The organism is Cyclobacterium plantarum, assembly GCF_011290685.1.
Classification (GTDB): Bacteria; Bacteroidota; Bacteroidia; order Cytophagales; family Cyclobacteriaceae; genus Cyclobacterium; species Cyclobacterium plantarum.
Genome location: NZ_JAANYN010000002.1, coordinates 675,347 through 790,689, shown reverse-complemented (window position 1 = coordinate 790,689; position 115,343 = coordinate 675,347). Strand labels below are relative to the sequence as shown.

76 protein-coding genes and 1 riboswitch (1 of these 77 cut by a window edge) are annotated in these 115,343 nt (G+C 44.3%); of the genes, 45 read left to right on the top strand and 31 right to left on the bottom strand.

What is annotated here, in order from left to right; genetic code table 11:
* The 6 genes from G9Q97_RS07295 to G9Q97_RS07270 form a co-directional block, all read right to left on the bottom strand.
* Nucleotides 1-510 carry the 5' portion of a hypothetical protein gene (locus G9Q97_RS07295; RefSeq protein WP_166144731.1) on the bottom strand. 114 nt of this gene lie to the left of the window's left edge, so the window shows 510 of its 624 coding nt (coding positions 1-510); its start codon is at nucleotides 508-510; its stop codon lies off the left edge, out of view.
* Nucleotides 511-549: 39 nt separating this feature from the next.
* The gene (locus G9Q97_RS07290; RefSeq protein ID WP_166144728.1) at nucleotides 550-1,263 is read right to left on the bottom strand and encodes an SIR2 family NAD-dependent protein deacylase; all 714 of its coding nucleotides are present in this window, start codon (nucleotides 1,261-1,263) and stop codon (nucleotides 550-552) included.
* 27 nt (nucleotides 1,264-1,290) lie between these two features.
* A complete protein-coding gene (locus tag G9Q97_RS07285) occupies nucleotides 1,291-3,081 on the bottom strand; it encodes an OmpA family protein (protein ID WP_166144725.1) in 1,791 nt (596 codons plus the stop codon).
* A 7-nt stretch (nucleotides 3,082-3,088) separates the two neighbouring features.
* Nucleotides 3,089-4,240 (bottom strand): hypothetical protein, encoded by a 1,152-nt coding sequence (locus G9Q97_RS07280; protein ID WP_166144722.1) that lies wholly within the window; start codon nucleotides 4,238-4,240, stop codon nucleotides 3,089-3,091.
* 333 nt (nucleotides 4,241-4,573) lie between these two features.
* Nucleotides 4,574-7,981: a family 16 glycoside hydrolase gene (locus G9Q97_RS07275; RefSeq protein WP_166144719.1), complete on the bottom strand. Its 3,408-nt coding sequence runs from the start codon at nucleotides 7,979-7,981 to the stop codon at nucleotides 4,574-4,576.
* A 33-nt stretch (nucleotides 7,982-8,014) separates the two neighbouring features.
* Nucleotides 8,015-9,280 carry a Gfo/Idh/MocA family oxidoreductase gene (locus G9Q97_RS07270; RefSeq protein WP_166144716.1) on the bottom strand — a complete coding sequence of 422 codons (1,266 nt, stop codon included), beginning with the start codon at nucleotides 9,278-9,280 and terminating at the stop codon, nucleotides 8,015-8,017.
* A 166-nt stretch (nucleotides 9,281-9,446) separates the two neighbouring features.
* Here G9Q97_RS07270 and G9Q97_RS07265 point away from each other — a divergent pair, with 166 nt between their 5' ends.
* Nucleotides 9,447-9,668 carry a hypothetical protein gene (locus G9Q97_RS07265; protein WP_166144713.1) on the top strand — a complete coding sequence of 74 codons (222 nt, stop codon included), beginning with the start codon at nucleotides 9,447-9,449 and terminating at the stop codon, nucleotides 9,666-9,668.
* A gap of 18 nt (nucleotides 9,669-9,686) precedes the next feature.
* Entirely contained in the window at nucleotides 9,687-9,941 is a 255-nt protein-coding gene (locus G9Q97_RS07260; protein WP_166144711.1) for a DUF7218 family protein, read from the top strand.
* 6 nt (nucleotides 9,942-9,947) lie between these two features.
* Here the strand turns inward: G9Q97_RS07260 and G9Q97_RS07255 are convergent, their stop codons facing one another.
* The 5 genes from G9Q97_RS07255 to G9Q97_RS07235 form a co-directional block, all read right to left on the bottom strand.
* Nucleotides 9,948-10,169: a hypothetical protein gene (locus G9Q97_RS07255; RefSeq protein ID WP_222851935.1), complete on the bottom strand. Its 222-nt coding sequence runs from the start codon at nucleotides 10,167-10,169 to the stop codon at nucleotides 9,948-9,950.
* 212 nt (nucleotides 10,170-10,381) lie between these two features.
* Nucleotides 10,382-10,885, bottom strand: coding sequence for a VOC family protein (locus G9Q97_RS07250; protein ID WP_166144708.1), 504 nt, complete (start codon nucleotides 10,883-10,885; stop codon nucleotides 10,382-10,384).
* A 134-nt stretch (nucleotides 10,886-11,019) separates the two neighbouring features.
* Nucleotides 11,020-12,396: a glycoside hydrolase family 140 protein gene (locus tag G9Q97_RS07245; RefSeq protein ID WP_166144705.1), complete on the bottom strand. Its 1,377-nt coding sequence runs from the start codon at nucleotides 12,394-12,396 to the stop codon at nucleotides 11,020-11,022.
* Between the two features lie 381 nt (nucleotides 12,397-12,777).
* Nucleotides 12,778-14,397, bottom strand: a complete 1,620-nt coding sequence (locus tag G9Q97_RS07240; RefSeq protein ID WP_166144702.1) for an FAD-dependent oxidoreductase — start codon at nucleotides 14,395-14,397, stop codon at nucleotides 12,778-12,780.
* Between the two features lie 285 nt (nucleotides 14,398-14,682).
* The gene (locus G9Q97_RS07235; protein WP_166144699.1) at nucleotides 14,683-15,363 is read right to left on the bottom strand and encodes a hypothetical protein; all 681 of its coding nucleotides are present in this window, start codon (nucleotides 15,361-15,363) and stop codon (nucleotides 14,683-14,685) included.
* A 632-nt stretch (nucleotides 15,364-15,995) separates the two neighbouring features.
* Here G9Q97_RS07235 and G9Q97_RS07230 point away from each other — a divergent pair.
* Nucleotides 15,996-16,916, top strand: a complete 921-nt coding sequence (locus tag G9Q97_RS07230) for a ThuA domain-containing protein (RefSeq protein WP_166144696.1) — start codon at nucleotides 15,996-15,998, stop codon at nucleotides 16,914-16,916.
* A 297-nt stretch (nucleotides 16,917-17,213) separates the two neighbouring features.
* Here G9Q97_RS07230 and G9Q97_RS07225 read toward each other — a convergent pair whose 3' ends face one another.
* From G9Q97_RS07225 to topA, 9 genes are all read right to left on the bottom strand, one after another.
* A complete protein-coding gene (locus G9Q97_RS07225) occupies nucleotides 17,214-17,486 on the bottom strand; it encodes a toxin-antitoxin system YwqK family antitoxin (RefSeq protein ID WP_166144693.1) in 273 nt (90 codons plus the stop codon).
* A 115-nt stretch (nucleotides 17,487-17,601) separates the two neighbouring features.
* Nucleotides 17,602-17,997, bottom strand: a complete 396-nt coding sequence (locus tag G9Q97_RS07220; RefSeq protein WP_166144690.1) for a VOC family protein — start codon at nucleotides 17,995-17,997, stop codon at nucleotides 17,602-17,604.
* Between the two features lie 40 nt (nucleotides 17,998-18,037).
* Complete coding sequence (locus G9Q97_RS25375) at nucleotides 18,038-18,436, bottom strand: helix-turn-helix domain-containing protein (RefSeq protein ID WP_222851934.1); 399 nt, start codon at nucleotides 18,434-18,436, stop codon at nucleotides 18,038-18,040.
* Between the two features lie 103 nt (nucleotides 18,437-18,539).
* The gene (locus G9Q97_RS07210; protein WP_166144684.1) at nucleotides 18,540-19,001 is read right to left on the bottom strand and encodes an SRPBCC domain-containing protein; all 462 of its coding nucleotides are present in this window, start codon (nucleotides 18,999-19,001) and stop codon (nucleotides 18,540-18,542) included.
* 6 nt (nucleotides 19,002-19,007) lie between these two features.
* On the bottom strand, nucleotides 19,008-19,448 hold the full coding sequence (locus tag G9Q97_RS07205) for an SRPBCC family protein (protein WP_166144681.1): 441 nt from the start codon (nucleotides 19,446-19,448) through the stop codon (nucleotides 19,008-19,010).
* Nucleotides 19,449-19,685: 237 nt separating this feature from the next.
* The gene (locus G9Q97_RS07200) at nucleotides 19,686-19,892 is read right to left on the bottom strand and encodes a hypothetical protein (RefSeq protein WP_166144678.1); all 207 of its coding nucleotides are present in this window, start codon (nucleotides 19,890-19,892) and stop codon (nucleotides 19,686-19,688) included.
* Nucleotides 19,893-19,925: 33 nt separating this feature from the next.
* Nucleotides 19,926-20,831: an NmrA/HSCARG family protein gene (locus tag G9Q97_RS07195; protein ID WP_166144675.1), complete on the bottom strand. Its 906-nt coding sequence runs from the start codon at nucleotides 20,829-20,831 to the stop codon at nucleotides 19,926-19,928.
* Nucleotides 20,832-20,912: 81 nt separating this feature from the next.
* Complete coding sequence (locus tag G9Q97_RS07190) at nucleotides 20,913-21,722, bottom strand: AraC family transcriptional regulator (RefSeq protein WP_317168732.1); 810 nt, start codon at nucleotides 21,720-21,722, stop codon at nucleotides 20,913-20,915.
* A 441-nt stretch (nucleotides 21,723-22,163) separates the two neighbouring features.
* Nucleotides 22,164-24,509, bottom strand: coding sequence for a type I DNA topoisomerase (gene topA / locus G9Q97_RS07185; protein WP_166144669.1), 2,346 nt, complete (start codon nucleotides 24,507-24,509; stop codon nucleotides 22,164-22,166).
* Nucleotides 24,510-24,677: 168 nt separating this feature from the next.
* On the opposite strand from topA, the gene G9Q97_RS07180 reads away from it, so the two are divergent.
* From G9Q97_RS07180 to G9Q97_RS07170, 3 genes are all read left to right on the top strand, one after another.
* Nucleotides 24,678-25,154, top strand: a complete 477-nt coding sequence (locus G9Q97_RS07180; RefSeq protein WP_166144666.1) for a SixA phosphatase family protein — start codon at nucleotides 24,678-24,680, stop codon at nucleotides 25,152-25,154.
* 50 nt (nucleotides 25,155-25,204) lie between these two features.
* Nucleotides 25,205-26,278, top strand: a complete 1,074-nt coding sequence (locus G9Q97_RS07175) for an agmatinase family protein (RefSeq protein WP_166144662.1) — start codon at nucleotides 25,205-25,207, stop codon at nucleotides 26,276-26,278.
* A 216-nt stretch (nucleotides 26,279-26,494) separates the two neighbouring features.
* On the top strand, nucleotides 26,495-27,889 hold the full coding sequence (locus G9Q97_RS07170) for an MATE family efflux transporter (RefSeq protein WP_166144659.1): 1,395 nt from the start codon (nucleotides 26,495-26,497) through the stop codon (nucleotides 27,887-27,889).
* Nucleotides 27,890-28,292: 403 nt separating this feature from the next.
* On the opposite strand, the gene G9Q97_RS07165 is transcribed toward G9Q97_RS07170, so the two are convergent.
* From G9Q97_RS07165 to G9Q97_RS07145, 5 genes are all read right to left on the bottom strand, one after another.
* Nucleotides 28,293-30,254, bottom strand: a complete 1,962-nt coding sequence (locus G9Q97_RS07165; protein ID WP_166144656.1) for a CASTOR/POLLUX-related putative ion channel — start codon at nucleotides 30,252-30,254, stop codon at nucleotides 28,293-28,295.
* A 456-nt stretch (nucleotides 30,255-30,710) separates the two neighbouring features.
* Complete coding sequence (locus G9Q97_RS07160) at nucleotides 30,711-30,977, bottom strand: Trm112 family protein (RefSeq protein WP_166144653.1); 267 nt, start codon at nucleotides 30,975-30,977, stop codon at nucleotides 30,711-30,713.
* A gap of 4 nt (nucleotides 30,978-30,981) precedes the next feature.
* A complete protein-coding gene (locus G9Q97_RS07155) occupies nucleotides 30,982-31,623 on the bottom strand; it encodes a thiamine phosphate synthase (protein ID WP_166144650.1) in 642 nt (213 codons plus the stop codon).
* Entirely contained in the window at nucleotides 31,620-32,690 is a 1,071-nt protein-coding gene (locus G9Q97_RS07150; protein ID WP_246255475.1) for an AIR synthase family protein, read from the bottom strand. Before G9Q97_RS07150 ends, G9Q97_RS07155 begins: the two co-directional genes overlap by 4 nt.
* Nucleotides 32,677-33,399, bottom strand: coding sequence for a class I SAM-dependent methyltransferase (locus G9Q97_RS07145; protein ID WP_166144647.1), 723 nt, complete (start codon nucleotides 33,397-33,399; stop codon nucleotides 32,677-32,679). The genes G9Q97_RS07150 and G9Q97_RS07145 overlap by 14 nt, the downstream gene beginning before the upstream one ends.
* A 70-nt stretch (nucleotides 33,400-33,469) precedes the next feature.
* Nucleotides 33,470-33,565: riboswitch (TPP riboswitch) on the bottom strand.
* 160 nt (nucleotides 33,566-33,725) lie between these two features.
* Between G9Q97_RS07145 and G9Q97_RS07140 the strand changes: the two genes are divergently transcribed.
* Nucleotides 33,726-35,645, top strand: coding sequence for an FAD-binding protein (locus G9Q97_RS07140; protein WP_166144644.1), 1,920 nt, complete (start codon nucleotides 33,726-33,728; stop codon nucleotides 35,643-35,645).
* On the opposite strand, the gene G9Q97_RS07135 is transcribed toward G9Q97_RS07140, so the two are convergent.
* The 3 genes from G9Q97_RS07135 to G9Q97_RS07125 are packed head-to-tail and all read right to left on the bottom strand — an operon-like array spanning nucleotide 35,640 to nucleotide 39,347.
* Nucleotides 35,640-36,596 (bottom strand): catalase family protein, encoded by a 957-nt coding sequence (locus G9Q97_RS07135; RefSeq protein WP_166144641.1) that lies wholly within the window; start codon nucleotides 36,594-36,596, stop codon nucleotides 35,640-35,642. The genes G9Q97_RS07140 and G9Q97_RS07135 overlap by 6 nt on opposite strands.
* Entirely contained in the window at nucleotides 36,589-38,001 is a 1,413-nt protein-coding gene (locus G9Q97_RS07130; RefSeq protein ID WP_166144638.1) for a Dyp-type peroxidase, read from the bottom strand. The genes G9Q97_RS07135 and G9Q97_RS07130 overlap by 8 nt, the downstream gene beginning before the upstream one ends.
* Before the next feature lie 2 nt (nucleotides 38,002-38,003).
* Nucleotides 38,004-39,347 (bottom strand): peroxidase, encoded by a 1,344-nt coding sequence (locus tag G9Q97_RS07125; protein WP_246255474.1) that lies wholly within the window; start codon nucleotides 39,345-39,347, stop codon nucleotides 38,004-38,006.
* A gap of 163 nt (nucleotides 39,348-39,510) precedes the next feature.
* Between G9Q97_RS07125 and G9Q97_RS07120 the strand changes: the two genes are divergently transcribed.
* From G9Q97_RS07120 to G9Q97_RS06955, 34 genes are all read left to right on the top strand, one after another.
* Nucleotides 39,511-40,461: a FecR family protein gene (locus G9Q97_RS07120; protein ID WP_166144635.1), complete on the top strand. Its 951-nt coding sequence runs from the start codon at nucleotides 39,511-39,513 to the stop codon at nucleotides 40,459-40,461.
* Between the two features lie 154 nt (nucleotides 40,462-40,615).
* Nucleotides 40,616-44,104: a SusC/RagA family TonB-linked outer membrane protein gene (locus G9Q97_RS07115; protein WP_166144632.1), complete on the top strand. Its 3,489-nt coding sequence runs from the start codon at nucleotides 40,616-40,618 to the stop codon at nucleotides 44,102-44,104.
* A 17-nt stretch (nucleotides 44,105-44,121) separates the two neighbouring features.
* Nucleotides 44,122-45,654: a RagB/SusD family nutrient uptake outer membrane protein gene (locus G9Q97_RS07110; protein WP_166144629.1), complete on the top strand. Its 1,533-nt coding sequence runs from the start codon at nucleotides 44,122-44,124 to the stop codon at nucleotides 45,652-45,654.
* A 385-nt stretch (nucleotides 45,655-46,039) separates the two neighbouring features.
* Nucleotides 46,040-47,629, top strand: coding sequence for a sulfatase (locus tag G9Q97_RS07105; protein ID WP_166144626.1), 1,590 nt, complete (start codon nucleotides 46,040-46,042; stop codon nucleotides 47,627-47,629).
* Between the two features lie 149 nt (nucleotides 47,630-47,778).
* Nucleotides 47,779-49,653 (top strand): sulfatase-like hydrolase/transferase, encoded by a 1,875-nt coding sequence (locus G9Q97_RS07100; protein WP_166144623.1) that lies wholly within the window; start codon nucleotides 47,779-47,781, stop codon nucleotides 49,651-49,653.
* 4 nt (nucleotides 49,654-49,657) lie between these two features.
* Nucleotides 49,658-51,871, top strand: coding sequence for a metallophosphoesterase family protein (locus G9Q97_RS07095; protein ID WP_166144620.1), 2,214 nt, complete (start codon nucleotides 49,658-49,660; stop codon nucleotides 51,869-51,871).
* The gene (locus tag G9Q97_RS07090; RefSeq protein ID WP_166144617.1) at nucleotides 51,868-54,579 is read left to right on the top strand and encodes a family 78 glycoside hydrolase catalytic domain; all 2,712 of its coding nucleotides are present in this window, start codon (nucleotides 51,868-51,870) and stop codon (nucleotides 54,577-54,579) included. Before G9Q97_RS07095 ends, G9Q97_RS07090 begins: the two co-directional genes overlap by 4 nt.
* A 395-nt stretch (nucleotides 54,580-54,974) precedes the next feature.
* Nucleotides 54,975-55,583 carry an RNA polymerase sigma factor gene (locus G9Q97_RS07085; RefSeq protein WP_166144614.1) on the top strand — a complete coding sequence of 203 codons (609 nt, stop codon included), beginning with the start codon at nucleotides 54,975-54,977 and terminating at the stop codon, nucleotides 55,581-55,583.
* 508 nt (nucleotides 55,584-56,091) lie between these two features.
* Nucleotides 56,092-57,126 (top strand): FecR family protein, encoded by a 1,035-nt coding sequence (locus tag G9Q97_RS07080; RefSeq protein ID WP_166144611.1) that lies wholly within the window; start codon nucleotides 56,092-56,094, stop codon nucleotides 57,124-57,126.
* A gap of 148 nt (nucleotides 57,127-57,274) precedes the next feature.
* Entirely contained in the window at nucleotides 57,275-60,607 is a 3,333-nt protein-coding gene (locus G9Q97_RS07075; protein WP_166144608.1) for a SusC/RagA family TonB-linked outer membrane protein, read from the top strand.
* Nucleotides 60,608-60,618: 11 nt separating this feature from the next.
* Nucleotides 60,619-62,274, top strand: a complete 1,656-nt coding sequence (locus G9Q97_RS07070) for a RagB/SusD family nutrient uptake outer membrane protein (protein ID WP_166144605.1) — start codon at nucleotides 60,619-60,621, stop codon at nucleotides 62,272-62,274.
* Nucleotides 62,275-62,398: 124 nt separating this feature from the next.
* Nucleotides 62,399-65,023, top strand: coding sequence for a glycoside hydrolase family 95 protein (locus tag G9Q97_RS07065; protein WP_246255473.1), 2,625 nt, complete (start codon nucleotides 62,399-62,401; stop codon nucleotides 65,021-65,023).
* Nucleotides 65,024-65,067: 44 nt separating this feature from the next.
* Complete coding sequence (locus tag G9Q97_RS07060) at nucleotides 65,068-67,563, top strand: DUF5703 domain-containing protein (protein ID WP_166144602.1); 2,496 nt, start codon at nucleotides 65,068-65,070, stop codon at nucleotides 67,561-67,563.
* Nucleotides 67,560-69,185: a sulfatase family protein gene (locus tag G9Q97_RS07055; RefSeq protein WP_166144599.1), complete on the top strand. Its 1,626-nt coding sequence runs from the start codon at nucleotides 67,560-67,562 to the stop codon at nucleotides 69,183-69,185. The genes G9Q97_RS07060 and G9Q97_RS07055 overlap by 4 nt, the downstream gene beginning before the upstream one ends.
* Nucleotides 69,186-69,613: 428 nt before the next feature.
* On the top strand, nucleotides 69,614-70,219 hold the full coding sequence (locus G9Q97_RS07050) for an RNA polymerase sigma factor (RefSeq protein WP_166144596.1): 606 nt from the start codon (nucleotides 69,614-69,616) through the stop codon (nucleotides 70,217-70,219).
* A 1,176-nt stretch (nucleotides 70,220-71,395) separates the two neighbouring features.
* Nucleotides 71,396-72,484 carry a FecR family protein gene (locus tag G9Q97_RS07045; RefSeq protein ID WP_166144593.1) on the top strand — a complete coding sequence of 363 codons (1,089 nt, stop codon included), beginning with the start codon at nucleotides 71,396-71,398 and terminating at the stop codon, nucleotides 72,482-72,484.
* Nucleotides 72,485-72,658: 174 nt separating this feature from the next.
* Nucleotides 72,659-75,988, top strand: coding sequence for a SusC/RagA family TonB-linked outer membrane protein (locus tag G9Q97_RS07040; RefSeq protein ID WP_166144590.1), 3,330 nt, complete (start codon nucleotides 72,659-72,661; stop codon nucleotides 75,986-75,988).
* Between the two features lie 25 nt (nucleotides 75,989-76,013).
* Entirely contained in the window at nucleotides 76,014-77,480 is a 1,467-nt protein-coding gene (locus G9Q97_RS07035) for a RagB/SusD family nutrient uptake outer membrane protein (RefSeq protein ID WP_166144587.1), read from the top strand.
* 407 nt (nucleotides 77,481-77,887) lie between these two features.
* Nucleotides 77,888-78,106 (top strand): hypothetical protein, encoded by a 219-nt coding sequence (locus G9Q97_RS07030; protein ID WP_166144584.1) that lies wholly within the window; start codon nucleotides 77,888-77,890, stop codon nucleotides 78,104-78,106.
* 74 nt (nucleotides 78,107-78,180) lie between these two features.
* Nucleotides 78,181-78,489 carry a hypothetical protein gene (locus G9Q97_RS07025; RefSeq protein WP_166144581.1) on the top strand — a complete coding sequence of 103 codons (309 nt, stop codon included), beginning with the start codon at nucleotides 78,181-78,183 and terminating at the stop codon, nucleotides 78,487-78,489.
* A gap of 142 nt (nucleotides 78,490-78,631) precedes the next feature.
* Nucleotides 78,632-80,761 (top strand): right-handed parallel beta-helix repeat-containing protein, encoded by a 2,130-nt coding sequence (locus G9Q97_RS07020; protein WP_166144578.1) that lies wholly within the window; start codon nucleotides 78,632-78,634, stop codon nucleotides 80,759-80,761.
* Between the two features lie 154 nt (nucleotides 80,762-80,915).
* Nucleotides 80,916-82,331: a sulfatase family protein gene (locus tag G9Q97_RS07015; RefSeq protein WP_246255472.1), complete on the top strand. Its 1,416-nt coding sequence runs from the start codon at nucleotides 80,916-80,918 to the stop codon at nucleotides 82,329-82,331.
* A gap of 20 nt (nucleotides 82,332-82,351) precedes the next feature.
* Entirely contained in the window at nucleotides 82,352-83,773 is a 1,422-nt protein-coding gene (locus G9Q97_RS07010) for a sulfatase-like hydrolase/transferase (RefSeq protein ID WP_166144575.1), read from the top strand.
* A 103-nt stretch (nucleotides 83,774-83,876) separates the two neighbouring features.
* The gene (locus tag G9Q97_RS07005) at nucleotides 83,877-86,702 is read left to right on the top strand and encodes a hypothetical protein (RefSeq protein WP_166144572.1); all 2,826 of its coding nucleotides are present in this window, start codon (nucleotides 83,877-83,879) and stop codon (nucleotides 86,700-86,702) included.
* A 35-nt stretch (nucleotides 86,703-86,737) separates the two neighbouring features.
* Nucleotides 86,738-87,421, top strand: a complete 684-nt coding sequence (locus G9Q97_RS25200; protein WP_222851933.1) for a sulfatase-like hydrolase/transferase — start codon at nucleotides 86,738-86,740, stop codon at nucleotides 87,419-87,421.
* Nucleotides 87,418-88,317: a sulfatase-like hydrolase/transferase gene (locus tag G9Q97_RS25195; protein ID WP_166144566.1), complete on the top strand. Its 900-nt coding sequence runs from the start codon at nucleotides 87,418-87,420 to the stop codon at nucleotides 88,315-88,317. The genes G9Q97_RS25200 and G9Q97_RS25195 overlap by 4 nt, the downstream gene beginning before the upstream one ends.
* Before the next feature lie 260 nt (nucleotides 88,318-88,577).
* Nucleotides 88,578-89,168, top strand: a complete 591-nt coding sequence (locus tag G9Q97_RS06990; protein WP_246255470.1) for an RNA polymerase sigma factor — start codon at nucleotides 88,578-88,580, stop codon at nucleotides 89,166-89,168.
* A gap of 115 nt (nucleotides 89,169-89,283) precedes the next feature.
* Nucleotides 89,284-90,648 (top strand): sulfatase-like hydrolase/transferase, encoded by a 1,365-nt coding sequence (locus G9Q97_RS06985; RefSeq protein WP_166144563.1) that lies wholly within the window; start codon nucleotides 89,284-89,286, stop codon nucleotides 90,646-90,648.
* Between the two features lie 291 nt (nucleotides 90,649-90,939).
* On the top strand, nucleotides 90,940-91,920 hold the full coding sequence (locus tag G9Q97_RS06980) for a FecR family protein (RefSeq protein ID WP_166144560.1): 981 nt from the start codon (nucleotides 90,940-90,942) through the stop codon (nucleotides 91,918-91,920).
* A 106-nt stretch (nucleotides 91,921-92,026) separates the two neighbouring features.
* Nucleotides 92,027-95,407: a TonB-dependent receptor gene (locus G9Q97_RS06975; protein WP_246255468.1), complete on the top strand. Its 3,381-nt coding sequence runs from the start codon at nucleotides 92,027-92,029 to the stop codon at nucleotides 95,405-95,407.
* Between the two features lie 36 nt (nucleotides 95,408-95,443).
* Nucleotides 95,444-97,078 (top strand): RagB/SusD family nutrient uptake outer membrane protein, encoded by a 1,635-nt coding sequence (locus tag G9Q97_RS06970; RefSeq protein WP_166144557.1) that lies wholly within the window; start codon nucleotides 95,444-95,446, stop codon nucleotides 97,076-97,078.
* A 5-nt stretch (nucleotides 97,079-97,083) separates the two neighbouring features.
* A complete protein-coding gene (locus G9Q97_RS06965; protein WP_166144554.1) occupies nucleotides 97,084-99,690 on the top strand; it encodes an alkaline phosphatase D family protein in 2,607 nt (868 codons plus the stop codon).
* 23 nt (nucleotides 99,691-99,713) lie between these two features.
* Nucleotides 99,714-101,252: an arylsulfatase gene (locus G9Q97_RS06960; RefSeq protein ID WP_166144551.1), complete on the top strand. Its 1,539-nt coding sequence runs from the start codon at nucleotides 99,714-99,716 to the stop codon at nucleotides 101,250-101,252.
* A 143-nt stretch (nucleotides 101,253-101,395) separates the two neighbouring features.
* Entirely contained in the window at nucleotides 101,396-103,723 is a 2,328-nt protein-coding gene (locus tag G9Q97_RS06955) for a PSD1 and planctomycete cytochrome C domain-containing protein (protein ID WP_166144548.1), read from the top strand.
* A gap of 129 nt (nucleotides 103,724-103,852) precedes the next feature.
* Here the strand turns inward: G9Q97_RS06955 and G9Q97_RS06950 are convergent, their stop codons facing one another.
* Nucleotides 103,853-104,095 (bottom strand): hypothetical protein, encoded by a 243-nt coding sequence (locus G9Q97_RS06950; RefSeq protein ID WP_166144545.1) that lies wholly within the window; start codon nucleotides 104,093-104,095, stop codon nucleotides 103,853-103,855.
* A gap of 584 nt (nucleotides 104,096-104,679) precedes the next feature.
* On the opposite strand from G9Q97_RS06950, the gene G9Q97_RS06945 reads away from it, so the two are divergent.
* From G9Q97_RS06945 to G9Q97_RS06930, 4 genes are all read left to right on the top strand, one after another.
* On the top strand, nucleotides 104,680-107,889 hold the full coding sequence (locus tag G9Q97_RS06945; protein WP_166144542.1) for a SusC/RagA family TonB-linked outer membrane protein: 3,210 nt from the start codon (nucleotides 104,680-104,682) through the stop codon (nucleotides 107,887-107,889).
* An 85-nt stretch (nucleotides 107,890-107,974) separates the two neighbouring features.
* Nucleotides 107,975-109,480, top strand: coding sequence for a RagB/SusD family nutrient uptake outer membrane protein (locus tag G9Q97_RS06940; RefSeq protein ID WP_394352977.1), 1,506 nt, complete (start codon nucleotides 107,975-107,977; stop codon nucleotides 109,478-109,480).
* Between the two features lie 102 nt (nucleotides 109,481-109,582).
* Complete coding sequence (locus G9Q97_RS06935) at nucleotides 109,583-110,947, top strand: Gfo/Idh/MocA family protein (protein WP_166144536.1); 1,365 nt, start codon at nucleotides 109,583-109,585, stop codon at nucleotides 110,945-110,947.
* An 86-nt stretch (nucleotides 110,948-111,033) separates the two neighbouring features.
* A complete protein-coding gene (locus G9Q97_RS06930) occupies nucleotides 111,034-112,440 on the top strand; it encodes a sulfatase (protein WP_166144533.1) in 1,407 nt (468 codons plus the stop codon).
* 37 nt (nucleotides 112,441-112,477) lie between these two features.
* On the opposite strand, the gene G9Q97_RS06925 is transcribed toward G9Q97_RS06930, so the two are convergent.
* Entirely contained in the window at nucleotides 112,478-113,317 is an 840-nt protein-coding gene (locus G9Q97_RS06925) for a CPBP family intramembrane glutamic endopeptidase (RefSeq protein WP_166144530.1), read from the bottom strand.
* A gap of 43 nt (nucleotides 113,318-113,360) precedes the next feature.
* Nucleotides 113,361-114,737, bottom strand: a complete 1,377-nt coding sequence (locus G9Q97_RS06920) for an arylsulfatase B (protein ID WP_166144527.1) — start codon at nucleotides 114,735-114,737, stop codon at nucleotides 113,361-113,363.
* Nucleotides 114,738-115,343 lie beyond the last annotated feature (606 nt).

Sequence of the window (115,343 nt, the reverse complement as noted above, 5' to 3'; positions counted from 1 at the left end):
AAATACCTGATAGGGCCAGGTATAAGTCCAGACTCCCATATTAATGGTTATGATTTCTCCATAGGTAGGAAATATCATGGCTACCAGCAGGGTGATGATGATTTTGCCGGATACCTGTTTGACTCCTGTAAGTAAAAACAATTCTTTTTCAAGTTGATAGATAAAGGTAAAGGCCAAAGCCCAGGCAAAAGGGAGCCAGTAGGGAAAAGCCCTTCCGGAACCTAAATCATGGTATTCCCAATAGCCAAAATAAATCCCCCATAGCTCGCAACAAACACCTAAAAGGCCACTGAGGATCGTTCCAATCAGGTAAATGTACCTGTCCTCAGCAGTTGTTTTCCATTTTTTGACCAGGGAATAGACCATGTAAGCTGCCAAAAAAAGAGCCACCAAGCCATCTTGCGGATAAAGGAAGCCAATAAATAATCCTGCCAGGGTTAATTTTAGTATACTTTTACCGAGGATTATTCCTAAACTCGTCTGACTGTTCGTTTTTATTGCTGTTTTCAAGGTGTTGTGTTTAAGCTCAAAAGTAAAAAAAATATGGGATTAGTTTTTGAAGTCCCATGATTTCAAAAGATTTTCCATTTTCATCACTCCTGTACCGGCTTTTTCTTCTATGGGAAACAGGTTCTCCATGGGGTAAAGTGAGGGTATTTTGGGGTCAATGATGAATTTAGGGATGTTTGCTGCCACATAATCTATCAATCCGGCAGCAGGATAAACAAGCAATGAGGTTCCGATTACAGCCAGGGCATCCGCCTGTTGGACTGCAGCAATGGCTGCTGTCATTTTGGGGACGGGTTCGCCAAACCAAACCACAAAAGGCCTCAATTGAGATCCTTTTTCACATTTATCGCCGAGTTTTAATTCCCAGCCCTCTATGGGATAGGTGATTTCCGGGTCTATGCTGCTTTGGGATTTGCACAATTCCCCATGAAGATGAATGATCTGAGAAGAGCCCGCTTTTTCATGCAGATCATCCACGTTTTGGGTGATGATGGTCACCTCATAGCTGCTTTCAAGTGCCGCCAGCTTCAAGTGGGCCTGGTTGGGCTTGGCTTTCAGACAGGCTTTTCTTCTTTGGTTGTAAAAATCCAGTACCAACTCCCTGTTTCTCTGCCAGCCTTCCGGTGTGGCTACATCCATTACATCATGACCCTCCCAAAGGCCATTGTCATCCCTAAAAGTCTTAATGCCGCTTTCTGCAGAGATACCAGCCCCGGTCAGCACCACTAACTTCTGTTTTTCTTGTTCACCCATGAATCTTATTTATTTCTTTTTTCAAAGTTAAAATAAGATTTGTATTTCTACCATACGATCTTCTTTTCTTGGGCTTTTGTAGCTGCCCCTAACCAGCAGGGCTCCGGGTTGGATCTGAATTTTTTCTGGCGCAATGCCCATTTTTTCTTTTAAAGCATCCGCTACAGCCTCGGAACGTCTTTCGATCAATGCCATATTATAGGAGATACTTCCGGTATGATCCGCAAATCCTTTTATCGAAACGACGGCTTGTGGATATTCCTGTAGGCTGGCAGCAATAGATGCCAGTTTTTCCAGGGCCAATTCCGAAAGTTCACTTTGCTCCTTCGCAAAATAAATCACTGCATAGCTGACAGGTAATTCATAGGAAAGCGTTTTTTCCGCTCCATTTTCTTGTACTCTGGTAACAGGTAAACCAGGGACGGCTAAATCCCAAGAGGGGCTGTTTGGGTGAAAATTCCAGGTTACTCGCTGAGGATCCAGTCTGAGCCCCGAGGATGAATTTCTTTCTTGTACTTTGGGAAAGGTATAGGCCATCCGGTTATTTATCCCGGAGCTATCCGCAGGTAGGGGTAGGGCAGCGGGTCTGCCCAGAAAAGGAACTGCCAGGATGGGCAAATACCTCCTTTTATTATTAATTGGCGGGGATGATTTTTGTGTAGACCTATAAGTCGGACGGATCTGGTCCGGATGGTAGCCCAGATAATCTCTTTCGGTATAGCTGTCGTAGGTTGTTGGCGGGGGATTACTGTAGATCACCCTGTACTGATAGTCAGGAGGCGGAGCAGACGACATCGATAGGCCTGGTTCTGAACTCTCCCAACCAGGGTAATTATACCCCGATACTGTCTGTTCTTCCCGATCCGATTCGGTTGCATCTCCTTCTCTGCTCCCTTTGGGAAAGGAGGTAGGGGGAGTATTCTGGCTGAGCTCCAAGGTATCCCGTTTAATGATTTCTGTGGATTTATCAGTTTTCGGGTCCGGATTTGGCTTCCTTTTTTCTTCCCTGCTTTGAGGAGGAGTAGAGGAGGGGCTGATCACATTGGCCCGGTAGGCTGATTTTGCCGGAATGAAGCTAAATTTCAATCCCATACGGTGATTGAAGACCCAATCAAGAGGAGGGACATCAGGGTTTTCCTGATAGCCATTGCGTTTTAAAATGTCCGATCCTGGATCTGCATCTTCAAATAAATGAAGGTTTCCCTGCATGTCTGATTGGATGAATAATTCCAGTTGGTTGGTGGCCTTTACTCTGATCCCTATTCCGCCGGTCCAATACAGTTGGTTGGTTGAAAAATTGACCGTTTCATTAGGATTGATTTCTAGTAGGGAAGAGAAGGTGTTTGGTTCAGGGCTTTTCCCCTTCCTGTAAAGCCATCCTGCGCCCAGACTCAGGTATGGAGCCAGTTTCGCATTTTCCCTTATTATTTTTCCATTGTCGGCTCTAAATACCAGGGATGAACCCAGGTTTACTACCGATGCCTGATAATCCCGGCCTTGTCCGTTACCAAAATGTCCGGTGCTGCTAAAGCTGCTGGTGCCTTCGAAGGTTGATTCTCCGCCCAGGAATGCCAGACCCAGTCCGGGGCTCAATCGCTTTTCCAGGCTTAGGGTCCAGTTTCTCTCTGGATGAAAGGGAAGGGGTAAGGCATAAATTTGTGGTATATCGGAAATTTTTTTTATTTGGTTCGGCATGAGGTAATGGCTATAACCGATGCCCAATCCCAGTCTCCAGTGATAAGGCGAAAGCTGTGCATGACTTTCTACACCCATTAGAAGAAAGGTTAGAACCAGGATTACTGTGCAGCTGTTTTTCATGCGATGTCTATTTATTCAGTCCCAACCAAAGATTAAACTCTACACTGAAACCTATAAATGGGTAAAGGGTAATGTTTTCTATATTGGCGTCTACATCAGAGGAGGTCAGTACAGTACCTGCATTGAATCTCAGGATCCTGAATATCCGGTAACCCAAGCCCACATAAACCGGTCGGCCTACAAGTGGCCCGCTGATTTCAGTTTGGTTGCTATCTTCCATATTGGAGAAAAACACTCCGGTAGAAACGGAAGCATTTCCTAAAAATCGCGTAAAACTCTTGTTTCCAAGTGGTACAGAAATACCGGCAAAGGCAGAAGTACCATAATCCAGGTTATTAAACCCTCCACTAAAGTAGGTTCCGGCATACCCCAGATTGAGGGGAAGGTAGAATGGCTTTTTCTCCGTAGGATAATTTTCCAGTTCCCGGATATCCACCAACATCAGCAGATTTGCCCGGAGATACTGGTCCACCTCTGCATGAAGCAGGTCTATCAGCTCCTTTTTCAATTGGGCAGTGTATTGGGCCTGCCCTTCGTTGTCCGGGTCCGGATTTTTAGACAAAAGATTAAACCTTGCCCCTTTCAATTTCACTTCCTGAAACTGTTCAATTTTGATTTTGACCATATCGCTGAAGCCCTGGAATTCCTGTTCCAGCGGGTGGGTATAGTTTTGCATGCCCTGTAGGACCACCTGGTCCAGATGGATTAACATGGCCTTGGGGTTAGTAAGGGCACTGATGCCCCGTTTATTGGCGATAAAATTGGCATTGACATAGCCTTCAAGATTGGTATGTAGGGCATCTTGCAAGGCAAGCATTTCATTAGAATCAGCCTGGCTATAATAGTAAAATCTCAAGGTGTAATTCTCGCTGCTTCGAAGGGGGTAGGCGACAAACACTTCATAATTTTGAGGATCATCACCGTACGCAGCCTTCCAGGAATAGGAATCCGCCAGATTTTCATTTTTTTTGCTTTTAAAAATTTTAAGTTCCACCCGTTTGATCCCAACAGGAACGTTACCTTGTATGTAAAAAGGCGCTTCAGAAGGAAGGGGGCGTCCGCCGTTGATTTGGTTATTTTCGGGAGAAAAGCTAATGGATTGATCTTGCGCCAGGGCAGGCAAAGAAAGCAATGAAAGAACGAATAAAATTTGTTTCATTAGAATAAAATTTTGTTGATTAAATCAGGAGTCGGTACCTGCAAGGCTGCAATTCGCTAACAAAAGTAACCAGACACAAAAATTGATCCCTTTTTAAATTCAGATCTTCCTTTGGTCCTTACCATTAACGCCCTGAACATGCGCTATAAAACAGTAAAACCAGTAGGATGCCCTTTTGTTAGATCAGGGAAGATGGTTTTTTGATTTCATTGACTGGCCAGGATTAAATGAAGTGCTGAGAAATCTGGAAATCAAATCATTAAATATGTAAAAAATAAAAAAAGGTTGCCTCAGATAGTGGGGCAACCTTTTGTACGTAAAATATTTAGGCTATTACAATTCTTTTACCCGGATATCCTTAAAATAAACGATATCTCCATGGCCTAAAAATCCAATATGGCCTTTTTCACGGAATAGACCCGGATGTTCTCTGCCATCCAGGGTACCATTTTCTTTGGCTTCTGCAATGTTCACATCCAGTGTTTTGGTCCCGTTAAGGATGACCTGAATCCGATCACCTTTCACAATTACCCGCTGGTAATTCCATTCTCCCACTGGATTTTGATGTCCCTTTTCAGCGGCCGCGACCCCATAAAGAGATCCATGGTATTGATAAGGCTTAAGCTCACTGTAAATTTCAGCCGTATCATCCAGAATTTGTAGTTCCATCCCTGCATAAGCTGCATCTCCTTCCAAAGGGGCTCTGATCCCCAGTCCATTATTGGCTCCGGGGGTAAGTTTGAAAGCAAAACGGAATTCAAAATCCCCGTATTCTTTTTCGGTGAGGAGATTTCCTTGTCCGCCTCTGCCCGGATAAATGGCCAAAACACCATTTTCAGCCACATAGTCGGTTTTGTTTCCGGTCCATTTGTCCAGGTTAGTACCGTCAAATAAGACCTCAAAACCTTCAGCTTTTTCTTCCTCACTCAATTCAAACCTCGGAGCACCAACCAATTCCCTGATGTAAATATCCCGGTAGGCCACGTAGGTGCCGTGAGCCTGCAGCTCAATCTGCCCTTCCGGAAAGATGGTCTGGTCCCTATCCCAGTAATTTTCCAGGGGCACTTCATCTACCACCAGTTCCCCATTCAAATAAACGGTTACATTTTCTCCCTGCATTTTGATGTGGAAAGTATTCCATTCGCCTACTGGATTATCTGCAACTTTAAGTGGTTTGCTTGGGTGTTCTTGGTTGTTATACAGCCCGCCTGATCCCACTTCGGCTCCTACGTCCGTTCTGGCGGGATCCCAGATTTGTACCTGTGGGGTGCCTCTCAGGTAGATGCCTGCATCACCTTCTTCGGTGATTTTCCAGTCTACAAACATTTCAAAATCCCCATAGTCCTTGGTAGCTGCAATATTCTGACCTTCTCCAAGGAACACCAGTAGGCCTTCTTCTGCTTTCCAGCCTTTCTCCATCATCTCGTTGGCTTTTTCCTGTTCCCGCTTGTATTCCCTTTCACTCATGGCCGCCCTTTTTATCGGGTTACTGAATACACCTTTCCATCCATCCAGGTTTTCTCCGTTGAACAGGGAATAAAAGCCCTTACCTTCAGGCATTTCATCCAGGTATTTCTGTAGGGACGTCTTGTAATATTGACTGTCCTGTCCACTGATGACAGCTTTTGTTTTCTCTACAATCTCCCTTACCTGATCTCCAAAGATATTTTCGTTGTTCAAAACAATTTTCATAACCGCTCTGGCGGCACTTTGCTGAAAAGCTGCCTTTTCCTGGTAATCAGCAGCTACAAGCAAGGCCTGGAAGGTTGGGTAATTGCCGATTTGGTCAATTGCTGCCAAAATGGTTTCATTATCCTCAGCCAGCTCCAATGCGTTTCTTAGCATCAAAACTTTTTGCGCACCGGGGCTGTCTACAACCGGAATCAATCGGATATATCCCATCAGGGCACCTTCTTTCAGGCTGCTGTTCCGTGCATTTCTGGCGATATGCAACAGGGCTTCGGTGGCATTGGCATCATCTGCCTGGTTCAAAGCCGCAACGATAGCCTGTTTTTGCTGATTGTTTCCATTTTCATAAATGTCCTGTAATTTTTCCAGGGCCATTTCCCCTCCGGTTTTTGCCAATACCTTGTACAGGTACAATTGCTTGTCAGGAGCAAGACCTGGAAGTAAATCCATTGCCCAGCTGGTTTGTGAAACCAGATCCTCTTTTTGTGCATTTGCCACAATGATGGCTTCCTGAATTCTTTCAAGGTTTGTGGTATTTGATTCTGCCTTCAACAAAGATACCAATTGATCCAGGTCTTGGGGTCTGGCCATAGCCGATAAGGCAGTCATTGCGGCTTCTTTCACAGCAGGGTCACTGTTTTTTGCAGCATTCAATACTACATCAATCTGTTCCTCTGCGGCTCTTGAGGCCAATAAATCCAAAAGTAAAATCTTGTTATTAGTACTTGCCTCCGGAATTCTTGAGGCAAATGCTGCCGTAACATTATCACCGTTCATACTTTTGAGTGCTGATACCAGTGCTTCAGTTTCTGCTTCTCCTGCCGGCTCCAGCCTGTCAAGCAAGTCTTCCAGTGCCAGGTTTTCACCAGCGGCTACTACCGCGGCAATCGCCTCTATTCGGATCATTTCATCCTCACTTTTCAGATAAGGAACGATGGTCCGGGCAATTTTTTCATTTTTTACCTCGCCCATTCTACGAATGATCGCGGCTTTTGCCTCTGGGGATCCCTTTTCCAAAGTTTTCTCCCAGACTTCCAGATTAGTGACAAGCCTTTCATCAGATAGGAGCTTCAGGGCTGTTCCCCTGTATCGGAATTGCTCGTTCAGAGCTGCTGAAGTAAGCCATTTTCCGGCCTTTTCCGGGTTAAATTTAACCATTAAACCCAAAGCACCTGCCTTGGTATGGAAATGGTCCTGTGTATTGGTTTTTTTGTTTAACTTTTTAGCTAGCTTAAAGGCGGTTTTGCCTTGTCCCTTTTCGCCCAAATTGTCGATATACCTCAGGTAAAGAGCAGCCGCAGTGCTTGGGTCATAGGTGAAACCCGAACTTTCAGCTGCGGCATAAAATTGTTTGGCACTGCCTGGGTCAGCAATATTGGCCAGGGCATATAGGGCAACTTTCTTAACCGATGGGTTGGGGGAATCTGCAAAAGAGGAAATTTCTTGCACAGCTTCCTTACTCCCGAAATCTCCCAGAGCCTCAATATAATTGAGTTGTTGCGCCACATTTTCAGAAGCTCCCAAAGCCAGGATTAGCGCCCTTTCCGCAGAACTGGAGCCAATGTTGGCCATGACACGGGAAGCAATGCCTGATAAGCGCTCATCCTGAAGGTAAGGCTCCACATAGGGTACGGCATCCTCTTTTGCTATCCACTTGAACTGCGTCAGCAGGAAGTGTTTGGATTCAGGATCCGCTACTTTATCGAGTGCCTTCCCATATGCCTGAACGGCCATTCTGGCCAGGTTTTCCTTTTCGGGATTGCTGGCGTAAAAAGCGAATCCTGCCAGGGCATATTCCAATTTCTCGTTATTTGTTCCTGGTTTCAGCATGGAAGCCATCTGGCTGATCCCCTCTTGTCCCAATTCTTCCATCTGCTGCATGGCAATTTCCAGGCCTTGTGCGTTTGAGGCAGGAAAGCGGTTGAGTAAATCTGCTATTTTGGTAGCGGTGGTCCTGCCATCGTCCAATTGATTTTGCGCCCTTAAGAAAAATACCTGCCCAAGCAGCAAAGCAAATATCAGGGTGGTTTTATATATAGATTGTTTTTGCATGTTACTGGATTGATTCTTTTAATGTTGATTGGATCAAATGGTATAAGGTGCCCGCATGGGTTGGTCTATAAGTCTGTTGGCTCCCTCATCATTAATAAAGCGTTGATTTTCAGGATCAAAATCAAGGGATCTACCCAGTCTCAAGGCAACCAATCCCATATTTACAAGGGTACAGGAGCGGTGGCCATTTTGCTCATTCAAAGCGAATTTTTTTCTATTTTTAACTGCATCCACAAAGTCTGTCACCTGTGGGTCGGGATCCGGAAATTGTGCCAGTTTTCTTTCCATGTTGGGAATATCTGATTTAAAGCCCCTGTAAAGCTTACCATTTGGTCCTTCAATGTAAGGGGCCTCAGTGGTACCCTCTCCATCCAGGATAATCTGGCATCCATCGGCATAGGTGTAGGTGATCTTTCTCCAGGTACCTACTGCATCCGGATGCTGCTGAGGTGCATCGATCTCCACCTTTACGGGATTGGTCTGATCCTTTCCAAGGAAATACTGAATGGGGTCCATATAATGTTGGCCCATATCCCCCAATCCGCCACCATCATAATCCCAGTATCCCCTAAAGGTGCCATGGGTTCTGTGTTCATGATAGGGTTTAAAGGGAGCGGGTCCCAACCAGCGGTCATAGTCCAGTTCTTTGGGTACCGGCATGGTATCCAGACCGGTTCTTCCCACCCAATAAAATTTCCAATCAAATCCGGTCAGCTTTCCAACGGTAACTTTCAGAGGCCAGCCCAGCATGCCGGAGTCTACCAGTTTTTTGATGTTTTTGACTTCCGTATTCATGCCATAAAAATTGGAATCGAAGCGGAACCAGGTATTCAGCCGAAAAATATTGCCATGTTGCTTGATGGCTTCTACTACTTTTTTTCCTTCACCTATGGTTCTGGTCATGGGTTTTTCACACCAGATGTCTTTCCCTTCCCTGGCAGCATCTACGGCCATGATGCCATGCCAGTGAGGTGGGGTGGCGATATGGACAATGTCTACTTCAGGCAATTGGATCAGCTCCCGGTAATCTGAAAAGGTCTTGACTCCTTTTCCCAGCGTTTCCTGGGCTATACCTATATGCCGGGTATCTACGTCGCAAATGGCCACAGTTTTCGTGCCGGCATAATTGAAGTGGCCTCTTCCCATTCCTCCTACGCCAATAATACCTTTGGTAAGTTGGTCACTGGGGGCCAGATGACCCTTCCCCAGCACATGTCTTGGCACTATGCTGATGCCTCCCAGGGCCAGAAGGCTTCCCTTGAGGAATGACCTTCTGGAATTTTTTGTTTTATGATTCATAATTACTTAATTTTTTTTTATATCAACACGTGAATATATTTCCTTGAAAAAGGATTAACAAATAAAATGGGACATAGGGTAATATATTGCTTTAAAAAAAGTCAGAAAATCCAGATTGGAATGGTTTTGGTACCATTATTTGGAAGAAAAATTTAAAATTGACGAAATGATGACCCAAAACAAGAAAAACAAGAAACCCGAAGATTTCGAAGACAACAGTTTCGACCAGGCGCAAAAGGAAGCACAGGATGGAAGTGGACCAAAGACTACCAAAAAACTTTCTAAAAAGGAGCCGGATGAAAAATCCAAAGATGAATTGATGCGCGCAAAGGAAGCGGATAAGGAGTGGAGCAGTGAAAGTGATCGGTTCAGAAGGGACAATGCCTAAACCCAAAACAAAATTGTCATGAGTAAAAATGAAAGACCCCAAATTAAAAACGAGGATCAGTATGAAGCCCTCAGGGATCAGGGCTATAGCAAGGAAAAAGCTGCCCGGATTGCGAATACACCGGATAATGTAGCCGGAAAAAAAGGGGGTAAGGCACCGGCCTATGAAGAATGGATCAGAGACGAACTGTATCAAAAGGCCCGGGAGATAGGTCTTTCAGGAATTAGCAAACTCCGCAAAAGTGAACTTATTGAAAAGCTGCGCTCGCACTGAATCCTTCTATTGGCGGCGCTTTTTTTCATTTTCTTCCTCTTCGGCGTCAGCTTTTCTTTTTTTCATGGCCTTTCTCCAGAAGAAAAAGAAGATGATCACCAAAATTGGAAGTATTATAAAAATCACCAGGTTTGAGGTATCACTAAGATCTACAGGCCCTCTGGGTTGTGGGATACCTGGTTGTTTCTGAGCTATTGCCGGCAGGACGAAGATGATCGAAATTATCATTGTCCAAAGACCGTTTTTTATTGAATGTGGAATATGTATCATGGGCTTAATGGCACAAATAGCAGGCCAAAGACTGGTTTGAAATGATGGTTTTTGATTTTGACTTGAATAGGGAAGTGCTATCAGGTGAAACCATAAACCGGGCAAATCATCGGAATCAGGTATTGATGAATGTCAGGAAAGGTATCTGGGAAAGAGGTATAATAAAAGATTTATCTCAACGCTTTGAGTAATCCTTCCAAATCAAGTCTTTTGGTATACATTTCCAGGCTACCGTCCGGTTTAAGGGGCCACTCTTCCCTGGGCCGGTCGCAGTATAACTCCACCCCATTACTATCAGGGTCGTCCAGGTAGAGGGCCTCGGATACACCATGGTCTGCTGCTCCGGTTAAAGGGTAATCGGCTTCCCTGAGGCGAAGAAAAATGGCAGCAAGGTCTTTTCTTTCCGGATAAAGGATGGCCGTATGGAAAAGCCCTGCATTATTTTTAGGTGGGGGACCTCCATTTTTGCTGAACCAGGTATTTAATCCGATATGGTGGTGGTATCCGCCAGCTGAGATAAAGGCGGCATCTTCTCCATAGGTGCTGGTCAATTCAAATCCCAGCAGACCGCAATAGAAGTCCAGTGAGCGCTGTAAATCTGCAACTTTTAGATGTATGTGACCTATCCTGGTCTGGGAAGGGATTTTGTATGAAGGTTCGGTGAGTGAGGTCAATTTCTTTGTTGTTTTGATGAAGTAAAATTCTCCTTAGCTAAAAGGTTGGGTATTTACGATTGCAAAGCTATTTTTATTAACATTCATGTTCTCCTTTCAAAAAGGAAGAAGAGCTGTGCCTATCAGGATTGAATTTATTCTTTAAAACCTGAAAAATCAAATGCTTTATTCTTGTCCACAAGCAGCAATAGATAATCACTTCCCCAACCTCGGGACCAGGGGGTGAATTTTTGGGAGTTGCCTGTGTCAAAATCGCCGATAAATACCATTTTTCCATTTCGGGGATTAAACCACCAGGCAGAAATGGTACCCGAGCTCATTTTTGTCAAATCAATGGTTAATGGAGCGCCTGTTGGCGTGTAAGCAAGGATCAGATCAGCTTTTTCTGTTTTTGAGGCAAGCATGTAGGATTCGTTCTCCGGGTTTTCATCCAGAATAAGGTTTTGATCCAACTGAAGTTGCTGCCAGGGCAGGGCTTCAAAAATACATTTCATGTATCCCATTTGGGAGGCACCCGGAAGACTGAGGGCTACTTGCCAACCTGTCCGGGCATTGATATTGGGGGCTCGGTTGCTGTCATACATTTGCCAGACATCGTTGCACCCATAGGTATATCCTGCGGCTCCTGACAACATGCTCCAATAGCCGGCGATCCTTACATCAGCGTCGTCCAGCCATCCATAGTGCTTTTCTTCCCAAAACCGATCAGGAATATTCTCATAGCGCGCTTCGCCATTGATCACAGGCCTTGTCCGGCCGGATTCCCTGGCCTCCAACACATATTGATAGTCTTGTGCCTTTCTGCTATGGCCGCTCTGAAACATGTCCATATCCAGCCAATCATCCTCACTAAAAAAGTCAGTAGCTTTTTTTCCGCCTACCGGATGAAAGCTCATTAAGTGTTGTTTGTCAAAGGAGCGTATGCCTTTTGCCATGGAGCGAATGATTTGGTAATGCGTATCATTTTCCATGGCCCGGTCACCTCCCAGGATCCATACCAGGTTGCTGTGGTCCTTGTACCTTTTTGCAAGCAATTCTCCGTATTTCTCCGCGTTTCCCGGTGTAAATATTTCCGGACCGGTCCCCCATTTTTTATTGATTTTATCCCCCCAGGTAGGCAATAGACCTACATACAATCCCATTTGGCCCGCTTTTTCTACCAGATAATCTACCAATTCAAAATAGGCTTCATTCAGCTTTTCAGGGTTATTATCAATCAAGGGCTTTTCTCCGTATGCATTGGGGGTATTAAGGCCGTCCAGTTCTGCCAGTATAACGGTTTGAATTAGGTTAAAGCCCTTATCGGCCCTATCCTGTAAGTACCGGTCAATTTCTACTTTATCCAGTCGGTGGATCAATTCCCAGGCAGTATCCCCCAGCCAGAAAAAAGGCTGGTTGTCTTCTGTTACCAGGTAACGATGGTTTTCAGAAAGTTTCAGGTAGGGGAGAGCCTGCCCATTGGCAAAGATGGCCAGCAATAGTGCCGTTAGCAGCAATGAAATGCGTTTCATTTGGTTTCCTTTTAGGTTTGATAAGGGCATTGAAAACGGGTTATTGAAAAAGCAGACCTGCTTCCAGCCCGGCAGCAATAAAGTAAATATCGTTTAAAAGGAAAATAATTGCAAACCGTAGGAAAAGCTTCCGGTTTGATGGTAGTTTCTCAGGAGGGAAAAAGGGGAGAAGATACTCTCCAAAATTCGGGCTTCCTGTCCTGAAAGGGAGTGGATGGCTGGGATAAGCATGGGTACCTGACCAGTACTGAACTTTCAGTGGTGCATTTGTTTGGATACCAGTTTTATGTTTAATTTCTGCTATTGGGTTTTATTTTAAAATAATTACGATAGCCACTTAATAATCTGGTAAAAGTAGTAATCTATTAAAACCGGATACCCTCAGTACTGGTTTGGTTGCATCTCAATGATTTGCCGGTTTTCCTCCAATTTTATTTTTAAGTCAGCATAGGGCAGATCCTGGACGGCTATATTCTTTTCCAAACACAAATCCGCTGCCATTCCCACGGCTTCTCCGAGTAGCATAAAAGTCCATTCTAACCGGATGGCCCCATAGGCGATATGGCTGGAGGAAAGGCAGGTGGGGGTCAGGAGATTGGTGCATTCGGACTTCCTGGGGACCAGGCTCTGGTAAGAAATGGGAAATGGTTTCCAGTTTTCTCCGCCAAAAACGAACCCTTCATTATAGGCCTGTCCATTTTTTACGATGCGCCGCACATGATGCACATCCGGGGGCCAGAAGGCGATGGCTACCGGATCCTCAATGAGAATAGTACTGTCTTTTCGGGTATGGTGCTCTGTAATCACATAATCCGACTGCATCCTTCTGCCGTCCCGTATGTACAGCATACGGGGCCATCCTTCATTATCGGTGAATTCATCTTTCGTGGTGCCCCACTGCCTCCATTCCTGCCGGACTTCTGCCGGCACCTCCGGATCATTGGCCAGAAACCAGAAAAGCCCCCGCGTAAAGTCCAGGTGGTATTGGTAAATCTCCTGTCTTTTTTTGTAATCCCCTTCAGGGTATTCGTGGTTCATGCCGTAAAGGTTATGCGACAGGTCATGCCAGGCACCTAAATCCGTTTTGTTGTTGGGAATGGAATAGGATGGTTGATATAGCGTACCTCCTGCGTCCAGGTAGCGCAGGTAAATCTCGTACCAGTCCCGGTTGTAGTTTTCCGGCCTGATAAAGGGTACCCTGTTGGCGGCTTCTTTGGTCAGGCAGGCCCGAAAACAATAGGCCTGAATGCGCCGATCGCCTGTACCGGCTTCTCCCAGGGCTTCGTCCTGAATGGTATGGATCAGCCCGCTTTCCGGATTACCAGGCTCGATGTATGGATCAACTTTTACCTCAAAATTCCGGTAGGTATTGTTTTCACGAATCCCGTTTTTTGTTTCCCCATACAGGCTGTTAGGTTCCCGGCCTACAATAGTTGATACGCCCGCATAATGCAACAGGTCGCCTTCATAGGAAGCATCGATAAATAGGGCGGCCCGGACGGTTTTCCCCTTGAGGGTTTCAAAGGATACGATTTTACCATTTTCCTTTTTTACGGCATCCGGTGAAAGGCGCAGCCTGGTTTCGGTGTAGACAGGGATTTCCAGTTCAGCCAGCCAACGATCAAAGATACCCTTGGCCACATGGGGTTCAAAACGCCAGGTTCCAGTCCGGGCTCGGGCCGAGTCAAAGTTGGTAATCCCATAATGCCGGGCCACTTCCTTGTAAAATGCCAGGGTTAGTCCGCCAATCACAGCATCGTTTTTGAAGCCTGCGTGATTGTTTATGTCCGACCCGCCAAGTCCTTCAATTGTCATGCCGCCCATATATTTATCTGGGCTGACGATGACTACTTCTCTACCACGTTTTTTTAACTGTATGGCGGCGAGAATGGAGGCGCTGGAATTGCCATAAATGCAAACTTCCGATTCGATGATTTGATCCGATTTTTGGCAGGAAGACAAAAGGATATAAATTAGAATCAGGTACAATTTAAGTCCCATAGCATTTTGCAGTAAATGCTATTAACAAATAGCATCATAGTTTTGTGTTTGTTGGGCCAAAATACTTGATCTTAAAATCAATTTATCAATTTTTTTTTATTTCATTTATTTGAGTGCTTTTTTTTTAACCTGAAAAAAGTTGATTGAAGGGGTCTGTTTTACAAAATCCATATTTTTATATAGCTACTTTTCACCATATAAAAAACATCAGGTACGGTACAGGTAAAGGTCGTCCATCCTTATTTGGGTAGTGTTGACTGCATAAAGGAAAAATAGAACAATTGGTTAATTGCCTTCATTCTCATCCTCTTCCGGCAATAAGCAAAGTCCTTCAAATTCTGGCGCTACGAAGTCTTCTTTACTTAACCAGTATTCCGAAGTGATCAAGGTAAAATGATTTGGGTCTTTTTCATCTAATTTCCACAAAACAGCTTCTGCTTCCGCAAATTCCTTTTCTGTACTCAATTGTTGGGTAAACAGTCTTTTGATAAGATTTCGGTCTGAAATCCCATTATTGAAAGATTTTAAGACCATCTCCTTGGTTACCTCTTTGTCCTTATCTTCGTCTGGAACCATTGAAAATCCGACAATCGTTGCTTTTGCATTGGGAAATTTGCCATTGAACGCCTTGTAAAGCAACTGATTGATATTAAATAGGTCATAGTGTAGATCGATCTCCGGGTATTCTTCACTCACCTTGTCTTGCAACATGTCATTTGAAATTTGAGCAATCTGCCCTTCATTTAATCTGTCGGACAATTTATAAGTCAATACTATTGCTGCGGCTTCATTTGGTTCAAAATCTGTGATTGCCATGTGTAACATTTCCAGTAAATTTTCAGGCTTAATGGTCTTGGCATCCGGAAAATCAAATTGTTCCAATAAATAGATGTAGTCTTGGTTGTTCCAATAGTTGGGCAATTCTTCCACGGTTTTTAACTCGTTGATGGTGATTTTGAATTTCATTTTTGATTTTTTTCACATTTTCACCTACTCTCAAAGCTTTTCGGTTGATGCTCCTTTGGTATGTCAGGTCATTTTTAAGGCCATGGTCTCTTTTTAGCCAGGCCAGATTCCTTTCGCAGCTTATCAGTATCGGTTGTTACAATTATCCAACGCTTTTCCATTTACTGCACAATACTACAATAGCTTCCAACCTCAATAAGTTCGTTATTTCGGCTTGCAGGCCCGATAACTCGCTCTTAGAAATAACGAAAGGAGCTCAAAACAGAATGTTCCGTATCGATCGTAATTGGAGTGGAGGGCCAAAAAAGGGAGGGATATATCCAGGCACTTTTTGTGCTATTTTTTCAGCAAAAATCGTGCTGTCATGTACTCCGGCCTATCCCGGTTAAATGCCCTGCTATGGTCAAAGGTATTAAACCGGCAAAAAAGAATAATGGCAGAACAGGCATTCAACCGTTGGTACGATCAATTTTTTGGCCTATCTTCACTTCCAAATGCATTCTAATAACGAAATAAAGCTTGCAACTGGCCTTTACGTTTAATGAAAGAGTTAGTTCGAAAAAAATCAAAATCAGTCGCGCCATTTAACAGATTTACAAACAAAATAACCAATGAATTATCAGGTATTTACAATGAAAAAGACAATCTACACCTTACTTTTCTTCCTTTTTACAGGCAGTATTTTCGCACAGAGCATGAAAGATTTCCCGGTAAGCGAGGAATGGCTGGATAAAATAGAGTCCCTGGCCCCATCCGACACCCGGGTGGAGGCATCGGTAAAAAAAATCATGGTTTTTTCCCAACATACCGGGTTTTACCATTGGATCATTCCCCACAACAACGAAATGCTGAAAATCCTGGCCAGGAAAACAGGTGCTTTCGAGATTACCATAGCCAGGGATATCGATAGCTTTGATGCGAAAAATTTAAAGCAGTACGACGCTGTCATCCTGAACAACTCCAATCCTTCGGGACCAGATAGGGATCTTTTTGCTGACCTTCTGAAACAGAACAGCAGCCTGAATGAAAATAAAATTGCGGAATTGTCTGCCAAATACGAAAATAATTTAATGGACTATGTGGCCAAAGGTGGTGGTTTGATGATCATGCACGGTGCCATCACTGTTCAAAACAATTCCGAAAAATTCAGTGCTATGGTAGGTGGTAGCTTTGACTACCACCCCAAGCAACAGGAAATGCACCTGAAGGAAGTTGATCCAGATCATGCCATGGTACAGGCTTTCAGTGGCAATGGTTTTACCCACGTGGACGAGCCTTATTTTTTTAAGAATGCTTATTTTGATTACAACTTCCGACCGCTCTTATATATTGAAGCAGACAAATTGGAAGGCAAGAGGGCGGAAGTCAGCAACAACACCATCTACGTAGCCTGGATCAAAAAGCATGGTAAAGGCCGGGTATTCTACAGCTCTCCCTCCCACAATGCCCAGAGCATGGACAATCCTGAATTGCTTCAGTTTTTTCTGGATGGCATGCAATATGTGGTGGGTGACTTGTCAGCAGATGACAGTCCGATGGAAAAACCTGAATAGGCTTTACCTATGATTATGGCAAGCTGAACTGCGGACAAAATCAATCCCCGCAGTCCAGCTTTGTCATATTTTCCAGGTGGTCAGGTTTTCTTGGTATTGGCGTTTTTCCGGTTTCTGGGAAGATTACTTTCGAAACTAACTAACCTGCGTTTTAGATCCCTGTTTAATCGAGCCCAAACTTAATCCAACACCAATTATTAATCAAAATTATCAGGCTTTACCGACCTGCCCTCTGGGCGTAGGTGTATTGAAATATACCTGGTCTTTCCCTGTCGACAGGTTTGGACATGGTGCCAATCATTTCTTGATTTTGCCGTTGATGAAAGTCTTATCGTATTCCAAATTGCCAAGCTTGTCATAGCGAATCCAATTACCGTGTTTTTCATTGTCTCTGAAGTTGCCAATCTGCCACAGTTGTCCTGATTCTCTATAAAATTTCCACTCACCTTGCATAAGGCCATTTATGGAAGCACCTTCGGCTTTTACTTTGCCATCTTTATAAAAGTAGGTGAGCCTTTCGCCTGATTGCTCAAACGTTTTTTGACCATTTACATATTCCTTATTTTTCATATGTGATTATAAATTGTTTTTTTAAAGGCCATATGGAATCTCGCATATCGAATAATCATCCCTCCCTGTGTCACTTGCGACATGCCTGCCTGTCCGGTAGGCAGGCTCGATTTCATCATAGCATTTGCACGATTTGGATATTGTTTCCACAGGTGTCGTTAAATACGGCAATCTTTACAGTACCCATTTCTGTTGGCTTCATGCTAAATTCCACTCCGAGGTTGGATAATCTGTCATATTCTTGCTGAACATCCTCGGAATTGAACTGTGTGTAGGGTATTCCTGCATCAAATAGGGCCTTTTGATAGACTTTGGCTGGTTCAAAATGGTTGGGAGAAGGTTCTAACAAGATTTCTGCCCCATCTTGTTCATCTTTGCTCACGACAGTCAACCATCGGTTTCCTTCACTTAGTGGAATATCAATTTTCTTTAAGAAGCCCAATTTTTCTGTGTAGAACTTCAGTGCTTTTTCCTGGTCATGTACCGGAATTCCGATAACTTTAACTTTCATTTTTGTATATTTTTTTTGTTTGAGAGGCCAAAATCTCAAATTATGAGTGATTTGACTTTGTGAAAGTTGCTTTCTTTTGATATTCCTTTGGCGAAAGTCCAAATCGGGCTTTGAATAAGGTACTAAATGAACTGGGGCTTTCAAAACCAATCTCATAGCAAGTATCAGTGATGCTGAGGCCCTTGCCTAGTGACTGCTTGGCTGCTTCAAGCCTTTTCTCAATAAGATATTGTTTTGGTGTTTGTCCATAATACAATTTATAAAGGCGAAGCAAATGGAATTTTGAGGTACACCGTACCCGGGATAGCAAACTCAAGTTTAATTCCTTTTCAAAATTGTGAATAATAAAGTGGCGGGTCCCAACTACCCTGTCAATTTGGCTTTTATTGGAATAGCAGATATTTTTAATCCGGCTAATTTCTTTTTGATAAAAAGTCATACCTATTTATTTTTCAGCGATACATTAATTATCTTTCAGTTATATCCTTGCCTGAAAACCACAAGTCATTGGATTCGTAATCCTCAGGTTTATGAATTAAAATTTATGTATTTTCGCAATATTTTTTAAAGTTTTCAAGTATAAGATCCCAACCATATCTCGAATCCATAATTTTTTTGTAATCAGCTGAACCTTCTCCATGATTTTCAAAATTGAGGTGCTCGAACTTTAATACGGTTACATTTCCTTCCTGTACAAAATTCACATACAAATCACTTGCGTTCTCAGGATTCGGGATGGGTTCACGATCAGGACTTATTTGCCATTTTAGCTTTATCAATTTGTTTTCGGTAATTTCCGTTACCCGACCCCAATCACACCGAAATCCGAATGGCCCGATTTCGGTACAAAGTCCATCTTTTTTTCCATCGATTTTAATATCTCTTAATTTTTCCTGTGACCATGTATAGGCCTTCGGCCACCATTTATTCAACTCATGGACAAACTTTCGAAAAGCTGTTTCGGAGGGGACCTCTATTTTAAGGGACCTGGTTATATTATTCATTTGAATTCATTTATTTTCAAGTATTTTTTTGATGTTTATCAAGTCTTTTGTATTGGCTTTCTTCATCTTTGTTGCGATAAGTGGAGCAAAAATTTTTGAAAAACCCGTTGGATTACCCTGGTTGCGCAGGGTCATTTTTGTTGTCTTATCGTCGATCGCGGTCCAGGTGTAAGTTGTCTGCATTGGAAAGGGTCCCTCTGTTGTCCGCATGACCAATTTTTGTGGGGGATTTATCTCAATAAATTCATACGTGTATGCAAGTTTTCTTCCTAAAAAGTGGGCCACAAAGGCAACCTGAGTACCTATTGCCAGGGGTTTAGAGGTTTTCCAGACAGCTGATTTGATATTTATGTACCATTCAGGTGCATTGTCTGGATTTGAGGTATAGTCTGAAACCAGGTCAATTGGCTTGTTGATGATAATTTCTGTGGACACATCTACCCTCATATTTTGGTCATTTTATGCTGTGAAATGCCTGAAATAGTGAATATAGGTCAAAAAATTGGCGGTTCCAACGGGGGGAATACAAATGGCGCATTAATTCGGTAGCCTGCTTCACAGCCGGTCGATTCCAAATATCTGGAAATTTTCAACCGCTTTCCAGGTTTCTCCTTTTTGATTAAAGGCTTGTAAAAATGGAAATATCGCAATCAATGCAGCTGAATTCACTTTTGAAAATGCACCTCAAGGCATAGGACTTGTTTCTTGAATTCTCCCTGATTTGTAACGGTTAAGAATAAATTCTTCCGGCCAGAATGATATTATCCCCATTTTCTTATAAGGTGTAAAATTTGGAGAGACAAATCCGTAACCTTCCATAAGTTTTTCGGGTTCAAAATAAAAACTACCTGTAAAACCGGGAGCAATTGAACCAAATATTAATAATGACAATGTCCGTTTTGAGAACTTTTTTAGGTTTCGGTTTTAGAGTCTCTTGTCCCAACCTTTCCATTTGAGGTATTGCGCAAAGGTCAGTGTTTCAGGCCTTAATTCTTTTGTTTGTTTTATTGCGCTAAGCATTTCATCAGGGTAAGGTGCTTGTCCCCATCGTTCAAAATGCCTTCTCAATGAAATGAATGTTCTCGCAAACAACCACATTAACACAATGGATACAGGTTTGTGCTTGTAAGTTGTCTTTCCATTTGATAATTTGCTAGCCAGGGCAGCCAGTTCATTTCCCGACATAAAATCGCCAATCAGGTTCAGCTTCTGCCCCACAAACTTTCCAGGTTCTTCGAAAGCCATTGCGGCAAACTTTCCAATGTCGCGACAAGCTATATGCGGTATTTTGGTATCATTGGAAGCCATTCCCCTGATGATATTTTTTTTGACTGGCAAATATTCTCCTCCAAAGTCATCCATAAATGAGCCAGGGCATAGAAAAGTAAAAGGTATGTTTTTCTCTTTAACCAGGTTTTCAATGGCTACTTTCTTTTTAATATAAGTCAAATTATTTTCCTGATCTTCTTCAATATATAGCACAGTGCTTAAAACGAGGTGCTGTATGTTATTGGCAACACAGGCATCAACCATGTTTTGTCCTTGTTTCCATTCATATTCAGTGTCCAATTTTCCTCTGGGGTTCACGGGCATGGTAACTCCATATACCGCATAAGCACCTTTGAAGGCTTTTACCAATGAAGGTTTATCTGCAAGGTCAGCAAATAACAAGGGCACACCTTTGCCTTTAATTTCGGTTGCTTTTTGACTCCTGATATCCCTTGTAATGGCCACCGGGTTCCATTTTCCACTTTCCAGCAGGGCGTCTAGCACCGCCCCGCCTTGCTTGCCCGTAGCGCCGCACACCACTATCGTATTAAGTTTGCTCATAAGAATTGACCTTTTATGGCAAAATTAAATAAACGTAATGTTAAAAAATTGTATGAATGTAACAGGTAACTAAAGCTTTTCTCAGTAGGGAAGTTGGGCTACTGCTTCGGTTTTGCGTTTGAGGTATTGTTTCGGGGGCATTTCGGCAAATTTCCTAAAAATGCGAATAAAATGACTTTGGTCATAAAAACCACAGTCCAGGCCAATTTGCGTAAGACTATCGGTAGTCTTGTGAATAAGATTTATTGCCTTTTCAAAACGTCTGAATGCAAGGGCTTCACTTGGAGGAATGCCAAACCATTTCTGAAAGATCCGCAAAGTGTGCATTCTCGAATAACCGGTATAATCTTCTATGCGGAAAGAGATGCCACTTGACTTTTTATTGCAAAGTCCATCAAGCAAAGCGGAGATTTTCATTGCGGTATTCAGGTCTGAATGTTGCCTTAGGAGTGAAAAAATAAATTCTTCCAGCCATTTAGCCCTGTTGTAAAAGTCTGGCAGGCTATATACCTTATCTTGAATATAATTGAGCCTGCCTGCAAAGACATAATCCCCATCTATAGACCAATTTTTCAATTCGCTGCAGTCAACACCAAAGAGCAGGCTTGCCGCTGTGGTATTCAGCCGGATTCCAAACATGTGACAATTTTGAAATTCTACATAAAGCGGCTTTGTATGAAGTCCTGAGAGAAAGCAAAATTTTTCGGTTGGATTGTAAGACTTACCCTTGTAGTATTCGCTATGGATTGTCCAGGGTTTTTCAAGGTTAAAGATCAGGTCAATATTAAATTCGGGAAGCATTAACCATTGCTTTGGGCAGCCTGTTTTTTGTTCCCAAATCAAAGTGGATATTCCTTCAAGTTTCTTGGGTATGTAATATTGATATTCCATCTTCTATGGTACCTCATTCGTTGTTGCTTTGCCCATTGTTTTCCAGCCCCAATATTGTGTTTTTGTTTTTCCGTTTTCACACAAGAGGATGCATATAGTTCGCAGATTCAATCAGACCAATTTTTCTGGATCTATCCAATATTTTAAATGCATCCGGGAGGGGGCTTCTATCGAAACTCCTTCTAGAGGGTGATTAGTGAATATAATTCAAATAGCTGATTGATACAAGGAATGTACGCAGGTTGCAAAGCATTCCAATAGCCTTTGCTGGTTTTTTTTCAGTGCTGGTTTGTATTGAGAGTAGAGGAGCAACCCACAATTTTGCGAAAGTGGTGGATCGTTAAAAAATGAATCCTTTGCATCATTTTGGTGATAAAGTGGAAGAAGGGAGGCTATAGCCAGCTCCACTTCTTCCACAATATTTACCTGTAGCTCCCTACATCACTTTTTCGTCTTCTTTTTCCCTGCAGCAGCTTTCTTCGGCTTGGCTTTGCCTTTTTTGGCATCGCCCTGGCTTTCTATGATCTCGGTGATCTCGGCAAAGGTGAGTTCTTCTGCCTCCTTGTCTTTGGGGATTTTATAGTTGTTGCGGCCTTTTTTGATGTAGGGACCCCAGCGGCCCAGCAGTACCTGTACCTCCGGATCCTCATCAAAGGATTTGATGTGCTTTTTGGCATCGGCTTCCCTTTTGGCCTTGATCAATTCTATGGCCTCTTCCTCGTTTACGGAATGCGGATCATATTCCTTCCCCAGGGATACAAATTTGCCGTCATGGCGGATATAGGGGCCAAACCTTCCTATGGCAGCCACGATTTTCTTGTCTTCAAACTGCCCCACATCACGGGGCAGTTTGAAGAGTTCCAGGGCATCCTCCAGGGTGATGCTTTCAATAAACTGCCCTTTTCGCAGGCTGGCAAATTGCTTCTCCTCATCCTCCTGTTCTCCGATTTGAACCAGGGGTCCGAATTTGCCCAGCCGGGCAATGACCTTTTTGCCGGTTTTGGGGTCTACTCCCAGCTCTTTGGAGCTGTTGACATCCGTGCGTTTGATGTTTTCTGTCTCCTCAACTTTGGTATGGAAGGCACCATAAAAATTCTGGATCATTTCCTCCCAGGCCTGTCCCCCATGTGCGATATGGTCAAACTCTTTCTCCACTTTGGCGGTAAAGGAGAAATCGATCACGTTGGGGAAGTGCTCCACCAGAAAATCATTGACCACCATGGCAATATTGGTAGGGAAGAGTTTGTTTTTCTCCGTGCCCGTGGTTTCTGTTTTTTCTGCTTCTTCAAAGTTGCCCTCATGAATCAGCATTTCGGTGTATTTTCTGGGTGTTCCTTCTCTGGATTCCTTCAGTACATAGTTTCGTTTCTGAATGGTGGAGATGGTCGGGGCATAAGTGGATGGGCGTCCGATGCCCATTTCTTCCAGTTTTTTTACCAGGGAGGCTTCCGTATACCGGGCCGGTGGGCGGGTGAAGGACTGCCTGCCTTTCATTTCTATCAAATCCAGTTCCTGACCCACCGTCAGGGGAGGGAGCAGACCTTTGGCAGTGGATTCTTCTTCCTCTTCCTCATCCGTGCTCTCCAGGTATACTTTCAGGAATCCCTGAAATTTGATCACCTCACCACTGGCACTCAGGGTTTGGTCGGCATTGGAAATGGCAATAGAAACATTCGTTTTCTCCAGTTGGGCATCGGCCATCTGAGATGCAATTGCCCGCTTCCATATCAGTTCATACAGCCGTTGCTCATTCCGGTCCTTGCCGGCTTCGGTCACCGAAAAGTCCGTGGGCCGGATGGCTTCGTGTGCTTCCTGTGCGCCTTCAGATTTGGAAGTGAATTTTCTCTTGTGGTGGTATTCATTGCCATAAGCGCCCTTGATCTCATTTTCTGCACTTTTCAGCGCATCTTCGGACAGGTTGACACTGTCGGTCCGCATATAGGTGATCTTCCCGGACTCATAGAGTTTCTGGGCAATGTTCATGGTTTGGGCCACTGAAAAATAAAGCTTTCTACTGGCCTCCTGCTGCAGGGTGGAGGTGGTGAAAGGAGCTGCCGGTGTTTTTTTCGCCGGTTTGGTTTCCAGTGATTTGATGGAAAAATCGGCTTCCAGGCAATTTTTCAGAAAAGCTTCCGCTTCTTCCTTGGTATCGAATTTCTTTGGCAATTCGGCCTGCAGTTGTTTGCCTTCCACATCAAAAAGGGCGGTGATTTTAAAAGAAGATGTAGGTTTGAATTTTTCGATTTCCCTTTCCCGATCCACGATAAAGCGCACTGCCACGGATTGTACCCTTCCTGCAGAAAGGCCTGCTTTGATCTTTTTCCACAAAACAGGCGACAGCTCAAAGCCCACCAGCCGGTCCAAAATACGGCGGGCTTGCTGGGCATTGACCAGGTCCAGGTCTATCTGCCTGGGAGATTCCAGGGCTTTAATTATGGCAGATTTGGTGATTTCCCGGAATACGATTCTTTTGGTATTTTCATCTTTTAAACCAAGCACTTCCTTCAGGTGCCAGGATATGGCCTCTCCCTCGCGGTCATCGTCACTGGCCAGGAAGATGGTCTCTGCCTCTTTCACCAATTTTTTCAATTCCCGGATAACTTCCTTTTTGTCCGGGCTGACTTCATAGGTAGGTTTGAATTTATTTTTGATGTCGATGGCATTTTCCCCTTTGGGCAGGTCCCGCACATGCCCGTAGCTGGAGGTGACCTTAAAGTCCTTTCCCAGATAACCTTCTATGGTCTTGGCTTTTGCTGGAGACTCGACAATGACTAAATTCTTTGGCATGGTTTGCTTGTTTAAATATAAAAATACCAGGGACCAGGAATTATCCCCTTATTTTGGCCTAAAAATAGATGTCATATAATTCTCTTCCAAATATTCATCCAAAGCAATTTTTATTGCCGGCATAATTTCAACATATTTAATTTTCATTTCAGACAACAATTTTGGTTTATGGTAAAGGAACTTTTACTCGCCCGTCATGGAGAAGCAGTTTCACCAAATATTGCCGCTGTGGATGCAGACCGCGACCTGACAGCTGCAGGCAGACAACAAGTAGATAGGCTGGGCAATTTGCTGGCCATTAATGGGCAGAAATGCCAGTTGATGGTATATAGTCCCGCCCTGCGTTGCCAACTGACAGCAGAAATTTTAGGCAAACACCTGGAGCCGGTAAGCAGGCTTGCCGTTCCCTTTATTTACCGTGCCGACCGGGATGAGTTGCTTTTCGTTATCAATGGATTTCCTGCCGAAGTCCATCAGGTATTGCTGGTGGGACACAATCCGGCCATCAGCATGATAGCCGCTTACCTCACAGGAGAGGATCACCTGATGTTTTCTCCCGGCATGATGGCCAGGCTGAATTTCAGGGATTTGGGCTGGGACATGCTATCAAAAAACACCGGAACTTTGGAAGAAATCCTTCAGTAAAGCTTTATTCACAACAATATAAATTTTAGTTTAACATTTTGATTTCAAACATGGCCAACAATAATAAAATTACCCTTGTGCAAAATTTTGATCCCAACGGTATGGGAATAGCCGGAAATTTATTCGGTCTTCCCTTTACACCAGAGACCAGTGAACTGATCATCCTTCCCGTTCCCTGGGAGGTTACGGTCTCGTATCAGGCGGGCACGGCCAGGGGGCCGCAAGCCATTCTGGATGCTTCTGTGCAGGTTGATCTTTTTCAGGAAGACATCTTAGATGCCTGGAAAATGGGAATTGCCCTTTTACCCATTAATGAAAATCTGGAAGCAGACAACAACAAATTCCGGTTGCTTGCCGACAATTACATCCAATGGCTGGAGAAGGGGGCAGGAGAAATACAGGGAGAAAGGTTTGCCGCAGTTCCCGGGATTATCAACAAGGCTTGTGAAGAAATGAACGAATGGGTTTATCAACAGGCTAAGACCTACCTGGATAAGGGGAAAATTTTTGGCCTTCTCGGAGGGGACCACAGTACCCCGTTGGGAGCTATCCGGGCTCTGGCTGCAAAGCATCCTTCATTTGGGATATTGCAAATAGATGCTCATGCGGATTTGCGTGTTTCCTATGAAGGTTTTGACTATTCTCATGCCTCCATCGCCCATAATGTCCTTAAAATCCCAGAAGTCAAGCAACTGGTACAGGTAGGGGTCAGGGATTTGTGTGAAGAAGAATGGACCTACATCCATTCGGATGAAAGGATCCGGCTGTTTTCCGATAGCCAGCTAAAAGCGGATTTGTATGAAGGCAAATCTTGGGCATCCATATGCCAGGATATCGTCGCAAATCTACCCGAAAAGGTTTACCTGAGCATAGATATTGATGGCCTGAATCCGGCCCTTTGCCCCCATACAGGCACTCCCGTGCCGGGGGGACTGGACTATCAGCAACTGATATTCCTGGTAAAAAACCTGGTAAAAACCGGAAGGCAATTGATAGGATTTGACCTGGTGGAAGTGGCTCCTGGTACCGAAAAGGATGAATGGGACGCCAATGTCGGGGCGCGATTGCTTTACCGGATGGCCAATCTGGCGGCTGTTTCTCAAGGAAAGTTGCACTGGTCCTGAAACATATTTGCTGCTGAAAAACTGCATTCATTCATCCAACTTTCCCAATTCAACTTTCCCAAAGTTTGAAACTTTGGAAAAGTTATACCCTATTGGACCTTTTCCAAAGGTCTGAATTTTGGAAAAGGTATACCTAACCAATTACTGAAATTTCCTGTCCTGGGACAAGCCGATAATCCCTGTAATTTTCCGATATTTAGGCTTTGATTTTTCCTGATGAAGAAGCGTACTCCTTTTTGGCAATTGTTATCGGAATCTATCCGGGGGAATGAGCAGGATTATACCCGGATTCCCATCAAATCGGGGATCATCCTGCTGGCGGTGCCCATGATCCTGGAAATGATCATGGAGTCCCTGTTTGCCGTTGTCGATATATTTTTTGTCGGCCGGCTGGGTGAACATGCCGTTGCCACCGTAGGCCTGACAGAAGCGGTATTGACCATCATTTATTCCCTGGGAGTGGGCATCAGCATGGCAGGTACGGCCATGGTGGCCAGAAGATTCGGGGAGAAAAAATTCCAGCGGGCAGGAACGGTTGCCTTTCAATTGCTCCTGGTCGGGGTCTTGGCTTCCCTGCTTTTGGGGGCAGGTGGTTATTTCTACGCTGGGGAAATCCTCTCCCTGATGGGCGCAGAGGAGCAGGTTCTGGAGACGGGGAAGGCCTATACGGAAATCATTTTCCTGGGCAATACGGCCATTATGCTGCTTTTTCTGATCAACGGGATTTTTCGGGGTGCCGGAGCACCCCACCTGGCCATGCGTGCACTTTGGATTTCCAATGGTTTGAATATTATTCTGGACCCTCTATTGATTTTTGGTTTAGGCTCTTTTGAAGGCTTTGGCCTGGTAGGCGCAGCCTGGGCCACCACCCTGGGGCGGAGTCTGGGCGTGGTGTACCAAGTGTACCATTTGCTTAATGGCAAACACCGTCTGGTCATTAACCGTACCAACCTGAAAGTCCGCTGGGAAACCCTGAAGAAAATCATTCATATATCCGCTGGAGGAATGGGGCAGTTTTTGGTGGATTCTGCCGCCTGGATTGTGCTTACCAGAATAGCTTCGGAATTTGGGAGTGCTGCAGTGGCCGGCTATACCATTGCTTTCCGCATACTTTTGTTCAGCCTGATGCCGGCCTGGGGACTTTCGGCTGCTGCCGCTACACTCGTAGGTCAAAATCTGGGAGCCGGTAAAGCCTTTAGGGCGGAAATTTCAACCTTTCTGACCGCCAGGTATAATTTCATTTTTCTGGCAGCCGTCACCTTGATCTATCTTTTGTTTGCAGATACCCTTGCCGGTGTATTTGCGCTGCAGGAGGATGTAAGGGCCATTGCTTCCTCAGGATTAAAAATCACGGTTTTGGGTTATATATTTTATGCAGTGGGCATGGTGATGGTGCAGGCTTTCAATGGTGCGGGGGATACCAGAACGCCCGCATATATCAATATCGGTGTGTTTTGGTTGCTGGAAATCCCACTCGCCTACCTTTTGGCCATCACTTATGGCCTGGAAACCAAGGGTATCTTTATCACTATTGCCTTTTGCCATTCCCTCCATGCTCTGATTGCTCTTTGGTTTTTTCGAAAAGGAAATTGGAAATTTGCCAAGGCATGATTGGCTAAATTAACTCTGCCGGCCCCGCTTACCTTTAAAATGGTAAGAACCCTGTGTTCCTCAAAGCGAAAACCATGGACCAATCCATTTGGTACATGTTGTGCAGTACACTTTATTCCGGCTCTATTTTTTATGCAGGCAAAAGCTAATAAGAGTATTTTCCAGGATGAAAATAAAAAAACTACCGGTATATGAGAGGACCGGTAGTTGAATTAGGTTTAACAGGCAAGATAAATAGATGTCCTGACTTTGTTAATTCAAAGGTATGCCTTTCCTTTTAGTAAGAAGGTATGCATTTGTAACCAATGGGGGTATGAAATGTTAATGGATGTAGTATTTTATTGTTTTGAAGCCATTTAACTTCTCATTAGGATAGATACAACAGCGCGTACCTGCCCTGCATTTAATAAAAAGTGGTGAGGACCACAAGCCTGTCTTTATCGGAAAGGTCTATTTTCTTACCTTTTGAAGGGTTGAGTAAAAGATGGTTTCCTGCTTCATCTGCCCGATTTAAATAAATTCCCAGCACGGTTTCTCCATGAGCAGTGGCCAGTGACTCAAGCTCATGGAACTGTAATTTCCCAAAAGAAACCCCGTATTCGTTAAGGTCCCTGAATATTATTTCTGCACCTCCAACGGTAAAAAGTTCATTATAAATACTGTTGAGTTCCCTTTGCAGGGCAATCCCTGCCAGAAGGTGACTTAATACCATGGGGCTGATGATGACTTCACTTTGAAAGCTTTTGACAAGGGATTCGTTGCTGGGGTCCGACAATTCGAGTAAAACCGAAGGTCTTTTGGGTGCTTTCTCCAAAACCTCCTCAAGTAAAACATAACCTACCATGGTCCTTGCGTCTGCTTCTTCTTCCTCTTCCATCCGGTCGCTGCTGACCAGGAGAATGTGGTCAAAAGTTTCTGCTTCAGTTTTTTTGATCTCGGATTCCCGGATAAAGTCGGCAACAAAATGCTCAACCGAAACCCTGAGGTTTTCTTCTTCCAAAAATGCCAGGTCCTTTTCCCTTTCGGTAACAGGTCGCAAAGCCACCAGACGGATAAAATATTTTTCTTCCTCATAGGTACACAATTCCCTGATAAGCGAAGGAACATGTTCATTCCATCCCAAAATCAATATGCGTATGGTATTTTCCAGTTCGTCCACCGGCAGCTGGCCGAGAAATGGGACAGTTTCAGTTTCAATCGAAAGTCTGTCCTTTCTCCAAATCAGATCCGAAGAACTTCTGGCAAGTAAAACCAATAGGTCTCCTTCTTCCAAGACCTTTTCATCAGGCAAATTTAATTGAGGGGTAAAATGCTCACCCTCCTTTTTTACTATTCCCAGGACTACGGCTTTGGTAAAAACCTTCTTCAATTTTCCTATCGGTTGGCCCACCAATTCAGGAAAGGCCTGCGAAAACAGGTTGTTATCGTCCACCTGCGAGAGAATTTCATTGTATACTTCCGAAAGCCCCGGATGTCGGATATTCTGAGCCATTAGCCGGCTGATAATGGTATTGCTGCCGACTACTTCCAATGGCCCCGAATAAGACCGATAGGCAGCATTAACCTTATTTGCATCTTGAATTTCCGCCACCACATACGGCAGCTTCTTGATGTTTTGGGAGTTGGCTTCTGCATTCAATGATAGCAGGCATTTGATGGTTTCTATATCCGGATTGATGAGTTCTTTTCTTCCATAGGCCAAACTTGGTATAATGATGCATGATGCATTTAAGCTATCCACTCTTCGGAGGTGTTCCCGGTCAATGGCCAGACCGGTACGCAAAACAATATCATGAGCCCGCCTTCCGATCATTGGATGGTCTTTGAGTTCCTGCATTTGAAAAGGGCTGACTTCTTCTGAAAGAATAATCAACTGTAACTTTTTAGCATCGTATCTTTCCAAAAACCGTTTGATCCTACCCACAGATTGAAAAATTTCAGCGGCTATGTGTATGGTTCGATTTGACCAGCCTAAAATGAGGATGTGGTCATTGGCTGTCACAGGTGTAAGTCCTTGTTCTAAATGCCTGATTTTTCGGTTCATCCAGGTGGTAATGACGGCCACCAAAGATCCAAGAAATATTACATACCCTGCCACGGTTATCAGGGTTGAGATAAACCTTCTCCAGTTGCCCACGTCTTCACCCAGGTATCCCGGATCTGTAAGCCTCAGAAAAGCCCACCAGACAGACTCCCCGAAAGTAGCTGTTGGGGATCCCGATGGCATCACCAGAATGCCCCCGATAATGGAGATCAAACCAATCAGTGCAGCTACCAGCAACAACTGAAAATGGGCCCCTTTTACCAGTTGCCTTTCCAGGGTAAAAATTATTTTCCGGCGAATCCTGGGTCTTTTTATGCGCATGGTGATTTTTTAAAAAGCAAAATTTTTCCAATTTAGCCATTTCAATAGAATTAGCTAAAGGATTTTTACATAAAGGTGTAAAATCAAAGCTGATTAAGGATATAAAAAATCACAGCAATTTAACCTGATTTCAATTAATTTAAATAGCTGTAGCCCATGGTAGAAAATTTCTACTTTGAAAATATAATTTCAGGCTGGACGGACATCATTCCATCGTTCAAACCTGGGGTAATACCAGTTATGAAACTGCCAATTCTGTGAAATTCCAATTTCCCATGAATATAGGGAATTTGCTGCAGCTGAAATTTTTGACCTGATGGTATAAATAAGACCAGAACAAAGCATGTTATTAAAGTCAGGATTGTGACTGTAATTTCCACTTTGCAGTTAAAAATGAGTAACTTTTGAAAAGGGAAATCAGTTAGATTTTGACTTTCTAAACGATCGGTCCAGGTGTTATTCCACCAACCTGAAATTTTTCACCTCTTTTTCCCCGAGTTGTTTTTGCCATTTTTCAAACAGCGGCTTTTCCATTTCAAACTCCCTGTAAGCATCCGGGTTCATGATGGGAATACCCTTTACGATAGGATAGATCCGCTTGCACTGAGCACAATGTAACCAGCCTTCCATGATTCTTTCTTCAGTATCTTCTGAAATTCTGGTCAAGGTCAAATCGGATTTGTCAAAGGGGCAACACAATTTTTTTATGGTATTTATCTTCATGGGATCAGTTGGTTTGTAATTGATTTAAATATTCTTCCATGGCCTTGCAGGGATCTGCTGCCTGCATGATGCCTGAGATTACTGCCACACCGGAATAGGAAAGCTCATTTAGTCTGGACAAGTTATGCAGGTCAATGCCTCCGGCCAGAAAGAGAGGTAGCCTGCTTTTTTTTTCCGTTTCCCGTATGGTTTCAAAGGAAACAAGATCACAGCTATTTGCGGTTGGGGAAGGAAACAGGGAACAAAAGGAAAGATAGTCAAAACCTTTTTCTTCAGCTTTGTCGATGAGTTCTTGATCATTATTGCAGGTGATACCGAAAATGGATTTGTCAGGCAGTGCCTCTTTGATTCCATCCAGGTTTTCTGGTAGGGTGTCAAAATGCACTCCATCCGCACCTGTTTCTTTTATCAATTCCCAACGGTTATTGATCAATACAGGAAAAGGGCAGGGCTGGGCCAACTGGCATACCCTGTGGATAAACTTCAGCCTACCCTGGGATTCCCTGAAATGGTCCCAGATCTGAAGGGCAATGATTGGATAGCGACATAGCTTTTCCAGTATGCTAAAGCATTCGCTTTCCGGTCTGTCTGCGGGATCGATGATCAGGTAAATTCCCCTTTGGGGTTGAAGGTTGAGCTTTTTCATTTCCAGCCCTGTTTGAATGCATTCGAAAAAGCTGCCCAGTAGGGGTCTGTTTTTTGGTAGGTAAGCTTTTTGGCTGTTCCATTTTCCTGCCGCAAAACCATTCCTTGCACTTTCTCCGTCAATTCCCCTACCTGAGCACAGGCAATTCCCTTGTCCAATATCCTTTCCTGAATGCGTCTGGCATTTGACTTATCGCAGGAAATGATCATTGAGCCAGCCCCGATGCATTTTAATGGATCCAGGTCAAAAATGTTGCATATGGCTTGCTGGACCCGGCCTACAGGAAGCTGATTTTTCTCCAGGGATACCCCACATCCGGATGCAGCAGCCAGCTCATAGATGGCACCTAAAATACCTCCTTCAGTTACATCATGCATGGCAGTAACCGCTTTTTCCCCAGGGTTGCCAACGGCTGTTAAAGCTTCCTCCAGAGAAGAAGTCTGGTAAAATGATTCACAGGCTTCAAGGTAGACCTCCTTTCCCAACTTCTCCCTGACGGTTTTGGGGAAGCTCATGGCAAGAATGGCCGTTGAGGACAGGGCGGCAGTTTTGGTTACCAGGATCACATCCCCGCAACGGGCCATATTGGATGTGAGTGCCTGATCTTTGGGAAGGATGCTAACAAAGGTACCCCCTCCAGCAATGGTAGAATGCTGGCCTTCCACAAATCCGGTATGACCGCCGGTAATGGCCATGCCTATTTTCTCACAATAATCGTGAATATGCGTCCAATAAATTTTAAAATCCTCTTTGGAAAAATTTGCTGGTAAATTCAATACAAATTGGCCGTATTGAGGGGAAAAACCCGTGGTGGCCATGTCATTGGCCATCAATTGAACGGACAGCCAGGCTGATTCCTGCAAGCCAAGGGTGGGAACCAGGGACAAGGGATCGCTGGTTAATGCCATGACCTGCTTTCCTGCCAATTCCACCAGGGATACGTCGATGCCAAAGCCCGGTTTTACGAGGACCTCTTTCCTGCTTGCACCGCAATGAGAGGTGATAAATTCTTCCAGCAAAGTTTCATCTATTTTACCCAGTTGATCAGACATTTTATTCCACATCATGAAGTTGAACATATAAACCAAAAAAGTCCCCATATGGGAGGCTCCACTGTTGCACAGGAAACCATTTGGGCAATCCGGTACAGGACCATTCAATGGAATAGGATCTTCCGTTCAAAGCTTCCTGTATGAGCTGAATCAGTTTTTCAGGTGTGTAAAAAGTAGCTGTCACATAGAAGGGATTTTTCCCAAAGAGCTGCTGTACCCTTCTTCGCAATACCTTGGGAGAGTTCCGGTTCATCATGCCCATGGCAATGCCATATTTCCCCACCCTGGCTGCCTCCCGGATGACCTTCACCGGGTCTTTGTAATATTCAAAGGTGGTGATAAAAGCCAAAGCATCGAAAGAATGGTCCTTGAAGGGCATGTGATGCGAATCTGCCATCACCAGGTCTCCCTCAAAAAGATGGATGGCCTGGGAAAGCATCAAAGGTGAGATATCTCCACCGGAGGCCTCAATGCCAATTTCTTTCCACCAGCGGGTAAAACGGGTGGTCCCACAGCCGAACTCCAGCAGTGTTTTGATCCGGCTGTCTTTGGATACCAGTTGCTCCATGACTTTTTTCTGCCAGATTTCTGCCCTTTTGTACCGGCCTTCATACCACAGCTCGTAAGTATCAGTATGCTTGCGGTTAAAAAACCATTCCGGCCTGTTTTGCCAGTTTTGCTTGGTTTGGGGAATCAGTCCGCCTGCAGTTTTTTCAATTTCCATATTGTCGTTGTCTTTAAACAAAAATTCCATTCACCTGAATGGGCCAGGGAATGGAGCGACAAAATACAAATGGAATTCTGGCTGGCATCCCTACGTTGGCATTATCCAAATCAGGTATCGGGTTTGATCTCAGCCGGATTGAATTCCAGCACCCCGTGCATTCATTTCTTCGTTCAAAGGTATTCAATTCCTTTATCAAAACAAAAGCAAGTTCCTTTTAGGAATTTTTCAATGGTTTGCCTGAAAAAAGATCACCAAACAATTATTTCTCTTTTCAAATTTTTACCATATATTCATAACTTATTGAAATTAAAAAGATTAACTTCATGACTGCCCTATCAAAATTTATATCCTGGAAAAAGGGGAATACCATTGTTTCCTGGGTCCTTGCAAGATTGGTGTTTCAAGTAATTTTTAACCGGGAAAATGTACCCAAACACATTGAAATACTGGATGATACCCTCACGGATCACTGTTCAAGGATCAAAAGAAACCGATGGGTGACTGTGATTAATTTCATGATAAGGCCCAGATTTGTGCGCAGGTTGATAGAAAACCGACTTAACAGGACTATGGACAGCCATGAGAAGGTAGTTTTATCCCTGGATAAAGAGTTGACCAGGGAAGATTTTTACCCAAAGGAAAAGAATAAAAGACAGAAATGGGCCAACTGGTTCGGCAATCATTTTTCGGAACCCCTGCAATTCTTTGTTCCCGGCAATGGAGCCTATAAAAATTTCTCACCACAGGATCCTAAATGTGAGTTATACGATTACGCAGGCCTGGAAGAAGTTTGTTCACTGGTCAGGCTGGCCGAGAAAAATGGCCGTAAGATTCGGGCTGTAGGTTCGGGGCATGCCCTGACCGCTGTGGCCCAATGCGAAGATTATATGGTTTGTACCCAGGACATGAACATGACCCAAAGGCCGGCCAAAGAATGGATCAGGGAAAAATTCCGCGATGGGTTTGAGGTAGAAGTTAACTTTGGTAATAAAAAAAGTACGGAAACCCATTATTTGTTTGAAACAGGAGGAGGTACAAAAATCAGGCATTTGATTCAGGCATTGACCCATCACAAACTTGCCCTGATCAACCAGGGAGGATCCAGCATTCAGTCCATTTCAGGGGCTATCGCCACTTCCACACATGGGTCTGGAATAGGAATAGGTCCGGTTTCCGCTTTTGCAAAGTCGATGACCATAGTGGGCAAAGGAGCCAGGGTTTTCCGGGTAGAACCAAGTGATGGTATCACCGACAGGGAAGCGTTTGAAAAGGACGCGATGGTTAAAAAGCATGACATCAAATTGATTCAGGATGATGAAAAATTCAATGCCGTTATGGTGGGTATAGGGTCTGTTGGCATTGTTTTTTCCATGATACTGGAAGCCCAGCCGGACTACAGGCTTTTCGAAGAAAGGATCATGCGTAATTGGGATGATGTCAGGGAAGAGATGATGCAGGAGGGGATGTACAAATATATCAATAGCCACCGGCATTTTGAAGTGTTGATTAATCCTTACTGCGATAAGGAAGCGCCAGGGGAGGAAGGTAAAAAAAGAAAATGCCTGGTAACTACCCGGAATTACAGTGAAGAAGTGCCAGGGAAACACCATGCGGGCATAGAGAGAAATTATATTTCCACCTTTATCTCCGGTATTGCCATTTCGGGCAGGCTTTCTCCCTGGGTGTTTAATAAAAACCATCTCTCTATTCCCAGAATGACTAATAATTCCCTGAAAAGACTCGTTGACCACAAAGATGATGCTGGAGGTGGGTTTGAAGACCTGGCCAGGAATGTACTGGATCAGGGCTTGGGCGAGTTGAAATTTTATGGCTATGCCATAGAATTTGGTTTTCCCTTGGAAAAAGTTTTTGAAGCGGTGGATTTGATCATAAAAAATTGTGAAGAATCTCAGGGGTATGATCAGCTTTTAGCTGCACCATTTGCTTTGCGGTTTGTCAAAAAATGCCCCGCTCATTTATCCATGATGAACCAATCAGACATGTGCATGATCGAGTTGGTCAGTGTCAAAGGTGTTACCGGAAGTTATCCTTTGTTTATGCGTTTGGAACGGGAGTTATTGGCTCTGGGAGCTGTTCCCCATTGGGGACTTTCCGTGGAGCCCTGGCACCGCCCAATGGTGGAAAAAGCCTTTCCCAGGTTCAAAGATTGGGAAAAAGAGCAGGAGTTTTTCGGTGGCAGCACCTTCCGCAATGCCTTTCTTGAGCGGATACAAACTTCATAAGGATTTCCGAAAGGCTGCCAATTCTTTGTAAACCCTTCTTCTAGCCCGGTTGATGCCTCCTACGGGTGTGTGGTCTTCTAGTCCAATCCAGGGTGAAAATTCCATTTTTTCACCCATGGCTCTTCTTTCTTCGGTATCAAAATCCTGTTTGGGAATGTTCAGACTGGCAAGCGGCACCAAACCGGCTTTCCAAACTTTAGAAGTGTTTTCCAGGGGTTGTTCTTTTTCGTCCTTGTGAATCTGTACATTTAGTGTAAATGCATGTTCCCTTTCCTGGCAATCTTCCTTAAGTTGCTCTTTGAGAAAATTTTCCGACCGGGGTTCGGCCAGGGTGTAGCCCAATGCCGGATTGTTGGGTGTTAAAACAAATTTCACGAAGTGGTCTGGCCCATGTCTGAATGCACCACCAGAGAAATAGGTCTGGGAGAGCAGGTTATCGTGTTTGGCGGAATATTTAAGCGTAAGGTAAATACTACGCCAATGGGAGGGGTTAATGGCAAATCGCAACTGCTCCCAAAGGCCAAAAAGTACTGCTTTAATGGCTTTTTTGTACAAGCGAATGGTCCAGGTAGAAAGGATGGGGCTTGTGGTCATCAAAAAATTTTGGGTAGAGCATCCTATAGGATCTTCCTCAATCATTTCCCCTTTCACTTGCAATACCTTTATGGCCAATCCCCTTCCGGATGCCGGCTTGTCAGACCTTACTTTTGGAGGGGCATTCGAAAGTCGTATCCAGACATCATATTGCCTGGCTTCTTTGAAGAGCCCGACTTGTAAGGCTTCCGGAATATCTTGACGAATGGTAAGGGTCCCTTTCAGCAGTCCATGCATTTTAGGATGAAAATTTCTGAGTATTTTCCCTTCAGGGTACTCTTGCTTCAGGTAATCCTTCATTACCCGGATCAATTCCTGTATGTCTTTTTCTTCGCCTGGTGTATAGGTATTAATCATAATTAGCCATGTATTGTAAGGCCCTGATGCCGGGAAAAAAGAAATAGGCACCACCCTTGATGATCGTGAAATTTGGCAAATTGTTCAGTTTTCTTCTTACCGGGTATTTCGGTATACTGAATTCATTGGTTTTTCTGGACTCATCCTGGTAATGGTTGCCGATAATGGGGTCTGCGTCATTTTCCAGGCCTCCGAATTTGTGAAAATTCACCCAATTGTTTTGGACAAATTCAAATTGCCTGCGAATATCGGTTACCATGCAGATAAAATGAAGCCCCCTTTCCCGGTCATCCTCCATACTATCCAGCATTTCCTCAGGTTTCAATTCGGGAGTTACCGGCGGTCCATAGGGCCGGCCTTTTCTGATCATGCGGTGTTTGGCGGCCATTTCTGTAGAATCCTTCTGGGTGTTTTCCGTTACCAGGTGGTCTCTGGGATTGGTGCGCCGGATATGGGATCCGATGGGACATTTCAATCCGGCCTTATCTTCATTCCAAAATCCAAAATCATTGGCTTCGGAAAGGTTGGGATCCGGCTGATTTGGGCATAGGGTCAAAGGAGAACCGTCAGGCCACCTACCCACCATTTTACTGGCCAGGGCAATGGCTGAAGCTTTATCACTACTTTGCGCCCGCATGTACTGCCAAAAAGCATGTACTTTTTGCTCCATTTGCCTGAACACAAGGTAAGTGCCGTTTTTTCCCAGGTCTTTAAGGGTGGCATCATCAGGATGGTATGGCAATTTGCCCTCTTTATCCAAAACGTCTGGTACAGTCGGGCTGGGTGCATATTCATCATAGAGGTTTTTATATCCCATGATAAATTCCCCTGCGGGAAAAGTGCCTGCGGTATCACCCGGTACTTCTTTCAATAACTCTCTGATTATCGGTCTGGATATGTCATCGCGGAATCCAAAATGTTCTTTCTGGGCATGCAGCATTCCGGTAGGCAGGGTATGCAACAGCTCTACCTGGAAAGATGCAGTCAAAATCTTGATTTGGGATAATGTGCTTTCCAGTTTTTCCAGGTCTTTTCCGAAGACCATCAACATAAGGTGTATGTTTTTCTCTCCCCAGGTCCAGTTTTGGGGCGCATTTTCTCCGGTGTCGCCCAGGATAAATTGCCGCTGTATTTCTGACATTCCCTCTTTGAATTCCCTGCAGAAACTGCTCAGAAGGGGAGGGGGAAGTTTCAAAAAAGCCAAACCCTCGTAGGTAAGGGCAATTTGCAGGGCCTGCTCTTCTGGTTTTTCGGATGCCGTGGTGACTTTTGGGATAATCTCTTGTAAAAAAAATTTTGCTTTGGCTGGATCAGTAAAGGTATACAATAAGTAGCTGGCACTACTGAGATTGCCATGGCCCCTGATCAATAATCCCTGAATGTCGTCTTTTTCCAGTATAGTCATTTTTATAAGGTTAACAGCCAGTCTTTGATCTCCGGATCATCCATCTCCTTATACAGTCCCGCTCTGAATGCCCGGTTTCTTTTTAAATTTTCTACACTCAGATCCTGCTGGCAGGTATACCAGAATTGGGTGACTTTCTGATGGGCCCTTACACCTTTCATATAGTTGCTCCGGTGGTTGTATTGCTTGTGTACCAGCCAACGGGTGGCTGGGAAACCAAAGGCATGACTGAAAATCACGGCCATGTTCATGGATCTCCTTTCACTGTCCACAAAATCGTGGGCATATGCTTCTGAAAGATTATCAAAGTTGGCGATGAATACCAATCTTTTTCCTTTGTCCATTTGCAGCCACCTTGCAGTGTGTACGGTAGGGATATAAGCAAAATAGGACACCAATCCGACTAGCTTTAAAGTAAGTGCCAGAAATACCCGGCGTATCCACCCTCGTTTCAATGGAGCGATCACTGTCATTTCATTGATTACCGGATTGGTTTCCTGTGCAACTATTTCCCTTACTTTCTCATCAGAAAGTTCCGGACTGGGTTCATGGGGTATGTTTTCGTTGAGGCGCAAAAGCAAAAACAGGAAAACGACTACCAGGATAAATAAGGGAAGGATACAGGCCAGAATTTTGAGTACCAGCGCATCAATAAAAAAACAAAGGACGATGGAAACCAAAGAGGTCAACATCAGCAACCCGAACAGGGACAATGGCCATAACATTTGAACCCTATTGCTAAGGGCATAGGGGATTTTTTTGCTTGCCCAGACCAGTTGGGGATGGTTTTTAACAAACGTTTCGATATTTTCTTTTACTTCTTTCGGAGAGGAAGGATCTCCCTGATCTGCCAATCCCTGTGCGTATTTCCATACTTCTGCCTTGAGTTTTTTCTCCTTGTCGACTTCTGTGGTGCTGATAAATTTGAAACCTGAATAGAAGGTGTTTGGAATGCTTTTTCGTTTCAAAAAGTAAACCAAACCAGGTTTATCCAGGTCATTTTTGGGATATTCCGGACTTTGACTGAATACCTGTTTGATCTGTGGACCAAGAAAGGTAGCCAATTCCTGTAAATGCCTGGATTTGCTTCCCACGTAACTGCTCATCAGGATGATCCGGGCTGGAAGTTTTTCTTTGCCGGCATAAGTTTGAGCAGGCAATGTCAGCCAACTGATAAAAAAAGTGCTGGGCAGGGATTTATGGTATTTCTCCTGGTATATACTCAGATCTTTGCGATACTCAAAAAGCAGGCCATTGACATAAGGTATTTTTTCCTCATCCAGGGTAACGGTTATGGTAAGGCCTTTATGGACAGTGGACATGGGCTGGTAAAAATTTTTACTCAATATAAAAAATTTTGTCTGCCAATTGCAATCCATTGGCTTAAATTTCTTTGTTAATTTCCATCGATATGCTCTGATAATTTCAAAAAAAATGATTTTTTTTTTAATCCAGATAGCTGATCCACCCCACTTGGGGTACTTAGATAGTAAAAGGGATAAAGCTGAAATGAATTCGAAGAGAATTAAAAGATATTTTGGAGCCTGGTTAAAAGCAAAAACTGGCAAAAAGAGTCAGATTGCCCTGCGGCAGCTGTTCGATAATCTGGCCAGATTGGGGAGGTATCCTGATGAAGGCACCATCAGGCAGTCAAAATTGACTGTTTGGAAGCATTTGGAGGAAAGAAGGATCAGACGACTGAGAAAAACGGCATGGATCCAAGGTATCAGCAAGTATGCCGCCGTATTTATTTTGTTGGGATTTACGGCATGGATTTATTGGGAAATGGCATTTTCATCGGTTGATCAACCTGAAATGACCGTAAAGCAAACCCTTGAAGGCATGCGATCCACCATTACGCTCAGTGATGGCAGTCAGATCAGGTTAAATGAAAACAGTGAATTCGAGTTTCCAGAGACTTTTCTAAATGGGCAAAGATTGGTCAGGCTTGAAGGAGAAGCATTTTTTGACATTACACCAAATCCGGATAAGCCATTTATAGTTCAAACCGGCAATGCTGAAATTGTAGTTTTGGGTACATCCTTCAATATCAATACCCATCAGGCTACAGAAGTCACCGTAGCCAGTGGCAAGGTAAAAGTTGCCAACAGGGTTTCCCGGGAGCAGGCATTCCTTCAACCCGGACAACAAGCAGTATTGGATGGAAAAGCCATTCGTATCGCTGAGGTAAGCCCGGAGTATTTTTTGGGTTGGCATACCAGGAAACTCTCTTTTAAAGAAGAGCCGGTGGAAAGAGTGTTTGAAATTCTGGAAAGGGCCTATGGGGTAGAGATTCATACCACATTTTCTGGCAAAAGACCCCAATGCCTGATAACAGGAACTTATGAGGGAGAACGGATAGAGACCATTTTGAGGGGAATGAAGCACCTGCTTGAATTTGATTATCAGACGGATATCCGTACAAAAACCATATCGATTAACATTGTTCAATGCAAATAAAACCCATGCCTATGACAAAAATGAAATAAGCAAAAAATGATCCGGCCACTGCGGCAACAGTGCCGGATCAGGCTCAAATTCCAATCAAATTAACAAACTCAAAAGAATTAAAGCACTTAAAATTATGCAAATTAATTTACTAAAACTATTGATCATGGCATCAAAGAAGTTATTGTATGCCTTCCTGATTCAGGTGTTTGCAATGCAGTTTATTTTGGCGACACCAACCAAAAGTCAAAACCTGGAAGATGTCGGGATAAGTATCCGGGCGAATTCCCAGAGTCTGAAGGAAATCTTAGAAGTTATAGAAGAAAAGACAGTCTTTAGCTTTACCTATAACCAAAAAGTAGCCAGGGACAATCAGCGAATTACTTTTAATTATCAAGACAGTAATGTTAAAGAGGTACTTCAACATTTGGCTCAAATTACGGATTTTGAATTCAAAAGGTTAAACAGTACAATATATGTAGCACCAAGAGAAAACTCTTCAGGCCCATCGGAAGGGATAATAGATGGAGAGGAAAATGAAACAGACGAGGATGAGGTAACCATTTCCGGAAAAGTAACCGATGAAAATGGAGATCCTCTGCCCGGAGCAACGATATCAGTACAGGGTAGTTCTTCCGGTACCGTTACGGATCTGGATGGCACTTACTCATTAACGGTACCGGACGGTGCAACCATTGTTTTTTCTTTTATCGGTTACCAATCCCAGAGTTTTACCATTGAAAATCAAACCACAATTGATGTGCAAATGGTTCAGGACGAATCTTCTCTGGAGGAAGTAGTTGTAATTGGTTATGGTACCCGGGAGAAGAAAGATTTGACCGGTGCAATCTCGCAGATCGATTCTGAGGAAATCACGAAAACAGCAAGCATGACACCAGAGCTGGCGATGCAGGGAAAAATGGCAGGAGTATTTGTATCCAATCCCGGTTCAGACCCAAATGCAAGGCCTTCCATTCGGATTCGGGGAGTAAGTACCCTGGGATACAATGACCCATTGTATGTAATTGACGGTGTGCCTTTGGTAGAGGGCGGGGCTGCATCTGGGGATGCACGATCGCAGGACCAAAGAGGAGATGTCAATGTTTTTAATCTTATCAACCCCAATGACATTGAATCCATATCAGTATTAAAAGATGCTTCGGCCACTGCCATTTATGGGGTTCGGGCTTCCAATGGGGTCATTTTAATTACGACCAAGAGGGGGGCAAAAGGAAAACCCAAAGTCAGCATTTCTTCCAGATATGGGGTTCAAAATGTCAGGAATGATTGGGAGGTAATGAATACCAACGATTACGTTGAAACATATCTGGAGGCCCTAAACAATAATCCGGCAGCTTCACCTGATCCTAATTTTTTCCAATTTTATGATAGCAGTTCACCAGAATACCTGGGAAATAGCCCCTATTATACCGATCAATGGCTGGAGGCAACACGGGTAAAGAACGCTGTGATTCAAGACCACAATGTATCCATTACAGGAGGCAATGAGATGTCCAATTATGCCGTTGGGGCTGGGTTTTCGGGTCAGGAAAATGCCATGTATACCAGCACCTTCAACAGGTACTCAGCCTATGTCAATTCTGATCACCAGGTAGCCAGCTGGTTAAAAGTTGGTGAATCTTTTCGTTTTGTCTATTCTCAAACAGCAGAGGATGCAGGGGCAGGCTTAAATACCGCTTTTTCAGCTCCATGGCAGCCCTTGTATGATCCTTCTGGATTTAGGGGATATGCCGCCCCGGGCCGGATTGTAGGAGATTCTTTTTTAAGTAACGGGTATGGCGGTGCCACCAGAAATAATTTTCTCGCCATAGCAGATTTGAATACCGTGCAAAGAGACATGATACGAAATATTGGATCGTTTTATGCTGAAGCCAGTCCCATCGATGGCCTTCGATTGCGGGGCACGTTTAGCTTTGACCAATTTACCAATACACAGCAGCGGTTTTTTGACCAGAGAAGAGGGATATTTGAGGCAAACCAGGGGACTCCCTATTCCGGAGAAGGAAATACCTATCGAAGAAGAATCAACGAGAATATTAATATTGTAAAAGAATTTTTAATCGGATACAATAAAAGTTTTGGCGAACACCGGATAGATCTGATTCTTAATGCTATGGACCAGCAGGTACAGTGGAATAATACCCAGTTAGCGTCTGACCAGAATTCACCACTTCCAGGTTGGGACCAGCGCAGGATCGAAGAAGGATGGGCAAGGGAAAATAAAGCCGTGCTTTATGAGCGTTCTCCTTCTGGTCTCCAAGGATACATGGGAAGGCTAAGCTATAGTTTCGCCAGCAAATACTACCTGGATGCTACAGTAAGAAGAGATGGTACTTCCAAATTTGGTCCTGGCTACAAATGGGGAACTTTTCCCAGTTTCGGTGCTGCCTGGAGATTGTCATCAGAAAACTTTATGAACCAGGGTTTCATTGATGACCTTAAACTTCGTGTGGGATGGGGTCAGACAGGTAATCAGGAAACACGGGATTTTGCCTTTTTGTCCCTGGTAAATTTCAACCCGGTCTATGCCCTGGGCTCAGGCGGAAGTGCTGCCGGCGATGGGATTATACAATCCGCCGCCGCCTTGGGTGACTTTCCTATTGTAGATATGAGTTGGGAGACCGTCACGACAACCAATATAGGATTGGATGCCATGTTATTGAGCAACAGGCTCTCCCTTACTGTTGAATATTACCAACGATACACAGATGGAATCCTCCAGGCCATCAATATCCCACAGGTAATTGGTGCACTTTCTCAGCCAGTAGTCAATCTTGCAAATGTGGATAATCGAGGTTTTGAACTTCAAGGAAATTTTCAGGACAAGGTTGGGGATATTAGTTATTCAATAGGAGCCAACCTCACGACCGTAAGAAACAGGGTTTCCAACCTTTACCAGGGCAGACCCTCCGGGGGAAATTCCAATCGAATAGAAGAAGGAAGACCGATTAATTTTTTGTGGGGTTACCGGACTGATGGAATCTTTCAGACCGAAGAACAGGTAGAATCCTGGTTGGAAGAAAATGAAGATCCGGGATATCAGGCTCAAAAATCTCCCGGGGATATTCGATTTGTGGATATTCAGGGACCTCCTGGTGAGGAAGATGGGGAAAATGCTTTTTTTAGCCCAAATCCCGATGGTAGGATTGACGCCTTTGACCAAACCTATATTGGAAAGTCAATTCCTGGATATTATTATGGAATCAACCTGGGACTCAATTACAAAAACTTTGATTTTAGCATTGACTTCAGGGGTTTAGGTGATATGCAGCGAATCTTCACCAATGGCCTGCAAAGTGTAGGTGCCGGTGGAGGAAATTTCCTGGTAGATTACCTGGATCGTTGGACACCGAATAATCCATCGAATACGATTCCAAGGGCAATTACCGAAGATCCTTCCGGAAACAATAGAATTGCAGACAGACATGTAGCCAATGCCGGATTTTTCAGATTCCAAAATTTTCAATTGGGTTATAATGTTTCGGGAAACCTGTTATCAAGGCTTGGGGTGAGCAATCTCAGGGCCTATCTGATGGGGCAGAACCTTCTCGTATTCAGTCCTTTTCCCGGGCTTGATCCAGAGAATGATACCACCCCCACTACTTTTATTTTGGGCGTAAATCTTGGATTTTAATGAAAACCGAAATCAAAATGAAAAACATTAGAAATATCATCAGTTTATTGATCATCACGGGAGTGGCCTTTCTTTCCTGTGATGATTCAACCATAGAATTAGATCCCATCGGAGATACTGAGGCTGGTTTTTTCCAGACGGAAGAACAAATGACACAAGCGGTCCTGGGTACTTACCAAAAGCTTACGTTTTTTTACACCTTCCGTGGAGGGCCAAACAACTTTCTGCAAGCCATTTGGCAATTGCCAGGTGACGATCTGACAACCGAGGCCAACCACCCTCACGAGTTTTTCTCAGGTCTCAATGGGAATAACGGGCAATTAAATGCATTTTATAGATTTTCTTACCAATTGATAGCCCGTGCCAATACTTTGATGCAAAAAATTGAAGAAAATGGATCGATTGCCTATGAAAATCAACCCGAACTGATGGATTATCATCGTGGAGAGGTGTTGTTTTTAAGGGCCTGGATGTATTTCAAGCTTTGGAATACCTATGGCACAGCACCTTTGGTAAGGGAAAGAATAGTAGCGTTGGAGAATGCTTTCCCTCCCAATTCTCAAGGTACTGAACTATTGGATCAGGCTATCCTGGATTTGGAGGAAGCAGCACAAATTTTACCCGAGGCCTGGGGTGATGCCAATAAGGGAAGAGTGACCCGCAATTCAGCCTTGGGCCTTAGGGGTAAAGCATTGGTGTTCAGAGGTACAGTAACTGGAAGTAGTGCTGATTTTACCAGTGCTATTCAGGATTTTGATGCCATCTCCGGCGTTTCTTTGACTTCCAATTATGGAGATAATTTCAATACGGCCATGGAAAACAACGAGGAGTCCCTTTTTGAATTTCAGGCCAATAATCAGGCTGGCATCAACAATGTTTTTTTGGATAACGATAGCTTTGCAGTGGTGGGTGATATTGGTGCCTACTACGGGCATTTTGTCAGAAGACCAACCTGGGTGGGAAATACCGTATATTCTGCAACCTCCACATTGATGGATGAGTTTGAACCTGGAGACCCCAGAATCAATTATATTTTTGATCCGGAACCCGGGTTGGTTACAAATGTAGTCAAGTATATCAAAGATGGAAATTGGACCAACAATCCGGGTGGAGCTAACGGTTCCAGCAGAAACAATCCAAGGATTTTAAGGTATGCAGACATATTGCTATTGAAGGCTGAGGCTACCGTTCGCTCTGGCGGTAATTTGTCGGAAGCCGTGGCCCTTTTGAACCAAATCAGGGAAAGGGCGAGAATGTCAGCAGAAAATGAAATGTCAGCAGTACCCTCCGATTATACGCTTACCGGAGAAACAGAAAGCACTGTATTGGAATGGATATTCAAAGAAAGAAGGATGGAACTCGCCTGTGAGGAAGGTCACCGGTGGTATGATTTGAGAAGGAGGCATTTGGCAGGAGAAATAGATTTGAAAACCTGGGATTTCGACAGCAAAAGAATCGATCTTGAATTCGAAGATTTCCATGTCAATTTTCCTTTACCAGAAATTGAGGTGATCGAAAACGAAAACATGAACCAAAACGCCGGTTATTAAAAAATAAATATCAGACCTATTGAATCAAATTATTGTAAAGATCCCGGTATTATTGGTGATAATCACCTCTTTTGCCGGGGTTTTTCTTTCGATCTTTTATGAAATAAAGCGGATGTATATTCAATGAATGAGGGAAAAAATGACTATCAAAATAACGTAAAACAATTCATTCATTTTATTCCCTAAAAAGTAAAGTGAATTGAACCCAGGCGCTAATTTGATTTTTAGAAGATTCAATTTGTTAACCCTCTGGGAATTATATGGGATCGACCTTCTGGTTGAAAGCAATGAAATCCTTAAAAAATTTTAATTATTGAAGCATTAGGGTTTTATTTGTATGAATTGTTGCCTTCTGACAGAACTAATAATCATTAATTAAATATCCATGACATTAAAAAATATGTTGCCCCTGTTTGCTGCCCTGCTGATGGTCTCCTGTCAGCAGGAGCAGGCGGAGCAAGCTGAAAAACAAAAACCCAATATCCTGTTTATCCTGGCCGATGATCTGGGTTACCACGATTTAAGCTGCATGGGCAGCGATTATTATGAGACACCAAATATCGATAGGATTGCCAACGAGGGCATGATTTTCACCAATGGTTATGCCGCCTGTCAGGTTTGCAGCCCTTCCCGGGCCAGCCTGATGTCCGGCAAATTTCCGGCAAGGCATGGAATTACCGATTGGATAGGTGCCAAAACAGGAGAGGACTGGAGAGCGGCAGGAAGGTTTAACAAACTGCTGCCGCCAGAAAACAAAGACCACCTGGACCTGGATTACACCACCCTACCGGAAGCCATGAAAGCAGCAGGATATGCCACTTTTTTTGCCGGAAAATGGCACCTGGGAGGAGAGGGTTCTTTGCCGGAAGACCATGGTTTTGATATCAATAAGGGTGGCTGGGACAAAGGCAGTCCCATGGGAGGATTTTATGCTCCCTGGGATAATCCATACCTGGAAAATGGTCCCGATGGAGAAAGCCTGACCATGCGCCTGGCCAGGGAAACAGCCAATTTTATCCGACAAGAGCAGGATAAACCCTTTTTCGCTTTTCTTTCTTTTTATGCAGTGCACGCCCCCATTCAGACTACCAAAGAAAAATGGTCCAAATACAGGGATAAAGCCGAAGCCTCCGGCATAGCGGAAACAGGATTTGAAATGGGTCATTTTCTTCCGATCCGGCAGGTGCAGGACAATCCCGTCTATGGTGGATTGGTGGAAACCATGGACGATGCTGTCGGCCATGTGTTACAAACGCTTGATGAACTGGGTTTGGATGAAAACACGATTGTAGTTTTTACTTCTGACAATGGAGGAGTATCTGCAGGAGATGCCTTTGCAACTTCCAATCTTCCATTACGTGGAGGAAAAGGATATCAGTTTGAGGGAGGTATTCGTGAGCCCTATTTTATCAAGACGCCTTTTCTGGACAATGCAGGTAAGACTTCTGATGCTCCGGTGACAGGAACGGATTTTTACCCCACCTTGCTGGAACTGATCGGTGAGGAATTAAAGCCCGAGGAGCACCCGGATGGGGTCAGTCTTTTGCCACTGCTCAGCGGGGGAACAATTGAGGAGAGACCCCTTATCTGGCATTATCCACATTACGGCAATCAGGGCGGGGAGCCCTCTTCCATAATCCGTCTGGGAGAATGGAAATTGATTCATTATTATGAAGATGGCCGGGAAGAATTGTACAACCTGGATCAGGATATGGAGGAAAACCATGATGTGGCTGCCGAAAACTCCGAATTGGCCGGTAGGTTGAGTGAACAGCTTTTTGCCTATTTGGATGAAGTAGGGGCATTGTATCCTGAAAAAGACCCCATGTACGATCCGGCGAAGGAACAAGAGTACCTGAAAAGGGTTAGAAATGTCCGAATGCCGGCTTTGGAAAAGCAGCGGATGGAATTCCTGTCAAAGGATTTTGATCCGAGTAATCAATGGTGGGGCAGTGACGTGGGTACCAATGATTAATAATTCAAAATATTTGCGAAAATGCCCCTGTTCTAATAATCTTTTTTGAAAGTGCAGGACCATGTAAGTCGCTCAAATCTAATATATTAATAATTCAATTATTTGGCTCATTTTAGAAATTGAATAAAAAAATATTTACCCCACCCAAAATGAAAAACCTGATTGTTGTATTTGGCCTGTTTGTATTAATTTCTTGTAATTCCACCCAGGAAGAGCTTCCCCCTCCCAATATTTTATGGATTACCAGCGAAGACAATAGCCCTTTTGCAGGCTGTTATGGCGATGAGTTTGCCACTACTCCCAATATGGATGCACTGGCTGCTGAAGGGTTTTTATATACCCATGCCTATGCCAATGTACCGGTTTGTGCCCCCGCAAGAAATACCATTCTTACCGGTATTTATGCTACCTCAGGAGGACACCAACACATGCGGAGCTATTATGATAAATCAGACAAAATAAAACCCTACCCCCGAATGCTGAGGGAGGCCGGCTATTATTGCACCAACAATTCCAAAGAGGATTATAACATCAATCCTGAGCAAAATGAGGATTTCTGGGATGAATCCAGTAATAAGGCGCATTATAAAAACAGGCCCGAAGGCAAGCCCTTTTTTGCGGTTTTCAATACCACCATTTCTCATGAAAGTTCTATTCATAAATCTATTCCCTCCGAAGAATTGCGGCACCGTCCGGAAGATGTCACTTTACCTCCCTATCATCCGGATACGCCCGAAATGCGGCACGATTGGGCGCAGTATTACGATAAAATCGAAGATATGGACAAAAAAATCGGCGAGTTACTGCAGGAACTCGAGGATAGTGGTGAAGCAGAAAATACCATCGTATTTTATTATGGGGATCATGGAGGAGTTTTGGCAAGAAGTAAAAGGTATGTGTATGAGACTGGTACCCGTGTCCCTTTCATTGTCAGGATTCCTGAAAAATACAAGCACCTTTATCCTGCCGAAAATCCCGGATCCCAAATCAACCGCCTGATCAGTTTTGTGGACCTGGTGCCTACGCTGTTGAGTTTGATAGGAGAAGAAATACCCGAATACCTTCAGGGGAATGCCTTTTTGGGGGAACAAAAAACAGCCGATCCCGAATATGCCTTTATGTTCCGCGGAAGGATGGATGAACGCTACGACATGAGTCGTTCGGCCCGGGACAATAAATACCGGTATATCCGGAATTACATTCCATATCGGGTGTATGGGCAGTTTTTGGAATACTTGTGGAGAGCCCCTTCCATCCAATCTTGGGAAGCGGCTTACAAAGCAGGGGAATGCAATGAGATCCAATCCAAATTCTGGAATACCAAGCCTGCAGAGGAGCTATATGATACGGAAAATGATCCCTGGGAAGTCAACAATCTGGCGAATGATCCCCAATACGAAGATGTACTGAAAAGGATGCGCTCTGCTACCAAGGACTGGATGCTTGAAATCAATGACACGGGTTTTATCCCCGAGGCGGAGTTAATTGACCGTACTGAAGGCACCACGGCTTACGATTATATGAGGACAGCGGACCTGGATCTCAATGCCTTGATAGATGGAGCAAACCTGGCTTCAGATCCGCAAAAAGGAGACATTCCTTTTCTTGCCGAGATGCTGGATGATGAAGAGGCGGCCATCCGGTATTGGGGAGCGACAGGTATGTTGATTCTAGGCGAAGATGCCGGCGACGCTCAGGAAGCCCTCAGGAATGCCCTGAATGATTCCTCCCCCAATGTCAAAGTGGTGGCGGCTGAAGCCATGTACCGGTTGGGCTTTGAGGAGGAAGGGCTGCAGGCTTTGTACGAAGTACTGGAAACCCCCAATTCTTTTGCCAGAACTCATGCGCTGAATGCCATTGATAGCATAGAAGATGAGGCAGCCGCTACACAAATGGCTGTTTTGGACATGATAGGAATGGTAGGTGAGTTTAACCGCAGCCATTACGACCTTAGGGCGGCAAAGGGGCTGCTGACCAAGTGGAACATCGATCCCATGGATCATGGTTATGACATGAATTGGTAAGGGCATGAAAAGACGCTCATTCATCACAAAAATGGGGGCAGGGGCCTCCGTTTTTCTGGCAGGATCGGGTCCTATTCATGGTAAAACACCTTTTTTGCCTCCATATCATTACCCTAATACCAATAAGTTTGCTGATGTATTGAGTCAAAAAGGTGAATTCATGATCCGCCTGGAAGTGCTGGCAATGGACAAGCTGGAACCCCAGGAAGTGCAGTTGAAATTAAAACTGCCCAAAGGTATTTCCGGAAAAATAAAAGACTATCCATTTGCCAACAAGAAGGCAAAAATAGATCCAAAAAACAGCAATTATGGGTTTATGGTGGGGAAGGCTTTTCCTCATGTATTTGCAGTTTGGCTTCAGTCACCTGAGCCTGTTACCCCTTTTTCTTTTGCTTTTAATGGGATGGTTTGTGAATTTAGACTGGCAGAGTTGTTGGCAGCGGAAGAACTGTTCTTTCAGCATAACGGAGTAAAAGTCACCTGTAATTACCTGATGGATAAGGAAATTGGAAACCTGAACCCTCAGAAAATTGGAATTGCACCACAAAGCGGGCTTTTTTCCCTGGTCATCCTGGCAGATCCCCAGGGAGGAGATCCGGTCACGCCAAAAGCCCATCCCACAAGGATGAAAATCCACAATGCTTTCATCGAAGACAGCGTCAACAGGATAAATGATTTGACCCCTAAACCTGCCTTTTCTCTGGTTTTGGGAGATATTGTGGACAATCAGGGAGAGAGGTCCCATTTTGAGGCCATGCATGCTTATCTCAAAAACATTCAAACACCCATCCTTTATGCCGTAGGCAATCATGAAACCCGTTACCAGGCCAAATTTTCACCCGGGTATCAAATGGATGAATTCAACAATTATTTCAGTGCCCAAAAAGAACTAAACGGCCTTGAATGGCTCCTTTATAGTTTCGATTTAGGCGACTGGCATTTTATTGTCTGGCCCGATCCCTTGCGCAGTAATTTCTTTGAAACCCACCCGCATTATTTTGACTGGCTTGAGCAGGATCTGGAGCAAAACAAAGACAAACCCACCCTGTTTTTCCAACATGTACCCACTCATCCCATAGGAATTGATCCTTTGATCAATTACGCAGAATCTGTGGCTGTAAAGCGCATGCTTTTGGACAGATTAGCTACCCACGGCAATGTCAGGTTTATTTTCAGTGGACATGTACATATTCCCATTAAAGCTTCTTTCAAAACTGCGGTAAGCTATAGGGGAATGAAAATGATCAACCTGCCTGCGGCCGGTTACCGTCCCAGGGCTTTTGGAGAAGAAGAAATTCATGGAGGCCCTTCACAAGGCGTATTGATTTTTGACATCAATGGCAAGGAAGGAAGGCCCTATTTTAAGACGGTAACTGAAGAAGTTTATTCTTTTCCCGATCAATTGCCAGATTTTGCAGAAGCTGCCTACCCGCTGTGGTTGAACTACAAATGGCAGTTGGATGCTGCTGAAGAGATAAAAAACGGAAATTTCGCTCAGGGGCTGTCTCATTGGCATCCTAGATTTGTGTACAGGGAAGATGACCATCCCTCCAATCGCATGGAGGTGAAAAGATTCCAGAGTTATCAGACCTTATACCTGCGCAGCGAAAAAAGAAAATACCACATACCGGGTCAGGACCGCCTTCCCCAGACCATCAACCATCTCTGTCAGGCCATATCCTTAGAAAACCATTCAGGAATGTTGCAGTTTGATTATTGCCTGGATAAAGATTCGGTTAAGCTGCAAGATGCATGGACCGGCGGCTTTGTCTGGCTGGAGGGGTTTCAGGGAAGTATCAAGCTTTTGAACATGGCCTATTGGCTGGGTAAGGGGTACAGCCAGCTATCGGACCGTTTTTCCGATAGTGCGGACGTTCCGCTCCGGCATTATCACTTGCCTGCTCCGGATGAACGCTGGCGAAGTACCCAACTCAATTGGATGCAAGATTATCAGGCGTTGGGCCTGGATCTACCGGGGCTGGATCGTCTGGTAGTTAACCTGGGTACCTGGCACATCAATGATGGAAACAGTCCCGGGTTTGGTGTTTATTTCACCAATCTGAAATGGATTCCGGATTTGGATGGATCGCAGGTAGCAGGAGGTAAAATCAGGAAAATGCCGGATGAAGCCCTGTGGCGAATGAATAAATACGAGCCTTTTGTACACATTGCCGGAGAGCACCGGTACATCATGTCCACCCAAAACCCGAAGCAATGAAGCGCCGTTATTCCCTTCTTTTTATTATCATTTCCCTTTGCTTTTCTTGCAATCCAAAACAAAAATTTGAAGTCCTTTCACTCAAAACCAGCCATATTGATCGGCCATTGGGTTTGGAGGAAAGACCGGTTTTTGGCTGGCAAATCCAGGCGGAAGCTGGTTTCAAACAACGTGCTTATCAACTTTTTCTAGCCTCCCAACCGGATAATTTGGAGTCCGGGAAGGCGGATATCTGGGATTCCGGGAAGGTCTCTTCGAGCCAGTCCCAGGGAGTAAATTACCCCGGGGAAATGCCTGAGGACGGGCAAAGAGTTTACTGGAGGGTAATCATTTGGGATCGGAACAACCAGCCTGCTTCCAGCAAAGATACTTGGTTTGAAATGGGACTGACCCAATCTTCCAGCTGGAAAGCCTCCTGGATTTCTTCCATACCGGAGGTGGATAGCGTTCCACCCTTACTACCTGCTCCCTATTTTCGCAAAACGTTTCAAATTAACGAAGGCATTCAGCAGGCAAGACTTTACATTTCCGGGTTGGGGTATCATCAGGTGCAACTCAATGGTCGGAAGGTAGGGGATCATGAATTGGATCCGGCTTTAACCCGCTACGATAAGCGCGTTAAGTACCTGGTACACGATGTCACGGATTTGCTGAGGTCCGGCGACAATGCAATCGGGATTGTCCTGGGAAACGGTTGGTACAACCAACACACCCGTGAGGCCTGGGATTTTGATCAGGCCCCCTGGAGAGCTTCGCCAGCGGTCATGGCACAATTGGAAATCGTCGACCAGCAGGGTAGGGAACATCTGGTCAAGACCGATGCCACCTGGAAGGTTACCCAATCCGGCCCCATCATTTTCGACGGGGTGCACAACGGTGAAAGCTATGATGCCCGCAAAGAAATGCCGGGTTGGGCAACTCCTGGATTTGCCGACGGCTCCTGGCAGCATGCCATAGAAATTTCCGGACCGGAAGGCAAACCATCCGCCCAGGTGATGCCACCCATCAGGATGATCCAATCCCTGAAAACAATTAAACAATGGGAGGTCAATGACAGCACCCTCATGCTGGATTTTGGTCAGAACCTTACCGGCTGGGCACGTATCCGGATCAATGGCCAGGCAGGATCCCGTATCAAAATGCGGTATGGAGAGCGCATTTACCCCGACAGTACCTTGGATGTGGAAGAACTCAGCCGCTTTATCTGGACGGGGGATACCCAGACCGACCGGTATTACCTGAAAGGCGGTGGAGAGGAATCCTGGCATCCCATCTTTACCTACCAGGGATTTCAATATGTGGAAGTGACAAGAAGTGATCCCGAGGTGGAATTATTGGATATACAAGCCGATGTGGTCCACACGGATCTTGCCGAAAAGGGTTATTTCAGAAGTTCGAATGACATGTTCAATCAGCTGCAGGAAAATTTTCAATGGTCTTTTTTGGGCAATTACCACGGTTATCCTACCGATTGTCCGCACCGGGAAAAGATGGGCTGGACCGGGGATGCCCTATTGGTGGCCGAAACGGGTTGCTATAATTTTGACCTGACACGGGCTTACCTGAAGTGGATGGATGACTTTGTGGATGAACAGCGGCCGAATGGAGATCTTCCCGGAATCATCCCCACAAGTGGCTGGGGGTATACCTATAATCGAAGCGAAGATCCGGAACGCGGCTATGGGCCGCAGTGGGAAGGAGCATTTCTGGAAGTCCCTTGGCAGCTGTATCGGTTTACAGGCGATTCTATCATAATCAGAAATTACTATCCGGCACTCAAAAAATATGTGGATTACCTCAGGGCACATGCCGACGGGTACTTGTTGAACTTCGGGATTGACGACCACAAACAGTTGGAGAACAAGACTCAGGGACCTTTTTTGGCAACCTCCTTTTTTTATTATTTCAGTGTCATGCTTTCCAGAATGGCTGGGATTGCGGGGGAGCTGCAGGACCAGCAAACCTATGCCGATCTTGCCGACAGGATCGGGGAGGCGTTTCATGCCAAGTACTACGATTTGCAAAGTGGTGTCTACGATCACGGTGGGCAGACCGCTCAGGCTGTTCCCTTGTTTGTTGGGCTGGTAGAAAAGGATCAGGAAGCGGCTGTTCTGGCAGGTTTGTTACAAGCCATTGATGCAAAAGATGGGCATATCGATGCAGGAGTAGTGGGTACCAAGTCCATTCTCCATGTTTTGATGGATTACAAGCAGGATAGGATATTGTATGAAATGGCCAATAAGCGTACTTTTCCTGGTTGGGGGTACTGGGTGGACGAATTGAATGCCAATACCTTGTATCAAAATTGGGATGGTTCCCAAAGCCGCAACCACATCATGTTTGGCACCATCGGGGACTATTTTTATAAGGGGCTGGCCGGCATACGTCCGATGGAAGAGTATCCCGGATTTGAAAAGATACTGATCCAGCCCTCCTTTGATAATGATTTGGAATGGGTGGAGGCCGGGCATCAATCCCCCTACGGCTGGATCCGGTCACATTGGAAAAAGCAAGGGGAAACGATTCGCTGGGAAGTAGAAGTGCCTGGCAATTCAGAAGCTGAAATACGTTTGCCGGTGGGAATGACAGGTAACCTGCGGCTTAGTGGCAAGCAAATACGCGCATCCGATCTGGTTCGGGGGACAGATTCTGCCCGATCTTATACCGGGCTGCTGGTGGGTAGTGGTAGGCATGTGTTGGAGTTTTGAGAAGACTTAAAGCGATCATAACAAATGATGGAAATAACAAACAGTATCTCTTATTTTGGGTTTGTTAGGGTCGTTTACCATGATGATGGTTAATCCATTGGGATCTTTGGACCCTACAAGGTTTGGATTTTACTGGGCCCTATTTACGGGATTATTTTTTTTCTGTTGCCTGAACCGTCAAAAATTCAAAAAAAAAATGGACGAATAATTTTATAGTCAAACTATGACAAAAGTAGACCATTACTTTATTGAAAGTGATCGAATATTTGACAAAAGTTATAGGTATACATTGGTAAAAGTAGGGGATAAAAAATAGATTTGATAATATTTGGATTTTTTTAGATTTTTCATGATTTTTCATTATTTTTAGGGCTAATGCACCAATAAACCCTATCATGACCGCAATTCATTCCAAACTCAATGTGGAAGCCATTGTTATTGAAAATGGATTTTCATCAAATAAAGTAACCCCGGATTCAGTATTATGGGATCAATTCCGTAAGGGTAGTGATGCGGCATTTATACAGATCTATGAGCAGTATTTTGACCATTTGTATGCTTATGGCATGCGAATCAGTTTGGACGAATCCCTAACCAAAGATGGCATTCAGGAAGTGTTTTTTGAGCTCAAGAAGCTTCGGGAAAAAGTGAGCTCTACCGATCATATCAAGTTTTATTTGCTGAAATGCCTGAAGAGGAAGCTATATCAGCAACAAAGTCGCTGGGAAGGCAGAAGACAGCCCCTGCCGGGTGAGCATGGTTTTGATTTTGTTTTGTCTCCCGAGCAGCATTTGATCGATCAGCAGTTGGATCTGGAAAAAGTCACCGCCCTGAACCGGGCCATTTCCAGGTTGAGTCCCAGAAAAAAAGAGATCATCTATTATTTTTTTTATGAAGGCCTGTCCTATGCTGAGATCCGGGAATTAATGGGAATGGACAGTGATCATACCACCCGTAACCTGATGTATAAAGCACTTGGTTTTTTGCGGAAAACCCTCCGGTAATAGTCCTCTACCTCATGTCCATTAAAATCATCTCTAAAACCGATAAATTCGTTTAGCATTGCAAGACATTTTTTTTCACAGAGGCCTAAAAGAACCTCAGAGGGCTACGTTTTTAAATTTACCGTTTTCGTCATTGCAAGCGCAAGAAAGCGATCTGATTCGAATCGGACACCCAATAAATTTGTGGAATGGTAATAAATATGGTAGTACAGAACATATTCCGACAGACTACCGCGGGTGTGACGAGTCCTGCGATCCCCTTTTATCTCAATACTTACCCTCGCAGTGAGGACCAAATCAACCCATCAAATCATCACGTCATCTTTTCGTCCTTAAGTCTCTCAGTCCCCTCTCTTGGTCACTATCTTCCTCAGTCTTTGTGTCTAATATTTTTGGAATGCGGCAGGACATTTTTTAATTACTAACAATATTTATTAAAAAATTCAGATTTATTAGGTGTTGTTTGGATGGATTGCTGCATTTACAGTAAAGGAGAAGAATAAACTGCATGAAAACCAAAGAGGATTTTTTAGCCAACCAGGAATTTGTAGCCTGGGTGAAGCAACCCAATGAGCAATTGGATGCTTATTGGTCCAGGTGGATGGCTGCCAATCCAGAGCAGAAAGGAGAATTAAAGAAAGCCAGGGAAATTCTGCTTCGCGTCCGCTACCCGGAACCCAAGGCCGCTGAAGGAGTCCGTGAGGAAATCCTACAGCAGCTATTGCATGATAAGAAGGTGAGACCGAAGAAGATTAAAAAAAATAGCTCAGTCCGGCTGGGATTCCCCATCTGGAAAGGCGCCGGGCAATTTCAGCGGATTGCAGCCATTTTGTTGCTTAGTTTTGGGTTGGGTTGGTGGCTTTCCAAACAACCAACAGAAATTAATCTGGTAGAAATTGATCCTGTATGGATTGAAAAAACAACCATGCCCGGAGAAAAACTGCAGCTGACATTGGGAGACGGTAGCCGGATATGGCTTAATGCCAATAGCAGTTTATATTTCCCCCAACCTTTTGACTCCTCAGAAAGGAGGGTTCGACTGATTGGGGAGGCCTATTTTGAAGTGGAGAAAGATAGCTTGAGGCCCTTTTATGTAGAAACAAATGGATTGCTGACTACGGTTTTGGGAACAACTTTTAATGTTCGGAATCAGCTTCAGACCACTATCGATATTTCGTTGGTATCCGGAAGCGTGAAGGTGTCAAAAAAGGCATCCACTGAGCCCGTAGTGTTGAAACCGGGTCAATCCCTGCACCATGAGGTCGCATCCGGACGGCAAAAAGTAGCAAGTTTTGATCCAAATCTGGTTCTGGCCTGGAAAGAGGGCTGGATTCGATTTGAAAGTGCTAATTTAAAAGAGGTGCTGCATACTCTGGAAAACTGGTATGGGGTAAAGTTTATGTTAAAAAATGAAACACCTGCATCCTGGCAGTTTTCGGGAGAGTACAAGGAGCAGACTCTCGAAGAGGTATTGGGCAGTATTGCCTATATACAGCACTTTCAATTCAGTATAAAAGAAAAAGTAGTTTACTTAAAATTTTAGAATGATGGTATACATACATGCTCCATAAAAAAAGCCGGTTGGCAAAACCAACCGGCCCTGAGCTGGTCTAAAGATGGTGCACATTGGGGAATGGGGCCATCAATAGACCAGGCCTATTGAAATTAATTTCCAATAAACACTCAAAATTATGAAAAATAAATTACTAACGGCAATCCTCATGTTGTCCAAAGGCTTTCTATATGGCTTAATTTTACAAATGCTGCTGGTCAATTTTGCCAGCATCATGCAAGCAAAGGGCCAATACAAACGCATAGAAGAGGTAAATATCAATTTATCGGCGCAGGCACTTAGTGTCCGGCAATTTTTTAAAGAAGTAGAAAGAAACACCCCTTTTAAGTTTGCCTACGAGAATCAGGGATTGGATAAATCCCAAATCATCCAATTTAAGAACGATACTGGAACGGTTGAAGACCGGCTAAAAGATGCCGGTCAACAGTTAAGCCTGAGTTTTCGGCAGATGAACCACACCATTGATGTGGTTTCCAACGTGCAACCTGAGGTCCAGACCATGGTTGATTGGGACTGGGTACCAGTCACCGGAACGGTCACCGATGTAAACGGCGCACCAATTCCCGGGGCTACGGTATTGGTAGAAGGCACCACAACGGGAACGGCCACGGACATCGATGGCAAATTCAGCCTGGAGGCAGAAGAAGGGGCGGTATTGTTGATTTCTTTTATCGGGTACCAGTCACAGCGCATTATGGTGGGTAATCAAACGGATTTTTCCATCACGCTTCTGGAGGATCAATCGTCCCTGGAAGAAGTAGTGGTGGTAGGCTATGGAGCAGTAAGGAAAAGAGACCTGACAGGAGCCATCTCCAGTGTGGATATTGAACAACAAAATGAACTACCAAATGTCAGTTTGCTTCAATCCCTACAAGGAAGGATCCCAGGGCTAAATGTTGGTGCCATCACCCAATCCGGGCAAGATCCACGGATTGAAGTGAGGGGGCAAAATACGCTTTCAAGCAGTGCGGGAGACAATGCCCCATTAATAGTGCTCGACGGCATTATCTACAGGGGTAATATTATCGATATCAACCCCGCTCAAATCCAGTCAGTAGAAGTGCTGAAAGATGGAAGTGCCGCAGCTATCTATGGTTCTCAAGCAGCAAATGGAGTGATCCTCCTAACCTCAAAAAAAGGTGTTGAAATAGGAAAACCCATCATCAACTACTCCGGCCAATATACCCTTCAGGTTCCTACTAAAAATATCAGACCCAGAAATACGGCTGAAAACAAAGCCTTCTTACCAGATGTTTTCTGGGAGCAAAGTAGAATGGCACCTGATTACCTGCAACCCAATCCTGATTTTGTTGTGACTCCTTATTTGAAGACCCAACAGATTTCGGAAGGATATCAGAATGACAGGGATAACGATTGGTGGGGATTATTTACCGGAGACGGACATATTCACACCCATGATCTAAGCATACGGGGACGAACAGCGAATTCAGGTTATTTTATTGCTGCAGGAATAACGGATCAGAAAGGTTTTATTAAAAATGACCTGTATAATAGGATCAATATCACCGCTAATTTTGATACCAAAATCACGGATTGGTTAACCTTTGGTATGGAAACGTTCTTGACCTCTAGTGATTACTCCGGAGTTTCTCCAGGGGTCGGCACCGTTTTTCATTTACAGCCATTCGCTCCCATATACGATAGTGAGGGAAATTATGAATTACAGCCTGAAGGACTCGGGTTGAATCCGTTCCTACAGACTCAAATAGATGATAGTGATAAAAGGTTGAATTTATTCGGTAATTTTCATTTTGATGTAAAACTCCCATTCCTCCCAGGCTTCAATTACCGTTTAAACTATGGTCATAATTATAGGAATAACACTAATAATCAATTCAACCCTTGGGGTGCTAACTTCACTGGTTCTGGATTCAAAAATTCCAATTATTATTACAGTTATATACTCGATAATATCTTGAGTTATGAGAAACGTTTTGCAGATGACCATAGGTTAAGCTTGACATTTTTATATGGAGTAGAAAAAATACAGACGAGTTTTACTAATGCGTCTGCTCAGAATTTCTCCAATCCGACCTTGGGTTTTTACAGATTACAGGCCGGAGACCCTTCTCTTAATATCATTACCTCTGGCGGAGAGGAAGAGTCGAGTTTATATAATATGGGCAGAATTTTGTATGGATACAAGGACCGATACCTTTTCACAGCAACTGTCAGAAGAGATGGTTTTTCAGGTTTTGGCGCCAATAATAAATTTGGGATCTTTCCTTCTGTTGCATTTGGTTGGGTAGTGAGTGAAGAAGGTTTTTTCGATAACAGCCTGATAGAATTTCTCAAAGTCAGGGCCTCTTACGGGCAGACTGCCAGGAGGGGTGTAGGAAGGTATGAAACCCAGGCAAGAATGAACGCTGCCCCCAGCAGGGTGTTTGGCGACGGGGGATCGGCAACTATTGGACAGTGGATTACCACCATGGCAAATCCAAATTTGGCCTGGGAGACTACTACCGGACTTAATATAGGAGTAGATTTTGATATGTTGAACTCCAGATTGTTTGGAAATATAGAATATTACAGCAATAACACCGAAGATATTCTTTACAATATCCAGATTCCTCAAACAACTGGTTTTTCAAATATTGCCACAAATATCGGAGAAGTTTTTAATCATGGTATCGAATTTTCTCTAACTGGGGAATTGGTTAGAATGGGAGATTTTTCCTGGCAATCCACCCTAAATTTCTCCAGAAACAGAAACCAAATTAAGTCTATTTTGGGAGTAGACAATAACAATGATGGAATGGAAGATGATATTGTTACCAACCAGCTTTTTATTGGGGAGCCTCAAAATGTTGTATTCGATTATGAGGTAATCGGAATGTGGCAGTTGGATGATGAAGTTCCACAGGGGTTTTTCCCAGGTACCTATCGCCTGAACGATGTGGATGAAGATGGTTCAATATCACCTAATGATCGGAAAATTTTAGGATACAGGGATCCCTCCTATAGGTTGGGTTTTGCCAATACTTTGCGCTATAAAAATTTGTCCTTGTATGTATTTGTAAACTCCATTCAGGGAGGTAGTGATTTTTATTATGGGGATGGAAGTCCGTATGCTTCCGGAGCATTGTTTAAGCGGGATCAGCTTACGTATTCCAATGCCATGCCCTTTGATTACTGGATGCCGGAGAATCCTAATGCCAAATATAGAAGGTTGGATCTTCCCTCCAGTTTTGTTGGCAGGCCCTATGATCAAAGAAATTTTGTCAGGCTTCAGGATATTTCATTGGCGTATAATTTTGATCCAGGAATCCTGGAAAAATGGAAAATCAGCAATTTGAAGGTAAACTTAAGCGCAAAGAATCTGGTAACCTTAACCAAATGGGAAGGTTGGGATCCTGAAACCGGGATTGGACTGGTGGCAGGATTGCCAGTGATGAAAGCGTTTACGCTGGGTTTAAATGTTCAATTTTAATTTTAACGGCTATGAAAATTAATTATATAATCCTATTAACTGCCCTGACCTTTATTTTCTCATCGTGTAGCAATGAGTGGTTGGAAGAGAAACCATTGGATTTTTATTCCCCAGAGAATTCATTTTCCACTCCGGGTGATTTTAATTCAGCCATTGCCCGATTATATGAAAATGTACATAATTCACTCTATCAGGTAAATAATGGTGACTCCAGGTCTTTGTTTTATCCCACCGACATGGCTTACGATGCGATCGATATCTCCCATGATCTTAATGCTTACAGTGATAAGTTGAACCCGGTTACTCCGCAAGTACAAGGCTTATGGAGTTCCCTTTATGAAATTGTATTTAATGCCAATGTAATCATTGGTAGGATAGAGGATGAAAATGTGGTTTTTAACTCTGCTCAGCAACGAAATGCCTACAAAGCTGAAGCAATGTTCTTCAGGGCCTTTGCTTACCGTGTTTTAGGTATTGTGTATGGTGGTGTACCGATCATTTTGGAAGAAACGCAAGAACCAAAAAGAGATTTTACCAGGGCCACCCGAGATGAAGTTTTACAGCAATGCATCGCTGATTTAACATTTGCCGCTGAGAATCTTCCGGGAATAACGGCAGTCCCAGAGGAAGGCCGGATTTCCAATGCGGTAGCAGACCATTTGCTCAGTGAAGTATATATTATTTTGGAAAATTGGGATGAGGCCATAGCTGCAGCTTCCCGGGTGATTGATAACCCCAATTTTGCCCTGATGACCGAAAGGTTTGGATCACGGATGGACGAGCCAGGAGACGTATATTGGGATTTGTTCAGAAGAGATAATCAAAACAGATCCAGTGGAAACCAGGAAGGTATCTGGGTTAGCCAGTTTGAATACCTGGTGGAGGGAGGAGGAAGTAGCCCTACCTGGCCAAGGTTTCTTATTCCACTTTACTGGCAGTTAACTGATCCCAATGAAGTAAGTCTTTTTTCAGGACCTATGGATCAGTACGGAGGACGGGGAATCGGATGGTTTGCACCAACAGAATATATGCGACAAACCGTTTGGGAAAGTGATTTTGACAATGATATCCGTAATTCATCCCATAACATTATCCGTGATATCAAGGCCACCAATCCAAATTCCGAATATTTTGGGCAATACATTATCGAAAGCGGAGCCATTGCCAATTTCCCCAATACCTACGACAGATGGTGGAACCTTATTTTTGCCAAGGTGGCTCCGATCAATAATTTCCCAGATGAATTTGTCTTGGACGCGGAAACAGGGCTACTAAATAACCAATCAAATGGAATGATGACAGATAATTATATATTTCGGTTATCGGAAACCTATCTTTTGCGGGCAGAAGCCTATCTGGGAAAGGGAGATGGGGTAAGCGCGGCTGCTGATATCAATACAGTAAGGGAGCGGGCTAGTGCCAACCCCATTTCCCCTGCAGAGGTGACAATTGATTACATTCTTGACGAACGGGCCAGGGAATTGGCCTGGGAAGAATTGAGGTTGCTTACGCTAATGAGATTGAATCTGTTAGTGGATAGAGTCAAAACCTATAATAGCATGACCGGTGATAATATTCTGGATCATCAAAATCTATGGCCAATTCCTTTTAGAGAAATTGAAACGAATACTGAGGCTGAACTGACTCAAAATCCAGGGTATTTCTAGGGGAATAAAAGTTAGGGCAACGTGATCAATGCATTTTCGGGATCGCTGAAAAGTAAGTTTTCCTGGGTGCATTGATCATTATTTTTATTAATTGATGAATTTTGGACAAAGTTAATTAAATGAAATGATGAAAATCATCTCTTTTTTTGTGGTTTGGATAATTGGTTTCTTCTTCGTTCAAGCTTCCTTTGCCCAAGAAATAGCAATAGATGAAAACCAGGACCTGTCCATTTGGTATGATGCGCCAGCCAAAGCCTGGACAGAGGCAATACCTATTGGGAATGCATATATGGGAGCGATGATTTTTGGTAACCCCTTTCGGGAGCGCCTTCAACTCAATGAAACTACCCTGTATTCCGGAGATCCTCATGCCACCTTTAACGCCATCAACGTGCGCAAAGATTTTCCTGAAATCAGCCAACTTATGGAGGAGGAGAAATACAGTGAAGCCCAGGAATTGATTCAAAAAAATTGGTTGGGAAGGGCTCAGGAATGTTATCAACCTCTCGGCGATTTATGGATTGAAGTCGCCCATGAGGAATCAGAAGTAATTAACTATCAACGTAGCCTGGATTTATCAAAAGGGACCGCACAGGTAACGTATAATGTTGGAAAAACCCACTTTACCAGGGAATATTTTGCCAGTTATCCCGACAAGGTAATTGTAGTCAAGATAAGTGCAAGCCAGCCCGGACAGGTAAATTGCCAGTTACATTTTTCGACCCCCCATCAGCCCACAGAAAAGCATTTCACAGATAATGAATTTTTGGTAATGCAAGGCAAGGTGCCAGGAATAGCCCTTAGAAGAAGTATAGAGCAGGTTGTTAATATAGGGGACCAGTATAAGTATCCTGAAATTTTTGATAAGAACGGTAATCTATTAAACGGTGCAGAAACCATCCTGTACGGCGATGCCGTCAATGGTTTGGGCATGACCTTTGACAGCCGGGTCCAAGCCATTCACCAAGGGGGGACGGTCAGCTACGAGAATGGAAAGATACAGGTAAATAATGCGGATGAGGTTTTCTTCATCTTGTCAACAGGAACCAGTTACAATGGATTTGATAAAAGTCCGGCCCTTGAGGGGAAAGACCCTACTCAACAGGTTCTTGGGAATTTTAAATCCTTAGGAGACAAAGGGTTTACTGATTTATACGATGACCATGTATCGGATTACAGAGCACTTTTTGATCGGGTACAGTTTAGTCTTGGGAGAATGTCCAAACAATCTAAAATGACAACGGACGAACGGGTCCGGCTGTTTTCCAATGGGAAAGACCCTTCATTAGTTGCTCTCTACTTTCAATTTGGCAGGTATTTAATGATCGCCGGATCCCGGCCAGGTGGCCAGCCGTTGAACCTGCAGGGAATTTGGAATGATAAGGTAATTCCTCCCTGGGCGAGTGCCTATACGATGAACATCAATGCCGAAATGAATTATTGGCCTGCAGAGCTGACCAACCTTTCAGAATGCCACGAACCGTTTTTTGACGCCATAAAGGAACTGGCAATAAATGGTGAATCCACATCAAGGACCATGTTTGGAAACCAAGGGTGGTTGGCCAACCACAATATGTCCATTTGGCGTCAGGCCGAACCAGTTGATAGCTGTCCCTGCTCGTTCTGGCCGATGGCAGGAGGTTGGTTAACCAGCCATTTTTGGGAAAGATACCTGTTTCAGGGCGATAAAGGTTTTTTAGAAACAGAGGCATTTCCGCTCATTCGAGGTACGGTTTTATTTTATAAAGATTGGCTGGTACGTAATGAGGACGGCTACTGGGTGACGCCTGTAGGGCATTCCCCGGAACAGGCGTTTAAATATGGGAATGGTGAAAGGTCTACCCAAAGTCCGGGTCCAACGATGGATATGGCGATTATCAGGGAATCATTTTCCAGGTATCTTGAAGCATGTTCTATACTGGGGATAAAAGAGCCACTGATGGATGAAATTGGGGATAAGTTAGAAAACCTGCTTCCCTACCAAATTGGAAAGTATGGGCAGCTTCAGGAATGGCAGTTTGATTTTGAAGATCAGGATCCACAGCACAGACATATTTCCCATTTATATGGTATTCATCCCGGAAACCAAATCAATGAACGGACCACTCCTGAGTTAGTTGCTGCGGTAAAAAAAGTCATGGAAATTCGCGGTGACAAAGCCACCGGCTGGTCTATGGGCTGGAAGGTAAATGTCTGGGCCCGGCTTGGAAATGGAAATCAGGCATTGAAGTTACTTACGAACCTGTTGCATTTGGTCAAAGAAGATGATCCTGATTTCGCTGGTAGTGGATCCTACCCCAATCTATTTGATGCCCATCCACCGTTCCAAATTGATGGAAATTTTGGTGCTACGGCAGGAATTGCCGAAATGTTGGTGCAAAGTCATGATGGTGAAATTCATTTGCTTCCAGCTTTGCCGGATAGCTGGCAATCAGGAAAAATAAAAGGGTTAAAAACCCGTGGAGGCTTTGAATTGGATTTGGAATGGGAAGATGGAAAGGTAAAAAAAGCGGTGATTTATTCTCTACTAGGTGGTTATTGTAGGATTCGGACCAACCAGCCTGTCACAATTCAAGGAGTTGAGCCACTCCCGGCATCGGGCGTCAACCCCAATCCACTTTTCCGTTTTATAGATCCGGGTTCTCCCATTATTAAAGATAAGTCCAAAGTTATGGATACATCCGTTGAAACGGATCATGTGGTTGATTTTGAATCCGAAAAGGGCAGCAAATATGTAATTACTGGCTGACATACATCCATGTTTCATTTATTGTAAATTATTGATTCATCATCATGAAAAAACACCTGTTAAACCGCAGGGAATTTGTAAAACATTCCACAAAGGGGATGGTGGGAGTAGGCTTGGCTTATTCCGGCCTTTCATCGTCGGTTCTAGCCTATGGAAAATCACATCGCAAGGATTTAGGGGTGTTGAATTCTCCCAAATTGAATGATTTCAATATTACCTGGAATACACAAAGCAAAAACGCTTCTGAATCCATGCCGCTGGTGGGGGGCGATATCGGCTGCAACGTATGGGTTGAAAATGGTGACCTACTGTGTTATGTCCAACGAAGTGGCAGCCTGAGTGAAAATGGTGAATACCTCAAAATAGGACGATTTCGAATTCAGCTAAATCCGAATCCATTTTCTGAAGAGCATACTTTTATGCAAACCCTGCGACTGGAAGATGGATACATTGAAATAAATTCCAAACACAAGGAAAAGGAAGGTATTAAAATTAAGCTTTGGGTGGATGTATTTAGCCCGGTTGTCCATGTAGATATAGAATCGGTAGAGAAAACGGAAGTTAATATTGCCTATGAAAGCTGGAGAACAGAAGATAAGGAGCTGGAATTTGGGAAAGCACGTTTTGGGGCATTTGGTCTTGAAGGTTTTCCTGGAAAGGTAATTCGTGTAAAAGACACCATTGAAGAATCGGAAACCGGTATTTTATTTTATCACCGGAATCCTACGTTAAAGCATATTCCAGAGGTTTATATCGAGATGCAGGAGCTTGAAGCTCATGCAAATGAAATAAATGATGACCTGAAAAATCGGACTTTTGGCGGATTTTTATTTGGCAAGGGTTTAATTTTCAATGGGAAAAATGAGGGAGTTTATCAAGGCACACCTTACACTTCGTGGAAGCTTAAAAGCGAATCCGCTCAAAATACACATAAAATTTGTATTGCAACCCATATCGAACAGGCTGAAGAGATTGAAGTCTGGCAAGATAATCTTCAAAAAACGGTTGACCGGTCAAAAAATGAACAGGAAACTGCGTTTGAAAAGACGACGTTCTGGTGGAGAAATTTCTGGGGCCGGAGTTTTATTTTCATTCAACCTGATAACCCGGACCCTGAAAATCCTGCCTGGCAAATGGGGAGAAACTACCAACTCTTTCGCTACCAGCTAGGCGGAAATGCATTTGGCGAATATCCAACCAAATTTAACGGCGGAAATTTGACGTTTGATCCGGTCCTAGTTGATGAACAAAAAACCTACGATCCGGACTGGCGACAGTGGGGCGGTGCCGTTTTTACAGCGCAAAATCAGCGGCTGTTGTATTGGCCTATGCTTAAATCCGGTGATTTTGATGCTATCTTATCCCAATTTGAGTTGTATCGGAAAGGATTACCCGGTGCGCGGGCGAGAGTTAAAGAACATTTTGGTCATGAAGGTGCTGTTTATTGCGAATATACAAGTGTTCCGGGAATGGCCTTTGGTGACGGCTGGGGATGGCACAATGACGAGAATTATCGCATTCGGGGTGAAGAAATTCCCTTTGGTGATCCCAAGGCAAACGGGGCTACCGCCTACAATGATCCGGTTGAGAAGGGCGTAATGGCAAATGGTTCGATTGCGTATCACTGGGAATCCCAAATTGAACACGCGTATATGATCCTGGAGTATAGCCGTTTTACAGGTGCCGACATCAGGAGATACCTGCCATTTATTGAACAATCGCTGATCTTTTTTGACGAACATTACCAGGCTCGTCAAAAAATGCGCAACGGAAATCAGGTAGATGAAAATGGAAAACTGGTGATTTATCCGTCAACTGCCTGTGAATCGTACCGCGGGGCTAAAAATCCTACCGATCTACTTGCGGGAATTCAGGCATGTTTAAAAAGCATTCTTGAACTGGAAGAAAAATATTTCTCCTCCGAAAAAAAGAAGTACTATCGTGAATTTCTGGACCGGGTTCCCGGCTATGCTTTCGGTGAAATCGATGGTCATTCTGTCATTAAACCTGCTGAAAGCTGGATCAGGGAATCCAACCAGGAATTACCCCAGTTTTATCCCCTTTTTCCTTTCAACCAGTTTCAGTTGGGAGATGATGAGATTCAACTTTTTAAAAATGCTTATAAGGAGGCACCTGATTTTCGCAAGGGCACTATTCAAAGCTGGCATCAGGACGGGATACAATTTGCACGAATGGGAATGACCGAAGAGTCTGCAGACTACAATACCCGTAAATTGCAGGACAGTCCCCGCCGGTTCCCAACTTTCTGGGGACCTGGTCACGACTGGGTACCAGATCACAACTGGGGTGGCAGTGGTATGATTGGCCTACAGGAAATGCTAATGCAGACCATCGGTGATCGGATTGTATTGTTCCCGGCCTGGCCCAAGGATTGGGATGTAGATTTTAAATTGCACGCCCCTGGTAATACCTTAATCGAATGCAGTCTGAAAGGAGGAGAAATTGCCCGGTTGGAGGTTACTCCTGAATCGAGAAAAAAGGATGTTTTAAATTACTTTGAAAATAAATCAGCTTTATGAATAGACCATTTGCTTTACGTTTTATTACAGGTGTCATTTCATTTTTCTGGGTAACTGGGGTTAGCCTAAGTCAACAGCAATACCCCAATATTGTAATAATTTATGCCGATGACCTGGGTTATGGGGATGTTCAATCCTATAATCCGGAGAGGGGGAAAATTCCCACCCCACATATAGACCGACTGGCTTCAGAGGGAATGTCTTTTACAGATGCTCATTCTTCATCAGGGGTTTGTTCGCCTTCGCGGTATACCCTGCTCACTGGCCGGTATCACTGGCGCAGTAGGCTGCAAAAGGGAATTGTAGGGCTGTACGGAAAACCACTGATCACCCAGGAAAGGCTAACCTTAGCCAGCCTGCTAAAACAGCATGAATACCAAACGGCCTGTATTGGTAAATGGCATTTGGGCTGGGACTGGCCCATTCCGGATGATCAGATGCATTTATTCCGATCGGAGAAGAAAGATGTTAAGGCCTCTGAGGATCAACGCAAAGCCTGGCAAGAGGTCTTTTCCCTACCCATTCCAGGTGGGCCGACAGCTGTCGGTTTCGATGAATACTTTGGCACGGATGTCCCCAACCATCCCCCTTTTAGTTTTATAGAAAATGACAGGACGGTGGGTATTCCCACTGAGTTCGGAGCACCCCGGCTATTTGGGCGGAATCAGGCCAGTCTTCAGGGTCCGGCGAGGGAGCTTTGGGCACTGGAAGATATTCTGCCTACTTTGGCTGCCAGATCGACGGCCTATATTGAGCGCGAGGCAAAATCTGCTCATCCCTTTTTGCTTTATTTGTCGCTAACCTCACCTCATACACCACTTTCCGTAAATGATGAATGGTTGGGCAAAAGCAACCTGTCACTTTATGCGGATATGGTGATGGAGACCGATGCGCTTGTCGGAAGGGTAATCGAAGCCCTGGAGAAAAGCGGGGCACTGGAAAATACCCTGCTGGTCTTCACCAGTGATAACGGTTGTGCGCCCTATGTGGGCAATACCAGCCAGGATGAAGCCAATGACCTGAGCATGAAAGGATGGCCATGGGATCGCAATCACCCTCCTGTTGCTGCCATGGAGGAGAAAGGCCACTATCCCAGCGGACCTTTTCGCGGATATAAATCGGACGTTTGGGAAGGCGGGCACCGTGTCCCGTTTATAGTCAGGTGGCCTGGAAAAGCGCAAGCCGGGAGTTCCTGTGACCAGTTGGTTCATCAGGCAGACCTAATGGCGACTATTGCTGAGATCATAGGAGCCGAGATCCCTGACAATGCAGGGGAAGATAGCTTCAGCCTGCTTCCTTTGCTAAAGGGTGGCAATCAGGCGGTACGTCAAAATGCAGTGAGCACTTCGATAACTGGCCTACCCGGCTTGCGCCAGGGGAACTGGAAATACATCGCAGGTCCCGGCTCAGGTGGCTGGACACCCGGAGAAAGCGAATTGCCCGTGCAACTCTACAACCTGGCTGCTGACCCCAGTGAAACTCAAAACCTGGCCAGCCAGGAACCCGATCGGATAAAACAGATGAAGGAACTGCTGGAAAAACTTATCACCGATGGAAGAAGTACCCCCGGGTCAATTCAGGAAAATGATGTTGAAGTGATCCGTTATCCTGAAAAACAGTAAATTAGAATTACCGGAGATTAAAGCTTTTAAAATATTGAAAAAAGGGTAATTTTTAGGAAATCGAACATGACGGGGACTTCAAACAGTAGGATAATTATAAAGGGTGCGAGATACCCCGTCCGACTGGCATCATCCGGGCGGGCATCTGACTGCTTAAAACAAATTATAAACAGATGAATAACCATAAAATGAAATGATAGGGAGGGTAGCGGTGCAGATAGACGATCACCTTTTCTGTCGCTGCCCTTCCTAGAAAAATTATGTTTTCAGGTTTAAGCAATTTTGAACTACAGGCGATCGTCTCTATTTTCCATAGAATTAATTAAAAGTAGTTCACTTCTTTAGATTAACAACTTTAACACCAATAATATTGGCTTCTTGCGAAATTTTTTTTTATTATTGAATACTAAACCCAAATTAACTCAAAATTGAGCCAACCTCATTCGCATATTGATGATAGCACTATTGCTGAAAGCAAGGATTGCTGGAGGCGGATTCAGCAGGATGATAAATCGGGTTTAGAGGGTCTTTACGCCCTGTTTGCCGGCGAAATGATGGCTTTTGGTCTTTCCATCGTCCCTGACCGGAACCTTGTAAAGGATTGTATACAGGAACTTTTCATCGAGGTCTGGCGGTACAGGAGAAACGGCGCAGTCGTCAAAAATGTGAAAGTTTATGTTTTTAAGGCCCTTTCCAATAAAATCAAAAAGGAATTGGCCAGGGAAAAAAAGCGACATGCCAACGATCAGGAACTGGGTGCAAATTCGCTTTATTATCAAAATGAAGCGGAGTCTGGGATCATCCACATCCATCCGGAAGAAGCCAATAACCGGAGATTGTCAGAAGCCCTTTCCAAACTTCCACCCAGACAGATGGAAGTAATTCGCTACGTGTTTTTCGAAAACCTTCCTAATGAACAGGTAGCCAAGCTGATGGGGATCAATGTTCAGTCCGTATATACACTGAGCTGGAAGGCCATATGTAATTTAAAGAAACTGTACTTCCTCCTTATCTTACTTTGTTTTTCCTTGTAATGCGAATTCGACCTAATTAAATAATAAAACTTTCATCGGTAGACGTAACATTTTTTTAAACGCAGAAATCGGGATGACGATAGATTTTTGCACTATCTGGGAAAATTAACATCTCATTGTTTAATGGATAATTATGAGTTAAAGGTTATTTTTTGTATTTTAGCTTGTTTCTATTGTACTTTTTTCTTGATAAAAAAGTACCAAAAAATCAAGACAAAAAAATCCTTCCCCCCGCAATCCTCCCGCACCCCCGGTTTTTTGTCGGGCCAGCGCTCTTTTCGTATTAAAATTTATCTCTTCTTTATTTAACAGGTTTTTTAGGTCTCTTCTTTATCAAAAGAACTGATTCAATTACGTCACAGGTAGGCTTAGCATTTAGAAATTACACAAATCAGGAAGATATTGTTTTTTTCAACACATTGAATTGCAGTGATTTAATAAACACGTCATCGGTAGACCTAACATTTTAAAAAACGCAGAAATCGGGATGACGATAGGTTTTTTGCATTATATGGGAAAATAAACATCTCATTGATTAATGGATAAATATGAGTTAAAGGTTGTATTTGGTATTTTAACCTATTTTTATTGTACTTTTGGTCTAGATTTTTCATCGGGAACAAAAAAATCCTTCCTCCCGCACCCTCCCGAAAAAAATCGGGACAGGCCACTGACTACCGTCTGGACAGACTCGGTTTTTTGTCGGGCCAGCACGCTTTGCGTATTTAAAATATAGTTCTTCTTTTTTTTAAATTTTTTCACAAGTAATACCATATATAAATCAGTTTTAGATCCTTCATGGGTAAATAGGCAAATCCCTCCGCCGCGGCGGAGGACAGAGCCTGCCCTGACCAGAGTCAGGGGGGGATCTTTTCGGTAACATCTTAAAATATCAATTCGTTAATTGGTATTTATTTTTAAATAACCTAAAAGACCATGTTTTCTATCTGCACTATGTGGTAAAATTTAAATGCCTTAAATAAAAACAACTGTCATCTTGGTATCTGCCTTTTTTTTAAAAGTTAGTTCTTTTAACGACGATTTAAACGTAAGAACGCTCTTAAATCGAACTCCCACGCGTGTAAAGCAGTTGCAGATTGTTTTTTTCGAAAATAATCAAAAAATAAAGGATAGATTTTTGGTTTGTCCGACACCTATCTATGAAACCATGCCTAAATGGATATTTACAATGATACAGTCAAAGGCCTTGTGCTAAACCCGGAGTTCCGGAAATGGGTATTAAACTCAAATCCGGAACTTAATAAGACCTGGAAGCAATATTTGTCCAATAACCCCACATCTGTGAAGGATGTGGAGCTGGCGAGAGAACTTATTCTGGAGTTGTTTTCAAACCAATACCCACTTCAGGATCAGGAATATAAGGAGATTTGGGACAAAATAGAGACTAAAACTTCTAAAGAAGACCAACAAAAGCAATTCGCAAAAGTAGTGCCTATCAGGCAAGGGATTGTAAAAGAGAAGCCCAGTAGCGCTCAGAATTCTTTTCAGTTTGGGTATTTTTGGCGAATTGCCTCCATATTGCTGATAGCACTGGGTTTAGGTTTTATTGGGAGCCGTTATATGCTACCTGAACCAACAGTGGAGATGCCCCAACCCGTGAAAATGGTTGTTTTCAATAACCCTCCCGGTGTAAAGTCCAGTATTTCCCTGGCCGATGGTACAAGGGTTATGCTCAATGCCGGAAGTAGTTTATCCTATGAGGAGAACAGATTCAAAGAGGTTAGGGATGTCTTTTTGCAGGGGGAAGCTTTTTTTGAAGTTGCACATGACCCGGATCGGCCCTTTACGGTAAATGCAGGAGGGGTCAATACCACTGCCTTGGGTACTTCCTTTAATATCATGGCCTATAAGGATGAAAAACAACTGATTTCCCTGGTAACTGGAAAGGTATCCATTGCACTGCCAAATTTAAAAAATGAAGAAATTTTGTTGGCCCCAAAAGAGGCCATAAGTATCAGTCCCGACAGAAAGGTGGTTTCCAGGACTAAATTTGATGAGGATGCCATCCTGGCCTGGACCAGAAAAACCATCCTGTTTGACGATACGAATTTGGCGGAAGCCATTAGGGCCCTGGAAAACTGGTACGGGGTCAGGTTTCACTTTCAAAACCAGCCTAATCCCGGAATGCACCTTTCCGGGAAGTTCCATAATGAGACGCTGGAAAATGTCCTGGAAGGCCTGAGCTATACGGCAGGGCTTGATTTCAGGATCGAAAAGGACCAGGTCAGCATAACATTCAAATAGAAACTCAAAACCGCACTGCCTATGGAAAACTGATTCAGATTAACATAAAAAAAAGCCGAAGGTGCTGTAACACCTTCGGAAGTAGTAAAACATCGGGGCATTTGACGCCAATCAGTACCCGATGCCCGTTTATTCAACCATTTACACAATAGCCAAAATAAACCATGTAAAGATATGAAAAATCTTATACTTAGGCATGTTATACGCATGAGCAAATTATTTACCTATGCTTTTCTCTTTCAGTGTTTGACCATGGGCTTTTTAGCAGCCTCGAATGGCAATGCCCAGATAAAAAGCATAGAAGAGGTGGTGGTCAGGCTGCCTCTGGAAGGAGTCTCGGTTAAGGATGCATTCAAGAGAATCGAAGGAGTATCCGATTTCACCTTTGTTTATCTAACAAGGGAAGTAAGGAATTTGCCTCCTGTTTCCGTTGAGGACAAGGACCAAAGCCTCTATGAGGTATTGGTGGAGATCGCCCGGCAGTCCGGATTGGATTTCAAGCAAATCAACCATAATATCCATGTACAGGCGCACCGGAAAGGCCAGGAGAAACCGATCGTGTCGGTTTCTAAAGTAGCGGTACAAATAAGGGGAACCGTAACTGATGAAAATGGGGATCCCATTCCTGGGGCCACGGTATTGGTAGAAGGCACCACAACAGGTACAGCTACAGACATCGATGGAAAATTCAGCCTGGATGCTGAGGAAGGTTCGGTTTTGTTGATTTCCTTTATCGGGTACCAGTCCCAACGCATTACGGTTGGGAATCAAACGGACTTTTCCATCACGCTACTGGAGGATCAGTCGTCGCTGGAAGAAGTGGTGGTTATTGGATACGGTACAGTTAAAAAATCTGATTTAACAGGATCTGTAGGTTCAGTAGATTCTGAAATGATTCACAGCAGGCCGTTGACCAATGCGGCGGATGCGCTTCAGGGAAGGATTCCAGGTGTACAGGTTATGAATAATTCAGCCGCACCAGGAGGAAATTTTTCGATTAGAATAAGGGGAAGTAACTCTATCAGTGCCACTAATGAACCGCTTTACGTGGTAGATGGCATAATCGGGGTGGAGGGTCTACAGTTTATCAATCCTAATGATATTGCATCCATTGAGGTGCTAAAAGACGCCTCAGCAACATCTATCTATGGTGCAAGGGGTGCAAATGGGGTGGTGTTGATCAGCACAAAAAGAGGGAAGGCGGGAAAACCCCAAATTACCTATGATAGTCAATTTGGATTTTCCAATATGGCCCGCAAAATCCCCATGCTGAACGCCTCTCAATATATGCAGATGGAAAATGAAGCCTACCTGTATTCGGGCTTAACCCCCCAGTTTTCGCAGGAACAGATCCAGAATCCGGAATTTGATACCGATTGGCAAGACGAAGCTACCAGAACCGCTTTTCGTCAAAATCATCAAATAGGTGCTTACGGAGGCTCAGAACAGAGTAAATATGGTATTTCAATTGGGTATTTGGATGAAGAGGGAATCATGCTTAATTCTAAACTGGAGAGAGCCAATATCCGGATTAATCTGGACAATAACCTTTCCGATAAATTGGTTCTGGGTACAAGTCTGACGATCAATCATTCCAAGGACAGACGGATAGACACAGATAACGGCGGGTTAAATGCGAGTAGGGCCATGTTGGAAATGTTTCCATTTCTTCCGGTAAAATACGAAGACGGCACTTATTCGAACAGTGCTGACCATCCAGGAGGAGAAGGAACTGACAATCCAGTTGCCATATTGAACGAAATTGAGGATTATTTCACCATCACCAGGACTTTGGGGAACCTTTTTCTAGAATATGAAGTGATCAAAGACCTTAAAGTTAGGATCAGTGGAGGTGCGGACATCAATTATGAGTCTAGGAATTATTTTAGCCCCAGAACTTTAAGACGGACTAGAAATACCCGGGGACTGGCTTTAAGGTCCAATGTCAGGGAACTTTCCTGGCAGAACGAAAATACTATCAGTTATCAGAAATTATTAAGTGGAAGGCATGACATCAATGCCATGGTGGGTATCACCTGGCAGCAGTTCAGGCATGAAAATTTCGGAGCATCCACTAGAGGATTAAATGATGATTTTTTTAAATTCAATAACCTGGGGATTGGCGATACTCCCCAGCCTCCTACTTCCAATACCTTTGATTGGGCTCTAAATTCTTATCTGGGGAGAATCAATTATATTTTGGACAAGAAATACCTGTTTACAATATCTGCAAGAGTGGATGGGTCCTCAAAATTCGGCGAAAGTAATAAATATGGGTTTTTTCCTTCCGGCGCTTTTGCATGGAGAATTTCAGATGAAGGTTTTATGGACGGGCAGGAAATCATTTCCGATCTCAAATTAAGGACAAGTTATGGGGTTACAGGAAATCAGGAAATTGGAGTTTTTAATTCTATTTCAAGTTTGGCTACTTATACTTACATCATCGACGGCCAGCGTACGATTGGATTAGGTCCTGGAAGGATACCCAATCCCGATTTGAGGTGGGAAAAAACTTCTCAGGGCAATGTGGGGCTGGATATTGGGCTGGTCAACAATAGGTTATCACTGACTATTGATGCTTATTACAAGCAAACGAATGATTTACTTTTGAATGCTCCTTTACCTTATACAACTGGGTATGAATCGATATTTAGAAATATTGGCCGGGTGGAAAACAGAGGTATTGAATTTATGATAAGTTCGGTAAATGTTGATGGGGATTTTCAATGGACTACTGATGCCAACATTTCTTTCAATGACAACAAGGTATTGGAATTGGGTCCTGAAGGAGATGATATTTTCCCAGGTCCTGGGTTTGTAACCCAAACCAATATTCTCCGCGTCGGTCAGCCAATTGGATCATTATGGGGCTGGACAAGGTTGGGGATTTTTCAAAATGAGGAGGAAGTCTTAACACATGGCGCCCAGCCCAATGCCCGTCCCGGCGACATCAAATATCTGGATCTAAATGAGGATGGTGTAATTGACTCACAAGACCAATCTATTATCGGCAATACTGCACCTAAATACAATTTTGGTTTTATCAATTCTTTTATTTACAAGAATTTTGATTTGATTATTGAAATCCAGGGAGTTCAGGGCAATAATGTCATGAATTTAAACCCTATAGTATTGGAGGACCGACAAACTCAAGCAAATAGTTACGCCACCTTATTGGACCGGTGGACCCCTGAAAATCCTAGCAACTCTATTGCCAGAGTAAGAAAAAACAGTGATTTAAGGCTCTCGACCCGCCATGTGGAAGATGGGTCATTTATCCGAGGCAGGAATATTTCTTTAGGATACAATTTTAACCTACAAAGAAAGGATTGGATCAATACTTTAAAGGTATTCGCCAGTGCCCAGAATTTCTTTTTAATCAGTGACTACGGTGGATACGATCCTGAAGTGAGTACCTATGGAGGGAATTTTGGGCAAGGTATTGAATTCAGCAGTTATCCCACACCCCGAACATTTACATTGGGTTTAAGTGTTGGCCTTTAATCTGGTATCCACTATTAAATTTAAAATGATGAAAAACTATAGCCTGAAATATATCACTTTATTCCTGATCTTAACCCAGATATTTGTTGGTTGTCAGGAATTCCTTGAGGAAAACCCGGAAACATTTATCAGTCCGAATGCCTATTATCGAAATGCGGAGGATGCGCTGAGTGCCATCAACGCTGTTTATGCCATTTTGCCAAGGTTTTACCAGGGTATAGCCTACGGGGAAAGTGTGTTTTTCACCTTGGAGATGCCTTCTGATCAAGCTGATTCTGGCACGGGCGTATCCGTAGTGGATCAGGACAGATTGGATGCCTATATTTACGATCCGGCAATCAGACACTTAAGATTATGGTGGCAATATTCCTATCAAGGAATTAATGCAGCCAACTCTGTACTCCACTACGTACCAGAAATAGAAATGAATGAAAATGCCAAAAAAAGAATATTAAGTGAGGCTTATTACCTAAGGGCCTATTTCTATTTTGATTTGGTGCGTCTATTTGGAGCGGTTCCCTTGACCCTTGAACCTACATTAAATATTAGCAATGTCAACCTGACCAGGAATGATGTTTCTGTCATCTATGACCAGATTATCCAGGACCTCATCAATGCAGAATCCCATCTTCCCGTTGCGGGATCCATCGCAGTTGAGAATGGTAGGGCTACAAAGGGGGCAGCATCTACCTTATTGGCGAAAGTTTACCTGACTTTAGAGCGTTGGGAAGATGCCTCCAACAAAGCAGAAGAAGTTGTAAATTCAGGGGCCTATCAGTTATTTGATGACTACGCCGATGCCTTTGATGTGGAAAGTAAAAATGGAATCGAGCATATTTTTTCCATTCAATTTGAAAGAACAATTATTTCAAGCAACTTCCATGCATGGTTTCTGCCCAGGTACCGGGGTATTCAGGCCAATACAGAGGAGTTTGGTGCGATTTTACCCAACATCGAGTTTTATAATTCCTATAGCGATGATGATTACCGGAAAACAGCCAATTTCTACACAAGTTACCCGGCAGCTGATGGTTCCGGAATCGTGGAATTCGAACCCCATATTTTCAAATATTTTGATCCTACTGTAGATATAGTCGGGGGTTCCAGTATGAATTATCCTAAAATAAGGTTTGCGGAAACACTTTTGATCCTAGCCGAAGCTGAAAATGAAGTAAATGGACCCAATTCAAAAGCACTGAATGCCATCAACCAGGTGCGGAATCGGGCCCTGCTCCCTAACCTGGAAAATACAGAAAACTATCAATCCACTAAAGAATATTTTAGAAATGCCATTATTCAGGAACGATCTTGGGAATTGGCTTATGAAGGTAACCGTTATTTTGACATGTTAAGGACTGATTCCTCTATCAGCGGAGACTTGATAGGCTATGATAGTGGTTCAGGGGTATTTAAATCCCATAATGTTTTATTTCCAATTCCGCAAAGAGAGATTGATAACAATACTAGTTTGGTTCAAAATGACGGGTATTAAATAGGATTCTTGGAAATTTTTGAAGCAAAAGCTGAGTATGGTGGGAATGCCATCATACTCAGCTTTTTTGGGCTTTAATCTAGGGATATTGAATCAATTCCAAATTAAAGAAAGATAGATTTTCCGATTTTAAGTTACGGGTCTCTATAGAAATTCAGGTTTTCCATGTACTAGCTGAATTTTCAGCTTTTTGAAAATTATTACATGCGAAATAAAAAGAACCGGTACTGTTGCAAAATATACAAAGGGTTTCGTATTGTAAATTTCCCTGAAGAATCTACATTTAAAGAAGAAAGGAACTTAATTTAGTATCCCCCAAAAAATGTAAATAACTTTTTTCTGGAATATGCCTGGGCTTTTGTCTGGTCCAATTCCAATGCATAAATATAGTTGGCCTTCGGAATCTGATGCTACACACGGGGTATAAAGTTGGCAGCGATCCAACTTTTGGGGTAGAACGGGATTACGTACAAGCAAAAAAAATCACGCATTTTTGGGAGGGGGAGACAGCATTATCGAATGTCAGCGATGTGGTCGATGATCTATTAGCGGGCAAAGGGATGGCAACGGAGAAAATTCCGGCAACAGATCCTGCAAAGGTTTTTATCTGTAGGTTTGCCTACTGAGGAATGGTTGGTTTGTATGCCACGTCCTTCGACAAACGAATTGCCGGGGGGCTTCGTTTAGCGGTTTTACGCCCATGCGAACCGATACCGGCGAAAAGTCAACGGGAGGAATCCGGCATTTGTGGCAATGGCACCAGGTGTTGCCCAAGCTGGGGCTGTATCAGGGAAGAGAATCAGAAATTCCTTACGACTACCCGGATCTTATACGCCTGAGTGCCCCACGCGAGGTGCTGGTCTATACGTCCCTATGCGATCAGTTTGCCGATCCAGAGGACCTCCGCAGGGAAAGAACGAAGCGCAAACGGCTTGGGGAAGGCAGGGTGGCTTTGCATTCATGGTCCTGGGCGATGTATGCCTGTTTCAGAAAAATCAGGAGGATGTGATGGTCGAATGGCTGGAGCAAGCGGTAAGCTAGCGTCTGAAGGTGCGGACCTTCGAGCCGTCTGATTTGGTTTAAATGGATTAAAAATTAGGTAATATGGGGTAAAATTTAGATTTTCAAACAAACCTAAACGAGTCGAAAAAATGAATTTGATCGGGCTATTTTCATTGCTCCTTACACTTTGGGTCTCTGAAGTACCAGAAGTGAGGACAATTTACGTTGCACCACATGGTGCGGACACCAATCCCGGCACACTGGAAAGACCGCTGGCCTCCCTGACCGGAGCCAGGGATTTTATCCGGAAGTTGGGTACAAAGGATTCCGTATGGGTTAAAATTGCACCGGGGGATTATTACATGAACGCTCCCCTGGAACTGACCTCTGCTGATGCTGCACCGATTGTTTTTGAGGGGATGGGGGACCAGGTCTCCTTTTATGGGGGCGTTCCGGTAAGGAACTGGGAAAAGGTGAATGATCACCTTTGGCGAGCGGCCGTTCCCCCGCCTTATTCGGGAAATATTCCCGTAGAACAGCTTTTTATTAACGGTAAAAGAGCCACCCGGGCAAGGATGCCAAACACCGGTTTTTTCCAGGTAAAAGCCGTTGAAGAAACGGTATTGGACAAAGGCAATGGTCGTTTGCCGGAATTTGCCATACAAAAGGTGCGGCTAAACCCCACTGACGTAGCTTTGCTAAAGAACGAAAGCCCTGAAGACATAAAGCAGGCCGTGATTTCCTTTTACCATAAGTGGGACGTCACCCGCAAATTCATCGACCATTTCGATGCAGATTCCTCCATGGTTTTCATCAGGGGGAAGGGCATGCAGCCCTGGAATCAGCTGGATGCCGTTACCAAATTCAAAATTGAAAACGTAAAGTCGGCGTTGGATGCTCCCGGGGAATGGCTTTGGAAGGAGGATGGGTTTGTGTATTACATTCCCAGAGAAGGAGAGTCGATTGCATCCATTTCTGCCCATGTGCCTCTTACGGATAAATTTATCACCATCAAGGGAGACCCATCGGATCCAGTCAGAAACAAAGCTTTTAAAAACATCCACTTCAAAGTAGCGGGCTACCGTATGCCCAGGCAGGGGCACGATCCCTTACAGGCCGCGGCCACGGTGGATGCCACCATCATGGTGGATTACGCAGACAATATTTTTTTCGACCACTGTGAAGTGGCGCATACCGGATTGTATGGCATCTGGTTTCGGCGGCGATGTACCAATAGCCGCATCACGCATAGTTACTTGCACGACCTGGGGGCCGGCGGTGTGAAGATCGGCGATTTTCTTTTCCGTAAAGAGGAAGGGTATGTCACGGCAAATAATCTGGTCCATAACAGCATCATTAGGGACGGAGGGCATTTGTTTCCAAGTGCAGTGGGCGTAATTATTTTTCACTCCCGCAACAATGAGGTTTCCCATAACGAGATTGCGGATTTTAGATATTCCGGCGTTTCAGTTGGGTGGATGTGGGGCTATGCTGCTACCGGGGTGGTGACTCAGATTCCTGATGAAAATGGCCATCCGGAGTGGACGGAAGGAAATTTTAAGAGCCCTGCCACAGGTAATGAAATTGCTTACAATCACATCCATCATTTGGGCTGGGGGGAGCTGTCCGATATGGGGGGCGTCTATGTGCTGTCCGAAGCCATCGGCACCCGGGTCCACCACAATGTGATTCACCACATCTATTCAGACACCTACGGTGGTTGGGGCCTATATACCGACGAGGGTGCCACCCAGGTGCTCATGGAAAACAACCTGGTATATGCCTGCAAAAATTCCGGTTTTCATCAGCACTATGGAAAAGAGAATATCATCCGGAACAATATCTTCGCTTATAACCTGAAGGGGCAGGTGCAATTTACCCGGGTAGAGGAACATCAATCTTTTGAATTCACCCATAATATTGTGTACACCAATAGCGGTGAGATGTTGCTGGGAAATTTCAAGGAGGCCAACGTAAAGATGGATAATAACTGCTATTGGGATACCCGGACATCGGAGCCACTTTTCCAGAACATGTCCTTTGCTGACTGGGAAAAACAAAAAGACAAAAATTCCCTGCTGGCCGAACCGGGGTTTGTTGACGCGGAGAACCACGATTACCGGCTGAAATCCCAATCCGTAGTCCGTAGAATTGGCTTCAAGCCCTTTGACTATTCAAAGGCAGGTGTGTATGGGTCGGATGAATGGAAAAAATGTGCCAGGATGGAAAGTGAACGGGCGAAGAAGTTTGCGGATATTGTAACAGAAATCGAAAAATGATCTCCATCCGCTAACGTTGCGAAAAATTGGGCTTCAGGCATTTGAGGGACTTGCATTCCGCATGGAATGTTCGTTTTTTATAGTTGCAAAAAAAAAGCGTTGATGTTAAAAATGAATAAATTCCGATGGACTAAGCTTAAAAAACCATTACGTGATGAATAAAAGAATAATGAGTTTTACTTTCATGCTTTTTTGTTTCATGGGCACCTATTCTTTGGGCCAAAACCCAGATCCCCCCAACATCATCCTGATTATGGCTGATGACCTGGGTTGGGGAGATGTGGGCTTCAACGGAAATATCTTTATACAGACACCGGAACTGGACAAAATAGCGCGGAATGGTCTGGTATTAAACCGTTTTTATGCTGCGTCCGCCGTTTGCTCACCCACCCGGGGAAGTTTCCTTACCGGCAGGCATCCGGAAAGGTACGGCATCACCCATGCCAATACCGGACATATGAAACCAGAGGAACTGACCATTGCCGAAGTAGTGAAAAGAAGGGGATACACCACCGGACATTTTGGCAAGTGGCATTTAGGAACCCTGACAGTGACGGAAAAAGATGCTAATCGGGGAGGACCCCGGGGAGCAGCCCATTATTCCCCGCCTTGGGAAAATGGTTTTGACGTTTGTTTTTCGACCGAATCTAAAGTCCCCACCTGGGACCCGATGGTTACGCCTGTATCTAGTGCGGGAGATATCGGAAAGCGGGTACCGGGAGAGCATTTCGGCACCTATTACTGGTCTGGCGAAGATGAAAAGGTTACGGATAACCTCGAAGGAGATGATTCCCGGGTCATCATGGACCGGGTAATCCCTTTTATCGACCAGGCGGCAGGCGCCAATAAACCCTTTCTATCTGTCATATGGTTTCATACACCCCACCTGCCCGTGTTGGCAGGGTCCGCTTACCGTAGCTTGTATGCTGATTTTTCTGAAGACAAGCAACACTATTATGGCAGCATCACCGCCATGGACGAACAAATCGGTAGGTTGAGGAATTTCCTTCTGGAGAAAGGACTGGCAGAGAATACCATTATTCTTTTTTGCAGCGACAATGGACCCGAAGGTCCGGAACAGATCAACCGGACCCAGGGCTCAGCAGGCCCCTTTCGGGGCAGAAAGCGAAGCCTGTACGAAGGAGGCATCCGGGTGCCTGCCCTGATCGAGTGGCCGGCAAAAATAGAGAAAGGGCAAAAAACCAATTTACCCGTTTCCACCAGCGATATATTTCCCACCCTATTGGGTATATTGGAGCAGGATGTGAAAAAAGGGGTGCAACCGCTGGATGGTATCAATATTTTTCCATTAATTCAGGGAAGCATTGAAAAAAGGGAAGGATATATCGCCTTTAATTTTCAGCAGCAGCAGGCCATTATGGACAACCAATTTAAATTGTACTCTGCTGACAATGGAGAAAATTTCGCCTTATATGATTTGTTCAATGATCCGGGGGAAAAGAAGGATGTTTCCAAAGCTCATCCCCAAGTTACCAGCCGCTTGGCCAGGGAGTTGGCCGTATGGCTGAATTCCTGTGAGGAAAGCAACCAGGGAAAGGATTACCAATAGAACTTCTAAAAAATAACCCAATGATAAAACTCAAAATACTCTTTCTGGGGCTTACCCTTTTATTTTCCGGACATCTTCGATCCCAACAAGCCGGTGATGAAAAACCGAATTTCCTTTTTATCTTTTCGGATGACCAGCGATACAACCTGGTACATGCCCTGGGTAATCCGCAGGTGCAAACCCCCAATCTGGACAGGCTGGTCAAATCCGGATCCACCTTTACACATGCCTACAATATGGGGGCATGGAATGGGGCCGTCTGCGTAGCCAGCAGGGCCATGATGATCAGCGGCCTTTCGGTCTGGGATGCCCGGGAGCAGGAAAGTGAATTTCAGCAAATGGCTGATGAGGGCCGGTTTTGGCCCCAATTGCTGGAAAAAGCCGGCTATGAAACCTATATGACGGGCAGATGGCATGTAAAAGCCGATGCAGAAAGCATTTTTCAAAACGTGGTGCATGTACGACCGGGCATGCCCAATCAGACCCCCGAAGGCTACGATCGTCCCAAAAGCAAGGCGGATACCACCTGGCAACCCTGGGACAAAAGCTTTGAAGGATTTTGGAAAGGAGGAAAACATTGGTCTGAAGTGCTGGCAGATGATGCGCAGGGCTATTTGGATCAGGCTGCCAAAAGCGAATCCCCGTTTATGATGTACCTGGCCTTCAATGCCCCCCATGACCCCAGGCAGGCTCCAAAAGAATTCGTTGATATGTATCCGGTGGAAAGCATTGCCTTGCCCCCCAGCCATATGGACATGTACCCGTTCAAAGACAGCATAGGCTTGAGCGAATCCCTGCGGGACGAAGCCCTGGCACCCTTTCCGAGGACTGCTTATTCGGTGCGAAAAAACATTCAGGAATATTATGCCATAGTGAGCCATATGGATGCACAGATCGGCAAAATACTGGGGGCCCTGGAAGCAAGCGGAAAAATGGATAACACCTATATCATCTTTACCTCAGATCACGGATTGGCTGTGGGCCATCATGGCTTGATGGGCAAGCAAAACATGTTCGATCACAGTGTAAGGGTTCCTTTGGTCATTGCCGGACCGGGTATACCAGAAAACAAGCAATTTCACCAACAGGTCTACCTGCAGGATGTAAGTGCCACCATAATGGATCTGGCAGGAGTGGACAAGCCGGAAAGCACGGTATTTAACAGCCTGATGCCTTATATTCAGGAGGATGCGCCCAGTGCCTATCCGAGCATCTACAGTTGCTACCTCAACCTTCAACGCATGGTAAGGACAGACCAATATAAATTGATTTTTTACCCGAAATTGAATAAAATTTTGTTATTTGACCTGAAAAAAGACCCGGCAGAACTAAGGGACCGTTCGGCCGATCCGATGTATCAGGGGATAAAGCAGCAGTTACTGACCTTGCTGGCGATGCAGCAGCAGGCGTTGGATGATCCACTGGGACCGATTAGCTTTTAAGTGTGGGATTGGGATACATCAGGATAGGTAGTCAGCGTGAGATGGTTTGCCCGGGAAACTATTTTAACTGAAAGAACGCTTAAACGCATTTAACCGCTTATCGATGAGACAAGTATACCTTCTGATTTGCATTTTCCTTACCATTCACTTGAATACCCTGGCACAGAGTGGCGTCGCCGGTGTAAGAAATGACCAATTGTCTCCTGGCAATGACTGGCTGCTCTACCGGTCCAACCAGCCCGCCAGGGTGCAGGCCAACGACAAAGGACACCTGGTACTGAGCAACGGCCTGGTGAGCCGCAACTTTGCAACTACTCCCAACGGGGCGACCATCGGACTGGAACACCTGCAAACCGGGGAGTCCTTTTTGCGCTCGGTGCGCCCTGAAGCCGAAATTCAGTTGGACGGAATTCGGTTCGAAGTAGGTGGACTTACCGGCCAACCCATTCACAATTATTTGCTGCCGGAATGGATCACATCCATGCAGGCAAATCCGGGGTCCTTCAAACTGGTGGGCCATACTGTGGAAAATACCAAAGCCCGTTTTGCCTGGAAAAAACGAGCCGAATGGATGCCGAAAGACATGCCCTGGCCCGCACCGGGAAAGGAGCTTGTTTTTAGCTACCAATTGGACGAGGAGGCAATACAGGTGCTCTCGGAACGATCAATCGCAGACGAAAGCCGTGAAACCCTGTTCGGAGACGCCTTCGCTACCATGCACGAAAACTGGAAACGTGTGGAATCACCTGCCCATGAACGAAATTCCTTTATCAACGAAGGAAAAGCCGGTGAAATCATGGCCTTGGCCAATACGGCGGTGTATGCCGAGCGGCCGGTACCTTCGGAAGCCAGGGTTTTTCTGGCGAAATTTGATCCGGGTACGGATCGGAGTAGCAGTTGGGGGCCCGGGCTTGGACTGGTGTTTCCCGACAAAGTCATAAAACTCAACGTTCGTCCCGGCGATAACGCGATCGGGTTTTACAACGGTCAGCAGGAACAACGCGTGCCCGGCCTGGAAAGCGGGAAATCGGTCTGGCTACGGATGGAATTGAGAGAGGGCCGGCTGCTGGCCTCCTGGTCCTATGACAAAAGCAACTGGCAGCTGATTGGTGATACACCGCTGCAAGAAGCCCCACAAGGAGTCCGGATTGGCAAGATGGATGAAACAGGCAACAACGGCGACCACAGTGAAAAGGGAGGATTAGGGCGCAGCAAAGTCGAAGCGTTTTTCATGCTGGGAAAAATTTCTCCATCGGCAAAAGCTGCCGGCCTGGCATCCTACCGTTACCTTTTGGATATTACAGTGAACGTTCATTACGAATTGTACGATGGGCTACCTGTATTCAGCAAATGGATTACCCTTGAAAACAACGCTGAAAAGCCGGTAACCGTCAATTCGTTTACAAGTGAAATTTTAGCGGTCACCGAACCCGAAAGCACCGTCGACAGCCGGGAGCAGTGGATGCTTCCCAATATGACAATTGAGACCGATTATAATTTTGGTGGCATGACTTCCGAGAATGTCTTGCGTTCCAGTATTGACTGGAAACCGGATCCCCTGTACAAAACGCAAGTGAACTACGAGCGTACCATGCCTGTTTTGCTGGAAGTTTCTCCCAAATACGGTCCGGAGCAGCAGCTGCAGCCGGGAGCTTCCTTTTCTTCATATCGGGTATGGGAATTGCTGCACGATAGTTGGGATCGGGAACGAAAAGGGCTTGAGCACCGGCGAATGATGCGTTCCCTGGCACCCTGGGTGACCGAAAACCCCATCCTGATGCATGTTCGTTCTGCCGAGACAGAAGCGGTGAAAAAAGCCATTGAACAGAGTGCCGAGGTGGGATTTGAGATGGTGATCATGACCTTTGGAAGCGGGTTTAATGCAGAAGACACCAGCAAGGAAAACCTGGACCGCATGAAGGGCCTGGCTGACTACGCCCATTCAAAGGGAATCGCCCTGGGCGGTTATTCCCTGCTGGCCAGTCGTAAAGTGGGCGGTGGTAGTGACGTGGTGATGCCAGAGGGAATGACACCCCGGTTTGGCAATTCGCCCTGTTTGGAAAGTGAATGGGGACACGATTATTTTGAAACCCTTTATCATCTATACAGCACAACCGGACTCGATATCCTGGAGCATGACGGCTCTTATCCGGGCGATGTGTGTGCGGCAACTGATCACCCTGGACACAAAGGACTGGCCGATTCGCAATGGAACCAATACCGGCGGATTACTGAATTTTACCAGTGGGCCCGTTCCAAAGGGATTTACCTGAATGTACCGGATTATTATTTTCTGGCAGGGAGCAACAAAACCGGGATGGGGTACCGGGAGACGAATTGGTCGCTGCCCAGGGCCCAGCAGGAAATTATCGAACGTCAAAATATATACGATGGCACCTGGACCAAGACACCGTCCATGGGCTGGATGTTTGTGCCCCTGGTACAATACCATGGGGGAGGGGAAGCCGCCACAATAGAACCACTAAAAGCACACCTGCCCCATTACGAGCAGCGACTGGCCAACCTATTTGGTGCGGGCGTACAAGCCTGCTACCGGGGGCCGCAATTGTACGATGCGCCTGAAACCAAAGCACTGGTCGAAAAGTGGGTAGGCTTTTACAAAAAACACCGGGAAGTGTTGGATGCGGACATCATCCACCTAAGGCGTCCGGACGGCAGGGATTGGGACGGGTTATTGCATGTAAACCCAACCGGAAAGCAAAAGGGCTTGCTCATGCTCTACAACCCCCTGAACGAGGAGATTACCCGGACCATTCGGGTTCCGGTATACTATACGGGCTTGCATGATGAGGTAGTTTTGGAAGACCAATGGGGAAAATCACAGGCGGTAGCTGTAAGCCGGGATTTTAGCCTGCCACTCAAAGTCACCATCCCGGAGCGGGGGTACCGGTATTTTGTTTTAAAATAAACTGTCCATAAATTGTTCAAACGATGAAAGGAATTATGCACAGATTTATAAGGAGAATTTTAAATCTTACCCCCTCTGCCAGACATTTAGCAGCCCGGGCTAATGCTATCGAAGGTGTGGAAGCATCCCTATCTGGATCCAGGTATTTCATTGGCATTTTAATGACGATTGGCGTGCTGTTTTCCTGTAGTCCAAACGAGAGGCAAGCGGAGGAAGGGAAGCAGAAGTACAATGTGCTTTTTATATCAGTTGACGACTTGCGTACAGAGCTGAACTGTTATGGTGCCAGCCATATAAAGTCACCGAATATAGATAGACTTGCTGCTGAGGGAGTTCGGTTTACGGAGGCTCATGTCCAACAAGCCATATGTATGGCTTCACGTGCCTCCATCCTGTCAGGGATCAGACCTGAGAAACAGGGTATTTATACAGGGGAATCTGTAGCGGATTTAATGCCCGATGTACTGACCATGAATATGTTTTTTAAAGAAAACGGATATAATATCGCGGCAGCAGGAAAAATTTATCATCATGGTATTGACCATGAAAAGCAATTTGGAACCGATTATATGATTCCCAAAAAATCCTGGACAGGAAGGGGCTATGTGACCAAGGAAGCGATCAATCAAATATCCCTTAATACGACACATCATCGTGGTCCTGCCTATGAAAGGGCGATACCATTTATAAGGATGGTATTAATACCCTTAATGCAGTGAGAAAGCTGGAAGAATTGGAAAAGTCCGACAAACCATTCTTTTTGGCGGTGGGCCTTTCCAAGCCTCACCTGCCTTTTGTTGCTCCCACGAAATATTGGGATATGTATCCTGAGGCATCCATTGCGATGCCTGAAATCAGAGAAATGCCCGGGAACTCCGGTAAATATACCATGCGGTTAGCTGGTGAACTGGGCAATTACTATGGTATGCCCAGTAGGTACGAAGATATTGACGACGAGACTACACTTATTTTGAGAAGGGCTTATTATGCTTGCGTTTCTTACGCAGATGCCCAGGTAGGATATTTGTTGGACCAACTTGATAAATTGGGTTTGCGGGAAAATACTATTGTGGTGCTATGGGGGGACCATGGCTATAAATTGGGTGATTACGGCAACTGGTGCAAATGGTCGAATATGGATATTGACACCCGAATTCCGTTAATATTCAGTGTCCCGGGTGGAAGAAAAGGAGAGGTTGTTGATATACCGGTAGAAGCTTTGGATATCTATCCTACCCTGACAGCATTGTGCGGCATGGAAGAACCATCCCACCTTGAAGGAAAAAGTTTAATTCCTATTTTGAATAATCCTGAACACCGAGCAGAATCAAAGGAGTATGCGTTTACCATTTGGCCACAAAATCGTTGGAATTACGATAAGACCATCATGGGATATGCTGTAAAAGATGGCCGCTTCAACTATGTGGAATGGGTAAAACTAAATACTGGTGAGGTTTTAGAAAAAGAACTTTATGACCATCAGTCTGATCCGGGAGAAACCAGGAATGTCATCGATGAGGAGGAATACCAAGAGGTAATAGCAACCCTGTCAGCAAAAACTGAAGAGCGGAAAGCTGCTACAGACCATGATCATGGATTTAAATCACTTCGATAATGAAGAACATATATTTTATGGGGTCAGTAGGGGTGTTTTTGGCAATCCTGAGCATCAAGGGCTCTGCATCAGCACCCGACTCGCCTAAAAAAACAGGAATTGCCGCCGGTAGATTTTAGCCGTGTTATTATTTTATTCATTTATTTTTTATAAATTGGATTATTGTAATTGAATCCTATACAACCGACTTGGGTAAAATAACTATCTTTCAAATCTAGCTTATTTGAAGTGTTTGCCATCAATTAACTTAAACCCGGATTTTGAGACTGCTGATTAACAAAAGTGAGAAGGAGTTGGTATGTTCCCTGAGGCAAGGGGATATGAAGGCCTTTGATGAATTATATTACCGCTACCTGCCCAAGCTACTCGGATTTGCCTACAAGTACCTTAGTGATGATATGGAGGCAGAAGAAACAGTGCAGGTGATATTCATCAAAATTTGGGAAAAAAGAAAGAGCCTGAACGAAAACCAAAATTTCAAATCTTATTTGTTTCAATCGGTAAAAAATCAATTGCTCAATAAGCTTAGGAATCAAAAGAAAAACTGTACCATAGAGGAAATGCCAGAGAGCTATTTCGTCAGTTCAGAAAATGTATTTGAGAAACTGACTTATAAGGAACTGGAAAACACTGCCACGGCACTTATCAATAACCTTCCCAAAACCCAGCAAAAAGTTTTTATTTTAAGCAAAATCGAAGGATTGACCCATGATGAAATCGCTGCCCAATTGTGTCTTTCCAAAAGAACCGTGGAACACCATATTTATCTGGCTACCAAGTTTTTAAAGGGAGAGTTGACGCAAAAGGCTTCCTTGTGTGGACCACTGATCTTAGTTTTGTTTGCGGGTTAAATATTGATTGAATTGGAAAATGGTGGAATTGCACAATGAACTTGTAATGGAAGCCACTGATTGGTGAGAATTTTCCTTGGCGGAACAATAAGTTAAGTGTCGTAAAAAATTAGTAATGAAGCACCTAACCCTTTTTGTCTTTTTGTTTTCTTGTCTTTTGTTGAACGCTTTGGGGCTTTTTGCCCAAGTGGCCATTAAAAGAGATAAACCAAATATTTTACTCATATTCACAGATGATCAAGGGTACCACGATGTATCCTATTATGGAACAAAGGACATCCGTACCCCTAATATAGACGCTATCCGAGACGAAGGCATGCGCATGGATTATTTCTACGCCAACTCCCCTGTATGTGCGCCGACCAGAGCTGCGCTAATGTCCGGCAGATATCCGGACCAGGTAGGGGTGCCGGGATTGATTCGATCTATTCCAAATAACAACTGGGGATATTTGGATCCAGCCACCCTGCTGATGCCAGCTTTGCTAAAAAGAGCCCGTTACCATACGGCGCATATTGGGAAATGGAATTTAGGTTTTGAAAGCCCCAACCTTCCCAATGAACATGGATTTGACTATTTTCATGGCTGGTTGGAGGACATGATGGACGATTACTGGACCCATAGCCGCCATGGGAGAAATTACATGCGCCTCAACGATGAAATTATTGATCCGGAGGGACATGCAACTGATCTGTTTACTCAATGGTCTGTGGAATACATCAAGTCACGCAAGGAAAGTAAAGATCCATTTTTTCTTTATTTGGCCTATAATGCCCCTCATTTTCCTGTTCAGCCTCCGGAAGAGTGGTTAAAAAAAGTAAAAGATAGAGAATCAGGCATTCACGATACTAGAGCCGAATTGGTTGCCTTTATTGAACACATGGACCATGGGATAGGAAAAGTAGTTGAGGCGCTGAAAGAAACAGGCCAGTATGACAATACCCTCATCATTTTTACCAGCGACAATGGAGGACACCTACCCTCTCTTGCCAATAATGGCCCCATAAGGGACGGAAAGCAGAGCATGTATGAAGGAGGGCTAAGGGTTCCCACAGTCATTTCCTGGCCTGGAGTAATTGAGCCTGGGTCTGTTTCGGAACAGGTTAATCTGTCCATGGACATTTTTCCTACCCTTGCGGATATAGCAGGTGTTAAGGTGGAACATGAGGTTAATGGCAGAAGTTTTTTACCGACCCTAATGGGTCAAATAATGGAGGAAAAAGAAAGACCACTTTATTTTGTCAGAAGAGAAGGAGGAACCCGATATGGCGGAAAAGCTTACCATGCCCTTAGACTGGGTGATTGGAAATTACTCCAAAACAACCCTTACCAGCCGATGGAGCTTTATAATCTCAGGGAGGATCCCAAAGAGGAAAGTAATGTAATCGAAAAAAATAGGGAAGTTTACCAACAGCTAAATGCCTTGTTGAGGTCCCATATTCAGGAGGGAGGCAAGACTCCCTGGCAAAAGCCTGAATAGTATCGAACCGGTATTAACCCAATTCGGGAAAACGAGTTCGCTTTTTGGTTTCGATTTGAAACATTTGAAATTCAGCCTTCTGTATTTTTTTGTCCTTATTGTTGGATATATCAATACGTGACACAGGGTACATGCTCATTTTTGGAAAACCATATGAAATCTTGCCATAAGGCCTGCAAGCCACAAATAATAATTGCCAGGGTCTGTAAGAATAAAATTTTTTTCATTTTTTTTTCATTTTTTTAAGTAAAAAGTCCGGGCAAGGTGTAATGCTTAAAACAAGAAAATATTTTGAATCAGGAAAAGCTCAAGAGATTTCTAAATAACCAGACCACACCCGGGGAAAACAGGGAGATCAGAGATTGGTTAGATCAGGCAGGTTCAGAAAAACAGTTTTTCAGGATGCTTAAGGAGGATTGGGATTCCCAGAAGGCAGAAGAGGTAAGTCGTTCAAGACAGCAAGAGATCCTTGGTCAAATCCACAAGGCTACCTTGAAACAAGACAGGGTAAATCAGGTTTCTCATTCAGTTGGGAAGCTTGCCAGGATAGCTGCCAGTTTTTTATTGCTGCTGTTTTCCGGCTATTTTCTATATGAATTGGGGCTTTCAAATGACGATCCTTCCACAGTCGCTGAGTCCGCACCAATTAAAATCCAGAAAAGCACTGCACCAGGAGAAAAATTAAGGTTGCTGCTACCGGATAAGTCAGAGATTATCGTGAACTCGCTTTCTACGATTACTTTTTATTCAGATTTTGGCAGCAGTAATAGGGAAATAGAACTGGAAGGGGAAGCTTTTTTCTCGGTTGCTCCCGACAAATACAAGCCTTTTAAGGTAAAAACAGGCGCTGTGGTGACTACCGCCTTGGGTACTGCTTTCAATGCCTATGCCAGAGAAGAAGAGGTTAAAATTTCGCTTACTGAGGGCAACGTCAATGTAGTCAAAGAAAAGCAGGTTCTTTCTCTTGTGCCTGGAGAGATGGCTTCTGTTGTGAAAGGCAGTGTTAATGCTTTAACGAAAGAAAAATTTGATCCGTTGGTAACGACCCTATGGAAGGAAGGGAAGATCCGGTTTCAAAGCAAACCCCTCAGGGAAATTCTTCAATCGTTAGAGACCTGGTACGGGGTTCGTTTTGAAACGAAAGTATTTGAAAACAGAAAAGTTACGGGCCTTTTCAACAATGAAAGCCTGGAAGACATACTGACAGGCTTGAGTTTCTCCCTGGGGTTCGAATACCAGATCGATCAAAAAAATGTAGTCATAAAATTCTGATTGCCTATGAAATAAAAACAAAAAGCAGGATAAAATTCCCATCGCCAAATGAAACATTTTACCCTGCCTGCTTTAAAGAAATCAATTCAATAAAACACCTAAAATTATGAAAAGAAAAATACTATACCTAATCAAAATGGTATCCAAAAACCTGTTATATGGCTGTGTACTGCAATGTTTGTTTTTGACTACCTTGCTGGCCAATGATTCCAAAGCCCAGATCAAACCGATCGACGAAACATTTCTCCGCATGGCCGATAAGGACTGGAGTATACAAGAAGTTTTTCAAAACCTTGAATCCAAAACAGACTATGTTTTTATTTTTCCGGATGACCTGCTTAAGGACAGGGGGCCGGTAACATTAAAGCCGGGAAAACAATCCGTCAATGATATTCTGGTACAGGTAGCCCAATCTTCCAGATTGAAGTTCAGGCAGGTCAATAACTCCATTTATGTGGGAGGTTCTCAAAGCACAAACCAAAGTCAGGAAGTAACCATTTCATTGGATTTTATAGAAATCAGCGGAACAGTTGTAGATCAGAATGGGCAACCCATCCCGGGAGCGACGGTCCTGGTAGAAGGTACAAACACGGGCACAGCTACCGACATTGATGGTAATTTTTCCATTGAAGCAGCCGAGGGTGCTGTACTGCTTTTCTCTTTTATTGGCTATCAATCTCAACGCATCACGGTAGGTAACCAAACGAGCCTGACCATTACCTTATCCGAAGACCAGTCCTCATTGGAAGAAGTTGTGGTAGTGGGGTATGGTACCCAGAAGAAAGTAAATGTAATTGGTTCGGTTTCACAAATTAGCGCTGAGAACATTGAAAACCGACCTGTTCAGCAACTCTCTCAAGCCATAACAGGTCAGATGCCCGGAGTAACCGTAATTCAAAGATCCGGACGGCCTGGTCAAAGCGGAGGTAATATAAGAATCAGGGGAGTGGGTTCTTTTGGTGCCACACCGAATGCCTTGATCCTTATTGATGGTATTCCGGGAAATATGAATGATATCAACCCTGATGATGTGAAGTCCATTTCAGTACTTAAGGATGCCTCATCAGCTGCGATTTATGGTGCCAGGGCGGCAAATGGGGTCATTTTGGTAACTACCAAAAATGGATCCGATAAAAAAATGACGGTGAGTTACAATGGCTATGTTGGTTTCAATCAGCCAACTCAGTTGCCGCAATTTGTGGACTCCTGGGATTATGCAGCCATGTATAATATTGCCTCAGGAAGCAATAGTTATACAGAGGAAGACATAGAAAAATACAGGTCACAATCTGATCCGGACAATTATCCGAATACCCGGTTTTTGGACCATGTGTTTGCAGGAGATGGCGTACAGACCGGCCATACCCTCACTTTGAATGGTGGAGATGAAAACAACAAATATTTTCTTTCCGGTGGAATATTAAGTCAGGAAGGAATTGTTCCAAAAAACAATTACAACCGGTATAATTTGAGACTGAATCTGGAAAATAAGCTAGGTGAACAATTCAAATTAACCACGAGGCTATTTGGATCTATTGAGGAGCGGAACGAGCCTCAGGCAACTGCCAATAAAGGGGGAGAACTCAATGATCAGTTGATACAAAATGCCATCAGGTATCCCGCAGTTTACCTGGGCCAGGCTTCAAATGGTGATTTTGGGATAGGACCGGAGAGTGGGGGTACACCTGTTTCCTGGCTACAATCAGATTCCTACCTGACCAATCCCAGAACAAGAACCGGAATAAACATGAAACTGGATTGGACACCGGTACAAGGGTTGGTCTTTTCAGCTATCGGAGGCTATAATTCCTTTTTACTGGAACAACGGTCCTACCTGGCCTCACAAAGGTTAAATGATGATGTTTTTCACGCTCAATCCTACCTGAACCAATTCAGCAATAAAGAAATTTTCAAGACAGCCCAGTTAATCGGAGAATATTCGAAAAGCTTCGATAATAACAATTTGGATTTTTTGGTGGGTTACACTTTTGAAAACCAAATCAATACCTATTTCAATGGATACAGACAAGACTTTCCCAGTAATGATTACACGGTAATTGGTATGGGAGGGGCTGATAACCAAAGAGTAGGCGGTTTTGATGAGGAATGGGCGATTCAATCCCTCATTTCAAGGGTAAAATTTAATCATGCCGAAAAATATTTGTTTGAAACGACCTTGAGGTATGATGGCTCTTCCCGGTTTCCAGAAAACTACAAGTATGCTCTTTTTCCATCAATGGCTCTCGGTTGGAGACTTTCCGATGAGGTATTCCTGGAAAACTGGAACTGGCTTTCGGACTTAAAATTGAAAGCATCCTGGGGGATTCTGGGAAATCAAAACATAGGCAATTACCCCTATCAGACTGTGCTTAATTCAGGCATGAATTATCCTTTTGGGGGAAGTATTTCCACCGGGGCAGCTTATTCGGACTACAGGGATGCCAATATTCGCTGGGAGTCTACCGAAACTTTGGACTTTGGAGCAGAAACAAGTTTTTTGGAGGGGAAATTGTCCTTTAACTTCACCTATTTTAACCGGAATACCACTGACATTCTTTTTCAACCTACGGCAAGTGTTTCGTCCATTTTGGGAGTGGGGATCGGAGAAATCAATACCGGTGCAGCCAGAAACAAAGGCTGGGAATTTGATTTTGGATATCGAAACCAAATTAATGATTTTCAATATTCTGTTTCCGGAAATTTTTCCATTATCAATAATGAAGTGGTTTCTCTGGGACTTGGAAATGTAGAACAGCCAAACGGTCTGGTCGGAAATGGTTCCAGCCTGTTTGTAGGCTTCCCCATGGAAATGTATTATGGATATGAATCTGATGGAGTTTTTTTAAGTGAGGAAGATATCGCCGGTTGGCCCACTCAATCTGCCGTCACCCCCAACCCAATGCCCGGAGATATCCGATACAAAGATATTAGCGGACCTGATGGAGTGCCTGATGGTAGGGTAGACCCGACCTACGACAGGACCTTCTTAGGTAGTAGAATTCCTAAATATACCTATGGCCTCAATTTTGGATCAAAATACAAGAATTTTGACATATCTATATTTTTGCAGGGTGTTTCAGGAGTAGACGGGTTTTTAAATAATTATGCGGGATGGGCCTTTTTCAATCTTGGTAACATCCAAAAATGGCAAATGGATGGCAGATTTAATCCGGAGAGTCCGGAAAGGTATCCGGATTATCCCCGTTTGGAAGTAATTACCAACAGTGGGACACCAAATACTGTCATTTCTGATTTTTGGGTGACCAATGCATCTTACCTCAGGGTTAAAAACCTTCAGCTGGGATATACCTTAAATCCACAATTGCTGGAAAGAATTGGCCTTCAAAACCTAAGGCTTTACCTAAGTGGAGAGAATGTGCTTTCTTTTACTTCTTACATGGAAGGTTGGGATCCTGAAATCAACACGGGAGGAGCCTATTACCCCATTTTGGCAACCTATACTTTGGGTATTAATGCTAGATTTTAAGAAAAAATGAATACAAATATTTTAAGGACTGATCTTATGAAAACGATATATAAGCCATTGTTCGTCGCGCTCTTGTTGCTTTCGGGTATTTCCTGCGATGATAAACTAGAGCAATTTCCCACCGATGCCTTTGCCAGTGGGACATTCTGGACTTCGGAATCCAATGCTTTGATAGCTTTAACAGGAATGTACAGAGGAAATATAAATTACGGAACGCAGGTAGTACCCTCAGACTGGTGGACTTACTGTGGAATCGTTTTTTTGGAATTTGCCACAGATAATTCCTATGACAGGCGCGGAGACAATTCTACCTATAACCGGTTGACGGATGGAACACTGCTTCCAAACAATAATGTAGTGAATGGTTATTGGCAGGGTTCCTACAGGCGAATAGCCATTGCCAATGATTTTCTGGAAAATATTGATAATGTCAATATGCCGGAAGTAAAATTGCAGCGGATGAAAAGCGAAGCAAAGTTTATTAGGGCAACTCAGTATTTTTATTTGTCTCAGTTTTGGGGAGATGTTCCTTTGGTTACCAATACACTCACACCGGATGAAGCCAATAACGTTGAAAAATCAAGCAAGACGGTTATTGTGGACTTTGTGATTCAGGAATTATCGGAAGCAGTAAATGGACTTCCCAGATTTTCCGAAATTCCTGATTCCGAAATTGGTAGAGCAAGCAAACAAGCGGCTCTGGCCTTTTTAGGCAGATTATACCTGGCTGAGAAAAGATTTGATGAGGCCTCTGAAGTATACCAACAAATCATCAATTATGGGGATAATATTATCGATTCGGAATACGGGCCGCTCTTTACCACAGAAAACGAAAACAGTGCAGAAAATATTTTCAGCGTGCAATTTGTTTCTGGCCTTGCCCCAAATGCCATGCCCCAGCATGCATTTCCTGCTGCGTCCAGCGGTTGGCATATCATCAATCCATTGGGAAGCCTGGCAGAGGAATATGGCTTTGATGATGGAACCCCCTTTTCCTATGATGACCCAAAGTTTGTTCAGGAGGATATGGGAGCCAACAGGGATCAGAGATTTAGGGATACATTTATTTGGAATGAATCAACTTTCCAAGGAAGAAGATATGTGTGTCATCCCGATTCTACCCAATCCGTTGATCAACTGACCTATTCCAAACAAGCTACCCGCACAGGATTTGGGTTTAGAAAATATTTTGATGAGACTTTTAGTGGGAATTTAAGAAATGACTATGGTGGAAATATCCCGGTTATCCGGTATGCCGAGGTTTTGTTGAGTTACCTGGAGGCAGAGCTTGAAGCCGGAAATCCCATTACCCAAGACTTACTGGATCAAACCATTAATCTGGTCAGAGGAAGAGAATCAGTAAATTTGCCCCCTATTACAGAAACTAACCCGGATCTTCTTCGGGATATGCTTAGAAGGGAGCGCAGAATTGAATTGGCATTTGAAGGTACCCGCTTATGGGATATTTTCCGTTGGGAAATAGGGGAGGAAGTGTTAAATGGTGATTTTTGGGGGGCACCTTTTCCCAATTCAGTGAGATATCCAACTACTTCCATTAAATTGGACCCTCAATCCAGGTGGTATGTTACTACCAAAAATTTCAGGCCAGGCGATTACCAATGGCCTATTCCTGAGTCAGAAACCAACATTAACCCAAAATTGGCAGAATAGATATCATGAAAAGAAGACATGCAGTAAAAGCAATCGCCCTGGGATCTGTTACACCCCACTTGCTGTTGGGCAGCACAGCAGGTTTCGTGCCAGCACCAAAAGTAAAAAGCAATATAGCCTCCTCCAATTTTGCCAGTCAATGGCAGCAATGGCCGGATATGCCCTGGGTAGGGCCGGAATATTGGGGCAACAGATTGCAGGATTGGGAAATCCGTCAGGGACGTGCCGTTTGTGTCATCTCCGATAAAAATCGCTCGCTCCATTGCCTTACCCATCAAATGGGTTCCGGTTCCGGAAATTTTTCCCTGCAGGTCAGCATGGAATGGCTGAATGCAGCAGGCAAAGGAATCCAGGAAGCCTATGCCGGTTTTCGGCTGGCAGCCAAAGGCAAATTTGAAGATTACCGCTCTGCAGCAGTTTTTGGCCAGGGACTCGATGCGGGGATCAACGGACAGGGCTATCTTTTTATTGGAGAAAAAACAGGCAGCCAACAGCTCTCCCTTGATGCTGAAATCACCCTCAAACTGGAAGGAGTCGGTAATGAACTCCAATTGAAAGCCCAGCATTCAGAAAATGGTAAATTGCTGGCCATGTTGACCTATACGCAACCCAAGGCTACATGGGAAGGGAATCTGGCTCTGGTGTCTCATTTTCCTTTGGAAAACACAGGCTCCCCATCGGTGGCTTTTTCCGGCTGGCAAATATCCGGAGACAAAATTTCAGCTGACGGAGCTCAGGCCTTTGGACCAATCTGTTTTGCCCAGTATACCCTGCATGACGGAACACTTAAATTGGCAGCTCAGCTGACGCCGGTAGACGGAATCAGCGGGCTTCAGCTCAGTCTTCAGGTCTGGCAAAATGGTCAGTGGGAGACCTTGCAGGAAGCCATGCCAGATCCTTTGGGCAGAGTGGCCCATTTCAGACAGGAACACTGGCAAGCCGAAAAGGCTACCCCATACCGGGTCAAACTGGACCTGCCTTTGAAAACAGGCAACAGTTCCTATTATTATACCGGAACCATTGCCAAAGAGCCAACCGATATGGATCAGGTCAAGATGGCCGTTTTCAGCTGTAATGCAGATTATGGGTTTCCGGATCAGGAGGTCAGCATCCATTCCCTGAAACACCAGCCCGACCTGGCTGTTTTTCTGGGCGATCAGTTTTATGAAAGTACTGGTGGATTCGGCATTCAGACCGCTCCCCTGGAAAAATCCAGCCTCGATTACCTGCGCAAATGGTACATGTTTGGCTGGTCATACCGGGAAATTTTCCGCCACATTCCCAGTGCCTTTATTCCAGACGACCATGATGTGTACCATGGCAATGTTTGGGGAGAAGCCGGCAAAAATGCCCCCACCGATGAGGGATGGGGCTATGTGGCCCAGGACCAGGGTGGGTACAAAATGCCCCCTGAATGGGTAAACATGGTGCAGTTGACTCAGACCGGTCATTTGCCAGATCCTTTTGACCCTACTCCGGTCAAACAGGGCATAGGTACCTATTACACAGATTGGGTATATGGGGGCGTGAGTTTTGCCATTTTGGAGGATCGGAAATTCAAATCCGCACCCAAGAATGTTTTGCCTGAGGAGGCCATGGTGACGAATGGGTTTATTCAGAATCGTGAATTTGATATCAAAGCCCATTACGATGTGGATGCCCAGCTTTTGGGTGAAAGACAGCTGAAATTTTTAGAACACTGGTCCACCGATTGGAGCAAAGGTGCTGAAATGAAGGCAGTACTGTCTCAAACAAATTTTTGCACGGTTGCCACACTACCGGAAGGCAGCATCATTGACAGTATCGTTCCCCGGCTTCCTATTCCCGAACCCGGAGTTTATGTAACTGGCGATGCTCCTACCACGGACATGGACTCCAATGGCTGGCCCCAAAAAGGCCGGGATGAAGCTTTGCGGATAATTCGGAAAGCCTTTGCACTCCACGTGGCGGGCGACCAACACCTTGCTTCTGTAGTTCATTATGGGGTGGATGAATTTGGAGATGCAGGTTACGCCTTTGCCGGTCCGGCGTTAAATAACCTCTTTCCCAGGCGTTGGTGGCCGCCTGTCGGTGATCAACATGAAGGGCTTCCCGGAAAGCCTGCCTATACGGGCAATTTTCATGATGGCTTCGGAAATAAAATGACGGTGCATGCGGTGGCCAATCCCAGAAAAACAGGTCAGGAGCCGGCTTTGATTCATGACCGGTCCACAGGATATGGCCTGGTCACTTTTGATAAAGCCCAAAAGAAGATTAACCTGGAGTGCTGGCCAAGGTATGTAGATCCTGAAAAACAACCCGATGGTCAATTCGAAGGTTGGCCTGTTACTATTGCCCAGGAGGATAATTTTGCCAAAGCAAGCGCAGGTACCCTGCCTGCCCTGGACCTTAAAAATTGCCACAATCCCATAATCGAGGTGGTGGATGAAGAAAGCGGTGAACTGGTTTATGCGCTCAGGGTAAGGGAAAAAACTTTCCGGCCCAAAGTATTTAAAGATAGCAAATACCAGGTAAAGGTATGGGAAGATGGACAGGATAGGGCACAATTATTCCAGGGATTGGCTTTGGATCTGAATCAGAAAGACACCTTATTTGTAAATTATCAGGTTTAATTATTGCCAAATTTAAATATTCCATGACATTCCGATTGATCTTCCTACCCTTGACTGCTGTCCTTTTCTTCGCCTGTTCACCGGAAAAGGATCGGCCCCAAAGCCCACCCAATATCATTTACATTTTGGCTGATGATTTGGGTTACGGGGATTTGGGCTGTTATGGGCAGGAAAAGATTGAGACGCCTCACATCGATGCCCTGGCTGCCAGCGGGATGTTGTTTACCCAACATTATTCTGGCGCTCCAGTATGCGCACCTGCCAGGGCGGTACTACTTACAGGCCAGCACAGTGGCAGGGCGCAGGTGAGGGGAAATGACGAATGGGGAGATAGGGGTGACGTATGGAATTACATGGCCATGCTTGCCGATTCTACCCTGGAAGGGCAGCGCCCCATAAAGGAGGGAACCACTACTTTGGGTTCTCTCCTGCAGGGAGCGGGATATACTACGGCAATCGTAGGAAAGTGGGGCCTGGGAGCCCCACATACGGTTGGGGTACCCAATAAGCAGGGCTTTGATTATTTTTTCGGCTACAATTGCCAAAGGCAGGCGCACACCTTATACCCTGTACACCTTTGGGAAAATGACCGGCGGGTATATTTGAACAATGATACCATTCCACCAAATACCCGCTTGCCTGAAGGGGCGGATCCCTATTCCGAAGAAAGCTATGCTGATTACTTTCTTACCGATTATGCACCAGAAGAGATGTTTAAACGCATTCAGGAATTTGTAAAGGAAGAGACTGATTCTCCGTTTTTCCTCTATTGGGCTACACCTATTCCGCATGTTCCCCTGCAGGCCCCAGAAAAATGGATCGATTATTATGTGAACAAATTTGGTGAGGAGGATCCCTACCTGGGTGAAAGGTCTTATTTTCCGGCCCGACATCCAAGGGCGACTTATGCGGCCATGGTCAGCTACCTGGATGAGCAGGTAGGTAATTTGGTACAACAGCTTAAAGACCAGGGGATATACGACAATACCCTGATTATTTTCACCTCAGACAATGGCCCCACCTTCAATGGGGGTACGGATTCACCCTGGTTTAATAGCGCAGGGATTTTCAGAGAGGAAAGTGGTTATGGTAAAGGTTACCTTTATGAAGGAGGAATCAGGGTACCCATGATTGCTTCCTGGCCGGCAAAAATCAAGAAAGGAACCCAAAGTGACCATGCTTCTGTATTTTATGACGTAATGCCTACTTTGGCTGAAATTGCCGGAGCAGAGGAAACCTACGATTCAGATGGTGTCAGCTTTCTACCAACCTTAATTGGAGAGGATCAAAAAGAGCACGAATACTTGTATTGGGAATTCCCTTCCTATGGCGGTCAGATGGCTGTCAGGATAGGAAATTGGAAAGCCCTGAGGCTAAATATACACGATGGGGAATCGGAATGGCAACTATTTGACCTGAGTAATGATCTTTTGGAAAGCAATGACCTGGCTGCCGATCATCCTGAGATTATCAGGAAAGTGGAAGCTATTGTTGCTGAAGCACATGTGCCGGCCACCAATCCCCGCTGGAGGTATGCAGCATTAGGAGAAGAACCAAAGTAAAAGCAAACTGGACAAGCTCTGGATTAAGGGAATTTTTCACCGGAATATTTTATTTTTTTATGGATTGCCCCGCTAATCCATTTCTGTATTGGGAATTTAACGGATATTTGGTACCTTATGCTGCTTATTAACCAAATGTCCTCATGCATTTAAAAGTGTATCAATATTTGCTGGCGGGCTTGATTGCCCCATTACTGGCCAGTATTTTACTTTACGGTTGTCAGGAAGGTGGAGCCAAAATCAATCCTGAAATTCCGGATGTAATCAGTTACAATTTTCATATCAGACCCATTTTATCTGATAATTGTTTTGCCTGCCATGGTCCGGATGCCAATAAGAGAGAGGCAGGATTACGCCTGGATACGGAAGAGGGCGCCTATGCAGCACTGAAAGAGAACCCCGGCAAACACGCAGTCATTCCTGGAGATCCCAGAGAATCCATGTTGATCCAACGAATTTTTTCAACAGATCCCGGTCAAATGATGCCTCCTCCGGAATCCAATCTTAAAATAACGGAGCATGACAAAAACCTGATCAAAAAGTGGATCGATCAGGGAGGGAAATATGAAAAACACTGGGCCTTTGTTCCTCCTGAAAAACAGGATCTTCCTGAGAATGACAAAGAAGGCTGGTCTGAAAATCCAATTGATCCTTTTATTTTCGCTAGAATGAAAGCCAACGGTCTTTCGCCCAGCCCCGAAGCAGAGAAGTCTTATCTGCTGAAGCGATTGAGTTTGGATCTCACAGGCCTTCCTCCGCAGGTGGAAGAGGTAAAGGGGTTTTTGAACAATGAGCAAAGCTGGGAGGAGATGATCGACCATTATTTGGCGAAGCCGGCTTTTGGGGAGAGGATGGCTTTACTTTGGTTGGATATATCGAGATATGCTGATTCATTCGGCTATCAGAATGACAATATTCGGACGCAATGGCCCTATAGGGACTGGGTGATTCATGCTTTTAACCAAAACATGCCCTATGACCAATTTTTGACATGGCAACTTGCAGGAGACTTGCTTCCAAATCCCAGTAAAGAGCAGTTGTTGGCCACCGCATTTAATCGCAATCATAAAATTACAGAGGAGGAAGGCGTCATTCATGAAGAATACAGGGTAGAATATGCCCTGGACAAAACCAACACATTCAGCAAGGTAAGCCTTGGTATAACCATGGAATGTGCCCAATGCCATGATCATAAATATGATCCTGTTTCGCAAAAGGATTATTTCAGTCTTTATGCTTTTTTTAACAATACCCCGGAGAAGGGGTTTGAAGGAGGAGCGGGATCTCCTGTAAGGGCAAAAACCCCACTGATTTGGGTAGAGGAAGAAGACACTAAAAATATTTTGTCATTTGTCAATCATCCGGATACCAGCAGGGTGGCTGTTTCTATCATGGCGGACTTGCAAGATTCTATCCGGCCAACTTATGTTTTGGACAGGGGGGTTTATGATGCGCCTACTGGAGAGCCTTTAGTGGCTGGCACACCGGGAGTTATCAAGGCATTTGACCCTGAATTACCGAGGAATCGATTGGGTTTGGCGAAATGGGCATTTGCAGATGACCATCCGCTTACTTCCCGGGTATTTGTCAATCTGATCTGGCAGGAGATCTTTGGAAAGGGTTTGGTGCCTTCATCAGCTGATTTTGGCATGCAGGGGAAATTACCCACCCATCCGGAACTTTTGGACTGGCTGGCAGTGGATTTCAGGGAGCATGGCTGGGATATCAAAAGACTTATTCGACTGATTGTCAGTTCGGCTACCTACAGGCAATCTGCTCAGGTGGAACCCAAACACATGGAGTTGGACCCCGAAAACGTATACTTGGCCCGCTTTCCCAGGCTTCGTCTGCATGCCGAACTTATTCGGGATTTTGTGCTGTCCAGTAGTGGTTTATTGGTTCCCGAGATTGGAGGACCCAGTGTAAAACCCTACCAACCTGCCGGTTTGTGGGAGGCTTCCAGTTCTGGAAGAGGAGAATTGAACGTTTACCGTCAGGATAAGGGCGATAAATTGTACCGGAGAGGGATTTATACCTTTATCAAGCTGACCTTACCCCCGCCATCCCTGTTGATTTTTGACGGTAGTAACCGGGACATTTGTCAGGTAGAAAGAAACAGGACCAATACCCCCTTACAGGCGTTGGCCATGCTCAATGACCCCATGGTATTGGAGGCTTCAAGGGTACTGGCAGAAAGATTGAACAAGACCCATGAAAACCCCGGACCGGCCATAGAAGAAGCCTTTATCAGAATTTTATCCCGAATCCCTAAAAAGGAAGAAAAAGAAATGATGCTGGCCTTTTATGAAGAAGAACTGGCCAGGTTTAGTGCTGAACCCAAGGTCGCACAGGTGGCAGTGGAAGTCGGGGAATTTCCTATGTTAAAGGAACAGCAAGCTAAACAATCTGCAGCATTGATGCAGGTACTCATTGCCTTGTACAACCTGGAAGAGGCCATAACGAAGACCTAATTACCTCAGACCTTCTTTAAACTATTACCTGCTGGTTAAGCTTTGCCTGGACTGGGGATTCCTATCCTGCTTAGGATTTAGAAAATGAAATCCAGGCAAATCCCTTTTTTAAAGAATACAGGGAATTACTCATGCTGAGGTTTTGGGATTGATACTATAAATTTGACCGGGCCTAAAATTGTACCCAATCAGGTAACTGGATTTAAATCCCGATGAATATAAAATCCCCAATTGGGGATTTTTTCTTTCCAAAAAATTATCCACCAGTTCAAAACTTTCCCAGGAAAAGCCGAATAAAGGCCACTGGTCCTTATTGGTATTGATGGGAAATTCATCTAATTGGAACAAACATTCCAGGTCTTTATTTTTCACATTAAAAAAAATATTTAAGCCGTTTAGTATTGGAATTTGTTTTGTTATTTTTTATTTTTAAAAACTTATATTTTACATATCAAAATTGTTGTGAAATATAAAGTTTGTAAAATGCGCATATACAGGTTTGAATTTTACTTGCAATTTTAATTATTTAACCTCCTGACCAACTGACAACCAGCAACCTGTTCCACCCTAAAACTCCGATAGCAGTAGTATTGCTAAAAGTTTGATCAGGGACAATGAATCCATAGTATATTCTGTTAATCAATTGATCATTAGTAAAAATCTTTTTGGGTTTCAGAAGAAAGGTCTTAACACCAGGAAGATTAAAATGAAACCTTAAAGGTTTGGCGGTTAAAGAGTGGTTTAATTTTGCCCTGGGCAGGTTTTCAACCGGATCGGGGATGTTTTGATTTTTATTTATTAACCATAATCCAATTTATCCAGATGAAAATAGCGAACAGTTCCTGAATCCATTCAAGGTGAAAGATTTTCAAAGTCTTTTCCATTAACAGTGACTCCCAATTTCTTTGAGAATGGGCACTGTAGCAATTAATCAATCATCAAAAACCCAATCTAAAATGAAAAACAAATTACCAAAAGCAGGAAGAAACCTGCTGCACAGGGCAGTTTATGTCCTGTATTTGCCCTTAATCATCCTGTTGTTATGGGGCCAATCGGTCCAGGCTTCAGAGGTGATAAACAAGGAACTTAAATCCGGGCAACTTGAAGAGGACGTTTCCATAACAGGAACAGTTTTGGATGAAAATGGGCTTCCTATGCCCGGTGCTACTATATCTATCCAAGGAACGAGTAGAGGAACAGTCACAGATTTAGATGGCAAGTTTTCCATCACCGTGCCTGAAGAAGCCACTTTGGTGATTTCTTACATCGGTTATCAGTCCCAAACCATTAAAATAACCAATCAGACAGAATTGACCATTCGGTTAAATCAGGATTCTTCCGCACTGGAAGAGGTTGTGGTGATTGGTTATGGAACACAGAAAAAGTCAGATCTGACAGGTTCGGTGGGTTCAGTAGGAGAAGCGGAATTAAACGAGCGTCCTTCCCCATCTCTGAATCAGGCACTGGCTGGCAGGGTTGCGGGTGTTCAGGTAAACGTGAATTCGGGACGGCCCGGTGGTAGAACCAATGTCCGAATTCGTGGATTCAGTTCAATTAACTCTTCAAATAACCCGCTATATGTGGTGGATGGTGTCCAGCTTCCTATGAGTAACCAGGCTCAGGCCAGTAATGCCATTGATTATATTAATCCTAACGACATCGTGTCTGTTGAGGTATTGAAAGATGCGTCCTCTACTGCCATTTATGGATCAAGAGGTGCTAATGGAGTAATCCTAATCACCACCAAAAAAGGTAAATCTGGTGAAGGAACGCTGACGTATAATGTAGATTTCAGCGTGAATACCATAGGTCCAAACAGACCTGAGGTATTGAATGCTGCAGAATACATGGCTGTGGAAGATCTTGCCTGGAGAAATATGGAAAAGTACGACCCGGAGGGTTGGAATGCCGGAAGATGGGCCTATCTGAACCCTGCACTTAGACGAACTGATCCCAGGGTATTTGACAGCCAGGGAAACCCCTTGTTCGATACCAATTGGTTGAATGAAACGACCCAAAATAAATTGTCCCAAAACCACCAATTGGGATTTACAGGAGGAAACGAAAGGACGACCTATTCTTTGTCTTTGGGTTATCGGGATGATCAGGGCTTGTTAAAAACATCCTACCTTACCCGGTATTCCACCCGCTTCACCATTGATGATCAGGTTAAACCATGGTTGAAAGTAGGGGGTACTATCAGTTATAATAACCAATCAGAAAATCTGGTAGATGTCAGTGATGCAGTACCTAGACAAATTGTGGAGGATTTTCCGTTTTTACCCGTAAGGTATGAGGATGGTACTTTTGCAAACAACAGGGATTATCCTTTTGCGGAAGGCACAATGAGTTCCATGCACCGCTTATATGGCAGAAAGTATATTCTGAATACCCAAACGACTTTGGGAAGTGCTTATTCAAATATAAAATTTGCAGAAGGATTGGAAATGCGGACCGTTTTGGGTGTGAATATTTTAACCCAGGAAAATAACCAATCCAGCACGCGGACCTTAGCCATTGCCCAGTCAGGCACGGCATCTAAAAGTTTGGAAAGGGACAGTTTCTGGTCCTTGGAAAATTACCTTACCTATAATAAAGTATTTGGAGAAAGACATGCTTTTACCGGTTTATTGGGTATTTCCTGGCAGGAAAACACTTACTCCAGCATGAGTGCCAGTATCCAGAATTTTGCAACGGACTTCTTTACGTATAATAACTTGGGAGCCGGTTCACAACTTCCCCGGGTTGGCTCCAATGCTTCAAGGCATGCTTTAAATTCCTATTTTGCGAGGATAAATTATATTCTGGACGATAAATATCTATTTACAGCAACCGGTAGGGCAGATGGGGCATCCAAATTCGGTGAGAACAACAAATACGCCATTTTCCCTTCTGCCGCTTTGGCCTGGAGGTTGTCCGAAGAAGCTTTTCTTAAGGGAAACAGTACCATTTCCAATTTGAAATTGAGGACCAGTTATGGGCTTACCGGTAACTCAGAGATCCCGCCCTATTCTTCACTTTCCCTATTGAGCTCCAATTATTCGGCCATTTGGAATGAGACCCAGGTCGGAGGAACAGGTATCAACCGACTGGCTAATCCTGATCTTAGATGGGAAAAAACGGCTCAGGCCGATATCGGTTTAGAACTTGGTCTGTTTCAAAACCGGCTTACCGTGGAATTTGATTACTATAACAGAAAAACGACAGACATGTTATTGGATTCTCCGGTTCCAAGAACAAGTGGGTATGCCACGATTAGAAGAAATGTGGGTTCAATGGAAAACAAAGGGGTTGAACTCACATTAAGTGCAGTGGTTGTTGAAAAAGCGGATTTCACCTGGAATAGTAGCTTTAATTTTTCTGCCAATCGGAATAAGGTATTGTCATTGGCTACACCTGCTGATATTTTCGGTGTAGGCGGGCCTAATTTCACAAACCAAACCAATATTATCAGGGTTGGAGAGCCCGTAGGATCTTTCTGGGGTTTGGTAAGGCTTGGAACCTGGAATGAATCCGAAAGAAGTGAAGCCGCAGAGTACGTAAGTTATAGAAATGGATTGACTATTCTTCCGGGAGACATTAAGTACCTGGATGTAAATGGAGATAAGGCCATCAATGATTCGGACAGGATGATTATCGGAAATGGAAACCCAAAATTCTGGGGTGCATTGACCAATAATATCAGGTTTAGAAACTGGGATCTTGCCATTGATCTGCAATACATGTATGGCAACGACCTTTTGGATATGAACCTGCACCCAAGCGAGGACCGGCAAGCTCTTGCCAATAGCTACCGCACGGTGCTGGATGCCTGGACCCCGGACAACCAGAATTCCATGGTGGCGGAAATCAGAGACACCCGTGCAGGTTATGTAACCAATGTGGATTCCAGATGGGTTAAAGATGCGTCATTTTTACGTGGTAGAAACCTGCTATTAGGGTACACCTTTCCCGTTGAAGTGGCAAATAGACTTCGTTTGAGTAGGCTAAGGGTGTATACTTCGACCCAAAATTTCTTCCTGATCACAGGAGATGAAATCATTGGTGACCCTGAAGTGACCCCGATCAGGGGAGGCGACGGAAACAATGTGTTTTCTCAGGGCATGAATTGGCACAGTTATCCTAAGCCAACCACCTATTTATTGGGTCTTCAGGTTGCATTGTAAATTAAGCTGATCATTAACGAAACTAGAAATGAAAAATATATTAAAGAAAAGATTTTGGATCCATATAGGCCTAAGTTTGTTTGGCATGGCTGTTTTGACGGGTTGTCAGGATTTTCTGAGTGAAGAAGATCCTTCTAACCTTACCCCGGAAAGTTTTTATACCATTCCGGATCATGCGGAAGCAGCTCTGGCCGCAGTATATGCGGATACCAGATTTATAGGAGGAGACGGAGGAATTTTTTCCTCTACATGGCAACTTTTGGAGGCACCCACCGGAACTTCAACTACTGAGACCGCCCAAAATTCCGATTTAAATAATCTGTATGGTTTGATCTATGATGGGCGGACCCAACATGTGATCAATTGGTGGAATGGCTTGTACAAAGTAATCGCACAGGCGAATTTGGTATTGGACAAGGTGCCTGCCATTACCCCTATGGATGAAGCGCAAAAAACAAAAATTCTTGGTGAAGCAAAGTTTTTGAGGGCATGGGCCTATTTCTATGCAGTTCGACTCTGGGGCGATATTCCCCTGATCACTGCTCCACAAACAGCAAGTTCAGAAAATTTCAGGCCTTCACCGTCTCCACAAGCACAGGTTTATCAACTGATTGTGGATGATTTGAAAGCGGCAGAGGCAGCAGGTCTTCCCTGGATGGATGCAAGTGGAAGGGCCTCACTTGCGGCTGTAAAAAGTCAATTGGCAAAAGTTTACCTGACTATGGCTGGATTTCCCTTGAGTATGGGTAGCGAATACTATCAGTTGGCGGCACAAAAATCAGCTGAAGTCATAGATTATGCCAATGCCAATCCCAATCAAATCAATTTATTTCCCAGCTATGGAGATCTTCATGATGAAACCAATGATAACTTGTTGGAGCATATATTTATGTTGCAATACAATATTGTAGTGGCCGGTAATCCCATGAATAACATGTTTCCCAATTTCAAGCCGGTTACGTTTCAGGGACCATCCGGTACGGGTAGCACGGTACCTACCAATGAGTTTTACAATTCTTATGAGGAAGGTGACCTGAGGGCTGTCAATCAGGAAGGTTTTTTCTACACCAGTTATTTTACCAATGGAAGTGGAGAACCCTTTGATTTGGGCGCACCATATATTTTCAAACATTTCAATCAAAGGGCTTTGGGATCTGAAGGAAATCCTGGAAACAGAGCCAATAATTTAAATGTACCTCTGATTCGATTTGCCGAAGTATTGTTAATTCATGCAGAAGCCCAGAACGAGGCGGGAGGTCCAAACGCCCTGGCACACGAAGGCTTGAAAAGGATCAGGGACCGTGCCCAACTGGAGACACCTTCACTGGGAGAATTTACAACCGCAAGCTTCCGTGAAGCTGTTTGGAGGGAGCGTTGGCATGAGTTGTGCTATGAGCAAATAACCTGGTTTGATATGTTACGGCTCCGCAAAGTCTACAATGAAATTACCAATGGTTTTGATGATTTCGTAGGACATGAAAACCTGAGTTCCAATCAAACATTGCAAAGCATGCATTTATTGATGCCTTATCCTTTGCCTGAAATGCAAAATAACCCCAATCTTCAACCTCAAAATCCGGGGTTTCCTTAATTCTTTGATCATAAACTAGAGTACATGTAAACTTCCCGAAAAACAATGGTTTATCGGGAAGTTTACTGTATATTGAATATCTAACCCAAAATACCCTTTGAAATGAGTCAATTATCAAAAATTAACAGAAGAAAATTTTTAAACCGGTCTGTGCTCTTTGTACTCACCCCACCCTTGCTATCCCAATATTCAGGGTTCACAAAAAAACAAGAAAAGGTAAGACATGTTTGTGTGGGTGTAGGAGGTATGGGCTGGCATGATTTGAACCGTTTCAAAGCTCATCCGAATGTGGACATTGTAGCCATTTGTGATGTGGATGAAAACCACTTGAACAAGGCCGCAGATGCGATCCCTAATGCCAAAAAATATACGGATTGGAGAGAATTGCTGGAAAAAGAGGCTGAGAATTTTGATGCCATCAATGTGAGTGTCCCAGACCACAACCATTTTTCCATTGCCATGCAATCCATTCAAATGGGCAAGCATGTATATTGCCAGAAACCCATGTGCCATGATGTGGCAGAAATCAGAAAACTTACACAAGCAGCACAAAAAGCTGGAATAGTAAGTCAGTTGGGTACCCAGCATGCTTCCGGAAAGGGTGACCGGACAGCCGTTCAATGGATCAAAGAGGGCCATATCGGTAAAATAAAGGAGGTTTACCTCTGCTCCAACAGACCTGGAGCAACTGAGGCCTATCGTTTTGAAGGGCCCAGGCCTGAAGGAGGTGAGAATCCCCCCATGCACCTTCATTGGGATTTGTTTATTGGAACAGCTCCGATGAGGCCTTATGCACCAACCATTTATCATCCTTCCAAATGGAGGGCCTGGCAGGACTTTGGTACCGGATGGTCCGGAGATATAGGATGCCATATCCTGGATGCGGTTTGGAAAGGTTTGGATTTGAAAGCTCCGAAATCGGTGGTGGCCAAAGTGCAGGATTCCTGGGAGAATTCCCCTGCACGAAGAGCGGATACCTGGCCCCAAAGCAATCACATCACCTGGGTATTTCCCGGAAATAAGCTGACTGCAGCAAACGAATTTAAGGTTCACTGGTACGATGGAGAATTTTATCCCCCCGAGGAGGTCAGGGCATTGTTTTCTGTGGAAGACTATCCTGCTGAATCTGCCATGCTCGTTGGAACTGAGGGCGCTCTTTTGATTCCGCACACCAAGATGCCTGTTTTGCTTCCCGCAGAGAAATTTAAGCAGATTTCTCCACCAAATCTGGAGGAAAGAGATCATTACCATCATTTTGTGGATGCCTGTTTGGGAAAAACCAATACAGAAAGTCATTTTGGCATTTCCGGCCCCATGTCTGAAACGGTGATTTTGGGTACCGTAGCCATCAGGCAACCCAATGAAGTTTTGGAATGGGATACCAGCAATTTGAAAATCCTGAATCATGATGCTGCCAACCAATATTTGTCCAGGGAATACAGAAATGGCTGGGAACTGAAAGTTTAGACAATGGAACAATTAATGCCTGGGGGACTCTTGGTTTTTCCCCAATTATCCATGGCGGTTATTGATTATAGTGAATAAATTGCCTTATGACTTTAAAAGCAGGCTTTCAGCTATTGGTTTTAATTGGATTTTTGGGCCCCTTGAAAGCTCAGGAAATCAGGGAGACCAAAAAAATGAATGTATTGTTTATCGCTTCGGATGATCTCAACAATGGTATCAGCGGCTATGGGCATGATTTGGTAAAAACTCCCAACCTGGATCGGTTGGCAAAAATGGGAATGCAGTTCAATAAAGCTTATTGCCAATACCCTCAATGCAGCCAAAGTAGGGTGTCGATAATGACGGGACTCCGACCAGACACTACTCAGGTTTTTGATCTTAAAACAGATTTTAGAGACATTATTCCCACTGTCACGACATTACCCGAACTTTTCATGGAAAATGGATATTTTTCTGCAAGGGTGGGGAAAATTTATCATTATGGGGTGCCCGGGGACATTGGCACGAATGGTTTGGATGATGCAAAATCCTGGAATCAGGTCATCAATCCAATTGGCAGGGATAAATGGGAAGAAGACAAACTTATCAACCTCACCCCAAACAGAGGGTTGGGAAGTTCTTTAAGTTGGCTGGCAGCAGAAGGAACTGATGCAGAACAAACAGACGGGATGGTCGCCGATGAGGCCATCAGGTTAATGGTAGAAAATAAAGACAAGCCTTTTTTTATCGGAGTAGGATTTTATCGTCCTCATTGCCCATATATCGCCCCGAAGAAGTACTTTGATATGTATCCTTTGGATAGTATTGTCCTTCCGGACGAACCAGAGGATCATTTTAATGATATTCCGCAGGCAGCCTTCTGGACCAATCCCCTGTATTGGGGGCTGGATGAGCATCAGCGAAAACAAGTGATCAGGGCCTATTATGCTTCAGCCACCTTTATGGACGCTCAGGTAGGAAAGCTTTTGGATGCCCTGGAAGATTTGGGGCTTGTAGAAAATACCATTGTGGTGTTTTGGAGTGATCACGGGTACCACCTTTCGGAGCATGGTCAATGGAAAAAGCAAAGCCTTTTTGAGGAATCTGCGCGGGTTCCCCTGCTGATTGCGGCACCGGGTAAGGAGGGAAATGGCAAAGTTTGTGAGCGGGTGGTAGAATTAGTAGACCTTTATCCGACTTTGGCAGCTTTGTGTGGCTTAGAATCCCCTGAATATTTACAGGGTCGTGATATTTCAGCGCTATTGAAAAATCCGGATAAAGCCTGGGACCATGGTGGATACACACAGGTTAGGAGAAATTCAGGACCCTATATGGGAAGAGCGGTAAGGACTGAGCGCTGGCGGTACATTGAATGGGATGGGGGTGAGAAAGGCGCACAGCTATACGACCATGACCATGATCCCAGAGAGTACAACAACCTGGCAGGGCACCCTGAATATCAGGAAATTCAAAATAATTTGAAAAAGCAGCTTAATGCCAAATTCGGTAAATAAGCATCAGTGACTTGCCAGTTTGGATCCAAATACTTCCTCAATTCAAGAAAACGGTTTTTTTTGACCGTTGTTTCCTAAGCCATAATCCAATAATCAAATAAAGTGTCATTGGCAAAACGCCGCATATCGGTGAAAGCCAGATTTCCTTATGTGCAGCGATCTGTATATGGCCGTCGATTATCAGGTGGTTGATCAAAGCATCCTCCATGGCATGAAGTAATATAACAGACCAAATGGACCGGGTCAGTCTGAATATTTCCGTGAACATTACCGTCCATACCACCATGTTCAACACTGCAATAACCATAAAAAGGTAGCGGTTCACGGGCAAAACCGCATAGATGGTTTCGTCCGATAGAAAATGAAGGTAGTACGGGGCATGCCATAGACCCCATACCAGTCCGGCAATTCCGTAAATATAAAAGTCGGTAAGCCTGATTTTGACAAGTTTAGCGGTGAGATAACCCCTCCAGACCGACTCCTCAAAAAAATTTTTAATGATATTAATGAAAAATAGTTCTGTGAAGATGGAGAAATATGCCTTTACATTGAAACCGGAGAAATCAATCCATCCCGTTAGTTTTCCGATGATTAAAGTAATTATGGTTACAAGAGGAAATATCAACATGGCCATGCCATACCAGCGTAAGTTATGTTTCAGGTTAGGATATAATCCTGCATCTTTCCACCCATCACCTGCAAAAGTTCTCAGAAAAATCACCACAAGTAATGGACCGGCCAGCCAAATGGCCATACCGAGGGTCTCTTCTTCGTTCTGATCAGGTATAAGCCTGTCTACACCTAGTCCAACCCAGCCAACCAAAAGAGCCAGTATACAAAAAATAACAAGGTGCCGGGTTTCCTTTAAATGATTCATAGCTTTTTATCAGTGATTTTTTTTTGTGGTTGCAGTAGGATTTTTACCGGTCATCTTTTTTAAATTCCTCCAGCAATAGCATCATTTCTTCCACCTTTTCCGGATGCCCTTCACTCAGGTTATGGCTCTCTCTGAAATCTTCTTTCAGGTTGTAAAGTTCTATTTTATTTTTCCCATGAAGGAGTAATTTCCAATCACCCTGTCTGACTGCATGAGTCCCCCTGATTTTCCAATACATGGGCGACGCCTTTACCTGCTCTTTCCCCTCAATGACAATATTTTGCCAAATGTCCTTGCCGTCCACATCCTGGGGTATTCCATTTTCAAAACCTGTGAGTTTGCAAAGCGTGGGCAACCAATCGGAAACGTGGATGGGAAAATCAACGATGCCCGGTTCCAAATGCCCCGGCCAATTGATAAAACCAGGCACCCTTATGCCTCCCTCGTATAAACTTCCTTTCCATCCCCTTAGCGGATAATTATTGCCCAAAACCAGATGAGGATCATCTGCATACCGGCCTTCATATTCGGTCTTACTTTGCCAGCTTTGCTGGGCGCCATTGTCACTGACAAATACAATCAGCGTATTTTCTCTTTTGCCTGTACGTTCCAGGGCATCGATGATCTGGCCTATGCTTTCATCCAGGTGGCTGACCGCTGCCGCAAACAACCGGCGGGAGGGATGCATCAGCACATCGTCCTTGTACAGCTTATGGTATTTTTCAGGCTCGGATAGGGGAGAATGGGGAACATGGTGGGTTACATAAAGGAAAAAGGGTTGGTCCCTGTCCTCCTCGATAATACGGATGGCCTCCGCGGTGAGCAGATCGGTCACATGGCTGCCACTTTCATCCAGGTATTCATCATTTCGGTGCCATGACCTGCGTTCTGTCAGTTCGGTTTCGGTTTTGTATTCATGGGTATAGGGATCTATTTGTCCATCAAAGTAGCCATATGAAGATTGAAACCCGTATTTTAAGGGGGTGTACGGCGGGGAACCCATGTGCCACTTTCCGGCAATAGCGGTATAATACCCATTTTCGGCCAATAAGGAAGCAAGGGTAGGATCACCCAGATCAATGACCTCTCCATAAGCCGGGGCCAGAACACCATACCGGCTGGGATACTTACCCGTCATCAGGCTGACACGGGTGGGCGTACAGGTTGGCATGACATAATGCTGGCTCAAAATCTTCCCTGACCTGGCCAGCCTATCAATATTTGGTGTTTTGATATCAGAGCCATGGTAACCCACATCAGCCCAACCCAGGTCATCGGGTAAGATGAACAGGATATTGGGTTTGCCAGGAGGGCTTGCCTTCTTTTCAAAGCCTCGTTCAGACCAAATCAAGGCAGCTGCCAGAATGGGGAAAATGTGGATAAAAAGGAATTTAAAGAAAATCATCTTGGGTTTATTCATTAATGAACATTCAAATTACATAAGAATTGTAAAGTTGGCAATGGTTTAACCACAGAAGGGTATATATTTTTAGGTTTTTTTCATGGGTCTAAACGAAACCTTATCATCCCTTATATGGCTGCTATGGTTATAAAAAAAGGAGAACCATATAAGGAATAGAAGAACATATAAGAGGGGTAAGGCTTGATCTTATTTTGGTTAACAGGCGAAGATTTTGGTTGGCCACTTTGTCTCACCACAGCAGGGTATAGGTTTTCAGGGATTTTTTCATGGGTCCAACCAAATCCTTATCATCCCTTATATGCCTTCTATGGTTTTAAAAAAATGGGAAACCATATAAGGAATAGAAGAGCATAAAAGAGGGACAAGAGTAGATTTTATTTTTGTTAATTGGAGAAATTTGTGGTTGGTAATTTTGTTTCACCATAGAAGAGCAGAGATTTTTTTTATGGTCTAGCAAATGCTTAAAATTCCTTATATGCCTTCTATGGTTTTAAAAAAATGGGAAACCATATAAGGAATAGAAGAGCATAAAAGAGGGACAAGAGTAGATTTTATTTTTGTTAATTGGAGAAATTTGTGGTTGGTAATTTTGTTTCACCATAT

What these genes read in the sequence shown, in the direction of transcription:
- G9Q97_RS07290 (WP_166144728.1), bottom strand. Translation starts at nt 1,263, where the DNA reads ATGGGTGAACAAGAAAAACAGAAGTTAGTGGTGCTGACCGGGGCTGGT.
- G9Q97_RS07285 (WP_166144725.1), bottom strand. Translation starts at nt 3,081, where the DNA reads ATGAAAAACAGCTGCACAGTAATCCTGGTTCTAACCTTTCTTCTAATG.
- G9Q97_RS07280 (WP_166144722.1), bottom strand. Translation starts at nt 4,240, where the DNA reads ATGAAACAAATTTTATTCGTTCTTTCATTGCTTTCTTTGCCTGCCCTG.
- G9Q97_RS07275 (WP_166144719.1), bottom strand. Translation starts at nt 7,981, where the DNA reads ATGCAAAAACAATCTATATATAAAACCACCCTGATATTTGCTTTGCTG.
- G9Q97_RS07270 (WP_166144716.1), bottom strand. Translation starts at nt 9,280, where the DNA reads ATGAATCATAAAACAAAAAATTCCAGAAGGTCATTCCTCAAGGGAAGC.
- G9Q97_RS07265 (WP_166144713.1), top strand. Translation starts at nt 9,447, where the DNA reads ATGATGACCCAAAACAAGAAAAACAAGAAACCCGAAGATTTCGAAGAC.
- G9Q97_RS07260 (WP_166144711.1), top strand. Translation starts at nt 9,687, where the DNA reads ATGAGTAAAAATGAAAGACCCCAAATTAAAAACGAGGATCAGTATGAA.
- G9Q97_RS07255 (WP_222851935.1), bottom strand. Translation starts at nt 10,169, where the DNA reads ATGATAATTTCGATCATCTTCGTCCTGCCGGCAATAGCTCAGAAACAA.
- G9Q97_RS07245 (WP_166144705.1), bottom strand. Translation starts at nt 12,396, where the DNA reads ATGAAACGCATTTCATTGCTGCTAACGGCACTATTGCTGGCCATCTTT.
- G9Q97_RS07240 (WP_166144702.1), bottom strand. Translation starts at nt 14,397, where the DNA reads ATGGGACTTAAATTGTACCTGATTCTAATTTATATCCTTTTGTCTTCC.
- G9Q97_RS07235 (WP_166144699.1), bottom strand. Translation starts at nt 15,363, where the DNA reads ATGAAATTCAAAATCACCATCAACGAGTTAAAAACCGTGGAAGAATTG.
- G9Q97_RS07230 (WP_166144696.1), top strand. Translation starts at nt 15,996, where the DNA reads ATGAAAAAGACAATCTACACCTTACTTTTCTTCCTTTTTACAGGCAGT.
- G9Q97_RS07225 (WP_166144693.1), bottom strand. Translation starts at nt 17,486, where the DNA reads ATGAAAAATAAGGAATATGTAAATGGTCAAAAAACGTTTGAGCAATCA.
- G9Q97_RS07220 (WP_166144690.1), bottom strand. Translation starts at nt 17,997, where the DNA reads ATGAAAGTTAAAGTTATCGGAATTCCGGTACATGACCAGGAAAAAGCA.
- G9Q97_RS25375 (WP_222851934.1), bottom strand. Translation starts at nt 18,436, where the DNA reads ATGACTTTTTATCAAAAAGAAATTAGCCGGATTAAAAATATCTGCTAT.
- G9Q97_RS07210 (WP_166144684.1), bottom strand. Translation starts at nt 19,001, where the DNA reads ATGAATAATATAACCAGGTCCCTTAAAATAGAGGTCCCCTCCGAAACA.
- G9Q97_RS07205 (WP_166144681.1), bottom strand. Translation starts at nt 19,448, where the DNA reads ATGAGGGTAGATGTGTCCACAGAAATTATCATCAACAAGCCAATTGAC.
- G9Q97_RS07195 (WP_166144675.1), bottom strand. Translation starts at nt 20,831, where the DNA reads ATGAGCAAACTTAATACGATAGTGGTGTGCGGCGCTACGGGCAAGCAA.
- G9Q97_RS07190 (WP_317168732.1), bottom strand. Translation starts at nt 21,722, where the DNA reads ATGGAATATCAATATTACATACCCAAGAAACTTGAAGGAATATCCACT.
- topA (WP_166144669.1), bottom strand. Translation starts at nt 24,509, where the DNA reads ATGCCAAAGAATTTAGTCATTGTCGAGTCTCCAGCAAAAGCCAAGACC.
- G9Q97_RS07180 (WP_166144666.1), top strand. Translation starts at nt 24,678, where the DNA reads ATGGTAAAGGAACTTTTACTCGCCCGTCATGGAGAAGCAGTTTCACCA.
- G9Q97_RS07175 (WP_166144662.1), top strand. Translation starts at nt 25,205, where the DNA reads ATGGCCAACAATAATAAAATTACCCTTGTGCAAAATTTTGATCCCAAC.
- G9Q97_RS07170 (WP_166144659.1), top strand. Translation starts at nt 26,495, where the DNA reads ATGAAGAAGCGTACTCCTTTTTGGCAATTGTTATCGGAATCTATCCGG.
- G9Q97_RS07165 (WP_166144656.1), bottom strand. Translation starts at nt 30,254, where the DNA reads ATGCGCATAAAAAGACCCAGGATTCGCCGGAAAATAATTTTTACCCTG.
- G9Q97_RS07160 (WP_166144653.1), bottom strand. Translation starts at nt 30,977, where the DNA reads ATGAAGATAAATACCATAAAAAAATTGTGTTGCCCCTTTGACAAATCC.
- G9Q97_RS07155 (WP_166144650.1), bottom strand. Translation starts at nt 31,623, where the DNA reads ATGAAAAAGCTCAACCTTCAACCCCAAAGGGGAATTTACCTGATCATC.
- G9Q97_RS07150 (WP_246255475.1), bottom strand. Translation starts at nt 32,690, where the DNA reads ATGATGTGGAATAAAATGTCTGATCAACTGGGTAAAATAGATGAAACT.
- G9Q97_RS07145 (WP_166144647.1), bottom strand. Translation starts at nt 33,399, where the DNA reads ATGGAAATTGAAAAAACTGCAGGCGGACTGATTCCCCAAACCAAGCAA.
- G9Q97_RS07140 (WP_166144644.1), top strand. Translation starts at nt 33,726, where the DNA reads ATGACTGCCCTATCAAAATTTATATCCTGGAAAAAGGGGAATACCATT.
- G9Q97_RS07135 (WP_166144641.1), bottom strand. Translation starts at nt 36,596, where the DNA reads ATGATTAATACCTATACACCAGGCGAAGAAAAAGACATACAGGAATTG.
- G9Q97_RS07130 (WP_166144638.1), bottom strand. Translation starts at nt 38,001, where the DNA reads ATGACTATACTGGAAAAAGACGACATTCAGGGATTATTGATCAGGGGC.
- G9Q97_RS07120 (WP_166144635.1), top strand. Translation starts at nt 39,511, where the DNA reads ATGAATTCGAAGAGAATTAAAAGATATTTTGGAGCCTGGTTAAAAGCA.
- G9Q97_RS07115 (WP_166144632.1), top strand. Translation starts at nt 40,616, where the DNA reads ATGGCATCAAAGAAGTTATTGTATGCCTTCCTGATTCAGGTGTTTGCA.
- G9Q97_RS07110 (WP_166144629.1), top strand. Translation starts at nt 44,122, where the DNA reads ATGAAAAACATTAGAAATATCATCAGTTTATTGATCATCACGGGAGTG.
- G9Q97_RS07105 (WP_166144626.1), top strand. Translation starts at nt 46,040, where the DNA reads ATGACATTAAAAAATATGTTGCCCCTGTTTGCTGCCCTGCTGATGGTC.
- G9Q97_RS07100 (WP_166144623.1), top strand. Translation starts at nt 47,779, where the DNA reads ATGAAAAACCTGATTGTTGTATTTGGCCTGTTTGTATTAATTTCTTGT.
- G9Q97_RS07095 (WP_166144620.1), top strand. Translation starts at nt 49,658, where the DNA reads ATGAAAAGACGCTCATTCATCACAAAAATGGGGGCAGGGGCCTCCGTT.
- G9Q97_RS07090 (WP_166144617.1), top strand. Translation starts at nt 51,868, where the DNA reads ATGAAGCGCCGTTATTCCCTTCTTTTTATTATCATTTCCCTTTGCTTT.
- G9Q97_RS07085 (WP_166144614.1), top strand. Translation starts at nt 54,975, where the DNA reads ATGACCGCAATTCATTCCAAACTCAATGTGGAAGCCATTGTTATTGAA.
- G9Q97_RS07080 (WP_166144611.1), top strand. Translation starts at nt 56,092, where the DNA reads ATGAAAACCAAAGAGGATTTTTTAGCCAACCAGGAATTTGTAGCCTGG.
- G9Q97_RS07075 (WP_166144608.1), top strand. Translation starts at nt 57,275, where the DNA reads ATGAAAAATAAATTACTAACGGCAATCCTCATGTTGTCCAAAGGCTTT.
- G9Q97_RS07070 (WP_166144605.1), top strand. Translation starts at nt 60,619, where the DNA reads ATGAAAATTAATTATATAATCCTATTAACTGCCCTGACCTTTATTTTC.
- G9Q97_RS07065 (WP_246255473.1), top strand. Translation starts at nt 62,399, where the DNA reads ATGATGAAAATCATCTCTTTTTTTGTGGTTTGGATAATTGGTTTCTTC.
- G9Q97_RS07060 (WP_166144602.1), top strand. Translation starts at nt 65,068, where the DNA reads ATGAAAAAACACCTGTTAAACCGCAGGGAATTTGTAAAACATTCCACA.
- G9Q97_RS07055 (WP_166144599.1), top strand. Translation starts at nt 67,560, where the DNA reads ATGAATAGACCATTTGCTTTACGTTTTATTACAGGTGTCATTTCATTT.
- G9Q97_RS07045 (WP_166144593.1), top strand. Translation starts at nt 71,396, where the DNA reads ATGGATATTTACAATGATACAGTCAAAGGCCTTGTGCTAAACCCGGAG.
- G9Q97_RS07040 (WP_166144590.1), top strand. Translation starts at nt 72,659, where the DNA reads ATGAAAAATCTTATACTTAGGCATGTTATACGCATGAGCAAATTATTT.
- G9Q97_RS07035 (WP_166144587.1), top strand. Translation starts at nt 76,014, where the DNA reads ATGATGAAAAACTATAGCCTGAAATATATCACTTTATTCCTGATCTTA.
- G9Q97_RS07030 (WP_166144584.1), top strand. Translation starts at nt 77,888, where the DNA reads ATGCTACACACGGGGTATAAAGTTGGCAGCGATCCAACTTTTGGGGTA.
- G9Q97_RS07025 (WP_166144581.1), top strand. Translation starts at nt 78,181, where the DNA reads ATGCGAACCGATACCGGCGAAAAGTCAACGGGAGGAATCCGGCATTTG.
- G9Q97_RS07020 (WP_166144578.1), top strand. Translation starts at nt 78,632, where the DNA reads ATGAATTTGATCGGGCTATTTTCATTGCTCCTTACACTTTGGGTCTCT.
- G9Q97_RS07015 (WP_246255472.1), top strand. Translation starts at nt 80,916, where the DNA reads ATGAATAAAAGAATAATGAGTTTTACTTTCATGCTTTTTTGTTTCATG.
- G9Q97_RS07010 (WP_166144575.1), top strand. Translation starts at nt 82,352, where the DNA reads ATGATAAAACTCAAAATACTCTTTCTGGGGCTTACCCTTTTATTTTCC.
- G9Q97_RS07005 (WP_166144572.1), top strand. Translation starts at nt 83,877, where the DNA reads ATGAGACAAGTATACCTTCTGATTTGCATTTTCCTTACCATTCACTTG.
- G9Q97_RS25200 (WP_222851933.1), top strand. Translation starts at nt 86,738, where the DNA reads ATGCACAGATTTATAAGGAGAATTTTAAATCTTACCCCCTCTGCCAGA.
- G9Q97_RS06985 (WP_166144563.1), top strand. Translation starts at nt 89,284, where the DNA reads ATGAAGCACCTAACCCTTTTTGTCTTTTTGTTTTCTTGTCTTTTGTTG.
- G9Q97_RS06975 (WP_246255468.1), top strand. Translation starts at nt 92,027, where the DNA reads ATGAAAAGAAAAATACTATACCTAATCAAAATGGTATCCAAAAACCTG.
- G9Q97_RS06970 (WP_166144557.1), top strand. Translation starts at nt 95,444, where the DNA reads ATGAAAACGATATATAAGCCATTGTTCGTCGCGCTCTTGTTGCTTTCG.
- G9Q97_RS06965 (WP_166144554.1), top strand. Translation starts at nt 97,084, where the DNA reads ATGAAAAGAAGACATGCAGTAAAAGCAATCGCCCTGGGATCTGTTACA.
- G9Q97_RS06960 (WP_166144551.1), top strand. Translation starts at nt 99,714, where the DNA reads ATGACATTCCGATTGATCTTCCTACCCTTGACTGCTGTCCTTTTCTTC.
- G9Q97_RS06955 (WP_166144548.1), top strand. Translation starts at nt 101,396, where the DNA reads ATGCATTTAAAAGTGTATCAATATTTGCTGGCGGGCTTGATTGCCCCA.
- G9Q97_RS06945 (WP_166144542.1), top strand. Translation starts at nt 104,680, where the DNA reads ATGAAAAACAAATTACCAAAAGCAGGAAGAAACCTGCTGCACAGGGCA.
- G9Q97_RS06940 (WP_394352977.1), top strand. Translation starts at nt 107,975, where the DNA reads ATGGCTGTTTTGACGGGTTGTCAGGATTTTCTGAGTGAAGAAGATCCT.
- G9Q97_RS06935 (WP_166144536.1), top strand. Translation starts at nt 109,583, where the DNA reads ATGAGTCAATTATCAAAAATTAACAGAAGAAAATTTTTAAACCGGTCT.
- G9Q97_RS06930 (WP_166144533.1), top strand. Translation starts at nt 111,034, where the DNA reads ATGACTTTAAAAGCAGGCTTTCAGCTATTGGTTTTAATTGGATTTTTG.
- G9Q97_RS06925 (WP_166144530.1), bottom strand. Translation starts at nt 113,317, where the DNA reads ATGAATCATTTAAAGGAAACCCGGCACCTTGTTATTTTTTGTATACTG.
- G9Q97_RS06920 (WP_166144527.1), bottom strand. Translation starts at nt 114,737, where the DNA reads ATGAATAAACCCAAGATGATTTTCTTTAAATTCCTTTTTATCCACATT.